Annotated in this window: 89 protein-coding genes (1 of these 89 running past the window's edge); 38 read left to right on the top strand and 51 right to left on the bottom strand. The window is 72.5% G+C overall.

Features of this window, described 5'->3' with window-relative positions:
* Positions 1–465: 465 nt before the first annotated feature.
* The gene (locus HNR61_RS38965) at positions 466–801 is read left to right on the top strand and encodes a hypothetical protein (RefSeq protein ID WP_182848164.1); all 336 of its coding nucleotides are present in this window, start codon (positions 466–468) and stop codon (positions 799–801) included.
* A gap of 14 nt (positions 802–815) precedes the next feature.
* Here HNR61_RS38965 and HNR61_RS38960 read toward each other — a convergent pair whose 3' ends face one another.
* Together HNR61_RS38960 and HNR61_RS38955 are read right to left on the bottom strand one after the other, a co-directional pair.
* Positions 816–1,475 carry a formylglycine-generating enzyme family protein gene (locus tag HNR61_RS38960; RefSeq protein ID WP_182848163.1) on the bottom strand — a complete coding sequence of 220 codons (660 nt, stop codon included), beginning with the start codon at positions 1,473–1,475 and terminating at the stop codon, positions 816–818.
* Between the two features lie 241 nt (positions 1,476–1,716).
* Complete coding sequence (locus HNR61_RS38955; RefSeq protein ID WP_182848162.1) at positions 1,717–2,142, bottom strand: VOC family protein; 426 nt, start codon at positions 2,140–2,142, stop codon at positions 1,717–1,719.
* A 161-nt stretch (positions 2,143–2,303) separates the two neighbouring features.
* Between HNR61_RS38955 and HNR61_RS38950 the strand changes: the two genes are divergently transcribed.
* Positions 2,304–3,311: a helix-turn-helix transcriptional regulator gene (locus HNR61_RS38950; RefSeq protein ID WP_182848161.1), complete on the top strand. Its 1,008-nt coding sequence runs from the start codon at positions 2,304–2,306 to the stop codon at positions 3,309–3,311.
* 448 nt (positions 3,312–3,759) lie between these two features.
* Here HNR61_RS38950 and HNR61_RS38945 read toward each other — a convergent pair whose 3' ends face one another.
* Positions 3,760–4,248 carry a hypothetical protein gene (locus HNR61_RS38945; protein WP_182848160.1) on the bottom strand — a complete coding sequence of 163 codons (489 nt, stop codon included), beginning with the start codon at positions 4,246–4,248 and terminating at the stop codon, positions 3,760–3,762.
* Between the two features lie 402 nt (positions 4,249–4,650).
* Positions 4,651–5,193: an RBBP9/YdeN family alpha/beta hydrolase gene (locus tag HNR61_RS38940; RefSeq protein ID WP_182848159.1), complete on the bottom strand. Its 543-nt coding sequence runs from the start codon at positions 5,191–5,193 to the stop codon at positions 4,651–4,653.
* Positions 5,194–5,316: 123 nt separating this feature from the next.
* Here HNR61_RS38940 and HNR61_RS38935 point away from each other — a divergent pair, with 123 nt between their 5' ends.
* Positions 5,317–5,781 carry an Lrp/AsnC family transcriptional regulator gene (locus HNR61_RS38935; RefSeq protein WP_182848158.1) on the top strand — a complete coding sequence of 155 codons (465 nt, stop codon included), beginning with the start codon at positions 5,317–5,319 and terminating at the stop codon, positions 5,779–5,781.
* A gap of 131 nt (positions 5,782–5,912) precedes the next feature.
* Here HNR61_RS38935 and HNR61_RS38930 read toward each other — a convergent pair whose 3' ends face one another.
* Positions 5,913–6,413, bottom strand: a complete 501-nt coding sequence (locus HNR61_RS38930) for a MarR family winged helix-turn-helix transcriptional regulator (RefSeq protein WP_182848157.1) — start codon at positions 6,411–6,413, stop codon at positions 5,913–5,915.
* A gap of 106 nt (positions 6,414–6,519) precedes the next feature.
* Here HNR61_RS38930 and HNR61_RS38925 point away from each other — a divergent pair, with 106 nt between their 5' ends.
* Genes HNR61_RS38925 through HNR61_RS38915 form a run of 3 tightly spaced genes read left to right on the top strand, consistent with a single transcriptional unit; the run spans position 6,520 to position 9,146 of the window.
* A complete protein-coding gene (locus HNR61_RS38925) occupies positions 6,520–7,488 on the top strand; it encodes an EamA family transporter (RefSeq protein ID WP_246444734.1) in 969 nt (322 codons plus the stop codon).
* A gap of 2 nt (positions 7,489–7,490) precedes the next feature.
* On the top strand, positions 7,491–8,129 hold the full coding sequence (locus HNR61_RS38920) for an NAD(P)-dependent oxidoreductase (RefSeq protein WP_182848155.1): 639 nt from the start codon (positions 7,491–7,493) through the stop codon (positions 8,127–8,129).
* A 48-nt stretch (positions 8,130–8,177) separates the two neighbouring features.
* Positions 8,178–9,146, top strand: a complete 969-nt coding sequence (locus tag HNR61_RS38915; RefSeq protein WP_182848154.1) for an NHL repeat-containing protein — start codon at positions 8,178–8,180, stop codon at positions 9,144–9,146.
* 42 nt (positions 9,147–9,188) lie between these two features.
* On the opposite strand, the gene HNR61_RS38910 is transcribed toward HNR61_RS38915, so the two are convergent.
* The 3 genes from HNR61_RS38910 to HNR61_RS49650 all read right to left on the bottom strand — a co-directional run bounded on the left by HNR61_RS38910 (position 9,189) and on the right by HNR61_RS49650 (position 11,707).
* Positions 9,189–10,472 carry an APC family permease gene (locus tag HNR61_RS38910; RefSeq protein WP_281400688.1) on the bottom strand — a complete coding sequence of 428 codons (1,284 nt, stop codon included), beginning with the start codon at positions 10,470–10,472 and terminating at the stop codon, positions 9,189–9,191.
* A gap of 101 nt (positions 10,473–10,573) precedes the next feature.
* Positions 10,574–10,960, bottom strand: coding sequence for a VOC family protein (locus HNR61_RS38905; protein WP_182848152.1), 387 nt, complete (start codon positions 10,958–10,960; stop codon positions 10,574–10,576).
* 21 nt (positions 10,961–10,981) lie between these two features.
* On the bottom strand, positions 10,982–11,707 hold the full coding sequence (locus HNR61_RS49650) for an arsenate reductase/protein-tyrosine-phosphatase family protein (protein WP_312898309.1): 726 nt from the start codon (positions 11,705–11,707) through the stop codon (positions 10,982–10,984).
* An 89-nt stretch (positions 11,708–11,796) separates the two neighbouring features.
* Here HNR61_RS49650 and HNR61_RS38895 point away from each other — a divergent pair, with 89 nt between their 5' ends.
* Entirely contained in the window at positions 11,797–12,777 is a 981-nt protein-coding gene (locus HNR61_RS38895) for a threonine ammonia-lyase (protein ID WP_182848151.1), read from the top strand.
* A 77-nt stretch (positions 12,778–12,854) separates the two neighbouring features.
* On the opposite strand, the gene HNR61_RS38890 is transcribed toward HNR61_RS38895, so the two are convergent.
* Positions 12,855–13,904, bottom strand: coding sequence for a LacI family DNA-binding transcriptional regulator (locus HNR61_RS38890; protein WP_182848150.1), 1,050 nt, complete (start codon positions 13,902–13,904; stop codon positions 12,855–12,857).
* 36 nt (positions 13,905–13,940) lie between these two features.
* Between HNR61_RS38890 and HNR61_RS38885 the strand changes: the two genes are divergently transcribed.
* Positions 13,941–15,209, top strand: a complete 1,269-nt coding sequence (locus HNR61_RS38885; protein ID WP_246444732.1) for an MFS transporter — start codon at positions 13,941–13,943, stop codon at positions 15,207–15,209.
* Between the two features lie 72 nt (positions 15,210–15,281).
* On the opposite strand, the gene HNR61_RS38880 is transcribed toward HNR61_RS38885, so the two are convergent.
* Positions 15,282–16,751: an MFS transporter gene (locus HNR61_RS38880; RefSeq protein ID WP_182848149.1), complete on the bottom strand. Its 1,470-nt coding sequence runs from the start codon at positions 16,749–16,751 to the stop codon at positions 15,282–15,284.
* A 128-nt stretch (positions 16,752–16,879) separates the two neighbouring features.
* Here HNR61_RS38880 and HNR61_RS38875 point away from each other — a divergent pair, with 128 nt between their 5' ends.
* Both HNR61_RS38875 and HNR61_RS38870 read left to right on the top strand, forming a co-directional pair.
* The gene (locus HNR61_RS38875; RefSeq protein ID WP_182848148.1) at positions 16,880–17,371 is read left to right on the top strand and encodes a MarR family winged helix-turn-helix transcriptional regulator; all 492 of its coding nucleotides are present in this window, start codon (positions 16,880–16,882) and stop codon (positions 17,369–17,371) included.
* Between the two features lie 260 nt (positions 17,372–17,631).
* A complete protein-coding gene (locus HNR61_RS38870) occupies positions 17,632–18,180 on the top strand; it encodes a hypothetical protein (RefSeq protein ID WP_182848147.1) in 549 nt (182 codons plus the stop codon).
* Positions 18,181–18,532: 352 nt separating this feature from the next.
* On the opposite strand, the gene HNR61_RS38865 is transcribed toward HNR61_RS38870, so the two are convergent.
* The 4 genes from HNR61_RS38865 to HNR61_RS48725 all read right to left on the bottom strand — a co-directional run bounded on the left by HNR61_RS38865 (position 18,533) and on the right by HNR61_RS48725 (position 21,206).
* On the bottom strand, positions 18,533–18,715 hold the full coding sequence (locus HNR61_RS38865) for a hypothetical protein (protein WP_182848146.1): 183 nt from the start codon (positions 18,713–18,715) through the stop codon (positions 18,533–18,535).
* 225 nt (positions 18,716–18,940) lie between these two features.
* Positions 18,941–20,167 (bottom strand): alpha/beta hydrolase family protein, encoded by a 1,227-nt coding sequence (locus HNR61_RS38860; RefSeq protein ID WP_246444730.1) that lies wholly within the window; start codon positions 20,165–20,167, stop codon positions 18,941–18,943.
* A gap of 71 nt (positions 20,168–20,238) precedes the next feature.
* Positions 20,239–20,991, bottom strand: coding sequence for an ABC-2 membrane transporter-related protein (locus HNR61_RS38855; RefSeq protein ID WP_182848145.1), 753 nt, complete (start codon positions 20,989–20,991; stop codon positions 20,239–20,241).
* Entirely contained in the window at positions 20,988–21,206 is a 219-nt protein-coding gene (locus HNR61_RS48725) for an ABC-2 membrane transporter-related protein (RefSeq protein WP_182848144.1), read from the bottom strand. Before HNR61_RS48725 ends, HNR61_RS38855 begins: the two co-directional genes overlap by 4 nt.
* Before the next feature lie 63 nt (positions 21,207–21,269).
* Between HNR61_RS48725 and HNR61_RS38845 the strand changes: the two genes are divergently transcribed.
* On the top strand, positions 21,270–21,749 hold the full coding sequence (locus HNR61_RS38845; RefSeq protein WP_246444729.1) for a hypothetical protein: 480 nt from the start codon (positions 21,270–21,272) through the stop codon (positions 21,747–21,749).
* Positions 21,750–22,077: 328 nt separating this feature from the next.
* Here the strand turns inward: HNR61_RS38845 and HNR61_RS38840 are convergent, their stop codons facing one another.
* The 5 genes from HNR61_RS38840 to HNR61_RS49645 all read right to left on the bottom strand — a co-directional run bounded on the left by HNR61_RS38840 (position 22,078) and on the right by HNR61_RS49645 (position 25,244).
* Entirely contained in the window at positions 22,078–22,293 is a 216-nt protein-coding gene (locus HNR61_RS38840) for a hypothetical protein (RefSeq protein ID WP_182848142.1), read from the bottom strand.
* Positions 22,294–22,390: 97 nt separating this feature from the next.
* Entirely contained in the window at positions 22,391–23,056 is a 666-nt protein-coding gene (locus tag HNR61_RS38835; RefSeq protein ID WP_281400701.1) for an alpha/beta fold hydrolase, read from the bottom strand.
* A 398-nt stretch (positions 23,057–23,454) separates the two neighbouring features.
* A complete protein-coding gene (locus HNR61_RS38830; RefSeq protein ID WP_220510317.1) occupies positions 23,455–23,895 on the bottom strand; it encodes a GNAT family N-acetyltransferase in 441 nt (146 codons plus the stop codon).
* Positions 23,896–24,148: 253 nt separating this feature from the next.
* Positions 24,149–24,334, bottom strand: a complete 186-nt coding sequence (locus tag HNR61_RS38825; RefSeq protein ID WP_182848139.1) for a hypothetical protein — start codon at positions 24,332–24,334, stop codon at positions 24,149–24,151.
* A 211-nt stretch (positions 24,335–24,545) separates the two neighbouring features.
* The gene (locus HNR61_RS49645; RefSeq protein ID WP_182848138.1) at positions 24,546–25,244 is read right to left on the bottom strand and encodes a TetR family transcriptional regulator; all 699 of its coding nucleotides are present in this window, start codon (positions 25,242–25,244) and stop codon (positions 24,546–24,548) included.
* 57 nt (positions 25,245–25,301) lie between these two features.
* Here HNR61_RS49645 and HNR61_RS38815 point away from each other — a divergent pair, with 57 nt between their 5' ends.
* The gene (locus HNR61_RS38815) at positions 25,302–26,189 is read left to right on the top strand and encodes an alpha/beta hydrolase (RefSeq protein WP_312898308.1); all 888 of its coding nucleotides are present in this window, start codon (positions 25,302–25,304) and stop codon (positions 26,187–26,189) included.
* A 342-nt stretch (positions 26,190–26,531) separates the two neighbouring features.
* On the opposite strand, the gene HNR61_RS38810 is transcribed toward HNR61_RS38815, so the two are convergent.
* From HNR61_RS38810 to HNR61_RS38800, 3 genes are all read right to left on the bottom strand, one after another.
* Positions 26,532–27,041, bottom strand: a complete 510-nt coding sequence (locus HNR61_RS38810) for a DinB family protein (protein WP_182848136.1) — start codon at positions 27,039–27,041, stop codon at positions 26,532–26,534.
* Positions 27,042–27,181: 140 nt separating this feature from the next.
* The gene (locus HNR61_RS38805) at positions 27,182–27,826 is read right to left on the bottom strand and encodes a hypothetical protein (protein WP_182848135.1); all 645 of its coding nucleotides are present in this window, start codon (positions 27,824–27,826) and stop codon (positions 27,182–27,184) included.
* 278 nt (positions 27,827–28,104) lie between these two features.
* Positions 28,105–28,638, bottom strand: coding sequence for a hypothetical protein (locus HNR61_RS38800; RefSeq protein WP_182848134.1), 534 nt, complete (start codon positions 28,636–28,638; stop codon positions 28,105–28,107).
* Between the two features lie 386 nt (positions 28,639–29,024).
* On the opposite strand from HNR61_RS38800, the gene HNR61_RS38795 reads away from it, so the two are divergent.
* From HNR61_RS38795 to HNR61_RS38785, 3 genes are all read left to right on the top strand, one after another.
* Positions 29,025–29,309: a hypothetical protein gene (locus HNR61_RS38795; protein ID WP_182848133.1), complete on the top strand. Its 285-nt coding sequence runs from the start codon at positions 29,025–29,027 to the stop codon at positions 29,307–29,309.
* Between the two features lie 349 nt (positions 29,310–29,658).
* Positions 29,659–29,898 carry an EF-hand domain-containing protein gene (locus HNR61_RS38790; RefSeq protein ID WP_182848132.1) on the top strand — a complete coding sequence of 80 codons (240 nt, stop codon included), beginning with the start codon at positions 29,659–29,661 and terminating at the stop codon, positions 29,896–29,898.
* Between the two features lie 434 nt (positions 29,899–30,332).
* Positions 30,333–31,199 carry a hypothetical protein gene (locus HNR61_RS38785; protein WP_182848131.1) on the top strand — a complete coding sequence of 289 codons (867 nt, stop codon included), beginning with the start codon at positions 30,333–30,335 and terminating at the stop codon, positions 31,197–31,199.
* A 65-nt stretch (positions 31,200–31,264) separates the two neighbouring features.
* Here HNR61_RS38785 and HNR61_RS38780 read toward each other — a convergent pair whose 3' ends face one another.
* On the bottom strand, positions 31,265–32,035 hold the full coding sequence (locus HNR61_RS38780; RefSeq protein ID WP_182848130.1) for an SAM-dependent methyltransferase: 771 nt from the start codon (positions 32,033–32,035) through the stop codon (positions 31,265–31,267).
* Positions 32,036–32,385: 350 nt separating this feature from the next.
* Positions 32,386–33,903, bottom strand: coding sequence for an alpha/beta hydrolase (locus tag HNR61_RS38775; RefSeq protein WP_182848129.1), 1,518 nt, complete (start codon positions 33,901–33,903; stop codon positions 32,386–32,388).
* A 135-nt stretch (positions 33,904–34,038) separates the two neighbouring features.
* Between HNR61_RS38775 and HNR61_RS38770 the strand changes: the two genes are divergently transcribed.
* Both HNR61_RS38770 and HNR61_RS38765 read left to right on the top strand, forming a co-directional pair.
* The gene (locus tag HNR61_RS38770; protein ID WP_246444727.1) at positions 34,039–35,169 is read left to right on the top strand and encodes a sensor histidine kinase; all 1,131 of its coding nucleotides are present in this window, start codon (positions 34,039–34,041) and stop codon (positions 35,167–35,169) included.
* 16 nt (positions 35,170–35,185) lie between these two features.
* Entirely contained in the window at positions 35,186–35,875 is a 690-nt protein-coding gene (locus HNR61_RS38765; RefSeq protein ID WP_182848127.1) for a response regulator transcription factor, read from the top strand.
* Positions 35,876–35,918: 43 nt separating this feature from the next.
* Here HNR61_RS38765 and HNR61_RS38760 read toward each other — a convergent pair whose 3' ends face one another.
* From HNR61_RS38760 to HNR61_RS38750, 3 genes are all read right to left on the bottom strand, one after another.
* On the bottom strand, positions 35,919–36,164 hold the full coding sequence (locus HNR61_RS38760) for a hypothetical protein (RefSeq protein WP_182848126.1): 246 nt from the start codon (positions 36,162–36,164) through the stop codon (positions 35,919–35,921).
* Positions 36,165–36,253: 89 nt separating this feature from the next.
* Positions 36,254–39,811, bottom strand: a complete 3,558-nt coding sequence (locus tag HNR61_RS47045; protein WP_220510315.1) for a WD40 repeat domain-containing serine/threonine protein kinase — start codon at positions 39,809–39,811, stop codon at positions 36,254–36,256.
* A gap of 433 nt (positions 39,812–40,244) precedes the next feature.
* Complete coding sequence (locus tag HNR61_RS38750; protein ID WP_182848125.1) at positions 40,245–40,712, bottom strand: MarR family transcriptional regulator; 468 nt, start codon at positions 40,710–40,712, stop codon at positions 40,245–40,247.
* A gap of 60 nt (positions 40,713–40,772) precedes the next feature.
* On the opposite strand from HNR61_RS38750, the gene HNR61_RS38745 reads away from it, so the two are divergent.
* Together HNR61_RS38745 and HNR61_RS38740 are read left to right on the top strand one after the other, a co-directional pair.
* Positions 40,773–41,336, top strand: coding sequence for a GNAT family N-acetyltransferase (locus HNR61_RS38745; protein WP_182848124.1), 564 nt, complete (start codon positions 40,773–40,775; stop codon positions 41,334–41,336).
* Between the two features lie 230 nt (positions 41,337–41,566).
* Entirely contained in the window at positions 41,567–42,631 is a 1,065-nt protein-coding gene (locus HNR61_RS38740) for a tetratricopeptide repeat protein (RefSeq protein WP_182848123.1), read from the top strand.
* 116 nt (positions 42,632–42,747) lie between these two features.
* Here HNR61_RS38740 and HNR61_RS38735 read toward each other — a convergent pair whose 3' ends face one another.
* The 5 genes from HNR61_RS38735 to HNR61_RS38715 all read right to left on the bottom strand — a co-directional run bounded on the left by HNR61_RS38735 (position 42,748) and on the right by HNR61_RS38715 (position 47,027).
* Positions 42,748–43,287: a DUF1707 SHOCT-like domain-containing protein gene (locus tag HNR61_RS38735; RefSeq protein WP_182848122.1), complete on the bottom strand. Its 540-nt coding sequence runs from the start codon at positions 43,285–43,287 to the stop codon at positions 42,748–42,750.
* A gap of 148 nt (positions 43,288–43,435) precedes the next feature.
* Complete coding sequence (locus HNR61_RS38730; RefSeq protein ID WP_182848121.1) at positions 43,436–44,038, bottom strand: hypothetical protein; 603 nt, start codon at positions 44,036–44,038, stop codon at positions 43,436–43,438.
* A gap of 266 nt (positions 44,039–44,304) precedes the next feature.
* A complete protein-coding gene (locus tag HNR61_RS38725) occupies positions 44,305–44,562 on the bottom strand; it encodes a LuxR C-terminal-related transcriptional regulator (protein ID WP_182848120.1) in 258 nt (85 codons plus the stop codon).
* 113 nt (positions 44,563–44,675) lie between these two features.
* The gene (locus HNR61_RS38720) at positions 44,676–45,824 is read right to left on the bottom strand and encodes an epoxide hydrolase family protein (RefSeq protein WP_182848119.1); all 1,149 of its coding nucleotides are present in this window, start codon (positions 45,822–45,824) and stop codon (positions 44,676–44,678) included.
* Positions 45,825–45,851: 27 nt separating this feature from the next.
* Positions 45,852–47,027 (bottom strand): ROK family transcriptional regulator, encoded by a 1,176-nt coding sequence (locus HNR61_RS38715; protein ID WP_182848118.1) that lies wholly within the window; start codon positions 47,025–47,027, stop codon positions 45,852–45,854.
* 42 nt (positions 47,028–47,069) lie between these two features.
* Between HNR61_RS38715 and HNR61_RS38710 the strand changes: the two genes are divergently transcribed.
* From HNR61_RS38710 to HNR61_RS38700, 3 genes are all read left to right on the top strand, one after another.
* Positions 47,070–49,283, top strand: a complete 2,214-nt coding sequence (locus HNR61_RS38710) for an HAD-IA family hydrolase (protein WP_182848117.1) — start codon at positions 47,070–47,072, stop codon at positions 49,281–49,283.
* Positions 49,280–50,422, top strand: coding sequence for an MFS transporter (locus HNR61_RS38705; protein ID WP_182848116.1), 1,143 nt, complete (start codon positions 49,280–49,282; stop codon positions 50,420–50,422). Before HNR61_RS38710 ends, HNR61_RS38705 begins: the two co-directional genes overlap by 4 nt.
* Before the next feature lie 65 nt (positions 50,423–50,487).
* Positions 50,488–51,825, top strand: coding sequence for a M1 family metallopeptidase (locus tag HNR61_RS38700; protein WP_182848115.1), 1,338 nt, complete (start codon positions 50,488–50,490; stop codon positions 51,823–51,825).
* A gap of 223 nt (positions 51,826–52,048) precedes the next feature.
* Here the strand turns inward: HNR61_RS38700 and HNR61_RS50265 are convergent, their stop codons facing one another.
* The 4 genes from HNR61_RS50265 to HNR61_RS50255 all read right to left on the bottom strand — a co-directional run bounded on the left by HNR61_RS50265 (position 52,049) and on the right by HNR61_RS50255 (position 55,406).
* On the bottom strand, positions 52,049–52,405 hold the full coding sequence (locus HNR61_RS50265) for a DUF1330 domain-containing protein (protein ID WP_312898307.1): 357 nt from the start codon (positions 52,403–52,405) through the stop codon (positions 52,049–52,051).
* The gene (locus HNR61_RS50260; protein ID WP_182848113.1) at positions 52,332–52,766 is read right to left on the bottom strand and encodes a DUF3592 domain-containing protein; all 435 of its coding nucleotides are present in this window, start codon (positions 52,764–52,766) and stop codon (positions 52,332–52,334) included. Before HNR61_RS50260 ends, HNR61_RS50265 begins: the two co-directional genes overlap by 74 nt.
* A gap of 111 nt (positions 52,767–52,877) precedes the next feature.
* Positions 52,878–54,041 (bottom strand): outer membrane protein assembly factor BamB family protein, encoded by a 1,164-nt coding sequence (locus HNR61_RS38685; protein WP_182848112.1) that lies wholly within the window; start codon positions 54,039–54,041, stop codon positions 52,878–52,880.
* Between the two features lie 387 nt (positions 54,042–54,428).
* On the bottom strand, positions 54,429–55,406 hold the full coding sequence (locus tag HNR61_RS50255) for a C39 family peptidase (RefSeq protein ID WP_182848111.1): 978 nt from the start codon (positions 55,404–55,406) through the stop codon (positions 54,429–54,431).
* A 381-nt stretch (positions 55,407–55,787) separates the two neighbouring features.
* Between HNR61_RS50255 and HNR61_RS38675 the strand changes: the two genes are divergently transcribed.
* Both HNR61_RS38675 and HNR61_RS38670 read left to right on the top strand, forming a co-directional pair.
* Positions 55,788–56,285 (top strand): DUF2975 domain-containing protein, encoded by a 498-nt coding sequence (locus tag HNR61_RS38675; RefSeq protein ID WP_182848110.1) that lies wholly within the window; start codon positions 55,788–55,790, stop codon positions 56,283–56,285.
* Complete coding sequence (locus HNR61_RS38670; RefSeq protein WP_182848109.1) at positions 56,285–56,506, top strand: helix-turn-helix domain-containing protein; 222 nt, start codon at positions 56,285–56,287, stop codon at positions 56,504–56,506. Before HNR61_RS38675 ends, HNR61_RS38670 begins: the two co-directional genes overlap by 1 nt.
* A gap of 78 nt (positions 56,507–56,584) precedes the next feature.
* On the opposite strand, the gene HNR61_RS38665 is transcribed toward HNR61_RS38670, so the two are convergent.
* Complete coding sequence (locus HNR61_RS38665) at positions 56,585–58,150, bottom strand: MFS transporter (protein ID WP_182848108.1); 1,566 nt, start codon at positions 58,148–58,150, stop codon at positions 56,585–56,587.
* 189 nt (positions 58,151–58,339) lie between these two features.
* Between HNR61_RS38665 and HNR61_RS38660 the strand changes: the two genes are divergently transcribed.
* Both HNR61_RS38660 and HNR61_RS38655 read left to right on the top strand, forming a co-directional pair.
* A complete protein-coding gene (locus HNR61_RS38660; protein ID WP_182848107.1) occupies positions 58,340–61,615 on the top strand; it encodes an AfsR/SARP family transcriptional regulator in 3,276 nt (1,091 codons plus the stop codon).
* 210 nt (positions 61,616–61,825) lie between these two features.
* Complete coding sequence (locus HNR61_RS38655; protein WP_312898306.1) at positions 61,826–62,500, top strand: B3/B4 domain-containing protein; 675 nt, start codon at positions 61,826–61,828, stop codon at positions 62,498–62,500.
* Positions 62,501–62,676: 176 nt separating this feature from the next.
* Here HNR61_RS38655 and HNR61_RS49640 read toward each other — a convergent pair whose 3' ends face one another.
* Complete coding sequence (locus HNR61_RS49640) at positions 62,677–63,252, bottom strand: TetR/AcrR family transcriptional regulator (RefSeq protein WP_182848106.1); 576 nt, start codon at positions 63,250–63,252, stop codon at positions 62,677–62,679.
* A gap of 91 nt (positions 63,253–63,343) precedes the next feature.
* On the opposite strand from HNR61_RS49640, the gene HNR61_RS38645 reads away from it, so the two are divergent.
* From HNR61_RS38645 to HNR61_RS38635, 3 genes are all read left to right on the top strand, one after another.
* Complete coding sequence (locus HNR61_RS38645) at positions 63,344–65,275, top strand: fumarylacetoacetate hydrolase family protein (RefSeq protein ID WP_182848105.1); 1,932 nt, start codon at positions 63,344–63,346, stop codon at positions 65,273–65,275.
* A 65-nt stretch (positions 65,276–65,340) separates the two neighbouring features.
* Positions 65,341–65,775, top strand: a complete 435-nt coding sequence (locus tag HNR61_RS38640; protein ID WP_182848104.1) for a DUF6463 family protein — start codon at positions 65,341–65,343, stop codon at positions 65,773–65,775.
* 130 nt (positions 65,776–65,905) lie between these two features.
* On the top strand, positions 65,906–67,816 hold the full coding sequence (locus HNR61_RS38635; protein ID WP_182848103.1) for an ABC1 kinase family protein: 1,911 nt from the start codon (positions 65,906–65,908) through the stop codon (positions 67,814–67,816).
* Between the two features lie 444 nt (positions 67,817–68,260).
* Here the strand turns inward: HNR61_RS38635 and HNR61_RS49635 are convergent, their stop codons facing one another.
* The 5 genes from HNR61_RS49635 to HNR61_RS38615 form a co-directional block, all read right to left on the bottom strand.
* Positions 68,261–68,386 carry a hypothetical protein gene (locus tag HNR61_RS49635; RefSeq protein WP_281400686.1) on the bottom strand — a complete coding sequence of 42 codons (126 nt, stop codon included), beginning with the start codon at positions 68,384–68,386 and terminating at the stop codon, positions 68,261–68,263.
* 193 nt (positions 68,387–68,579) lie between these two features.
* Positions 68,580–69,242, bottom strand: a complete 663-nt coding sequence (gene lexA / locus HNR61_RS38630; RefSeq protein ID WP_182848102.1) for a transcriptional repressor LexA — start codon at positions 69,240–69,242, stop codon at positions 68,580–68,582.
* 76 nt (positions 69,243–69,318) lie between these two features.
* Complete coding sequence (locus HNR61_RS38625) at positions 69,319–70,599, bottom strand: SLC13 family permease (protein ID WP_182848101.1); 1,281 nt, start codon at positions 70,597–70,599, stop codon at positions 69,319–69,321.
* Between the two features lies 1 nt (position 70,600).
* Positions 70,601–71,038, bottom strand: coding sequence for a CoA transferase (locus HNR61_RS38620; protein WP_220510314.1), 438 nt, complete (start codon positions 71,036–71,038; stop codon positions 70,601–70,603).
* Between the two features lie 257 nt (positions 71,039–71,295).
* Positions 71,296–71,892 (bottom strand): TetR/AcrR family transcriptional regulator, encoded by a 597-nt coding sequence (locus HNR61_RS38615; protein WP_182848099.1) that lies wholly within the window; start codon positions 71,890–71,892, stop codon positions 71,296–71,298.
* Positions 71,893–72,024: 132 nt separating this feature from the next.
* On the opposite strand from HNR61_RS38615, the gene HNR61_RS38610 reads away from it, so the two are divergent.
* The 3 genes from HNR61_RS38610 to HNR61_RS38600 all read left to right on the top strand — a co-directional run bounded on the left by HNR61_RS38610 (position 72,025) and on the right by HNR61_RS38600 (position 75,983).
* On the top strand, positions 72,025–73,602 hold the full coding sequence (locus HNR61_RS38610) for an AMP-binding protein (RefSeq protein WP_182848098.1): 1,578 nt from the start codon (positions 72,025–72,027) through the stop codon (positions 73,600–73,602).
* 17 nt (positions 73,603–73,619) lie between these two features.
* The gene (locus tag HNR61_RS38605; protein WP_182848097.1) at positions 73,620–74,816 is read left to right on the top strand and encodes an acyl-CoA dehydrogenase family protein; all 1,197 of its coding nucleotides are present in this window, start codon (positions 73,620–73,622) and stop codon (positions 74,814–74,816) included.
* 129 nt (positions 74,817–74,945) lie between these two features.
* On the top strand, positions 74,946–75,983 hold the full coding sequence (locus HNR61_RS38600; protein WP_182848096.1) for a uroporphyrinogen decarboxylase/cobalamine-independent methonine synthase family protein: 1,038 nt from the start codon (positions 74,946–74,948) through the stop codon (positions 75,981–75,983).
* A gap of 77 nt (positions 75,984–76,060) precedes the next feature.
* Here the strand turns inward: HNR61_RS38600 and HNR61_RS38595 are convergent, their stop codons facing one another.
* From HNR61_RS38595 to HNR61_RS38585, 3 genes are read right to left on the bottom strand one after another with little or no spacing between them, the layout of a single operon-like run.
* Positions 76,061–78,109: an iron ABC transporter permease gene (locus HNR61_RS38595; protein WP_182848095.1), complete on the bottom strand. Its 2,049-nt coding sequence runs from the start codon at positions 78,107–78,109 to the stop codon at positions 76,061–76,063.
* A 23-nt stretch (positions 78,110–78,132) separates the two neighbouring features.
* Positions 78,133–79,125 carry an ABC transporter substrate-binding protein gene (locus HNR61_RS38590; RefSeq protein WP_182848094.1) on the bottom strand — a complete coding sequence of 331 codons (993 nt, stop codon included), beginning with the start codon at positions 79,123–79,125 and terminating at the stop codon, positions 78,133–78,135.
* A 55-nt stretch (positions 79,126–79,180) separates the two neighbouring features.
* The gene (locus HNR61_RS38585; protein ID WP_182848093.1) at positions 79,181–79,987 is read right to left on the bottom strand and encodes an ABC transporter ATP-binding protein; all 807 of its coding nucleotides are present in this window, start codon (positions 79,985–79,987) and stop codon (positions 79,181–79,183) included.
* A 520-nt stretch (positions 79,988–80,507) separates the two neighbouring features.
* On the opposite strand from HNR61_RS38585, the gene HNR61_RS38580 reads away from it, so the two are divergent.
* Positions 80,508–80,867: a hypothetical protein gene (locus HNR61_RS38580; RefSeq protein WP_182848092.1), complete on the top strand. Its 360-nt coding sequence runs from the start codon at positions 80,508–80,510 to the stop codon at positions 80,865–80,867.
* A 104-nt stretch (positions 80,868–80,971) separates the two neighbouring features.
* Positions 80,972–81,418 (top strand): hypothetical protein, encoded by a 447-nt coding sequence (locus HNR61_RS38575; RefSeq protein ID WP_182848091.1) that lies wholly within the window; start codon positions 80,972–80,974, stop codon positions 81,416–81,418.
* Between the two features lie 142 nt (positions 81,419–81,560).
* Here the strand turns inward: HNR61_RS38575 and HNR61_RS38570 are convergent, their stop codons facing one another.
* The 3 genes from HNR61_RS38570 to HNR61_RS38560 all read right to left on the bottom strand — a co-directional run bounded on the left by HNR61_RS38570 (position 81,561) and on the right by HNR61_RS38560 (position 83,436).
* Positions 81,561–82,049 carry a GNAT family N-acetyltransferase gene (locus HNR61_RS38570; protein WP_182848090.1) on the bottom strand — a complete coding sequence of 163 codons (489 nt, stop codon included), beginning with the start codon at positions 82,047–82,049 and terminating at the stop codon, positions 81,561–81,563.
* Positions 82,050–82,175: 126 nt separating this feature from the next.
* Positions 82,176–82,589 carry a hypothetical protein gene (locus tag HNR61_RS38565; protein WP_182848089.1) on the bottom strand — a complete coding sequence of 138 codons (414 nt, stop codon included), beginning with the start codon at positions 82,587–82,589 and terminating at the stop codon, positions 82,176–82,178.
* Between the two features lie 250 nt (positions 82,590–82,839).
* Positions 82,840–83,436 carry a TetR/AcrR family transcriptional regulator gene (locus HNR61_RS38560; RefSeq protein WP_220510313.1) on the bottom strand — a complete coding sequence of 199 codons (597 nt, stop codon included), beginning with the start codon at positions 83,434–83,436 and terminating at the stop codon, positions 82,840–82,842.
* A 131-nt stretch (positions 83,437–83,567) separates the two neighbouring features.
* Here HNR61_RS38560 and HNR61_RS38555 point away from each other — a divergent pair, with 131 nt between their 5' ends.
* From HNR61_RS38555 to HNR61_RS38545, 3 genes are all read left to right on the top strand, one after another.
* On the top strand, positions 83,568–84,794 hold the full coding sequence (locus HNR61_RS38555; RefSeq protein ID WP_182848088.1) for an MFS transporter: 1,227 nt from the start codon (positions 83,568–83,570) through the stop codon (positions 84,792–84,794).
* 41 nt (positions 84,795–84,835) lie between these two features.
* Complete coding sequence (locus tag HNR61_RS38550; RefSeq protein ID WP_182848087.1) at positions 84,836–85,594, top strand: isocitrate lyase/PEP mutase family protein; 759 nt, start codon at positions 84,836–84,838, stop codon at positions 85,592–85,594.
* A gap of 130 nt (positions 85,595–85,724) precedes the next feature.
* Positions 85,725–86,378 carry a TetR/AcrR family transcriptional regulator gene (locus HNR61_RS38545; protein ID WP_182848086.1) on the top strand — a complete coding sequence of 218 codons (654 nt, stop codon included), beginning with the start codon at positions 85,725–85,727 and terminating at the stop codon, positions 86,376–86,378.
* A 304-nt stretch (positions 86,379–86,682) separates the two neighbouring features.
* Here the strand turns inward: HNR61_RS38545 and HNR61_RS38540 are convergent, their stop codons facing one another.
* Entirely contained in the window at positions 86,683–88,317 is a 1,635-nt protein-coding gene (locus HNR61_RS38540; protein WP_182848085.1) for an ABC-F family ATP-binding cassette domain-containing protein, read from the bottom strand.
* Between the two features lie 327 nt (positions 88,318–88,644).
* Positions 88,645–89,949 (bottom strand): M20/M25/M40 family metallo-hydrolase, encoded by a 1,305-nt coding sequence (locus HNR61_RS38535; RefSeq protein WP_182848084.1) that lies wholly within the window; start codon positions 89,947–89,949, stop codon positions 88,645–88,647.
* 186 nt (positions 89,950–90,135) lie between these two features.
* Here HNR61_RS38535 and HNR61_RS38530 point away from each other — a divergent pair, with 186 nt between their 5' ends.
* A protein-coding gene (locus tag HNR61_RS38530) for a peptide ABC transporter substrate-binding protein (protein WP_182848083.1) crosses the window boundary here: on the top strand, positions 90,136–91,172 show its 5' portion. It continues 556 nt past the right edge of the window; the window shows 1,037 of its 1,593 coding nt (coding positions 1–1,037); its start codon is at positions 90,136–90,138; the stop codon falls past the right edge of the window.

Below are 91,172 nucleotides of genomic sequence, written 5' to 3'. Positions count from 1 at the left end.
GCCTTCCACCTCTCGTTGCCCAGCAGCCAGTCAAAAGAGTTGGTCTGCAGAGCAAGGAGGTCCGGGACTTCGAGCGGCTCCTTGATGCGCGCGAAAGAAACGCGACGGGGACCAGAGGGTACGGCGGAGGGGTTGCGCGAGGCTGCCAACAGATGTCCTTCCGAGGGCTCGCGACGGACTGACGGCACGCACGCCGGACGACATCACAGCCGATGCGAGGGAGGGACGTCGAGGGCAAGCGCGAAAGGGCAGCATAAATCAATGTGCAGACAAATGTCCACACCTATATTGATTGTCAACCTCGATCCCGTAATCAGGATCGCATGCCCACATGGAAATCGTCAAGCCGCACTCACAAAAGTCACTTGAGGGGGGTCCTGAACTTCTGCTCGGCCGGGTGCGCACCCATCCCGGAGACCACCTCCAGGCGGCGCGCGAGCCCGGTGCGTTTGCTTTGATCGAGCGGTGGATGACAGCGGTGAGCTAAAGCATGAGGAGTTGCAGGTCGGACGCTCGGGGCGTTTCGAGGGTGTCCATTACCTGCACTGGGAGTGGACCCGGTTGGAATTGGTGGTCCGTTCGCGTTGGCGTCGTCGTCGGGTGCTGTGTCAACTGGAGTCCGAGGCGGTGCCGTGGCCGGACCTGATCGAACAGGCGCGGGAGCCGGGTCGGCGCGCCTACGCGCGGTTCAAGGTCGTGGTCGAGGCGGACATCGTGGACCACGGCCACTTCGGCCATAAGGGCACTCTGCGTTGGCGGTTGTCGGTGCGCCGCTGGGTGTCGGTCGAACGGTTGCCCTAAAGCCGGCGGGGCTGTCAGGGCCGGGGTGGCGGTGTGGAACGTGCGACGCGGAATCCCACGTCGTCGATCCGGAAGGTCGGGTGGCTGCGTCGCCGCACCGACGCCCTACAGCTCCAGTGCTCGTCGGCCCATCCACCACCGCGCAGCACCCGGTAGGTGCCGTACACCTCGGCGTCGTAGACGTCCCAGCACCAGTCCCACGCGTTGCCCAGCATGTCGTACAGGCCCCAGGCGTTGGGTCGCTTGTCACCGACAGGGTGGATCCGCCCACCCGAGTTGCCCTGGTACCAGGCGATCTCATCAAGCTGGCCGTATCGCGGGCCGGTGGTGCCCGCACGGCAGGCATGCTCCCATTCGGCCTCGGTCGGCAGCCGGTACCCATCTGCGGAGGCGTCCCATTCGGGTGCCTCAGAATCGGCATGGAGGCGGTATGCGGGCGTCGCTCCCTCGCGCCGGGACAGCGCGTTGCAGAACCGGACCGCATCCCACCACGAGACGCCCTCAACGGGCAGCCGGTCACCTTGGGCGCTACTCGGTCGCTGACCGGTCACCTGCGCGTACCACGACTGCGTGACCGGGAACGCCGACATCTGGAACGGCGCGACCTCCACCGACCAGCTGGCCTGCGTCCGCCGGTCCGACAGGGTCACCCGTCCCGGCGGAACGGCGACCATTCCGCCTCCTGCCCCCGCGTCCACAACAGAGCACCCTACCGGCGTCCTTCCACCGCACTGACGATCTTCCGGAAGGGGGCGGGTGCGGCATGTCCGGGCCTGCTCGGGACGGCGGATGCGCCCCGACAGCCGGCCCTGGCGTCGATGCTCGGACCGAGCACCCGGCCACCGCACCCGACCACCGCACCAGCCGCCCGCCGAGTCGTCCGTCTCCGACGTCTCGGCCGGTACTGACGACGGCTCAGGGCGCGTTGTACTCGCCGGCGACGTCCAGGACCCAGGTGATGCCGAACCGGTCCTTCAGCATCCCGTAGAGGGGCGCCCACCCCGCGGGCGCCAGCGGTTGCAGGACGGTCGCGCCCTCGGAGAGCTTGCGCCAGTACCCGGTGATCTCCTCGGCCGTTTCGCCGCGGAGCGAAAGGAAGAACGCGTTCTCGCCCTGGTTCCACGGCGTGCGCGAAGGCACGTCGTAGGCCATCACGCGAAAGCCGTTTCCAGCGGCCACCTGGCCCCACATGACCTGGTCGGCTTCGGAGGGGTCCTCGACGTTTCCGGCTTCCTCGTAGGTGACCGCGACCATGTCCCCTCCGAACACGGACTGGTAGAACGTGAGCGCTTCGCGGGCGTCCCCTCGGAAGTTCAGGTGGGTCACGGCGTTGACGGACATGCTTGCTCCTTGTCCTTCGGTTTCTTTTGCCCGTGCGGTCTTCGCACCAGGCTTTCCGGTCGCGGCGCCGGTGGCGATCGGCTCGCCCGGCCCTGCTTCGTGATCACAGTCGCAGGGGAAGCGGCCAGGTCGTGGCCGCTTCTCGGGGCACCATGGCGGTCATGCCGAAGACTTCCGCGCGGTTGCTGCTGTTGTTGTCGCTGCTTCAGGCGCGCCGGGACTGGCCGGGGGCCCTGCTGGCCGAACGGCTGGACGTCAGCCCGCGCACCGTGCGCCGCGATGTCGACCGCCTGCGCGAGCTCGGCTATCCCATCGCGGCCTTCAAGGGGCCTGAGGGCGGGTATCGGCTCGACGCCGGCGCGGAACTGCCTCCGTTGCTGTTCGACGACGAGCAGGCCGTCGCCCTGGCGGTGGCGCTCCAGATCGCCACCGTCTCCGGTGCCGGCGTCGAGGAGGGCGCGGCGCGCGCGCTGAACACCGTCCGGCAGGTCATGCCCGCACGCCTGCGCCGTCGTGTCGACGCGCTCCGGGTCACCGCCGTCGAGCGGCCCGCGTCCCGGCCGGTCCCGCAGGTCGACAGCGGCGTGCTCGTGGCGCTCGGTGCCGCCGTTCACGCCCGTGAAGTGCTGCGGTTCGATTACCGCGCGTCCCTACCGGGGGCGGACGACGGTGGCGTGCCGGTCCCTCCGCGCCGGGTGCAGCCGCACCATCTCGTCACCTGGGACGGACGCTGGTACCTGGTCGCGTGGGATCTCGACCGCGAGGACTGGCGCACCTTCCGAGCCGATCGGATCATCCCGCGCTCCCCCACGGGCCCCCGCTTCACCCCGCGCGAGTTGCCCGGAGGCGAGGTGGCGGCCTTCGTGACCGGCAGGTTCCGGGGCTCCGACGGCTCCGGCGACTGGCCCTGCCGCGGCGAGGTCGTCCTCGGCCTCCCCGCCGCCGCCGTGTCCCCTCACCTCCGCGACGGAGTCGTCGAGGAACTGGGGCCGGACCGCTGCCGGCTCGTCCTGGGCTCGTGGTCGTGGGCCGGTCTGGCCGCCGCCATCGGAAGGTTCGACGCCGACATCGAGGTCGTGGGCCCGGCCGAGCTCAAGGACGCCTTCGCGTCCCTGGCCCGCCGCTACGCCGACGCCGCCACCGGCGCGCCCGGTCCAGCCGATGGGTAGCACGAAGATCTGGGGCGGTGCGGCCGGAGCCGACGGAGCAGAGGAGTCCGCTCGCGCCGCACCCACCCCCTTTTCCCCCGGGCGACGAGAGCGTAGGGCGCTTCCCGCGAGGTACCCGAGATCGACGGCGGCCGGCCCGGTGCGGACGGTCCGTCCGATGCGCGCCGCCCATCAGTGCGGGCGGCGACGAGGACGCCGAACGCGGCGGCCGGACGGCGGGTTCTTCAGCCTGGTTCCGGCCGTCGCGTTCGGCGTCTCGGTGATGTCCTGGTCCCGCGCGGACGAGGGCGGCTTCCGAAATCCGCGGTCCCGGGCGCCGCGTGGAGATGTCCCCGAGGTCCTTCGTTCCTTCGCCGTGAAGAGGGGCGCTCCCCGCACGCGGGGCTCTCGGACGGCCGGAGCCGCTGAGCGGTGAGGTCCCGCCGGTGAGGTTTCCGAAGGCGGGGGCTCAGAGGAACAGATCGAGGGCACGCTCGACCAGGCGGAGGACGTCCTCGTCCTCCTCGTCCGTCTCCTCCTCGTCCTCCAGTTCAGCGTCGCTGGTCTGGTCGCGAGTGGTGTCGTCCGGCTTGGGACCGGTCTCCTCCGGGCCGTTGGAGGCCTTGCTCGGGTCGTGCTGGGGCGTGTCCAGGCCGCGGTCAGGGCCGCCCAGACCGCGGTTGATCCCGTCCAGGGTCTGGTGCAGGGGCCTGTGCACTCCCTCCACCAGGGTGGACATGCACTTCACCTGCTTCTCGTCAACGGCGGGCAGCTCCACCTTCATCGTCCGGTGGAGGTCCTCGGGAAACGTGGAACACAGCTCCAGCGAGGTGGATGGGTCGGCGGAATCGGCGGCCGCCGGCGCGCTCAGCGCGCCGAGCGCCATGGCCGTCGCGGCCGCCGTGATTCCTGCTGTCCTGGCGACCTGGCCCGTCAGGGCCGGTTTGATCACACTCATGGGTACCTCCGGTGATCGACGTTCGTGCCGCCACCATAGATGATCATGCGCGATCGATTGATCACTCTCCGTATCGACGGCGTGTTGTCGTCCGGTGGGCGGTTCGCGCCCTCGCAGCAACCTCACGACCAGGCCCTTTCGGGACGGGCTCCGCCTCGGGCGCGGCCCCCCGGCCCCGGTCCGGCACCGCGGCGAACATCATGCGGTCACCGCCATGTCGCGGGGCTTCCCGAACCTTTGGGCCGGTGTCACCGTGCCCGGCTGCCCGGAGCCCCGTGCCCTCGCCCCTCGCGGAGGGGGCGCGGGCCTGGGCGGGGTCGCCGTCCTCACCCATCTCCCGGGCCGTCCTGCTGAGCGGGCAATGAGCCGGGGCGGCGGCGCGTCCCGCGCGGTGGCCGACCACTACCGGGTCAGCGAGTCCAGGAGCTCCCGGCCGCGTGGCCATGAGCCCAGGCCGCTGGCGGAGTTCAGGTGCCCGCACGCGCCGGCCAGATGCCATCGCGCCTTCCATCGGGCCGCGAGGCCGCGGGCCGTCCCGGGGGTGCAGTACGGGTCGTTGGCGCTGCCCACCACCAGGGCCGGGCACGGCAACGGCTGTGCGGACACCTCGGCGAACGTCGCGGCCGCCTCGCGCGGGAACGCCGGTCCCTGCGGGTCGGGCGGCGCGACCAGGAACGCGCCCGCCGGGTTCGACGGGCCGGTGTTCAGCCAGGTGGACGCCGCCCAGCAGCCCAGGCTGTGGGCCACCAGCACGACCGGGCCGTCCCGCCGGGAGGCATCGTCGTACGCCCTCTGCACGGCGCCGACCCAGTCGTCGAGATCGGGGGCGGACCACGAGGCGGGGGCGATCCTGACCGCCGCGGCGCCCCACCGCCGCTCCCACAGGGTCTGCCAGTGCCGTTCGTCGGAGCCGTCGATGCCGGGGATGATGAGGTACGCGACCATGGCCTGCCACCGTTTCCCTCGCCGCCCCCGGCGGTTCCGGGGACGCCTGGCGCAGATTGTGCGGGAAGCGGCGGAACGGTGACAGCGGCGCAAGTGATCTCAAAGAAGATGGTGCGGACAACGATGGAATCACTCGACCGGATCGACCGGGACATCCTCGCCCTGCTCCAGGCCGAGGGCCGGTTGACCGGCGCCGAGGTGGGCCGCCGCGTCGGGCTCTCGCAGCCCGCGGCCGGCGCGCGCATCCAGCGGCTGGAGAGGAGCGGCGTCATCACCGGCTACAGGGCCGTCGTCGATCCGGTGGCGCTCGGTCTGAACATTCACGCGGTCGTCCGGCTGCGCACCACGCACGCCCGGCTCGCCCCCGCCCTGGACTTCGCTTCCCAGACCCCCGAGGTCGCCTCCGTCCTGCGGGTCACCGGGGAGGACTGCCTCATCTTCGAGGTCCACTGTCCGCAGGCGGGACGGCTTGAGGAGGTCGTCGACGTGCTGGCCCGTTACGGCCCGGTCACCACGTCGCTCGTGCTGCGCGCCTATCCCCGGAAGCCGCTGACCGGCATCACTGAAGCGGCCGGACGACCGACCTGAGCCGGAGCGGACGGAGCGGTGATGCGGCCCGCTCTCCAGAGCCGCTCCGGCACAGCCCAGCACTCCACCGCCTCTCCCTCGCGGGTTCGGATCCGGTGCACCGCGACGGTCTGCGCGTCCCTGAGGGTGTCCTAGTTGATCGCGGTGTCGTCCAGTGACTCCAGGAGGCCGCGCAGCAGGCCGGTCAGCAGGTCCCGTTCCGGTGGGGCCAGCGTGGCGAGCAGGCGCGTCTCGTTCGCCACGTGCGGCTCCAGGATCTCGTCGACCAGCGCGCGGCCCTCGTCGGTCAGGCGGACGCGCACGGAACGCCGGTCCTCCTCGTCGGGCACGCGTTCGACGAGTCCCCGGGCCGCCAGCCGGTCGATCCGGTTGGTGATGGCGCCGGAGGTCACCATGGCGGCCCGGTTGAGCGCGCCCGCCGTCAGCGCGTAGGGCGGCCCGGCCCGGCGGAGGGTGGCCAGCACGTCGAACTCCCAGCGTTCCAGGCCGTACCCGGCGAAGAAGTCCTTCAGCTCCCGGTCCAGGAGCCGGGACAGCCGGGTGATCCGCCCGACGACCCCCATGGGCCAGACGTCGATGTCGGGGCGTTCCTTCTGCCACTGGGCGAGGATCTGATCCACCGCGTCGCTCATCGGCGGCCTCTCTCGGCGTGAACAATCTCAACGTTGACCAACTTGACGGTGAGCATACTCCCATGCTGGTATCTCAATGTTGAGATTCTTAATGAGGAGTGATCTGTTGGCCGTCTTCAAGGCCCGGCGCGGCGGTCCCCCGCCGAACGTCCGCGACCTGGCCCTCACCGCGCTCGCCCCGCTCACGTGGGGGTCGACCTACGCCGTCACCACCGAGTTCCTGCCGCCGGGGCGTCCGCTGTTCACCGCGGTGATGCGGGTGCTGCCGGCGGGTCTGGCGCTGTTCGCCGTCACGCGGGTCCTCCCGCGCGGCGCGTGGCTGTGGCGCTCGGCGGTGCTCGGCGCGCTGAACATCGGGGCGTTCACCCCGCTGCTGTTCCTGGCCGCCTACCGGCTGCCCGGCGGGGTCGCGGCGGTGCTCGCCGCGGTCGGTCCGCTGTTCGCGCTGGCGTTCGCGGCCCTGCTGCTCGCCGAACGGCCGACCGCGCGCGGGCTGCTGGCCGGTCTCACGGGGCTGGCCGGGGTGGCGCTCGTGGTCCTGCGCGCCGACGCGCGGCTCGACACCGTCGGCGTGCTCGCCGGGCTGGCCGGGGCCGCGCTGCTGTCGGCGGGCACCGTGCTCACCAAGCGCTGGGGCCGTCCCGAGGGGGTGGGCCCGCTGGCCTTCACCGCCTGGCAACTGACCGCCGGCGGGCTGCTGCTCGTCCCGGTCGCCCTGCTCGCCGAGGGCGCGCCCCCCGCCCTGGACGGACGCGCCGTCGGCGGCTACCTGTACCTCGGAGCGATCGGTACGGCCGCCGCGTACTGGCTGTGGTTCCGGGGCATCTCCCGCCTGCCCGCCACCTCGGTGGCCTTCCTGCTGCTGCTCAGCCCGCTGTCGGCGGCCGTCATCGGCTGGGCCGCGCTCGGCCAGGCCCTGACCCCGCTGCAACTGCTCGGCATGGCCCTCGCCCTCGGCGGCACCCTGGCCGGCCAGCGCCCGGCCCGGCCGCGCCCCCGACCGCGCCCCCGGCCGCCGGGCCCGGACACCCCGACCACCGCGGGCACTCTCGTCACGACACCGAGGAGTTCATGATCATGCGTATCACCGTGTTCGGAGCGGCCGGCGGCGTCGGCGCCCGGGTGGTGGCCGAGGCGCTGTCGCGCGGCCACCGGGTCACCGCCGTCGTACGGGACCCGGCCCGGTTCCGGGAACTGCCCGCCGCGGCCCTCCACCGCACCGGCGACGCGCGCGACCCCGGGCAGGTGGCCGCACTCGCCGCCGGCCAGGACGTGGTGATCACCGCGACCCGGCCGGTGCCGGGCCGGGAGCACGAGCTGGCCATGGCCACCAGGGCGCTGCTGGCCGGGCTGGCCGGGACCGGCGTGCGGCTGCTCGTCGTCGGCGGCGCCGCGACCCTGACCGTCCCCGGCGGGAACGGCATGACGGTGGTCGAGGACCCGGCGCTCCCGGCCGAGATCCGCGACATCGCGCTCGCGTGCGCCGACCAGCACGCGGTCTGCCGCGCCGAGACCGAGGTGGACTGGGCCTACCTGAGCCCCCCGGCGCTGCTGAAACCCGGCGAGCGCACCGGCGCCTACCGGCTGGGAACCGACGAGCTGCTCCTCGACGCCCGGGGCCAGTCCCGGATCTCCATCGAGGACTTCGCGGTCGCCCTGCTGGACGAGGCCGAGCGGCCCCGGCACCACCGGACCCGGTTCACGGTCGCCTACTGACCCCCTACCAACCCCCTACCGACCTCGCGGAACAAAGGAGAACGCATCATGCGACGCCAGAAGGCGACGGCCGTGCTGGTGCTCGGGCTGGTCGCCACGGTGAGCGCACCGGCGCGGGCGGCCGTCGACCCTCCCGCCCCCGACCGGCACACCCCCGGCCCGCGACCCGGCCCGGCGGTCGCGCCGGCCACGATCCGGCTTCCGAACGGGTTCCGCCCCGAGGGCATCGCGATCGGGCCCGGCCCGGTGGCCTACTTCGGCTCCATGGCCGACGGCTCCCTCTACCGCGCCGACCTGCGCACCGGACGCGGCGCGATCTTCAGTCGCGGGCCCGGCACCCCGTCCCTCGGGATGAGGACCGACGGGCGCGGGCGGCTGTTCGTGGCGGGCGGCACGGGCGGTGACGCGCGGGTCGTCGACGTCCGCACCGGCCGGGTGCTGGCCTCCTACCGGCTGGCCACCGGCCCGGCGTTCGTCAACGACGTCATCATCGCCCGGGGCGCGGTGTGGATCACCGACTCCACCAACCCGGTGCTCTACAAGCTGCCGCTGCGCGGGGGACGGCTGCCCGCCGCCGCGGTGCGGATCCCGCTGACCGGCGACCTGGTGTACGGCCCCGGCTTCAACGCCAACGGCATCACGCCGACCCCGGACGGCCGGGGCCTGCTCGTCGTGCAGTCCAACACCGGCGGGCTGTTCCGCGTCGACCCGGCGACCGGCGCGACCCGCCGGGTGGACCTGCGCGGCGAGTCGCTGCCGGAAGGCGATGGCCTGTTGCTGCGCGGCCGGACGCTGTTCGCGGTGCAGAACCGGCGCAACGTCGTGGCCGTCCTGCGACTGAACGCGACGGGGACCGAGGGACGCGTCGTCCGGCGGGTGGGCGATGACCGGTTCGACGTGCCGGCGACCGTGGCCGCGTTCGGCTCCCGGCTGTACCTCCCCAACGCCCGTTTCGACGCGCCGGACCCCCGGCGCACGTGGTACAACGCCGTCGCCATCCCCGAGCCTGAGCGGTGACCGGCCCGCGGGGGTCTTCCCGGTCCCCGCCCGGCGCCGGTCTCATCGGCGGGTGAGGCGGTTCCGGACGGCGTAGACGGCGGCGCCGAGGGCGATGACCGCGGCGCCGGTGAGGATCGACGGCCGGGGCAGGGTGAAGGCCAGCAGCAGGCAGCCGAGCAGTCCGACGGCGGGGATCGCTCGCGGCGGCCGGTTCTCGGCGGGGGTCAGGGTCCAGGCCGAGGCGTTGGCGATGGCGTAGTAGAGCAGGACGCCGAAGGAGGAGAACCCGATCGCCGAACGCAGGTCGGCGGTCGCAGCGGCGACGGCGACGACCGCTCCGACGGCCAGTTCGGCGCGGTGGGGGACCTGGAAACGGGGGTGCACCGCGGCCAGCGCGTGCGGCAGGTGCCGGTCGCGGGCCATGGCCAGGGTCGTGCGGGACACCCCGAGGATCAGCGCGAGCAGCGACCCCAGCGCGGCGACCGCCGCCGCGACGCGGACGGCCGGTCGCAGGGGGCCGAGGCCGGTGGCGTGCGCCAGGTCCGACAGCGGCGCCGTCGCCGCGGCCAGCCGTTGCGGGCCCAGCACGCCCAGCGCGGCCACCGCGACCGCGGCGTACACCACCAGGGTGATCGCCAGCGCGAGCGGGATCGCCCGGGGAAGGGTGCGTGCCGGGTCGCGGACCTCCTCGCCCAGGGTGGCGATGCGCGCGTATCCGGCGAAGGCGAAGAACAGCAGCCCGGCGGCCTGCAGGACGCCGGTGGCGGTGGCACCGGTGCCGATCTCCAGGCGGGTCCAGTCGGCCTCGCCGGTGGTGAACGACGCGACGGGGACGGCGGCGAGGACCGCGAGGACCACGGCGACGATGGCCCGGGTCAGCCGGGCCGACTTCTGCACGCCGCTGTAGTTCACCGCGGTCAGCAGCACCACCGCTCCCACCGCGACGGCGTGCGCGTGCCCGGGCCAGAGGTAGGTGCCGACGGTCAGCGCCATCGCGGCGCAGGAGGCGGTCTTGCCGACCACGAAGCTCCAGCCCGCCAGATAACCCCAGAACGGGCCCAGGCGCTCGCGGCCGTAGACGTAGGTTCCCCCCGAGGCGGGGTAGCGGGCCGCCAGCCGCGCCGAGGAGGTCGCGTTGCAGTAGGCGACCACCGCCGCGATCGCCAGCCCGAGCAGCAGTCCCGACCCGGCCGCGCGCGCGGCGGGCGCGAACGCGGCGAAGACCCCCGCGCCGATCATCGAGCCCAGCCCGATGACGACGGCGTCGGCGAGGCCGAGCCGCCGGCTCAGCGCGGGCGGAGCGCTCGCCGTCCCGTTCGGTCCGGCCGAGACGTTCTTGGTCAAGGGGGGCTCCTCACAGCGTGCGTTCTCGGGGCGGACGGGAACGCCGCGACGAGCGCCGGGGCGCCGGTCGTCCGCTGGGCGGCCTGTCGGCATGGGGGGTGTCAGCGGGGCGCGGGCTGGAACAGCTCGACGAGGTTGCCGGCGGGGTCGGCGATCAGGATCTGGCGTCCGCCGGGGCCGGACACCGGCTCGCTTCGGAAGGTCAGCCCGGCGTCGCGCAGGCGGTCGATCTCGGCGTCGAGGTCGTCGACGACGAGGTGGATGCGGTTGCGGCCGGCGGTGGCGGCGTCGTCGGGCGTGGCGCGGGCGCCGGAGGAGGCCGGCCCCGACAGCAGCAGCCGCAGCGCGCCGCGCCTGACGTCGGCGAAGGCGGGCGTGGCGTCGAAGGCGACGGTGAAGCCGAGGTGGGTGGTGTAGAAGTCGACGGCTGCCCGCACGTCCTCGGTGAGGTAGCGGACGCCGGCCGGCTCGTTGGTCGGGGTCGTCATGGTCAGCCCTCCTTGTCGCGGTCACAGGGGCAGGAATGCGATACGGGTGTCGAGTTCCTTTGCGACACGCCGGAACTCCGGGTAGGTCGCGCGGTCGGTGTCCCCGGCGGCGGACGGGTCGGGCAGGCTCCAGTGCGCGGTGGCGGCCGGTCCGTGGTCACGAGGGATCTCGCGGATCCTGTCGCACAGGGTGATCACGTGGTCGAAGCGCCGTCCGGTGAGCGCGTCCAGTGACCGCGGCCGCCGGGGTTCGAGGTCGATGCCGTAGTCCTCGCGCAGGACCCGCACCGCGTTCGGATGCAGCCGCGGCGCGGGGTGGCTGCCCGCGCTGGCGACCCGGACGCCCGCGACGCGGTGCCGCAGCAGCGCCTCGGCCATCGGGGAACGCGCGCTGTTGCCGGTGCACAGGAACAGCACCGAGCCCTTTTTCGCCACCGCGCGGTTCGCGGGCGCCAGCGCCGGGTGCAGGGCGGCGGCCGCGTCGCCGAACGCGCTCGCGCAGCGGGCCAGGTCGAGGTGGTAGTAGGTGTCGCGGCCGTCGAAGTTGCTGCGGCGCGCGGTGACCAGCCCGGCCTTGCGCAGCAGCCGCAGGTGGTAGGAGACCAGGTTCTGTGGTTCGCCGACGGCGGCGGCCAGCTCCCGTACCCGCCGATCGCTGGACGCCAGCCCGGTCATCAGGGCCCAGCGCAGCGGGTGCGCCGCCATGCGCATCAGCAGCGGGATCGGCACTCGGTCGGGCGTCCTCACCTCCATCACATTACATCAAGCCAATTTGATTCAAAATAGTTTGATGTGTTTTCGGGCGGTGGCCGCCGGTGGCGCTACGCTGCTGTGTCGTGCAGGAGACGCGCCTCGACACCGCCCGGATCCGGGCGGCCCGCCAGATGATCGATCCGCTCTTCCTCGACACCCCGCTGTACCTCTGCGAGGCGCTGGAGCCCGACCTCGGGTGCGCGGTGAGCATCAAGCTGGAAACGGCGAACCCGGTCCGCAGTTTCAAGGCCCGCGGCACCGAGGTGGTCACCGGCCTGCTCGCCGCCAACGGCTCGCGGGCCGCGGTGTGCGCCAGCGCGGGCAACCTCGGCCAGGCCCTGGCCTGGTCCGGCCGCGACCGGGGTCTCGACATCACCGTCGTGGCGTCCCGCTTCGCGCCGGCGGCCAAGCTGGAGCGCATCCGCGCGTTGGGCGCCGGGTTGGAGCTGGTGGACGGCGACTTCGACATGGCCCGCGAGCGGGCGGCGGACATCGCGCGGCACGAGGGCGTCCGGCTGGTCGAGGACAGCCTGGACATCGAGACCTGCGAGGGCGCGGCGACCATCGGCCTGGAACTGGTGGACGCCGCGCCCTCGTTCGACGCCGTCCTGGTCGCCCTCGGCGGCGGGGCGCTGGCCACCGGCGTGGGGCATGTGGTGAAGGCCCTGGCCCCCGGGGTCGAGGTGATCTGCGTCCAGCCGCTGGGCGCACCGGCGATGACGCGCTCGTGGCGTCAGCGGCGCGTCGTCACCACCGACTCGACCGACACCATCGCCGACGGCGTCGCCGGCCGGCGTCCCATCCCGGCGGTCCTGGACGACCTCCTGCTGGTGGCCGACGACGCCGTGCTGGTCCAGGAGGCGTCGATCATCGCCGGTATGCGGATGCTCCTCGACCGCGCGGGCCTCGTCGTCGAACCGTCGGCCGCGCTCGGCGTCGCGGCGATCCTGGAGGACCGTGACCGCTTCGCCGGCCGGCACGTGGCCACCATCGTGTGCGGCGGCAACGTCGACATCGACGCCTATCACCGCTGGATCGGCGCGGCCCCCCTCCGCGAACCCTGAGGCTTGCCCCTCGCCGACGCCGGCCGTCCCGTCGGCCGGGCGTCGGACGTGGTGACCGTGTCGCGCTCGCGAAGCGGTCACCGGCGTGTGCTGGCTCTGCGGACGATCGACCAGGGCGCGGTCCGCGAGTCCGGTTCCCGCCCGAGCGCGGCGTGCGCGCACGCCGCGCCCTGGTCGCGCAGTGACTGGGCGACCGTCGTCAGCCCGAGCCGCGCCGCCACCGCCGCGTCGTCCCATCCGGTCACCGCCACCTCCTCGGGGATGGCGCGACCGGCGGCGCGGATCGCGTGGACGACCCCGGCCGCCTGCTGGTCGCTCATCGCGGCGATCGCGTCGGGCGGCTCGGCGGACGCCAGCAGGGCCGCCGCGGCCCGCTCGGCCTCGGCCGCGTCGTTGCGGGCGCACACCGCGACGGGCACGTCGCGCCAGGCGATGCCGGCGTCCTCGGCCGCCCGCCGGTAGCCCTCCAGCCGCTCCCGCGTCACCGGGAACAGCACCTCCGTGATGTCCGCGCCGCCGACGATCGCGCTGGTCCGGTCCCGGGACAGCGGGAAGCTCACTATCGCCGGGCGTTCGGCGCCCGCGAACGCGACGGTGCCCACCGCGTGTGCCGCGGCGCGGTCGTCGATGCCCACCAGCCCCATCCCCTGGACGGCCGGTCCGCCGTGGACCACCGCGGGGCGCCTCATCGCCCGGACGGCCGCCAGGACCGGATCGTCGTCGGAGGTGGTCCAGACGATGAACCCGTCGACGGCGGCGCTTTTGATCCGCTGCACGTCGTCGGCGGCGCCGGTGATCGGCAAGATGGTCATGCCATAGCCGTGGCCTGCGCAGATGTCGGCGATCCCGGCCAGGAAGGACACCGCCTCGGGGTCCTCGAACGCATAGCTCAGGTGCTCGCCCATCACGACGCCGAGCGTGCGGGTGCTGCCCCGGCGCAGCGACCGGGCGCTGGGATCGGGGCCGGCGTATCCCAGCCGGGCGGCCGCGGCGAGCACCTTGGACCGGGCCTGGTCCGAGACGCGGCTCGGCCGGTTGTAGGTGTAGGAGGCGGTCATGACCGACACGCCGGCCAGTTCGGCCACCTGCGCGAGGGTCACCCGCCTCGGGCCCGCGGACGATTCCATGGGGGCCAGCCTAGCGGGTTGTGTATCGTTACACAGATGAGGTGGACTCCTGCCGGCCCGTCGCGCCGCATGGTCGTTTCGTCGGTGGTGGCCTTTGCGGCCTTCGGCGCGTTCTGGGGGGTGTGGGGCGCCTCCGTGCCGCGGGTCCAGCACCAGGCCGGCGTCGATGACGGCCGGCTCGGGCTGGCGCTGCTGTTCGTGGGCGCGGGGGCCCTTCCCGCGATGCTGCTGGTGGGCCGGGCGCTCGACCGGTGGGGGCTGCGGGTCACGGCCGTGGCCGTCGCCGCCCTTGGCGGCGCCGGCGCCGGGTTGGCGCTGACCGCGGTGGACCTGGTGGCCCTGTGCGCCGGGCTGGCCCTGGTCGGCGCCACCAGCGGAGCGGCGGACGTGGCCATGAACGCGGTCGCCGGGCGGGCCGAGAAGGTCGCCGGCCGGCCCGTCATCACCCGCGCCCACGGCGTGTTCTCCAGCCTGGTGGTCCTGGCGAGCCTCGCCACCGGGCTGGCGTCGGCCGCGTCGCTGCCGCTGGCGGTCCCGTTCGCGGCCGTGGCGGTTATCTGCCTGGCGGCGGGCGCCTTCCTGGTCAAGGCGCTGCCCGCCGGCGCCGCCGAGCCGGAGCGTGATCGCGCTCCGGCGGCGGATCCGGCGCCGTTCGACCGGCGCGGGACCGTGCCGTTCCTGCTCATCGGGGTGCTGGGTGCGCTGGCGTTCGCCAGTGAGAACGCGCACCAGAGTTGGAGCGCGGTCTTCGCCCATGGCGAGCTGCGGTCGGGGACGGGGCTGAGCGCCGTCGCGCCCGCGGTGTTCGCCGGGACGGTGGCGTTCACGCGGTTCGCCCTCGGCGGTCTCAAGGCCGCCCACGCCCGCGCCGTTCTCCTGGCGGGTGCGGCGACCGCCGCGGCCGGGGCGGTCCTCATCGCCGTCTCCCCCACGCTGTTGATCGCGGGTCTGGGTCTCGCGGTGGCCGCCGCCGGGACCGCGGTGCTGTTTCCGACCCTGCTCGGCATCGTCTCGCGGAACGTCGGGGAGTCCCGCCGCGGCCGCGCGACGTCGGCCGTCACGACCGTGTCCTACCTGGGGTTTCTCCTTGGCCCGGTCTATGTCGGGCTGTGGGCCGACGCCGTGGGGCTGCGCGGGGCCATGGTCGCGGTCGCGGGCCTCGCGGTCGCCTTGTTCGCCCTCGCTCCGGTGCTGCTCCGCCTCAGCGGCCTTGGCGGCCCGGCCGGACGCGGAGCGGCGGCGGACGACGGGAGCTGGACTGCCCCCGGCGCCGCCGTGCGTCGTTCACCGGGGGCAGTGCGCTGACCTGCCAGGTCCCGTTTCCTCGGTACCGGGACCGTGGTCGTCCAGCACGTTGGTCCGGTTGTGCGCGGGGGCTCACGCCTGGGGTGCGTTCGCCCGCTTGGGGAGCAGGAACATGAGTGCGGCCGCGGCGATGTAGCAGATGGCCTGCCAGGGCAGAATCGCGGTCAGGGCGTCGCCGTAGGCGATGCGGCCGGTGGCTCCACCGGCCATGGAGTCCTCCAGCCGGGCGAAGAACACGATGCCGAGCACGGCGACACCGAGCGCGTTGCCGATCTGGGTGACGGTGGTGAGGACCCCGCCCGAGGCGCCGGCGTCCTTGGCGGGGACACCGGCGAGCACGACGTTGATCAGGGACGGGGCGGTGAGCCCCAGGCCCAGGCCTCCCAGGAACAGCGGCGCGGCCAGTGCCCGGTAGGAGGGGTCGGCGCCGTCGCGGACCACGAGGAGCAGGACGAGCTGGGACGCGGCCAGCACCAGCGCGCCGGACACCAGCAGCGCGCGGCCGGCGCGGTGGGCGAGCTGGACGCCGATCCCCGAGGTGATGATCGAGCCGATGGCGTAGGGCAGGATCACCAGGCCGGTTTCGAGCGCGGTGCGGGCGGTGCCGAGCTGGAGGTAGAGGGACAGCAGCAGGAAGAAGGAGCCGAGCGCCCCGAAGAACAGCAGGGAGGCCGACAGGCCACCGGCGAAGGCCCGGACGCGAAGCAGGGCGGGGTCGAGGACGGGCTGCCCGCCGGCGGCGACCAGCCGCCGTTCCCGAGCCAGGAACAGCGCCACCACCGGCACCACCAGCGCCAGCAGGGCGAAGCCCCACCAGGGCCAGCCCCACTCGCGCCCCTGCACCAGGGGCAGGAGCAGCAGCACCGCGGCGGTGGCGGCCAGGGCGGCGCCGGGCAGGTCCAGCCGGGCGCCGCCGGGCGCGCGGGACTCGGGCATGAAGCGGGCTCCCACGATCAGCCCGACGACCGCGATCGGCACGTTCACCCAGAAGATCGCCCGCCAGCCCAGGCCGAGCAGGTCGGCCTCGACCAGCACCCCGCCGAGCAGCGGCCCGGCCACCGAGGCCAGGCCGAGCACGGCGCCGTAGGCGCCGAGCGCCCTGGCGCGCGCGCCGGGTTCGAAGGAGGCCCGGATGATGCCGAACACCTGCGGGATCATCAGCCCGCCGCCCAGTCCCTGCGCGACCCGCATGCCGACCAGCGCGCCGGGGTCGGGCGCCAGCCCGCAGCCGGCCGAGGCCAGCAGGAACGCGGCCAGCCCGAGCAGGAAGACGCGGCGGCGGCCGAACTGGTCGCCGATACGGCCGCCGGTGATCAGGCCGGCTCCGACGGCCAGCGTGTACCCGGCGACGATCCACTGCAGCGCGGCCTCGCCGGCGCGCAGGTCCGCGGCGATCGCCGCGGCCGCCACACTGACGATCGTGGCGTCGAGGAGCTCCATGAAGGCCGCCAGGAGGATCACGGCCAGGACGGCGGCGGCCGCGCGTCCCGACAGCGGGGCGGGGGCCGTCGCGTCGCGATGTGGTCGTGTAGAGGTGGGCATGCTGGATCGCGCTCCTTGGAGGGAAGGGATGCGGTAATATCGCTGCATCACACAGATGCTGCGCCGCACAGAGAACATAGCGCAAAATCTCTGCGCGACGCAGCAAGTTGGAGGGGTGAGGGACCACCATGACGAAGCCGGACCCGACGAGGGAGACACTGCTCACCGCGCTGCTCACCGAAGCGGTGCCCGGCTGGGCGATCCGGGTCGTGCAGCTCAACAGCCTCGTCGCCGACCGGCTGGGCGTCACCGACACCGACGTGCAGTGCCTGCACGTCCTGGGACGTCACGGCCCGACGACCCCGGGCGTCCTGGCCAAGCACGTGAACCTCACGACCGGATCGGCCTCACGCATGATCGACCGGCTCGTCGCCGCGGGCTGCGTCCGGCGGGTCCCCGACCCCGACGACCGCCGCCGGGTCCTCATCGAACCCACCCAGGAAGGCCTTGAGCGAGTGACCGCCGCCTACTCCGGACTCATCGCCCGCACCCGGGACGACCTCGACGACTTCGACGAAGCGGCGCTCACCACCCTCCTGCGGTTCATCAGAACCGCCGAGCACAGCACCGCCGCCGAGATCCACCGCCTCCAGTCCACGCCCGACCGGGATTCGCAGTAGCTGCGCGTCACGGCAACGCAGGCCGGATGCACGCCACTCGGCCAGAGCACGATGCGGCCTACGCCGCCCTCCGGCCAGGCCACCAGAAGGGGGACATGCCCCTGCCGGCCGACAGGGCGAGTCTCCACCCCCGATGTCGTGCGAGGAGCGGCGTCAGTTAAGGCGCGCGTCCACGCCCAGGACGCCTACCGCTGGAACTCATCCGCGTGAGATCGTCGTGGAGACGTGGATGCCGCGAGGTCGTTGAGGGCGGCGATGGCATGAAGGTCGCACTGGTGGCGGTGGTGGTCGCGGCCTTCGCGATCCTTCACCTCCAGGGCTACGACGATGACCGGTTGCCCATCGACTCGGTCACCGCCGGCGACCGTCCCTCACCCGTCCTGTTTCCCGACGGACCAGGGTTCGCCTATCGGATGTCGGCCGGGCAGGCGATCGATTCCACCTACAGGCTGCCGCGCCTGAAACGGCGGTGGACTGATCGGCTCAACGCCGGCTCCTACTACCTGCACGGCGCCGTGGAATTCCGCACCGACCGGCCCTGCGCGTCCAGCGCCCGGATCGAGTGGCGGCTGAACAGACAGCGGGATCGGCTACCGCTGACCCACCAGGTTCAGTTCGCCGCCCTCAGCGTGGACCGGGAGTCCTTGCGGCTGACCGCACGCCTGGACTCACCCGGCCCGTGCACCGGAACGCTGCGGTTCCGCCACCCCATGGTGGCGAACGTCCCGCCCTACAAAGACGGCGAGACCCGACAATCCCCCACGCTCGAAACCGTTGACCTCAGCCGCTGGGGCGGGCCCTCCGCATGATGGACCCCTGCCAGCCGGAGATGGGACACCCCGAAGCCCGTCGAACGCCCGGCGGGCGCCAGCCGCGCCCCTTGCGTGGTCGTCACACCCAGGTGAGCGACTCATCCGCACACTTTGGCCCGGTCACGATGGCTGGTCGTTCCAGAGCAGCGCAACGGGCATCCATGCCGCGCAGCCTGCCGACCAACGACGTTGTCGACGAGCGTCGACGACCACGGCGATCCGGCCACGTTCGCCTGCGACCACAACGAGTACTACCAGCGGTTGCTGCTTCGCTAAGTTCCCGATGGCGCAGAACGTGTCCTGGACGTCGGATGCGGCGCCGGCTCACTGGCTACCCGCCTGACGCGTCTCAGGCAGGTGCGACGACCTCCGCCTCGCAGGCGAGGCACATCAGTGTGTGCTCCACCACCTGGCCCTGCTCGAACCGCTGACCCAACTCGACGGTGTACTCGTCGCACTCAGGGCACGTCCAAGGGCCGGACTCACCCTGCCTCGCCGAACGGATGATGTGATCCCACTCATCGTCACTCATCCCGGCATCCTACGGCTCTCCGGGACGTCGACCGAGGCTGAGATGCGGGCTCCCATGAGCGACGGCCTCGCGTGCGTCGACCTTGCCGAGGCGGGGCCACGCCGCGGCCACCGGGGCGAGGTCTTGGTGGTGGGCTTTCATCTTCATGCCGTTCAGTGATGCGGGGCGGTGATGCGATCAGGTCCGGGGGTGGTGCTTTTTGTTCGGTTGGCTGGTGGTGGTCGGTTACTGGCAGCGTTTGGTCTTCACCGAGCAGCGCCTGACCTCGGGGTGGTGCGTGGACGGGGCGTCCAGTCGGGGTTGGGTTTTGTTGCGCAGGTGCAGGTCGAAGAAGGCTCGGACGTAGCTGCGGGTGAGTTCCACGGCGCGGGCTCCGGCCAGGCGGGGGTTGCGGTGGATGCCCAGTTGTTCCAGTAGCAGTGGAGTGTCGGTGAAGGAGGCGTGCTCTGCTCCGGCCACCACGAGCCAGCGTTTCCACCCGGTCAGGTGTTCCCAGTCGTGTTCCCAGTCGCGTTCCCAGGTGGTGTCCCTGCCGCCCGGACTGTGCTTGTCCTGGGTGCCCAGGAACATGAACGGCCGCGGCTGCCCGCTGCCGGGGATCGGGGTGAGCGTGGTGCCGTCCATGTCGATTCCCGCGCGTACGCGCTTGTCCTTCAGCATGGCGGGGATGGCGCCGGCGCCTCCCGCCGAGTGCCCTGCCATCGCGATCCGGGAAGGGGCGATCGGCGGGACGCGCTTGCCTGCCAGGCGTCTTCTGGTCAGTTCGTCGAGCACGAAGGAGACGTCGGCTGCCCGGCTGTTGGCCAGTTTGCTCCGGAAATGCTCGTCCTTGTCGGCTCCGCAGACGGCGCACGTGGTGGTGCGGCCGTCGGGGAAGGTGGTCGCCAGGCTCTCGTAGGTGTGGTCGATCGCGGCCACCGCGTACCCCCTGCTGGCCAGTTCCTCGGCCAGGGAGGTGAGCGTGCTGCGGGGCTCGCTGAAACCCGGGGACAGTATCACCAGGGGCAGGCGGCGTTCGCGGGTCGGCCGGGCGTCGGTGAAGGCGCGGGTCCGGGTCCTGCTCAACGCGTCCTGGGGCACGCCGGTGATCTGCGCGCTTTCCAGGAGGAGCTGCGACTCCTTGGCGGTCATGTACGGTGCTCGCCGTCGTCCCGGCGAGACGGCCGGATACCACAGGGAGACCATGAGCTCTCTGGCTTTGGCCTCGGGGACCCAGGGGTCGGGGCGCGAGGTGTCCTTCAGGTGCAGGGAGCTGGTGCCGACCGGATGAGGGCCGGTCGGTTCGGGCAGACGGGGGGTGGGAGTGGGCGTGGCCACGGCGGCGGGAGTGGTCGCGGGGGCGGACCCGCCGCAGGCGGACAGGCCGAGGACGGGCAGAGCCAGGGCGAGCATTCCGATGACGGCCAGGCCGCCGTGCGTGGGCGACTTGCGCGGCTGGTCCACATGGTTCATGGAGGTGTCCGTTCGTTGGGGGAAGGGGCGCGACGAGAGCCGTCGTGCGGACCTGCCGGGGCGGCGTGGGGTCAGGACAGGCGGTGGCGGGTCCACCAGAGACAGAAGCCGGTCAGCAGGGCCGACAGGACAAGGAAGGTCATGGTCTCGGCCCATTGCAGAGCCCAGAAGCGGTCGGCGGGCTGATAGGTCAGCGACTGCTCGTAGCCGAGATCGTTGAGCTTGGCGAAACATGCCCGCGCGGCGGGCCCGTCGGGTCGGGGGTGGGTCCTCCGCCCTGGCGGCGGTGGCATGCAGTCCGTCAACCATGAGGGCAACGTGGCGACGGCGCGGCCGTTGGCGTCGACGGTCTGGTTGGCCGTGACCCAGGCGCCCGGCGGGCTGGAGACCGTCAGTCGCCGGGGCTGACCGGAGCTGTCGGTCCGGAACGACTTGATGTTGGTTCTGTCGATCGTGACGGTCTGCTGGACCGGGGGCAGGACGTGCGGGCGCACCGTGAACGGGACGGCGATCTGGACGGCGATGAAGACGGCCGACGTCAGGGCCATGGTGGTCACGGTCCGCCGCAGCACGATCCCCAGGGCGACGCCGAGCACGAAAGCGAAGGCGGCATAACCGGCCGGAACGATCCCGCGCGCACCGAAGACCAGCGGAGAGACGCGCGCGGGGAACGGACCGCCACCGCCGGCGCCGGCCGCGGTGTCGATGGGATCGGCCCACCAGGTGACCGCGAGGCTGAGCAGCCCCGCCACGGCCGCCGCGGTCACGCCGACGACGCCCAGCTTGGTGACCAGCCACCGGGTGCGGGTGACAGTCTGGCTCACACCAGGCGGTGTGTGCCGGTCTCCAGTTCGCGGGTGACCAGCGGCGCGCCCCAGAAGATGCCGACCACCGCGGGCAGCGCATAGACCAGCGCCGCGCTGCCGTAATACAGCGCACCGCCGGCGGCGGTGAGGTTCTCGCGGAAAGGATTGTCCTGGCCAGGGAGATCGGCCAGGTGGGGGCCGGTGATCGCGAGGATGGCGGTGACGGCGGCCATGGTGGCCGCCGCGATCGCGGCCTGGCCGCCGAGTTCGACCGGCGCCTGTTCACCCCGTTGCAGATGACCGACAGCTACCTGCCGACCAGGCCACCGCAGGGGATCAAGGGTCCGCACGGGCACGGCTACTGGGCCGATGAGACCGGCACGCTGCGCGATGTCGACCGGTTCAACGCCGGCACCCTGCTCGGCACCGGCGGCGTGATCTCCACCGCGCGCGACGTCAGCCGCTTCCAGCAGGCGTTCCAGCAGGCGTTCCAGCAGGGCAGGCTCCTGCCCGCGGACCTGCAGAAGGTCATCACCGACCCGCCGCCCGGCCAGGCCCCGCTGCCGCCCGGCGGACCCTGCGCCGGCAACCCCGAACTGCTGCCCGGACGCGCGGGAGCCGCCCCCGGCTTCACCACCACCACCACCTACACCTCCTCCGACGGCCGTCTCCAGTACGCGGTTTCCGTCACGGTGGCCGGCCGCGAGAAGCAGTGGCAGGAAGCCGAGCGGGCCGTCTGGCAGTCCACCAAGGCGGTGTTCTGCCCGACGAACTGATCAAAGCCCGTACCAAGTCCAGGTCTTCGGACCGGTCGCGGGCTTGGGCCCCACAGGACGGCTCCGCATAGGGGCGGGCCGGCCCGGAGGCCGCCGGGCGTCTTGCCGAACCGGAAGGCTGGCCCACGCCACCTTTTGACCCACCTGATGCACCATTTGGCCGCGTTGCCCTGCACGGAGCGGCCCGGCGTCACGACCGACCGGTCGACCACCGTGCCCGGCCCGGCACGCGGACGGTCGATGAGCAAACCGATCATGACGCGCTTCAGAGCGGCACCGAACCGCAGGCCGTTCCGGCTTGGCCGGGGATGAGGACGAAGCCCAGCAGTCAACCGACGGGCGCGCACTGTTCAATTCCGGGCAGACGACGCCAGCCCACCTTCTCGATCACGTTCTCCACATCCGGCGGGAGACTGTCCAGCACCAGCGCGGCCCGCTCGGCCAACCGGGTGGCGTGCTCGGCCAACCGGGTGGCGTGCTCGGCCAGCAGGTTCAGCGTGCCTGGATCGATTCGTCCGGGCTCGCGCATCAGCCAGGTCAACATGCTGCTGACGGGCAAAGGAAACCGCATTCAACACATTCCTGACCCCCTCCCCCTGGCCAGTCAACGGCCCCCGAGCCGACAGCGAGCCGGACGCGCCTCAGCCGATCAGGTCCGCGCGACGCGCCGCCTGCGCGACCAGCGCACCGGCCAGGCCACCACGCCGAAACGGGAAGTTGTGCGCCCCCGGCACGGTGACGGACCAACCATCAGGAGCGGCCGTGGTGAGCCGATCAACCCACCTCTGCGGCGCGAACCCGTCGTGCTCACCGCGAACCAGCAGGACCGGGCAGCCAACGCTCGCTATGGTCCGCTCAGGCGCATCCTGCCACGCGGAGCTCAGAAGCCGAGCCAGCTGCCGACAACCACCGCGCACGTAATACGGCACCGTGGCCGGCAGCAACCTGGGCGTCTCATGACGAAGCGCACCAGCACATCCGCGCAGCACACCCAGAACCCGCCGCTGTTCCGGCGGGAACGTCGGCCCCATCAGCACCAAAGCCTGCACTCGCTCCGCACGCCGAGCAGCCACCTGCAGCGCGACCTGGGCACCAGTGGAGTGACCGACGAGAACGACCGGCTCACCCTCCGCCACCACCTCGAGCCACGCGGCCACCGCTCCGGCGATCGAGCCGACCTCGGCAGGACAGGGACGTGGCGGTCGATGCCCGAAGCCAGGCACATCCAGCAGGAACGAGCGAGCCCAGCCGGCGCAGCCGGAGAGCGCGTCCAGCAGATAGCCCAGCGCGCCCAACCCCGGCACCATGACCACCAGCGGCCCGCCGGAGTGCTCTCGACCGGCCTCCAGACTACGAACGCCGCCATCCCACCGAACGCGATGCGGCCGCCTCCCCTCCCCCACCGATCGAGCTCCTTCCAACGATTTGCATGAGCTACCTCAGGCAGGCGCAATCAAACCTGCCGACTGGCCAGCTCATGTTCTTGCTGGTTGTTGGGAAGGGGGTTGTGCTGGTATGTGTTTTGATTTTAAAAAACGAGCACCTTGACGTTGTAAGGTAAGTGCTGAGAGCGGAGAAGGGAGCCCAGTTCAACGTCTTTCGGCGCCCTCATCCACGTCTTCCTTACGTTGGGGTCGCTTTGGCGGGATAGATCGGGCAGCCGCGGTCGGTCAGACTCCTCCCCTAGGTGCTGAGCTGGGGCGTCTCAGCGGTTGGCGACCTGCTTGACGTAGCGGTGGCTGGGGACGGAGATGGGGCCGGTCGGGCCGGGTGCCTTGTGGTCGAACAGGCCTTGGTCGGTCCACCCCTGCCGCTCGTAGAAACGGCGGGCGCGCCCGTTGCCGGCCACGACCGCCAGCCACGCCTGGTCATGGCCGTTCTCGCGGACCAGCCGCTCGGCCTCGGCCAGCAGCACCGTCGCCACCCTCGACCCACGATGATGGCTCGCGACATAGACCTGTTCCACTTCGTCATCGACGACCATGACGAATCCGGCGACCTGGTCGTCGATGACCGCGACCACCGTGTCCTCGACGTGCTGGGCGGCGCGTGCGGAGAACGACTGCGGGGTACGCGCCGCGGTCAGCTCGTCGGGGACATTGCCGAGATGGGCGTCGCGCCATCCCTGCCGCCAGATGTCCGCCACCGCCTCAGCGTCGTCGGGAACCGCAGGACGGAGCGTGATGGGGTCTTCGGGGGTAGACATTGCTTCACCGTAGCCAGTTTCGCAACGGCCCCACCCGTCTGCTCGAAAGCGAACGGCGGGTCATGCGTCGGGTGGGCCGCCATCTGATGGCGGATGCGGCCGTCGCCGAGCGGTTCCAGCTACCGCAGGTGTGCCTGGGCCGTTGAGGCTGGGTGCTCGTCGCACTGAGCTGCTGTCGCGACGAGCACCGCGGTCACCGCTCGTCGTCCTGCCCCATGGAACCTGGACCGCTCGCGCCGGTCCCGTTGGCGTCGTCACCGCCTCCCCCGGCACCGCCCGCGCCGCCGTCGGGCTGGACGGTGTCGCGGACGGGTGGCTGCGCCTCGCCACCGACGAGTCCCAGATCGTTGTCGTCGGGCTCCTGCGGCCGCCGTTCCATCGCATGTCTCCTTCGTCGGGCCGGCCCCTGGACGAGCCGGTCGCGGAGGCCATACCCGCGGCGCCCCAAGGCAGGGCAGGGTGCGGGGATCGGTCCTGCCACCAGCGGGCAAACACCTCTGCCGGGTCGCGAGGAGGTACTCAGGCGCCGGCGGCGCCCGGCCGGAGGGGATCGCACCGCCCGCGACTCGTCTCAAAACCTTGTCTCACAATCAAGTTTTGAGAATACGATAGGCAGTGGCGCGGGAGACCCCGAAGCGGGCGGCGATCTCCTCGACCGCGTGACCCGACGCGTGCAGGGCGCGCGCCTGCTCGATCTGGTCCTCGCTCAACGCCGCGGGCCGCCCCCCGCCGCGTCCTCGCGGCCGGGGCGGCGGAGGCGGCGAGTCCAGCAGCGCCCACGCGCCGTCCAGGATGAGGCGCCGGAGCCTTCGCGCCGGCACATGGTGGAAGGCCACGATCGGATCCCCCAGGCCCGCCACCACCTGCGCGGCGCGGACGCGCTGCTCCAGCCGCCGGTCGGGTCCGCAGACCAGGTCGTTCGCCAGCAGCAGGATGGCCTTGAAGCGTTCGGCCACGGGGGCCTGGACCAGCAGCGTCATGTCCCGGACGAGCATGACCAGGGTGTGCCGGTGCCGGAGGCTGACGTCCACGTACCCCTCGATGGCCCTCCGGCGAACGGTCTCCGGATCCCCGTGCCGCTCCGCCTCGGCGAGCGTCGCCTCCAGCTCGTCCAGCACGGGGAGCGTGAGGTTCCGCAGGATCTCGTCCTTCGACGCGAAGTGGTAATAGAGGGCGGCCTTGGTGATGCCGACCTTCTGCGCGATCGCCTGCATCGAGGTCGCGCGGTAGCCGTGTTCGGCGAACAGCTCGCCCGCCGCGTCCAGGATCCGTCGTGGCGTCTCGTTCATCACCCTCCCTTACCGGGAGTCTAGCGAGCTGCTAGCCTGCTGACCGTCGGTAAGTGGATGAAGGGAGCGGGCATGGGCGATCGCGTAACGTTCGGTTCCGGATGCGTGGGGCGCCTCTTCACCCCCGAAGACGGGACGGAGCGGGTTCCCTGCGTGGTCCTCTGCCACGGGTTCAGCGGAACGATGGACCGCCTCCTCCCCCACGCCGAGAGCTTCGCCGCCGCCGGGCTGGCGGCCCTGGTCTTCGACTACCGCAACTTCGGCGAGAGCGCCGGGGAGCCCCGGCAGCTCGTCGACATCGACGGCCAGCAGGAGGACATCCGGTCGGCGGTCGCGTTCGTCCGCGGCCACGGGCGGATCGACCCGGACCGCGTCCTGCTCTGGGGCAACTCGCTCGGAGGAGCGCACGCCATCAACGTCGCCGCCGACGATCCGCGCATCGCCGCCGTGGTCGCGCAGATCCCGTTCAACGGTTTCCCCCGCAAGGTCGAGGGCCGGTCGGCCTGGTCCACGTTCCGGCTCCAGGCCGCCATCCTGTGGGACGCCCTGCGCGGCCGGCTCGGGTTGGGCCCGTACTACATTCCCATGATCGGCGCGCCCGGAGAGATGGCCGTGACCGCGACGGCCGAGGCCGAGCAGCACATCAGGACCCTCGCCGGGGAGAACGGACAGACCCTCTGGCGCAACAGCGTCGCGCCCCGCGCGTTCCTGCGCATGGCGCGCTACCGCCCGGCGCCCGAACGTCTCCGCGCGCCGCTCCTGGTCTGCATCGCGACCGAGGACCACGAGACGCCCGAGGAGACGACCCGCGTCCTCGCCGACCGTGCCCCCGACGGTGAGCTGAGGCGTTACCCGGGAACGCATTTCAGCTTCTACAACGACCCCGCGATCAGGGACAAGGTCCTGGCCGACCAGATCGCGTTCTTCGTCGCCCAGGTCGGCTGACGTGCCACGCCCTCCCCGCGCAACGCGGAGAACAGCAAGGTTTCCCGTGGTAGGTGGTCGCGCGGAGACAGTGGTGCACGCAGGTGGATCGACAAGCGGATGCCGCGTCGAACGCGGATAGGGCTTGCCCGGCGACGTCCCCGCTGAAGTTTCGGCAGCCACTCCCCACCGCGAGCGGGATCGCCGTTCTCGCCTTCTTCCACACCCAGCGGCCTTCGCCAGCGCGAGCATCGAGTCAGCTTCGCGGCCTGCCCTCGGCACCAACGGACGCGCGCCGTGGCCGGGATCGAAGTCGCACTGTCCTCAGGGCGAAGACACCCTCGCCAGACGGGCCGGGCGGCTCTACTCGCCGGTGGTCCCGTCGATCCGTTCGCGGAGCAGATCCGCGTGGCCGTTGTGGCGCGCGTACTCCTCGATCATGTGGGTGAGGACGTAGCGCAACGAGAACCGCATATCGCGATAGCGCCCGACGGACTCCAGCGATTCGGCGGCGTCCACGATCTCGCGGGATCTCTCACACGCCGCGTTCCACACCTCGAACGCCTGCGCCGGATCGGCCTCCTCCACATCGAACTCGGCGCCTTCGCCCTCGGCCCACCGCCCCCAGTAGCCGCTGACGTCCTCACCGTTCATCACGAGTTGGAACCAGCCCCGCTCGACCTCGGCCATATGCCGCACCAGCCCGAGCAGCGACAGGGCGGACGGCGCGACCGCCCGCCGCCTGAGCTGTTCGGCCGTCAGCCCCGAGCACTTCATCGCCAACGTCTGCCGCTGGTAGTCCAGGAAGCGGGTCAGCGAGGTGCGCTCATCAGCTCCTTCGTATGGAGGCGTGACTCTCTCAGGACCGTCCATCGCGTCATCGTGCCAGGTTCCGACGCCGCACTGCACCCCTTCCAGACGGACCTTACGACCATGGGTAAGAGCCTCACTCAGCCTGGTACGGCGGTAAGGGCTCTCACCTCATCGTTCCGGCGGCGGCGTGGGGTGAGCGGTCAACGGGCGCGTGCCGTACGGGCGCTTCTGAGTGTCGTGATGCCCATCGCGAGCAGCCAGTAGCTGAGCACGGCGCCCATGAGAGCGGTGGTGCCCCACCCGTTGGCGGCGTAGAAGTTCGCGGGCGTGTTGCCGAAGAACAGCGACGGGACGAACGCGATGTTGACCGCCGCCAGAACGTAGGCGGAACGTGAGGTCCAGCGGGGCAGCGCACCGGTGCGCGCGATCGCGTAGCCCAGCGCCGTCAGGAACAGGGCCAGCAGCATCCGGCTGATCGACCCGTACAGGATGTAGGTGCCGTGAACGGTGATCGTCGGGTCGATCGGCTGCTCCGTCGCGATGACGTCGCCCGCCTCCAGGCCGTGGGACACCAGCGTGATCGTGGTGTACGCCAGGCCGGCGGCGAACGCCAGCGTTCCGGCCCATTCGTACTCCGGGTGCACCGTTTTGATGATCTCGCGGAGTCCGGTCACGAGGACGAGCAGGAATCCCATCGAGAAGATGCCGACCAGGAGGCGGCTGAGGATGTTGGAGTCCGGTGGCGCACCCGAGTAGACGAAGTAGAGAGGCACCTCCAGGATCAGCGCGGCGGCCGCCGCCACTCCGGCGGTTCCGGTGAAACGGCGGGCGAGGGTCTCGTTCACGGCGTTCTCCGTTCCTTGGCTGGCACCATCCTGTGCCGCGGAACGCCCCTGGTCAGGGGAGGTGAGGAGCTTCTCCCGGTGGGCCTGGCACCACTGTGCGCCCGATTCCACCGAGGAACGGGGACTTCTCGGCCGGTTCATGGACATCAAAGAAAGGCAGTCAGCGCGCAGGTTCGCATGCGGCGGATTCGACACATGTTCGGCGTGCTCAGCGCCTCGTCCGGTCAAGCCCGGCAGGTCGGCGAAAACGAGCTGTGCTCTATCGCCGACCAGGCTGATCAGCGTAGAACGGCCACCACGACAGCGCCCACCACGCTCAGCACCAGGATGCCCTGCACCGTGATCGCGGGCAGCGGAACGGTGCGGTGGACCGGCACCGGGCTACGGCAGCCGCCGGGCATGCGGCTGAGGTCGTTCAGAACGGCGTCGAAGCGCGGAGTGTGCATGATCAGGCTGGTACGGGGCGCGGCCAGGCTGACGCGGGGGCCGCCGCGTTCCTCCAGCTGCGCGTAGCGGCCGAACAGGGTGCGGATGACCAGGAGGCGGTCGGCCCGTTCCCAGGTGACCTCGGCGCGCTGTCCGGCGAGCCGGTTGACCAGCCCATCGGGCCAGACCTCCAGCCGTCCCTGGTACAGGATCAGCAGATTGCGCAGCGCGTAGATGGTCATCCCGAAGCCGACCAGGGAGGCGGTGGCCGACGGCTGGGTCCAGCCGACCAGCAGCAGCGCCGGACCCGTGATGAGCACCGGAACGACGATCAGGGGGCTCCGCCCGTTCGGGCGCAGCCGCAGCGCGCCGCTGGTTCCGTTCATCCCGTCTCCGCTCCGAGCAGCATCACCGGATGAGCACATCGTCGCGAATGGCAAACCTTGCCACAAGGCGATCGGGGGCCCAGAAGACCGGATCCGAGCCCCACTGCCATCAACGGTGGGCGCGGCTCTCGTGCGGTGGCCTTCGCACTCGGCGCTGACGACGTTCACTCTCCGGGCTGCTGGGCCGAGAAGGAATGTGAGTGATGATCCAGCTTGGGTGTAGCCCGTTCTCAGAGAGGCATCCGCCCATCCCCGGGCATGACATCGCCGGCCGGCGCGGCGAGATCCTCGTGAGGGCGACACCCGGAAGTCGTGAGGAACACCCCTAGGCGACAGTGCCCTGGTTCTCTAGCGTGGGGACGGTCCTCAACGGCCAAGGGAGCATCATGCACCTCGCCAGATGGCTCACCCTCACCCTTGCCGCAGCGGCGCTCGCGGGGCCGCTGGCGTCTGTCCCGTCGGCGCGCGCGGCAGGCTCGTACAGCTGTTTCTTCGGCAATCGCACGGCCGCCCAGGGCGGCTACGAGATCTCCGCTCAAAGCTGCGACGGCACAGGCTATGCCGATGTCGTAGTCACCGTACTGAGCGGCTCAGCCGCCGGCAGTCACCGCTGCCGCACGGCTTTCTCCTGGAACGGCTTCCTGTCGGCGAGCGGCTGCACACAGCAATGACCGCCATCCGACGGCACGGCTCACCCTTGACCGACGAGCCGGGTCGTCTCCAGCAGGTGGAAGCCGTAGGGGACCTGTGACGATCCTTGCCGGAGGACCAGGAGGTCCAACGTCCTCAAGCTCTTGCACGCGGGTCCTGACAACGTCGTCGTAGGGGTCGATGCGCAGCGCCTCACGGTAGGCGATGGTCGCCTGCTCCCACTCCCCCGACCAATGCCGCGCGCACGCAAGCGAGAGGACGGCGAGATTGCGGAATCCGTCCGCCCTGGAGGGAGCGTCAGCCTCCGCAGCAGCCGCCCTCCAGGAGCAGTACGATCAGGATCCACGGTCGCCGGTGTGGAAGGGAAACATGTCCGAGCAGTATGAGGCGGTGTTCGCTCAGTACGACACCGATGGGGATGGGCAGCTCACCGTGGACGAGGTGACCGCGGCGATCGCGGGGATGTTCCCGGCCGCCGAGGTGAACGACCTGTCCGGGATCGTCAAGGCGCTGTTCGTCGAGTACGACACCGATCAGGACGGGCTGCTGTCGGTGGCCGAGTTCGTGCCGCTGGCGAAGAACCTTCCCGAGCTCGGCACCGGAGACTGAACGCCGGACCGCCCGAACGGACCTCACCACGGCTCCGCGCACAGCCGCTGGCTGTCGCCGGCCCGGCGGGCTCCCGCAGCCGATCGTTGTCTGGAGCGCGGCCCGGCTCTGCCGTGCGCGCAGAACATGCCGGCTTCTGGATCGGCCCGACGCGCCGGTCCAGACCGCTTCGCCCTCGGGGACGGGGGCATCCGGAACTCGTGCGGCGTTCGTGGCGCGGCTTCGGCCTGTGCCGCTGAGTTTTCCGACCGCCGATGAGACGAGCACCCCGTTGCGCTGCCGGGCGCAAGCGGGGGCTCGTCCTCGGACAGTTGGTCCTCACGGCCCCGCTCAGGTGTCATGAACCGGCGTCGGCGGGGACCCACCCGATGCCGCGACGCTCTGACACCACGCTGACCTGCGGTTTCTCTGGGCGTCTGCCCTAGCCTGGGGGCATGGGGGGACATCGGAGGCTGCCGCGCGCCGACCGCGGGGGCGAGCTGCTGGAGTGGTTCGTCCTCGCCGGGATCAGCGCCGTCCTGCTGACCCGCGGCTATCTGGAGGTGACGGGCTACCCGCGGATCGGTGGTGGCGGGCTGCACATCTCGCACGTGCTGTGGGGCGGCCTGCTGATGCTGGTCGCGCTGGTGCTGGCGCTGCTGTACGACGGCAGCCGCGCCCGCCGCTGGGTGGCGCTGCTCGGCGGCGTCGGCTACGGGCTGTTCGTGGACGAGGTCGGCAAGTTCATCACCAACGACAACGACTACTTCTACCAACCGGCCGGAGCGGTCATCTACCTGTCGTTCGTGGTGCTGGCGATCGTGCGGCTGCTGGTGGCCCGGCACTCCGGCGACGGCTCGCCCTCCTCCCCCGCCCACCACGAGGTCACCGCGCCGGTACGGTGGGCCCGCCGCGCCTCTGATGCCGCCGCCCGGCTGCTCCAGCGCCGCTGGGCCGTGGCGCTGGCGGCGCTGGTGTTCGTCGCGCAGGCCGTGCCCGGCGTCACTCTGGTGGTGGCCTACCTGGGGCGGGTCACCGATCCGCCCGCGCTGATCGCCTCGCTGGACACCGTCTCGGAGATCACCTCGATCGGCACGGCGGTCTCGGCGCTGGTGTCGGCGGGCCTCGCGGCCGCGGCCGCGTTCGCGCCGCGCGGTCGGCCGCGGGTGCTGCTGGACCGGCTGCGCTGGGCGGTGCTGACGGATCTGCTGATCACCCGGATGTTCGGCTTCACGTACGGGCAGTTCGCCTCGACGGCGTGGCTGGCGTTCGACCTGGTCCTGTACGGCGTGGTCGCGCGCGAGCTGCGGCGTGGGCGGTAGTGGTCCAGACGCAGGGCGATGTCACGGTCACCCACCCGCGGGAACCGGGTCCGCGCCGGCAGCGTTCAGGTTCCGGCGACCGGTACGAGGGTCAGGTACGCGATGCCGAGGACGTCGCGGTAGCCGTCGGCCCAGGAGGACCGCTGGCGGTCGACCCGTTCGCGGGTCTCGGCGGCCAGAGGGTGGTCGGGGTGGGCGGCGAGCCAGAGCTCTGTGTCGTGGCGGTAGCCGGACTCGAACTCCTCCCACTCCTCACGGCTCGCCGACTCGATCCAGGCCGGCCGGAAGCCCGACTCGACGGCGAGGTCGACCAGCGGTCCGAGCCTCAGGTGGTCGCCTGCGTGCGCCCCGGGCCACATCGCCGCGAGTTCGTCGCCCGTCGGGGAACGTTCCCAGAAACCCTCGCCGAGGACCACGCGCCCGCCCGGACGGACCAGGCGGCGCAGTTCGCGTAGGACGACACCCGGGTCGTAGGGCTGCCCGGGGTCGCACAGCGCCTGGCCGGATCCCAGGCAGAGCACCGCGTCCACGGGCCCGCGGAACGTGCCCAGGGCCGACTCCTCGGCGAACTCGACCCGTTCGGCGAGTCCGCGTGCCTTCGCGAGGTCCCTGCCCCTGGCCAGGTCTTCGGCGTTGATGTCGAGGCCCACGCCTGTCGATCCCGGGACGGCCTCCAGGACGCGGAGCAGTAGTTCGCCCCAGCCGCAGCCGATGTCGAGGACGGTGGCGGGCGAGGCCTCGGCGAGCCGCGCGACGACGCGCCCGGCGCGGTCCTCGGAGAGCGGTCCGTGGAAGGTCAGGCTGCCGAGACGCGGGGGAAGATCGGAAGCTGTCATGGGGCGGACGTTAGCTGATCCCGAGTGACGCGCCGAACGATTCGGCTGCGGCTCGTCCGTTCCCGCCAGAGCCTCGAACGCTCTGGCGGGTTCTCCCACTCGACGTGTGGTGCCGAGCGGCCCCGGCCCGCGTCTGGCACCTGGTCCCGGCTCGGTTTCCCGAAGTCCGGCTGTCTGGGCGGAGGCACGAACGCGACGCGTTCCGCGAGAGCGCCACGATTCTCCACTGGCGTTTTCCCTGAACCCGGAGCGGTTCAGCCATCCGCCGCGTGTCCCTGCCGTGCACTACATGCGCATGGCGCGAAGCCGGTATGAGGCCGCGATGGGGCATCGCGGCCCCGGACGGCGGGTCAGGGACGGCAGGTCGGGTTGGTGGCGGGGAGGGCCCCGGTGGCCAGGTAGGCGTTGACCTTGGCGTCCACGCAGGCGTTGCCGTAGGTGCCGTAGATCCCGTGGGCGGTGACGCCGCGCAGGGTGAGCAGGCGCGAACCGGTCAGCGCCCGGTGCATGGCCCTGCTGCCCTCGTAGGTGGTGGAGGTGTCGCCGGTGGCGGACACGATCAGCGCGGGGGTGGGGTTGCCGATGCGCGTGGGGTGCTCGCGCGGGTGGTTCGGCCAGAAGGCGCAGGGCCAGATGTTGTTCTTGAGGGGGCCGAAGAGGGGGTGGCGCGCGCGGCTGCGCTGGATGTCGTTCCAGTAGGTGTCGGGGTCGCGGGGCGCGGCGCGCTCGCCGCAGACGATCGCGGCGGCCGGGCTGGCGAGCGGGGAGCCCTCGCTGGTCAGGATGAACGTGAGGAGCCCGTTGAGCTTGGGGTCGGGGTCGGCCGGGCGGCGGTGCGCGGCCTCGTTCAGGGTCCGGACGGTGGCGGCGAACTCCGCGCGGCCGGCGGGGCGGTCGTCGCCGGAGCCGACGGAGACGATGTACGGGACCGTCTGCTCGTCCACCTCGTAGCGCCCGACGCGCAGCGGGCGCTTCTCCGCGGCAGCGACGATCGCGTTCACGGTGGCGAGCACGCGGGCGGGGGTGGCGCCGAGGCCGTAGGCGCCGTGGCGTTCGGCGGCCCAGGCCGCCCAGCCGCGCAGCGCGCGTTCCGCCTCCTCCTCGCTGCCCCGCGTCGCCCTCGGGCCCCACACGTGCGGGTCGCCCGCGCTGTCCAGGACGACGCGGTCGGTGCGGCCGGGGAACATCTGGGTGTAGACCGCGCCCAGGTAGCTGCCGTAGGAGTAGCCGAGGAAGGAGATCCGGCGCTCCCCGAGGACGCGGCGCACGAGGTCGATGTCGCGGGCCGTGTCGCGCGTGTTGGCGTACGGGAGCACGTCGGCGTGGCGCCGGGCGCAGCGTTCGGCCAGGTCGCGCTGTACCGCCACCTGGTGATCGAACCGGGCGCGGGTCGTGCCGGCCGAGCGGAGCCACAGGCCGATGGGCCAGCCGCAGTCGAGCGGCGTGCTGCGTCCGACGAAGCGCGGGTCCAGGCCGATGAGGTCGTAGCGGCGGGCGACGTCCTTCATCGCCGCGCGCGTCTGGAGAGGCATGCCCAGCGTGCTCTCGCCGGGGCCGCCGCTGTTGAGGACCATGGTGCCGATGCGGTGGGCGCGGTCGGTGGCGGGCAGGCGGGACAGCGCGAGCGTGATGGTGCGGCCGCCGGGCCTGGAGTGGTCGAGCGGGACGGTGAGCTTCGCGCACCGCGCGCCTGCCTGGTCGAGTTCCCTGCCGACGGTGTCGTCGGAGACCCGGACGCAGGGTTTCCAGTCGAGCGGTGGGCGCGGGCTTTCGTCGGCCCTGGTCAGGGGCGCGACGGCGGCGGACAGGGAGAGCAGGGCGAGGGCCGGGAGCAGGCGTCGGGTGGTCCACGCGAATGTCGGCTTCATGACCGAGGACGCTAGGGAGGCCAGACGTCCGGCACGATACAGCCGGCCGCACGCGCGTTGGTACAGCCCGCTGTAGTGCCCGGCGTGGGCCGGTGGCGAATAATGATCTCCATGCCGGTGTCGCGGGGAGTGCGCATGCGTGAACGGGCCTTCTCCGGCTCGGCCTACCTGCTGGGCACGCTGGCCACGGCCGTGGCCACGGCGCTCGCGTCGCCGGTGCTGCTCGTGCCGGCGGCGGCGCGGGGCTGGGCGGGCCGCCACCGTCAGCGGGCCGGAAGGCTGCTGGGTGTCCCGGTCGGCGGGCGGCCGGGCGGATGGCGCAATCTCGCATGGGCGCTCGCGCACGTCGCGGTCGGGTTCCCGCTCGGGCTGGCCGCCCTGATGTGCCTGGGCAACATCCTGGTCGCCGCGGTGGCGCTGTCCTTCTGGTGGGCGTTTCCCGCCGACGCGCGTCCCACCCTGTTCTCCTTTTTCGATGTCCATGTGGACGGCTGGGCGACCGCGCTGGTCGGGGGCTCTGTGCAGATCGCCGTCCTCGGCGCGGTGGCCTGGTGGGTGCTCCCGGTGCTGGCGCGGCTCCACGCGCGGCTGTGCCTGGCGGTGCTCGCGCCGTCGGCCCGCGAGCGGCTCACCGAGCGGGTCGAGGTCCTGACCAGAAGCCGGGTGGGGGTCGTCGACGCCCATGGCGCTGAGCTCCAGCGCATCGAACGCGACCTGCACGACGGGACGCAGGCGCGCCTGGTGGCCATCGCCATGCAGGTGGGTCTCGCCCGGGAGTCGCTCGCCGACGACCCGGACACGGTGGCGACGCTGCTCCGGCAGGCGCACGAGACGGCGGAGGAGGCGATGGTCGAGCTCCGCACGGTGCTCCAGACGATCTATCCGCCGATCCTCGCCGACCGCGGGCTCGACGGGGCGCTGGCGGCGCTGGCCGCCAGGTCGGGCGTGCCGGTCCGCATCGAGCTCGCCGAGCCGGGCGCGCTCCCGGCGGCCGTGGAGGCGGTGGCCTACTACGTGATCGCCGAGGCGCTGACGAACGTGACCAAGCACGCCGCCGCCACCCGGGCGTCCCTCCGGGTCGAACGCGCCGGCGACGTGCTGTCCATCGAGGTCACCGACGACGGAACAGGCGGCGCCGACGAGACGCGCGGCACCGGGATCGCCGGGATACGCCGGCGGGTCGCCGCCCTGGACGGGGCGGTCCGCCTCGACAGCCCGGCGGGCGGGCCCACCACGCTCACGGTCCGGGTGCCGTGCGCCAAGTGATCGTTCGGGAGGTTCCGTGCGCGTCGTGATCGCCGAGGACAACGTCCTGCTGTCCAGCGGCCTGGAGCTGCTGCTGGCGGCCAAGGGCTGCGAGGTCGTGGCCGTCGTCGGCGACGGCGAGGCGTTCCTCGACGCCGTCGCCGAACACCGCCCCGACATCGCCATCGTCGACGTGCGGCTGCCGCCGTCGTTCCGCGACGAGGGGATCCACGCCGCGCTGCGGGCCCGCCGCGAGCACGGCGCGCTGCCGATCCTGGTGCTGTCGCAGTACGTCGAGCGCGAGTACGCCGGCGAGCTCCTCTCCGACGGCCGCGGCGGCATCGGTTACCTCCTCAAGGACCGCATCGGCCGGGTGGCCGAGTTCGTCGACGCCCTGCGGCGCGTCGCGGCCGGGGGCACCGCCATGGACCCCGAGGTGGTCGCCCAGCTCCTCGCGCGCCGCACCGGCGACCCCCTGGACGCCCTCACGCCCCGCGAGCGGGAGGCCCTCGCCCTCATGGCGCAGGGGCACGACAACGCCACCATCGCCGAGCGGATGCGCATCTCCGACAACGCCGTCCACAAGCACATCGGCAACATCTTCGCCAAGCTCGGCCTGGCACCGGACGACTCCGGCCACCGTCGCGTGCGGGCGGTGCTCGCTTACCTGGACGGCGCGCGCGGCGGTGCGGCCGGGCAGGGTCCCGGGCGCGGGGACGCGCGCTGATCCGCGTCCCGACCTCCTGCGCTGTCCGCGGAGGGGCCGGGGGTCAGCCGCCGCAGCCGCAGCCGCCCCCGTCGCCGCAGCTCGCATCGCAACTCCCGTCTCCGCAGCCGCCGCCCGGGCCGAAGGGATCGGGACGGCTCGCGGACGAGCCGCCCCCGACGGCGGGCTTGCCGCCGCTGGAGAACAGCGACGCGACCCCCGCGAAGGCGACCCCGATGACGAGGAGGGCGCCGATGACGGCGGCGATGGACCCGACGATGACGAGCAGGAACAGCAGGGGGCCTGGCATGTGAGCTCCTCTCGGTCTGTCACTGCGAACGGGATCGGCTCGGACCCGCCGCTCCCGGTGCCGTTCCGGCCGCGGCCGTGAGCGCGGTGCTAGCAGGTCTCCCGGTAGTCGACGTCCTGGACGTGGGCCGCCCACTCCCGTTCGGTCAGCGGCCCGGAGGTCTTGCACAGCTTCTGTTTGAGCAGGTCGGGGGCGAGGAGGTGGGTGAGGAGCCTTCCGTCGTCCCGGCCCACGCTGTGAACGCGGGAGCCGTCGGCGCTGAACGCCAGCGAGCCGATCAGCATGCTGCTGCCGGAGTCGTGGGTGTGGCCGGTGAGCGGGAGCCCGACCCGGCGCTGCTTCCCGACGTCCCAGATGTCGATCTTTCCTTGGGCGTCGGTGGTGGCGGCCAGCCGGCCGTCCGGCGAGAACGCGGTGATCGGGGTGCCGCCGGCCGGAAGCCAGATGGGGTTGCCCCTCTGCCGGAGGGTGCGGGCGTCCCAGAAGACCAGGGCGCGCTGGTCGATCGTGGCGAGAACGCCGCCCGCGCTGAGGGCCTGCACGGACCGCGACACCGAGGACCGCAGGGCGCCGGGCGGGACCAGCGTCCTCCCCGACGGGAACTCCACCACGCCGAGTTCGGTGGCGGAGATGACCCGGCGGCCGTCCTCGCTCCAGACGGTGCGGACCTCGGAGCCGCCGTAACCGGCGGCCTCCGGCGTGCTCCGGGCCTGGCCGAGGGATCGTCCGGAGGCGGTGTCCCAGAACGTCAGCACGGTCGGGAGGTTGTTCTTCTGGCCCGGGGCGAGAACGGCCACCGCCCTGCCGTCCGGGGAGAACGACGGTGTCGGCGCGATGCCCGACGGCCGCGGCCCCGGGTTCAGGGTGAGACGTCTGGTGCGCGCCTTCACGTCCCAGATCTCGACCGAGCCGTTCTGGCGGGCCACACCGAGCAGCCGCCCGTCGGGCGACAGGAACATCGTGGGGTTCTCCGGGGCCCCGAGTGCGTAGGGAAGCGTGATCGACTCGCGGCGGGTCCCGGTCGCGGTGTCCCAGATCTGGACGGTGCCGGAGCCGGTGTCGCCGGCGGCCAGAGTGGTCCCGTCGCGGCTGATCGCCGACTGGTTGAAGGCGCCGGCGACCTTCCGCGGGCGGACGAACGCGGCCACGTCGATCGTCTGGAACCGTCTCCAGGTATCGAAACAGGACAGGCTCGTCCCGTTGGCGGTGAAGCGGGTGCCGCTGCAGGGGATGTCGGTCCTGTGGCGCAGGTGGGGCCGCGAGAGGCCGCTGGGTTCGGTGCTCCACAACGTCATGTTGGAGGCGAGGTACTCGCCGTCGCGGCTGAACCTCATGGACTTGTCGGAGCTCGACCGGTCCGCTTTGGGGATCTCCAGCGTCGCTCGGATCTCATGGGTGCGGGCGTTGAAGACGGCGATCTGCTCGCCGTAGCGGGTCGCGACGAACCGTCCGTCCGGGCTGAACGTCGTGTTGGTGAACACCCTCGGCTTCCGCGGGATCCCCCGGGGCATGCGCGGTGTCCTCAGCTCCCGGCCGGTGGTCAGGTCCCACCAGGCCAGCCGCTGCTTGTCCTTGCCGTCGGCGACGGGTACGAGCATGAAGCGGTCGTCGGGGGACAACGCCAGGCCGTCCGGCTCGTGGTCGACCTTGATGCTGCGCAGTTCCCGGCCGGTGGCGGTCTCCAGCACCCTGATCGTCCCCTTGCCGCCGGTCACCAGTTTCGCGCCGGTCGGGCTGAGCCGGAAGTGGTCCGCCCGCTCGGGGGGCAGCTTGTAGGGCAGGGGGCTGGGGGCGCCGGAGGCGACGTCCCACAGCACCAGGGTCCCGTCCTGCTGGAGGGTGAGGATCCGCCTGCCGTCCAGGGTCGGGTCCATCCCCGTCAGCTTGGGGCCGGTGACGGTGATCGTGCGTCCCCTCCGCCAGGCCTCGGGGTCGACCAGGGCGAGGGTGTTGCCCTTCAAGAAGATCTGCGGACCGGCGCCGCCGGGCGGGACGGTGAACCACGAACCGTCGATGCCGGGTGCCGGCCAGATGTCCTGTTCCCACTGCGACGACACGGTGAGCAGCGCATGGTGGGTGTCGTGGGTGTCCCCGGCCAGCGCCGCGGCGGCCACCGCCAGGCGGCGCGCCAGGCCCGGGTCGGTGCGCCGCACCTGCAGGGCCTGGGCCACCAGCTGCCTGCTGATGGCGGCGTCGCGTTGCCGGGCGACGGTCCGGCTCTGCAGGAGGATCAGGGTTCCGGCGCCCATCGACGCCACCAGCAGCAGCGCCATCCCGCCGAGGAGGGCCCTGCGGCGGGTGGAGCGGCGGCGGGCGGCGGCGTTGAGGAAGGCGCGCTCGACCGTGTTGACGGTGAGGTGACGGCGGCCTTCGGCGACCCAGGCCGTGGCGCGGTCGAGCCGGGTGCCCTGGAACAGGTCGCCGCTCTTGCGTCCGTGGGCGTCCCACAGCCGGGCCCCGTCCGCGAGCTCCCGGTGGGTGGCCAGACCGGCGCGTTCGGCTTCGGCCCAGTCGCGCAGCCGGGGCCAGGCCCGTAGCAGCGCGGCCGTGGCGATCGTGAAGTGCCGGCCGTCCCAGGTCAGCACGCCCGCGCGGGTGAACGAGGACAGCACGGCCTCGATCGCGTTCTCCGGCGTCCGGCCGTCGGTGAACTCGGCGCGCGCCGCGGGCCGCAGAAGGTCGTCCCCGCCCGACACCATGCGCAGCAGCACCGACGGGACGGCCGCCTGCGCGGCCGCGTCCAGTTGCCGGAACGCGGCCTCGGCGCGTTCACCGAGCGTCGGAGCGGCCGCGACCGGCGGGCGGACCGCCGCGGCCGCCCGCACGCCCTCCTGGAGCAGGTCGGTGTCCGGGGTGGCCATCAGCAGGTCCATCAGCAGCCGCTGCGCGGTCGGCCGCTGGGCGGGGTCCTTGGCCAGCGCCGCGGTGACGACGGGTTCCAGCACGTCGGGCAGCGCGGAGGTGTCGGGCTCGGAGTTCCGCACCGCGTGCATCAGCTGGGGCAGGGTCCCGCCCTCGAACGGGTACCGTCCGGTCGCGGCGAAGAACACGGTCGCGCCCCACGCCCAGACGTCGACGGCGAAGGTGGGCTTGTGCCCGCCGAAGACCTCCGGCGCCATGTACCGGAGCGTTCCCTTCACCCCGGTCGTGCTGCGCGAGGTGTCGTCGGTGCGGGCGACACCGAAGTCGATCACGCGCGGCCCGTCCGGCCCCAGCAGCACGTTGGCAGGCTTGAGGTCGCGGTGGACCACCCCGGCCCGGTGGATCGCGGTCAGCGCCGTGGCGATCCCGATCGCCAGCCGGTACAGCTCACCGGCGCGGCAGGGGCCGTTCGCCTCCACCGCCTGCCTGAGCGTCGGGCCCGGGATGTACTCGCTGACGATGAACGGCGGCGTCGACTCCAGATCGACCGCCAGCACCCGGGCCGTGCAGAACTGCGCCACCCGCCGCAACGCCTCCACTTCCCGGACGAACAACGCGCGGTGCACGGCGGAGTGGTCGGCGTGCAGGGCCTTGACCGCGACCCGTTCCCCGTCCGGCCCGTACCCCTCGTACACCACCCCCTGCCCGCCCGCGCCCAACCGTCCGGCCAGCCAGTAGTCGCCCAGCCGCGACGGTTCGCCGGGCACCAGGGGTTCGATCGCCACCGGGATGCTCCCTTCTCCAAAAAGACATGATCGTCTCTATTGGATGTGCCGGCCACGCCATCGGTTGGCGGCCGATCCCCGATCCCGGCGACGAGCCGGCGCTGACCTCGGACTCGTCCGGCACGGTGTGGGAGACGACACAGTTCGGCCGCCGACGGGAGAGGAGCGGGCCGAAACCCGTCACGATGTCGAGTGATGGTGACCGGCGGCAGCGCCGCTGACTGCCTTCACCGCGGTGCCGGCCCCAGGGTCGAGGCGTCCCTGAACGCGCCGGTCAGGCGGTGAGCCGGACCCGTCGCGGCTCACGGGGTGGACGACCACCGGCTTTCGACGCGGAGCGCTCCCAATGCCGCTTCGACCAGCTCACGCACCGGCGCGGTGTCGCCACCCGCTACGGCATGATCGCCGAGTACCACCAGGTCGCTCTTCGAGCTCATCGCTGTGGCCTCTGCGAACGCAGGCGGTCGGCGTGCCGGGTCTGGTTGTCCAGCGCGCGATGCAGAAACGTCTCGATGACGTCCAGCTCGGCGAGGGTGAACCCGCGCAACTCGGCCAGGGCGTCGCTCACGATCGGCCCCCAGATCTCCTGGCTGACCGCGTGGGCCTGATCGGTCAGGTGGACCAGGACGCGCCGCCGGTCCGCCGCGTCGCGGACGCGCCGGGCCAGACCGGCCCGCTCCAGCCGGTCGATGGCCGTGGTGGTCGCGCCGCCGGTCAGTCCGGCGGCGGCCGCCAGCTCGCTCGCGGTCAGCGGGCCGCGGGCGGTCAGCCGGCTCAGGCACCGCAGATCGGTGCGGTTGACGCCCAGGCGCCGGGCCGCCAGTTCGTCGATCAGGTCGGTGGCGTCCTGAAGCTCCTGAACCGCCCTGGCGATGGCGCCGACCCGGATTTCCTTTGACAATCTAATCCTTAGAAAGTTGAATCAATCGGGTTGGCCCACCCTATCCCTCTGGAGGCCGCCATGCCGAACCACCCGCCGCACCTGCGGCAGGCGACAACGGACGATGTCCCGGCCCTGCTGGCGCTGATGGACTCCGTTCTGAAGTGGCTGGTGGCCCAAGACCGGCCCCAGCAGTGGGGAACGGTGCCGTTCTCGCAACAGCCGGGGTTCGCCGACCGCGTCGCCGATTGGGCCTCCCAGGGCGTCATCACCGTCGCCGAACGACACGGCAGACGCGTCGGGCTCCTGGCCGCGGCGTTCGTGCTCCCGCCGCGCGTCCCCGCCGGCGTGGTCCCCGACGGCTCGATGTTCATCCACACCGTCATGACCGACCGCGGCCCCGACGGCCGCGGCGTGGGTCCGGCCCTGCTGGCCCACGCCGAGCGCCTCGCCGGAACGCACGACGCTCCCGCCCTGGCCCTGGACCACTGGGCGGACAGCCCCGAGCTCGGACGCATCTACCACGAACACGGCTACGTCCCGGTCGCCGAATACACCGACCAGCGCGACGGGAACACCGTCCGCAACCTGGTGCGCGTCCGGCGCCTCTCCGGTGAGCACGCGGGATCCGAGGGCGGGCGCTGAGCGGGGCCGTTCCCGGCCGCCCGCACGAGAGCCGGCCGGTTCGGAAACCCGGTCGGAGACGAGCGCGGTCCCGCGATCGCCGGGTTGCGGACCCGGGGCCGGCGCGAGCCGACCCCGACGCTGTCAGCCAGCCCCGATATGCCGCCGGGCAACCGATCGTTCTGTCGGACCCGTACGTGATCATCATGGAACGCTCTCCGTGCAGGCCCTCGTCAGAGAAGAGTTCCGCGATGCACGACCCGCACCCCGGGTACGACTCCCCCGCGTTCGAGCCCGACGGCTTCCCGGTCCCGCTCCCGGCCGATCCGGTCCCCCCGGTGCCGGAGGAGGTCGAAAGCGCGCTGGAGCCGTTCCGTGCCGGTGACGCCGCCGCGTCGCTCGCGGCGCTGCGCCCGCTCGCCGCGTCGGGCCGCACCTCCCTGGCGGGCCATGCCGCCGCGGCCCTGGCGGGCGTCGCGATCAGCCTCGACGAGCCGTTCCGGGCTCCCCTGCGGCAGGTGATGGAGGGAGAGGACCCGTGGCTGGGCCCGCTGGCCGCGGTGCTGGAGTCACGGGGGCCGTCCGACGTCCTGGGCCGCCGTCCATCCGCCGTGGACCCGCTGCTGACCGGGATCACCGCCCGGCTGACCGGGGCCCGGGAGGCCGCCCGGGAACACCTCGCCCAGGCGGTGGCGGACGCGGACCGGGCGGTGCGGCGTGATCTCGCCGCCGTGCTCCTGGGCGACCTGCTCCTGGCCGACGGCGAGCCCGACGCGGCGGAGAGGCCGCTGCGCAGGGCGTTGCGGGCGAAGGACCCGCTGTACGTCGCGTACGCCGGTCACCTGCTCGGCCACCTTCTCATCGTGCGCGGCGAACTGGACGAGGCCGCCGACACGCTGCTCAAGGCGTGCATCACCGCCCACCCGCGCGAAACCGAGACCGACGCGCTGATGCCATGGGTGCATCTTCGGCTCGGCGAACTCCTCGCGGGCACGTTCAGGCTCCGCGTGGTCGAGGAGTGGATGGAGAACAACGGCATGAACGAGCTGTACTGGACCCGCGACGTCTTCGAGACCGGGTTGCACTTCCACGACATCAGCCGTCCCTCGCTCAACGAGATCGGCCTGCACGTGTTCCCGGGGGACGTCGCGGAAGTGCGGGCCGCGCTGGACCGGCTGAAGCAGTGGAGCGACGAGCGCCACGCCCGGGGCCGCCGGCTGTGCCTCATGCTCGGCACGCGCACCGACACACGCCCCTGGGACGAGGGCTACGGGCCGCTACGAGAGCTGCTGGCCGAACTGAACGCCTCCGCCTAGATGGCTTCCGATGAAACCGATCATGTCCATCGCCACAACCGTGCCTTCTGGAAGGGAGGTGGCGCGAGGCCGGAGAGCCCGCTGAGCGCGGCTGCCCGCCGGGGCTTTCCGTGCTCTCAGCGGCGTGACCGGCGTTCGATGACCTTCGCGTGCAGGAGCGTGCCGGCGAGCTCGACGTGGAGGCGGGCATCGGCGGCGAAGTCCCTGGAGCGGATCTTGAGTTTGGAGAAGGTCAGGTTGAGCCCGCTGGTGTCGATCACCATGCCCGGCGAGCTGACGATGAACAGCTTGCCGTGCACCATGTCCGCGTCGATGCGCAGGACGTTCGAGGTGATCACCGCCTGGGTGAAGTCGAGGGTGACCCGGCACAGCTGCGTGCGGAGCTCGATGCGCGCGGGCACCGGCCAGCGCCCGTCCTGCACGTACTTGCCGCCTCCCTGCCTGATCACGAGCACCTCTCTGGTCCCGGGCGCGGCCGGCAGGTCGGCGGTGAGCGCGGCCAGCTCGCCGAGCGTCCGGGCGTTCAGGGCGCTCTCCACCCGGGTCTCAAGCTCCTCGGCGCTGAGTCGGCCGTCTCCCCCGGCGACCCGCAGGGCCTCCACGGCACGGTCGCGATCCTCGTGCGAAGCTCGCATGTCGGGCAGATCGTTCGGCATGCCGCCCACGCTAGCAAGGCGAGCCGTGCCGGTTCGCCGGGTCAGCCGATCATGGTGAGGTCGCGCGGGATGCTCCACATCCACGGCAAGAACGACTACGGGCTCACCGTGGCCTGGACCCGCTCTCCGAGAGGGTCCGCGTCGGTGGTCACTTGGCGTCGTCGTCCGCACTCCTGACGAGTACCGCGGCCATCTCCCGCAGCCTTTCCATCTCGTCGGTCCGGGCGATCGCCATGAGCTGCGGTTGGAGCTGCGGGTACTGCGCCATCGACGCCGCCCATATCCCGCCCTCGCGAACGCGCGCGTCGTCGTGCCGCAGGGCGTCGTCGATCACGGTGAAAAAGCGCTCGTCGAACTCCGTCGGAGCGCCGTACGCGGCCCGCTCCACCGCCTTGGCCACCTCGCCGGGGTCGGAGGCGTTGCGCGCCTCGGCGAGCAGCTCGTCCAGCGACCAGGCGTCCAACCGCGCCTCGGCGTTCTCGAACGCCTCCCGCACCTCCCCGGCGTCCGCTCCGGTGAAGATCAGATACGACAGCCGGACATCCCAGTCGTCGTAGTGGGTCATCACCAGCCGCTGCCCGTCGCCCCACCACGAGACGCTGGAGGGCTCCTCGAACGGGTCGGGAGCCGAGACCGACACCTCACGCTGCGGCCAGCCCCACGCCGCCGCCAGCTGTTCCACCTGGCCGATGGCGCGCCAGCCCCGCAGCAGCAACCGTCGCGAGCTCTTCAGGTCCACAGCCGTCGCCACTCTCTTCACCTTGGCAGCCCAGACGCATCACGCTATCGCGAGGCCCCAGCCGTCCACGCCCCGCCGGGATTTCGCCCGAGGAGGATCTGTGCCCAGAACGTCCCGCCGGGCCGGCGGTTCGTCCTCTGGCTCCGGTCCGCCGAGGTGACGGGGCGTCTCGGGCGTGTCGGTCCGCCGCAGGAGAGCGAGTGCGGGCTCCGACCAGGGCCCAAGGCGCACTTCCATCCGGCACGGGCTGGCAGACCCGTCGTCGGCGAGCATCCCCTTCACCCTCCTGCGTTCCTTTCGAAGCGCAGGGCGACGCTCTCTCGCAGCCGTGGGGTCACTCCGGCGCTGCGCAGGTGGACGTCCAGAAACGCGGTCAGTTCGGCGTCGCTCGTGATGCCGAGTCTGGCCATGACGTCGCCCTTCTGGCGCGCGATCGTCGACAGGGAGCGGCGCGTCGCTCGGGCGATCGTCGCCGGTGGAACGCCGTAGGAGATGAGCGCCAGGACCTGACGCTCCTGCGGAGCCAGGTCCCGCAACCATCGGCTCGACTCGTCTACGTATGCCTCCAGGGGCGGTCTGAGAGATCAGGTAAGCAGCGCAACCGCAGGCGTCGCATGTTCCACGCCTGTGGGATCGGGTGGTCATACGGCTAGCGCAGCGGGCGGAAGAAGGCCCGGATGTCGGTGACCAGCAGGTCCGGGGCCTCCATGGCGGCGAAGTGGCCGCCGCGGTCGAACTCCGACCAGTGCACGACGTCGTCGTTCCGTTCGGCGATGCGGCGGATGCCGGCGTCGCCGGGGAAGACCGCCACGCCGGTGGGGACGCGCGAGGAGCCCATCGGCTGCGACCAGTCCATCGCGCCGTCCTTGTACAGGCGCGCGGCCGAGCCGGCGGTGCCGGTGAACCAGTACACCGAGACGTTGGTGAGCATCTGGTCCCGGTCGACGGCGTCTTCGGGCAGGTCGGCGGCCGGGTCGGTCCACTCCTTGAACTTCTCGGCGATCCAGGCGAGCTGACCGGCGGGTGAGTCGTGCAGGCCGTAGGCCAGGGTCTGGGGCCGGGTGGACTGGATGGCCGAGTATCCCGAACGGTCGGCGGTGTCGGTGTAGAGCCGCAGCCGGGCCCGCTCGGCCGGGGTCAGGCCGGTGAGGGCGGCGGGGTCTCCTTCGGGGAAGCCGAGCGCCCCGTTGACGTGGACGCCCACGACGCGGTCGGGGGCGATCCGGCCCAGCATGGGGGAGATCAGCGAGCCGGTGTCGCCGCCCTGCGCGCCGTAGCGCTCGTAGCCGAGCCGGCGCATCCACTCGGCCCAGGCCCGCGCGATCCGTTCCAGCGTCCAGCCGGTGGTGCGGGCGGGGCCGGAGAACGCGAACCCCGGCAGGGACGGTGCCACCACGTGGAAGGCGTCGGCGGGGTCGCCGCCGTGGGCGCGCGGGTCGGTCAGCGGGCCGATGACCTTCATGAACTCCACGATCGAGCCCGGCCAGCCGTGGCTGAGGACCAGCGGCAGGGCGTCGGGTTCGGGCGAGCGCACGTGCAGGGCGTGCAGGTGTTCACCGTCGATCACGGTGGTCACCTGGGGGAGGCGGTTGAGGGCCGCCTCGTGGGCACGCCAGTCGTATCCGGTCCGCCAGTACTCGGCCAGGTCCTTGAGGTAGTCGACCGGAACGCCGTGCGACCAGGCGGGGGCCGGGGCGTCGGCGGGCCAGCGGGTCCGGGCGAGCCGTGTACGCAGGTCGTCCAGGTCGGCCTGCGGGACCGCGATGCGAAACGGCCTGAGCGTGGTGTCCTCTGCCATCGCTGCTCCTCGCGTAGGGGTGGTTCTCTAGTGGCGTTCGGCCCAGGCGGTCAGACCGGTCCCGGTGAGGAAGAGGTCCAGGGCGACGGCCGCGGCGCCGTGCAGGGCGCCGTCCTCGCCGCGCGCGGCCGCCAGCACCGTGGGCGGGGCCGCCCGGCGGAAGCGCATGAGTCCGCCGGTGAACGCCGAGTCGAACTCCGGTCCGGCCGCCGTCCGCAGCGGCCAGGCCAGGCCGCCGAGCGTGACCACGTCCGGGTCCAGGGCGTTGACGAGCCCGGCCAGCCCCCGGCCGAAGTCGGCGGCCGCGCGGGCGACCGCCGCCCGCACCCCGGTGTCCGGGGACGACAGGGCCGTCAGCAGGTAGGTGCGGGGGTCGGCGGGTTCGGGGTCGCCGAGGTGCCGGGCGATGGCCCGCCCGTCCACGTTCAGTTCCCAGCAGCCGGTCGCGCCGCACGGGCAGCGCAGCCCGGGATCGCCGAACGGGAGGTGGCCGAACTCGCCGCCCGCCCCGGTCGCGCCGTCGACCGGGCGGCCGGCGACCACCAGGCTGCCGCCGAGTCCGCCCTCGATCGTGACGTGCAGGGCGGTGGCGGCTCCGGCGGCGGCGCCACCCCGCGCTTCGGCGACGCCCTCCAGGGTGGCGTCGTTGCCGATCACCAGCGGCAGTTCGCGGGCCAGCACGCCGAGGTCCACCGCGTCCCAGCCGAGGGTGGACGCCTGGACGACCTCGCCGTGCTGCACGGTCGCCGTGACCGCCGCCCCGACCGCGCGGACCCGGTCGCCGTACCGGTCGACGACGCCGCGCACCCCCTCGGCGACCGCGCCGACCACGTCGGCGGGCGCGCGGCTGGCGTGCACGTCGGCCGCGACGGTGCGGGGGACGCCGTCGAGCGCGGCGACGGCGCAGCGCCAGTCCTCCAGCCGCAGGTCGGCCACGACGACCAGGGGGCCGTTCAGGTGGGGGGTGAGCACGGTGGTGGGGCGGCCCCGTCCCGACGCGGGAGCCGGTGTCTCGGCGAGCAGTTCCAGGTCCCGCAGGCGCGCGGTGATGTCGGTGGCCGAGCCGCTGCTCAGGCCGAGCCGCTGGGCGACCGCCGCCCGGGTGACGCCGGGCGTGCGGCGCATCTCGCCCAGGACGGCGAGCGCGCCGCGCCAGCGCGCGTCCTCGGTCCGAAGGTGTTCGGGTCTTGCGGTCGGCGGCATGCCCCCTTTTATACTCGATGATCGAGTTTAATGGGAGGCGACATGCACGAGCGCGTGGATCTCGGCGCCATCCGGGCGGTGCTGCTGGACATGGACGGCACCCTCGTCGATTCCGACGCCTCCGTCGAACGCGCCTGGACCACCTGGGCCCGCGAGCGCGGACTGCCCGCGGCGCCGGTCCTGGCGGTCGCCCACGGCAGCCCGTCGGACCACACGGTGCGGCACGTGCTGCCGCACCTGGACGAGGAGGCGGTCGCGGTCGCGGCGCAGCGGCAGCTCACCCTGCAGTACGACGACCTGTCCGACGTCGTGGCCGCCCGCGGCGCGGCCGACCTGCTCGCCGCGCTGGAGGAGCTGGAGCTGCCCTGGGCCGTGGTCACCAGCGCCGACCGGCGGCTGGCCGAGGTGCGGTTGGCGACCGCCGGGATCGCCCCGCCGCTGCTGGTCACGGTCGAGGACGTGCGCGAGGGCAAGCCCGCCCCCGACGGCTACCTTCAGGCCGCGGCCAAGCTCGGCGTCGATCCCGGGTCCTGCCTGGTGGTGGAGGACTCCGAGCCGGGACTGGCCGCCGGGCGGGCGGCCGGGATGCCCGTCGCGGCATTGCGCGGATTGGAGGGAGGGCTGCTGCTGCCCGATCTGGGGCACCTGGCGCACCTGCTGCGCCGCGCACGCGTGCGGCCGTGGTGGCGCGACGCCGTCGGCTACCAGGTGTACCTGCCGTCCTTCGCCGACAGCACCGGCGACGGCTGGGGCGATCTGCCCGGGGTCGGCGAGCGTCTGGACCATCTGGTGGACCTGGGCGTCGACGTGCTCTGGCTGACGCCGTTCTTCCGCTCGCCGATGCGCGACCACGGCTACGACATCGCCGACCACCGCGCCGTCGACGCCTCCTTCGGCGGTGACGGCGCCCTGGACGACCTGCTGGACCGGGCGCACCGCCGGGGCCTGCGCGTGCTGGGCGACCTGGTGGTGAACCACACCAGCGACGCCCATCCCTGGTTCGTCGCGGCCTCCTCCAGCCGCGACCACCCGTTGCGCGGCCACTACATCTGGCGCGACCCCGGCCCGGACGGCGGGCCGCCCAACAACTGGCTGTCGCACTTCGGCGGCCCCGCCTGGACGTTCAGCCCGGCCACCGGGCAGTACTACCTGCACCTGTTCCGGCCCGAGCAGCCCGACCTCAACTGGCGCGACCCCGCCCTGGTCGCGCGGATCGACGAGATCGTCGAGTACTGGCTCGCCCGGGGCCTGGACGGATTCCGCATCGACACCGCCGCCTACCTGGTCAAGGACGCCGAACTGCGCGACAACCCGCCGCTGCCCGCCGACCGTCCGGGGCAGATGGGCGGGGTGACCGACGAGTGGCTCCGCCAGGATCACCGCCACGACATCCACCAGCCCGACGTGCACGCCATCCACGAACGCTGGCGGCGCATCGCCGACCGGCACGACGCGTTCCTGGTCGGCGAGGTCTACGAACTGGACCCCGTCGCGCTGGCGCGCTTCGTGGAGGGGGAACGGCTGCACTCCTCCTTCTGGTTCGGGCTGGTGGAGTCGGCCTGGGACGCCGAACGCGTCGACGCGATGCTCGCCGCCGCGGCGGCCGCCTCGCCCCGGCTGTCCTGGGTGCAGGGCAACCACGACAGGCCCAGGGCCGCCACCAGGTTCGGCGGCGGGCGGCGGGGCCGGCGCAGGTCGCTGGCGCTGCACGTGCTGATGATGGCGTTGCCCGGCACCGTCTGGCTCTACCAGGGCGAGGAGCTGGGCCTGACCGACGGGCACGTCCCCCCCGGGGAGGGGACCGATCCGCTCGGCGCCGCGCAGCCCGGGCGCAGCCGGGACGTCGCCCGCACCCCCATGCCGTGGCGGCCCGGTCCGGGCCTCGGCTTCACCGCCGGGACGCCGTGGCTGCCGGAGGGCGGGCGCGCCGAGGCCGACACCGTCGCCGGGCAGGACGCCGACCCGGCCTCCCACCTGAACACCGTGCGCAGGCTGGTGGCGACGCGGCGGCGCCTGACCGGCCTGCTGGCCGCCGCGCAGGAGGTGGACAGGGTCGACCTCGGCGCGGGCCTGTCGGCCTACCGGCGCGGGGGGCTCTGGGCGGTGGCGAACCTGCGCGACGCGCCGTCGGCCGAGATCGAGCCGCCCGCGCCCGTGGTGTTCGACAGCGACGACCCGGCCGTCTCCCCCGACCGGCCGCGCACCGGCCCGATGCGCCTGGCCCCGCAGCAGGCGCTGCTGCTGGCGGCGCGATGACCGGGGGCCGCGTCGTCCGGCAGGTCGCCCTCGCGCAGGCCTCGCTCGGTTTCACCGTCAACAGCCTGGGTGCCTGCCTGGCGCTGCTCGCCGCCGACCTGGGCCGCCCGGCGGGGGAACTGGCGTGGCTGTCGTCGTCGTTCGGCGCCGGGCTGCTGGTGGCCGGCGCCGTGGGGCGACGGCTCCTGCGGATGGGCACGCAGCCGGTGCTGCTCGGATCCGCGCTGCTCGCCGCGGCCGGCACCGTCCTGCTGGGGACCGGGCGCGGCGCGGGCGCGGCGGCCGTCGGCGCGCTGCTGCTCGGCCTGGGGGCGGCCGGATTCGTCCTGGTCACGCCCGCGCTGCTGAGCGGCCCGGACGCCGCCGCGGCGCTGGCGCGGGCCAACGCCACCGCGAGCGCCTGCGCGCTGCTGGGGCCGCCAGCCATCGGCGTGCTCGCCATCGCGGGGATCAGCGGGCGCCTCGCGCTGCTGCTGGCCGTCCCGCCGCTGCTGGTCCTGGCCTTCGACGCCCGGCCTCGCGGCGGCGCCGCGCCCGCGGCACCGGCGGACCCCAGGCCGCCGGACGGTGAGGTGGCGCGCGGCACGGCGGCGTCCCGTCGGCGGATCGCGGCGGCCTGGGTCGCGATCGTGCTGGCGGTGTCGATCGAGTTCTGCTTCACGATCTGGTCGACGGCGCGGCTCCAGGCCGCCGGGCTGTCGGTGGGCGCCGCCGCGGCGGCGGCGACCGTCTTCCTGGTGGGGATGGCGGTCGGCCGGGCGGCGGCGGCGCGCCCGGCCGCCCGGAACGTCCCGGTCGTCCGGCTGGGCTGCGGGCTGGCGGTGGCGGGCACGCTGGGCGTCGTGCTCGGCACCCACCCGGTCCCGGTCATCGCGGGGCTGGCGCTGGCGGGCCTGGGCGTCGCCGCGCTCTACCCGGTCACCCTCGCCCGCCTCGTCCGGACGCCCGGGCTGCTGCCGGAACGTTCCGCCGCCTACGGGGCGCTCGCCTCGGGCACCGCCGTCCTGGGGGCACCCGCGGCCCTCGCCGCGATCGACACCGCGCTCGGTTTGCGGCCCGCCTTCCTCCTGGCGGTGCTCCCCCTGGCGGCCGTGCTGGCCCTGTCGACCCCGCGCCCGGCGCGCGAGGCGATCAGATGAGCGTGGGGCGCGCGCCGTACGGCCCGGCGCCGCGACGGGCCGGGCGGTCTCACCGCCGGTGACCCATGTCCGCGGCCGGACTCGGCGACCCCTACTTCCCCGATCTCGGCAACGGCGGATACGACGTCGGGCACTACCACCTGAAGACCGCCTACGATCCCGACACCGACCGGCTCACCGGCACGGCCACCATCACGGCCACCGCCACCCAGAACCTGTCCCGGTTCAACCTCGACCTGTACAAGATGAACGTGCGGTCGGTGCGCGTGAACGGCGCCGACGCCTCGTTCGCCCGCACCGGCGAACGCGAGCTGGAGATCACGCCGCGCCGGGGTCTCCGGGAGCGGACCCCGTTCAAGGTGGTCGTCCGGTACGACGGCGTGCCCCAGACGCTGGGCGGCCCGATCGTGTTCGACCTGCCGTACGGGTTCCTGCACACCGGGGACGGCGCCACGGTCGTCTCCGAACCCAACGCCGCCTCCCCCTGGTTCCCGGCCAACGACCACCCGCGCGACAAGGCGCTGTTCACGATCGAGACGACCGTGCCGCGCGGCCTGAAGGTGATCGCCAACGGCCATCTGGTCAAGCGGTGGAGCGCCCGCGGCAAGGACACCTTCCTGTGGCGGGAGGACCGGCCGATGGCGCCCTACCTGGCGACCGCCTCGATCGGGCGGTTCAACGTCTCCACGACCACCACCGGCAAGGGCGTCCCGCAGCTGGACGCGGTCGACCCGGAGGTGGCGTCGGACCCCGACGCGCTCAGCACCCCGCGCCACACCACGCGGGCGACCGACGAGCTGGCCGACTTCTTCGGCGCCTACCCCTTCACCAGCGCCGGCTCCATCATCGAGAACAACGCCGTCCCGCCGCTCAACATCGACAACGCGCTGGAGACCCAGACCCGCCCCACCTACCAGAAGCAGCCCATCGAGAAGGGCGTGGTGCACGAGATCAGCCACCAGTGGTTCGGCAACAGCGTCTCGGTCCACCGCTGGAAGGACGTGTGGCTGAACGAGGGCTACGCGCTCTGGACGGAGAAGTACTGGGCCGAAAGGCACGGCGGCCAGTCCGCGCGGGCGGCGTTCCGGCAGCTGTATGACAACCCGCCGCCCATTCCGCCGGGGCGGCCCGCGTTCTGGGACATCGTGGTCGCCGACCCGACCCGCGACCAGATGTTCCACCGCGCGGTCTACTTCCGCGGCGGAATGGCCCTGCAGGCGCTCCGGGAGAGGATCGGCGACGAGCCGTTCCTGCGGCTGACCCGCACCTGGCTGGCGGACCACAGGTACGGCACCGGCTCCACCGAGGAGTTCGAGGCGCTCGCCGAGAAGATCTCCGGACAGGATCTCGACCCGTTCTTCAAGGTGTGGCTCCACACCCCGGGCAAACCCGCTGCCTGGTGACCACCGTCACCCCGCTGCGACCGGCGCGCGACCCGACGACGGAACGGTCCGCGCGACCCAGCTGAACGAGCAGGTCCAGGCCCCCGACCGCCACGGCGGTCGGGGGCCTCACCGTTCATTCGATGGCTGACGTCTCGTGTCGTGCCGGTCGAGGGGTGTCAGCCCTGGCAGACACGGCCCATAAGGCGGGCCGCAGCCGGACCCCGTGCCGGGAGTTCTCCGTTCAGACGTCGAGGATCAGGGCGCCGGCGTCGGCGAAGGAGTGACGGAACTCCTTCGGCGGGGTGTACTCCTCGGGGTGGTAGAAGGCCTCGACGTGCTGCTTGCCGGGGAACTCCAGGATGACGGAGATGGCGGGAGCCTCCACGTTCTCCGCGGTGCAAGGGCGGGCGACGGGGCGACCACTCCTTCGACACGGGCTCCCCCGCCGCGTAGTCGCGGTTTGCGGTCGGGTCCCAGTGGGCCGGGCGTGTTGTCGACGAAGACTGTCCCCTGGGTGGCCTTGGTCAGGGCTGCGTGTCGGGGCGGGTGCGGTAGGCGGCCATGCCCGACAGAACCGCCACGACTGCGGCCAGGGCACACCAGGGCAGGAGCTCTGCGGGCTTCTGGTCGTATCGGACGCTGCTCGCCGGCCGTTCGGGGTCGTAGACGACGCCCGCCTCGGTTCCCACCCTGGCCCCCGACTCGAAGTAGCGCTTCTTCTTCGAGGCCCGCACCTTGCGGCCGTCGCCCGTGGTGAACTCGAAGACGACGGACGCGCTCCTGGCGTTGCCCTCCTCGACCTCCAGGACCCGCGCCGTCGCCCGCGCCATCCCCAAGTCCCGCACCCAGCCCGATACGGCGCCGCCACCCCAGATGACGGCGAACATCCCGGTGACGCAGGCGACGACGATGCACAGGACGTAGACGGGGCGGTAACGCGGCGAACGTGTTGCGGGCACGCCCCTACGACGATCAGTGCCGATCTTTGGTTCCGCCGCCGAAGGACCGGTGTCGTCGCAGGTCGGTGAGGTCGGACACACCAGAGGGGTGGTCCCGGCGCGTCACGTTCGTCAGCGCAGCGCCACCACTCCGGCGTCGGTGCGGACGTAGAGCATCCGGTCCCCCATCACGACGGCCGCGCCGCCTTCGTCGTAGCTGTTGGACGGTTCCTCGACGAACGCGTGGGGATGGGAGATCGCCGCACCCGCCTCGGCGGTCCACACGGCGTTCCCTGTGGCGGCGTCGAGCGCGTGGACCTCGCCCAGGTCGGTGACGGCGTACACCGTTCCCCCGCTGACCTCGGGCGCCGCCGCGAGCCCTGGAAGCAGCCGCGTCCAGCGCGTCGCGCCCGAGGGGATGTCGACCGCGTGCAGGACCAGGTCCGCGTCCGTTTCCATGGACGCGGCCGGCTCGCCGCACAGCGCGGCGCCGAAATAGACGGTGCCGTCCGCCACCGCGACGGCGTGGGCCTCATACGACTCCAGCGCGGGGTCGAGCCGATGGCACCAGCGATCCTCGCCCGTGCGCGGATCCAGGCCGACGATCTCCAGCGCGTTCCAGGGCCCCGGGTCGTGGCCCTCGTCCAGGTGGTCCCGGTCGCGGGGCAGCCACACCAGCCCCTCACCGGCGACCGCGTGGACCGGGGAGAAGGTCAGCCGGTCCTCGGCCTCCCCGGCCTGGCGGAGCGGGCAGCTCTCATCCTCGTCGTACCTGCGGAACACCTCGTCACCGGTCACGGGGTCGAACGCCAGGATCCCGCCGTGCGTGCGCTGTTCCTCGAATCCCAGGGTCGCGTAGGCCTTGCCCTCGGCGACCGCCGGGCTCACGCGCATCCACCCGTTCCAGCCCCTCGACCAGACGGGTGTCAGCTCCGGCAGGCGGAACGCCCTGACCCCGGCGCTGAGCGTGTGCACCAGGAGCAGGTCGCCGACGACGGTCGGGCAGCCATGGTCGAGTTCCCGGATGAGGTCTCCCGAGCGCGCGTCGCGTACGTGGAGTCCGCTTACCGCCTCGACGAAGACCCAGCCGTTCCAGGTCGCCGGGGTGAGGGAGAATGCCGCGCCGTGCTCCCTCCAGTCTTCGACGGGGTCGCTCCTCCGCCAGCGTTCGGCGCCCGTCCGCGCGTCGAAGGAGTGCACGTTGCCGCCCGCATCGGCCACGATCAGGGCGTCGTCCGCCAGCAGCGGTGAGGCGACCACCGGGGCCGCCGTGGGGGCCGTCCATGCCTTCCTCATCGCGATGCGGCCTCCCGGCGCTCGTGTGGGCCGTGCGCCGACTCCGGAATCCCGTGGCGCCCACGCGAGATCATCATGGCCGAGTGCCTGTTCTCGAGTCCGGAGCGGCGCACGCTGAACGTGTGGTCGGCGGCGTGTCGGGCCCGGCGTCGGCTGTGCTGACTTTGCGGTGGGTCCCGTCGCGCTGGCCGGTCGGGCGGCGCCGCAAGCACGTCTGGCACCACCCGCCTCGGATCCTGGCCTCGATCATCGACGATCCGCCGCCGGACGAGCGCCCCGGCGCTCGCGGCATGGCCTTGGCCTGTGCCGCTGGGGTTTCCGCCGATGAGGCGAACCCCCGCCGCGCCGTCGGGCGCGAGCGGGGGCTCGTCGTGTTCGCGGTGCTGGTCACGCCCAGCTGGCGATGGTCCACAGGTCATCAACCACTGTGCCCTCACCGGCGTACATGAGCTCGGCCTCGGACAGCTGGTCCTCACGACCCCGCTCTTGGGCGAAGTTGAGGGCGTTGGGGTCCCAGACCTTGAACGTCGTCGGAACGAAGCTGCCGCCCGAGAAGTGCCCGCCGACGCCGTGGATCACCACGTAGTGCCGGTAGTACCAGGGGTTGTCGGGGGACCAGGGCAGGTTGCCGGGTTTGACCATCGCCATGACCGGGCGCCCGCGCGACACCGAGTCGACGATCAATCCGATCCCGCGCCGCCTGCCGTCGCCGCTCTGCGCAACGGAGATGACGTGGTAGGGGAAGTCCTGCGGAACGTACTTGTTCAACGCCGGGGGGATGTCGCGCGCCCAGGTTCCCGTGACACCGGCGTCGGACAGGTCGGCCAGGGTCCGCTGCGAGGGGGCCGAGATCCCCATGGTGGCGATGACCGTCTGCATGGCGGCCGGACCGCAGTAGTTCGACTCCTCCTGGACCTTGCCCGACAGCTTGGCGTCCAGGGCCCGGACGGGCTGCATCCAGTGCCCGGCGATGCCGAAGGTCGCGTCCGCGACCACGCAGGGCCGCCGCATCTGGCTCCAGCCCGTCCAGCAGGCGCGGCTGCCGTTGGTGGTCATCGTGGGGCACGACTGGGAGACGCTTGCGCCGCCCCCGCCGTACCACATGCGCATGTTGACCTGGAAGTTGGTGTAGGCGGTCGGGTTGATGAACGCGATCGCCCGGACCTGCGTGCGGTCGTGGGTGTAGTCCAGGCAGGTCTGGTAGGAGACGCCGTTGTACTGCCGGGTGGCGGAACAGGACCTGGTGCCGTAGGCGGTGGGGTAGGCCCCCCACACCCCGGCCTGCGCGGAAGCGGCGGGAAGGACGAACAGCGCCAAGGCCGCTCCCGCCACCAACGCGAGCAACGCCGACAGAGGGCGTCGCACCGCGATCTCTCTCTTCACTCTGTACCGCGCCTCTCGCTCGCCTCAGCAACGGAACAGAGTAAACCATTCCGGAATGGTTCGGCATGGGAGTTTCGTATTTTTGTTCGATAGTCAATACCAAAACCCCCGCTCGCACCTGGGATGGACGCAAGCGAGGCCCGTCGGCAAGCAGGGTGGAGTCAGGCGCTCTCCGTCACCGAGAGTGACAAACGACGCCGCGAGCGCGGCACGATCGAAGGTCCAGCCACACCCCGCACGGCCGCCGGAGGGGATGGGGACAGCCTCTGACCAGGCGAGCGGCAGGGGCCGCCATCCGCGCCCCCTTGTCTCACCTATCGAATATCGATAGATTTCAATCGTTGTTCGATGGAAGGAGAGGCGATGGGAAAGCTGACGGTGCTGGCGCTGCGCGCCGTGCTCGTGGCGCTGCTCGCCGGCTCGGTGTTCGTGCAGACGGTGATGGTGCCGCTGCTGGCCGTCGACCTGAGGCGGCTCGACGCGGACATGGCGCATCTGCGCGCCCCGATCCTTGTGATCATCGTTCTGGGGATCGTGACGATCCAGGTCGTCCTCGTCTGCGTGTGGCGGCTGGTGACGATGGTCCGGCGCGGAACGGTGTTCTCCCCCACCGCCTTCCGGTACGTGGACGTCGTGATCGGGGCGTTCGTGGCGGCGTCCCTGCTGGTGTTCGCGCTCGGGGTGCTCCTGGCGCCGGGTGAGGCCGTGGCCCCGGGCGTCGTGCTGCTGCTGGGCGGGTTCGCCGTGGGGGTGCTGGGGGTCGCGCTCATCGTGCTCGTGCTGCGGATGCTGCTCGCCCAGGCCATCGCGCGCGATGCCGAGGCGGCGCGGATGCGGGCCGAGCTGGACGAGGTGATCTGATGCCGATCGTCGTCGACATCGACGTGATGCTGGCCAAGCGGAAGATGTCGGTGGGCGAGCTCGCGGACCGCGTCGGGATCACCCCCGCCAACCTGGCGGTGCTCAAGAACGGCCGCGCCAAGGCGGTGCGCTTCACGACGCTCGCCGCGCTGTGCGAGGTACTGGAATGCCAGCCGGGCGATCTGCTGCGCTGGGAGGTCGATGGCACCGGGGAGGGGTGACCCCTGCCGCCGGTGATGGGGAACGCGGCGGGGGCGGCCCGCCCCTCAAGGCCGGGCCGCCCCCGCTCACCGGGCAGATCAGGGGGTGTTCGCGGCGGTGGCCGGCGTCTCCGCCGAGGGGGCCGCCTCCGGCTCCCCGTCGCTGGGCGGTACGTGGCGGAGCAGCACGATCGCGGTGACGGCCAGCGCCGTGACCATGACCGCCGCCACGCCGCTCGCGACGTTCAGCCCACTGGTGAACGCCTCCCGCGCCGACCCCAGGACATGGGCGGGCAGATCCCCGGCGCCGGCGAACGTGTCGCGGACGGTGTCGGCGACCGGCGCGGGAAGGTCCCCGGGCAGAGCCTCGCCGATCTCGTCGCGGTACACGGCGGTGACGACGCTGCCCAGTCCCGCGACACCCAGCGCGATGCCGAACTCCATGCCCGTCTCCGACATCGCCGCGGCCGCCCCCGCCTTCTCCGGCGGCGCCGACCCGACGACCAGGTCCGTGCCCAGCGCCATCATCGGGCCGATCCCGGTGTAGATCAGCACGAAACCGGTCAACAGCAGCGGCAGCCCGCCGACGCTGCTCACCTGGGTGACCAGGGCGTATCCCAGCGCCGACAGCAGCAGCGCGCCGCCCACGACGCGTCCGGGACGCACCCGCCGCGTGAGCGCGGGTGTCAGCGAGGACGCCACGATCAGCGTCGCGGCGGCGGGCAGCAGCCACAGCCCCGCCCGGATCGGGGACAGGCCCGCCACCAGCTGGAGGTACTGCGTGATGAACAGGTACAGGCCGCCCATCAGGCCAAGGCCCAGCAGCAGGACCAGCAGCGCGGCGCTGAACGCCCGGTCGGCGAACAGCCGCAGGTCCAGCAGCGGTTCGGCCAGCCTGCGCTGGCGCAGCACGAACACCGCTCCGAACACCGCGCCGACCAGCAGCGCCGCCACCGCGGGAACGTCCGCGCCGCGTTCGGCCAGCCGCTTGATCCCGTAGATCACCGGCAGCACCGTCACCAGCGACAGCACCACGCTGGCCAGGTCGATCCGGCCCGCCTCCGCGTCCCGGTACTCGGGCAGCAGCAGCGGCGCCGCCACCAGGAGCACCACCATCACCGGCACCGCGAGCAGGAACACCGACCCCCACCAGAACCACTGCAGCAGCACGCCGCCCACCACCGGGCCGATGGCCACGCCCACCGAGAAGCAGGTCACCCAGACGCTGATGGCGATCCCGCGCTGCCGGGCGTCCTGGAACATGTTGCTGATCAGCGCCAGGGTCGAGGGCATCAGCGTGGCGCCGGTGATCCCCAGCAGCGCGCGGGCCGCGATCAGCATCTCCGGGCCGGTGGCCCACGCGGCCAGGGCCGAGGCGAGGCCGAAGCCGAACGCCCCGGCCATCAGCAGCCGGCGGCGACCGACGCGGTCGCCCAGCGACCCCATGACCACGAGAAAGCCCGCGATCATGAAGCCGTAGATGTCCACGATCCACAGCAGCTCGGTGCCGCTGGGCCCGAGGTCGGCGCTGATGCGCGGGACCGCCAGGTTCAGCACGGTCGCGTCGAGGGCCAGCAGGAGCGTGGGCAGCGTGAGCACGAAGAGCCCGAGCCACTCCCGGGGTCCGGCCCGGTGCTCCGCCGGGGCCTGGGGTCGTATCGTCATGCCAAACCTTCCAGAGTTCGTGAACCGCCCACCACGGGGACAGCCGGACGGAACGGCACAGCGCCGCCCCTCCGGCGGATGGGCACACCCCAGCCTGCGACGCGCCACTCACGCGCCGCTCACACCGCACTCACCAGGCACTCCCGGCCGATTCCCGACGCCTCACAGGGCTGCGTTACCGTGACGGCCATGCGATTCGGGGTGCTGGGGCCGCTGGCCATGTGGAGGTCGGACGGCGGCACCGTCCCCGTCCCCGGGCCCAGGACCCGCACGCTGCTCGCGGCCCTGCTGGCACACGAGGGACACCCCGTATCCGCCGACCGCCTGGTCGACGTCCTGTGGGAGGGGACCGAACTCCCGGGCAACCCCGCCGCCGCCCTGCAAACCCGAATCTGGCAACTGCGGAAACTGCTGGAAGACGCCGAGCCGGGCGGCCGCACGCTGCTGACACTGCAAGACGGCGGCTACCTGCTACGCACCATCCCCGAAAGCGTCGACATGGCCCGGTTCGAGGCGCTGACGGCACGGGCCCGCGCCGCCGGCGACCCCGAAACCCGCCTGGCGCTCCTGACCGACGCGCTGGCGCTGTGGCGGGGCGAGGCCTTCACCGGGTTCGAGGACACCGCGTTCGCACTCCCGATCATCAACCGGCTCAACGAGGCCCGCCTGACCGCCCTCGAAGCACGCGCCGAAGCCCAGATCGCCCTCGGCGACCCCCTCGACGCGGCGGCGCGACTCCACGAACTCGCCATCCGCCACCCGCTGCGCGAACGCCTCCACGCCCTCCACATGCGCGCGCTCCACGCCGCGGGCCGGACCAACGAGGCCCTGGACCGCTACCGGGAACTGCGAAACCGGCTCGCCGACGAACTCGGCCTGGACCCCGGCCCCGAGATCACCGCCCTCCACCAGGCCATCCTGACGCAGGACCCCGCACTGAACCCGGCCCCGAGCCCGGGCCCGGACACCACCGCCCCGACGCCCCCACGCCGCCCCGCCACGAACCTGCCCGCCCCGCTGACCGGACTGATCGGCCGCAACGACGCCGTCACCGAAGTGACGGCGCTGCTCACCACCACACGGCACGTGACGCTGACCGGCCCCGGCGGAGTCGGCAAGACCAGGCTCGCCCTGGAAACGGCGGCCCGCCTCACCGACGACTTCCCCGACGGCACCTGGCTGGTGGAACTGGCCGCACTCGGCCGCACCCACCGCACCGACACGGTCGACGCCGCCGCCGAGGCCATCATGACGGCGCTCGGCCTCCGGGAGGACACCCCCGCCGCCTCCCCCGCCGACAACCTCGCCACGGCACTCGCCGGCAAGCGGCTCCTGCTGGTGCTCGACAACTGCGAACACCTCATCGACGCGGTCGCCGAACTCGCCACCCTCCTCCTGCGACGCGTCCCCGCCCTGCGCATCCTGGCCACCAGCCAGGAACCGGTCGGCATCCCCGGCGAAACGACCTGGACCGTACCGCCGCTGGAAACCCCCGACACCACCCACGACACCGACTCCACGGCCATCGCGCGTTCCAGCGCCGTCGAACTGTTCGTCACCCGCGCCGCCGCCACGACCCCCGGATTCACGCTCAACACCGGCAACGCCCACGACATCGCGGTGATCTGCCGCCGCCTCGACGGGATCCCCCTCGCCCTGGAGCTGGCCGCCACCCGCGTCCGGACGCTCGGCGTACGCGGACTGGTCACCCGCCTGGACGACCGCTTCCGGCTCCTGGCCACCGGCTACCGGAGCGCACCACCCCGACAGCGAACCCTGCGCGCGACGATCGACTGGAGCTGGGACCTGCTGACCGGCCCCGAACGCGCCGTCCTCCGCCGCCTCGCCGTCCACGCCGAAGGCTGCACACTCGACGCCGCCGAAACCCTCTGCACCGGACCCGAGGTCCACCCCCAGGACGTCCTGGACCTGCTCTCCCACCTGGTGGACCGCTCACTGGTCGTCATGACCGACAGCACCGGCGAACCCCGCTACCGGCTCCTGGAATCGGTCACCGACTACAGCCTGGCCCGACTCCACGAAGCGAACGAAACCGCGGACGCCCACCGACGGCACCGCCGCTACTACACCGACCTCGCCGAACGCACCGCACCACTGCTCCACGGCCCCCACCAACACCGCCACCTGCGCCTCCTGGACCTGGAAGCCGCCAACCTCCGCCGCGCGCTCGACGACGCCGTCCAGAACGACGCCACCGAAGACGCCCTCAGACTGGTCAACGCACTCGCCTGGTACTGGTTCCTCCGCGGCCGGCTACGAGGAGCCGGACGCTCCATCGAAGCGGCGCTCGCCACGGCCCGGCGCAACCCACCCCGCACGCCCTCACCACAGGCCCGCGCCCGCGCCTGGCAGACGGCGTTCACCATCCTCGTCGGCGACACCACCAGGCAGGCGCACCACCACACCACCCTCGACCTGCTGCCGGACATCACCGACCCGCGCGAACGCGCCAGAGCACGATGGTTCCTCGGCTTCGCCCTCTTCGGCGTCGGCGACCAGGCCACCAGCGAAGAACTCATCGACCAGGCCCTCACCGAATTCCAGGCCCTCGACGACACCTGGGGCACCGCCGCCGCGCTGAGCGTCCGCGCCAACCAAGCCCACGTACGCGGCGACCTGCACCGCCTCGCCCACGACGGACAGCGCAGCGCCGACCTGTTCACCGAACTCGCCGACGCCTGGGGACGGCTGCAAACCATCGAACCACTCGCCTCACTCGCCGAGATGGCAGGCGACTACCCGCACGCGACCCGACTCCACCAGGAAGGACTCCAAGCGGCCGAAGACCTCGGGCTGTGGCCCGAAGCCGCCGAACGGCTCACCAGCCTGGGCACCATCGCGATACTCACCGGAGACCACACCCGAGCACGGGAACTCCACCAGCGGGCGATGCGCCTGGCCGCCGAACACAGCTACCGCTCCGGCGAGATCCACGCAGAGATCGGCCTCGGCCTCGGCGCCCGCCGCGAAGGAGAACTCGACACCGCCGAGACCCACCTCCGCCGCGCGCTGCGATGGGAGACCACGATGGCCTTCGCCCCCGGCCTGGCCCTCGTGTCGGCCGAACTCGGCTTCATCGCCGAGATCCGCGGCAACGCGGACGAAGCCCTACGCCTTCACACGGACGGATGGGCCGCAGCCCGCACCACAGGCGACCCCCGGGCCATGGCACTCGCCCTGGAAGGACTGGCAGGAGCACACGCCCTCGCGGGACGCCACGCATACGCCGCCGTACTGCTGGGAGCCGCCCACGCGGCCAGGGACTCGGTGGGGATGCCACTGCCCCCCGCCGAACGGATCGACGTCGACCGCATCACCAAGGCGATACACCGGCATCTCAGCGAAGACGCCTACCAGGCCGCCTTCCGCCACGGCCGTACGCTGACCCCCGAGGAAGCACTCTCAGACTCTTCGCCGGCCTCCGCGCAGTTGGGGAGCGGCTGAGCGCGTTCTGGTGGTCATGATCAAAAAACCGCCCGCCTTTACATTGTAGATCACCAATTGCCGGCTCAAGGGCATGGCGGGCCGGGCCTCCCCCTCCCCCGGCCGCAGCACCCGGCGCGTTCACAGGGGCGCCGCGGCGTCGGCGTCCGCCACGCGGACGCGCCCTTCGGGCAGCTCCTCCATCAGGGCCGACACCGAGACGCCCAGGGTGTGCGACCCGACTACCGCGTCCTGCTCATCGCCGCCGAGGGCCTGGTCCCCGGCCCGTCCACCGGGCCGGGCGACAGGATGCTCGCCGACGCCCAGGCGCAGGCCGTCGCCCGCGGCGAGGCCGAGGACCCGACCGTCAACCCGCACGTCGCGGCCTGGCACGAGGCCTTCCGCGCCTTCGGCGCCAAACCCGAGCGCATCCGCCCCAGCGTCGACGCGCTCCTGCGCAGGGCGCCCGGCGGGCTGCCGCGCATCGACGCCATCACCGACCTCTACTACGCGGTCTCCGCCGCCCACGCGCTGCCGATCGGCGGCGAGGACCTCGACCGCTACAGCGGACCGCCCCACCTCGTCCGCGCCCGGGGCGACGAGCCCTTCGAGATCATGTCCGGCGGCCAGGCGTCCACCGAGCATCCCCGGCCCGGCGAGGTCGTCTGGACCGACGCCGAAGGGGTGACCTGCCGGCGCTGGAACTGGCGCCAGTGCGTCCGCACCCGCCTGACCCACTCCACCACCCGCGCCGGCTTCATCCTCGACGACCTGCACCCCATGGACGACGCCCGCCTCGACAAGGCGGGCCGAGCCCTCGTCGACGCGCTCGGCCGGACCAGCCCGTCCGCCCGCTTCGCCACCCGGCTCCTGCGCGCGGAACGGCGCCCGGCGCCGGCGGCCTGAGCGACCTGGACGGCCGCCCGCAAGCAGGGCCCCGCGAGGTCGGCAGATGCCGCCGTGCCGTCGACCGACACGGGCGCAGCTCCTTTCAGCGAGGTATCCGCCCAGGTCGTAAGGGACCAAGGTGAGCCGGGCCCTGCGGTCGGCCGCTGGTCGATGCCTCCGCCGTGTCGGCGGCGTCAGGGTCGTTCGAGGCTCGCCGGCAGGAGGGCGCGGATCGTGGTGCGGACGGCGTCGAGATCCACCGCCTCGGGGGCGACCCGCCACTGGGCGTGAACGCCGATGACCGCCCCCACCAGCACGACCGTGAACGCCTCCGGAGTGGTCCCCGGGGGCAGCGCCTCCGCCGGGATCCGGGACCGCACCCCCTGCCGGAGCGCGGCGTGCAGTTGCGCGTAGTGCTCGCGGATCGGTGAGCCGACCTCCACGGCCTCGGCGAGCAGGGTGATGAACAGGCGTGTGACCGGCATGCGGATGAAGCCCATGACCTGGTCCAGCGGGTCACCGGAAGGCCGCTCCCCCGAGGGCGGCGCGAACCTGGTCAGCACGGCCTGGATCTGGTCGTCGATCACCGCCTCCAGCAGGCCCAGCTTGTTACCGAAGTGCCAGGGGATGGAGCCGCGGCTGATCCCGGCCTTCTCGGCGATGTCGAGGAAGCTCGTCTGCCGGTACCCCTTCTCGGCGAAGAGCTCCGCGGCGGCCGCCACCAGCAGGCGGCGGCTCTCCTGGGTCCTCTCGGTACGTCGCGTGGCCATGGAGGCCATCTAAGCAGGTATGTCAAACGACAGATTCTGTGTTGGCTGATATAACCTATGTTGACCAACATAGAAGTGAGGGGGTTCTCCCATGCGCTGGGTGACCTACGCGACCGACATCGGGGACCGCGTCGGAGTGATCGGCGGGGACCGGATCCATCCGCTCGCGCCGGGCGTCCGCCTGGTCGAGCTCATCGGCCGGGGCGCGGAGGAGCTGCGGGCCGCCGGAGAGGCGGCCCTGGCCTCGGCGGAGCCGACCGTTCCGCTGGCCGGGGCGAGGCTGCGCGCTCCGGTCCCCCGTCCGCCCTCGGTCCGCGACTGCCTGTGCTTCCTGGACCACATGCGCAACTGCCAGCAGGCGACCGGATCGCCACGCACGCTCAACGACGCCTGGTACCGGGTCCCGGCCTTCTACTTCGCCTGCCCCTCGACGGTCGTCGGCCCGTACGACGAGGTGACGATCTCGCCCGGCAGCGCCTGGTTCGACTTCGAACTGGAGGTCGCCGCGGTCATCGGCCCCGGCGGACGCGACCTCACGCCGGAGCGGGCCGAGGAGCACATCATCGGCTACACCATCTACAACGACTGGTCGGCGCGCGACCTGCAGATGCGCGAGGCGCCGCTGGCGATCGGCCAGGCCAAGGGCAAGGACGGCGCGACCACGCTCGGCCCGTTCCTGGTCACCCCGGACGAGCTCGCCCCCCACCGCCGCGACGGCCGGCTCGCCCTGCGGGTCGAGGCGAAGGTCAACGGCACGACCATCGGCTCGGGCGACACCGGCGCCATGGACTGGAGCTTCGGCGAGGTGATCTCCTACGCCTCGCGCGGTGTGGACCTGGTGCCCGGCGACGTGTTCGGGTCGGGCACGGTGCCCGGCTGCTGCCTCGTCGAGCACCTGTCGCTCTCCGACCCGGCGGCGTTCCCCGGCTGGCTGCGGGACGGCGACGTCGTCGAGCTGACCGTCGAGGGGCTGGGGCACACCCGTCAGACCGTCCGCGCGTCCGCCGCGCCGTACCCGCTGGCGCCCCGGCACGACCCCGACCGGCGGCCGCCGCGCCCGCGCGTCAACCGCGCCCCCTCGAAGCTGCCCTACACACGCGGACTGCACGAGGTGGGCCCGGACGTGTGGGCCTGGCTGCTGCCCGACGGCGGCTACGGCTGGAGCAACGCCGGACTGGTCGCGGGCGAGGACGCCTCCCTCCTGGTGGACACCCTGTTCGACCTGCGGCTGACCGCCGAGATGCTCGACGCCATGCGCCCGGTCACCGGACGCCGGCCGATCACCCGCGCCGTCATCACCCACGCCAACGGCGACCACACCCACGGCAACCAGCTGCTGGACGAACGGGTCCAGATCATCGCCGCCGAGGCCACGTGCGCGGAGATGCGGCACGAGATGCCGCCGGAGATGCTGACCGCCACCCAGGTGGTGGACATCGGACCGGCGACCCCCTACTTCCGCGAACGCTTCGGCGCCTTCGACTTCAGCGGCATCCGCCTGCGGCTGCCCGACCTGACCTTCGACGGGGAGCTGACGCTGGACGTCGGCGGCCGCGAGGTGCGGGTGATGAATCTCGGCCCCGCCCACACGGCCGCCGACTCGGTCGTGCACGTGCCGGACGCGGGCGTGCTGTTCGCCGGCGACCTGCTGTTCGTGGGCTGCACCCCGATCGTGTGGAGCGGCCCGATCTCCCACTGGATCGCCGCCTGCGACCGGATGATCGCCACCGGCGCCGACACGATCGTCCCCGGTCACGGCCCGGTCACCGACCCCGACGGGATCCGCGCGGTGCGCGGCTACCTCACCCACGTGGTCGAGCAGGCGGACGCCGCGCACGCCCGCGGCCTGCCCTTCGGCGAGGCGGTCAAGGCGGTGGACCTGGGCGAGTACGCCGCCTGGCTGGACGCGGAGCGGATCGTGGTCAACCTCCACCGCCGCTACCGCGAACTCGACCCCGCCACCGCACCCGAGCTGGACCAGATGACGCTGATGACGATGATGGCCGAAAGGGCGCTCTCATGACCCGGGCCTCCGTGACGTTCCGCCCGAACCGCGCATCCGTCTCCGCCCGAGCGAAGGACATGAACGTGACCACGACGACGGCTCAGGACGAGGCCGAACCCGCGACCCTGACGAGATGGGGCGGCTGGAGCTGCGTGGCGATCGGCCTCGGCCACAGCGCCCTCGGCGCGAGCATGACCTGGCGGCACTGGGCGGGCTGGATGGCCGGGGATCTCCACTGGGGCCTGGGGTCGCCGGAGATGCCGGAGTCCAAGCTCGCCTTCTGGGCCGTGCCCGGCAGCTTCGCGCTCCCGCTGGTCCTCCTCGGGCTGATGGCCGTCGCCCAGGCCCGCGAAGGTCGCACGCTCCCCCGCCATGTCGGGCTGGCCCTGCTGGCCTGGGCGGTCTTCGGCGCCTACGTGTGCTTCCCGACGTTCGGCTTCTTCCTGGTCCTCGTTCCGGTGGCGCTCTTCCTGCTCGACGCGCGCCGGTCCCGCCGGGCCGCCGTCCCCGCGCCCTGACGCGCGGCCCGCCCCGCCGGGTGGGGGAACCGGCTCCCCCACCCGGGGGAACCCGGCCACCCGCCAGGCCGCCATACTGGGCCCACCCCCGGTGATCTTCACCGCGTCCGCGTGCCTTCGAGGAGCCCCCATGTCGTCCGGCCTGCCACTGCTGTCCCTCGCCCTGCTGACGGGCTTCCTGCTGGTGGGCGGGCTGGTCTGGGCGAGCCGGCGGCTGCTCGGGCGGCCGGTGGGAACGGTGCGGACCTGCGTCGGGGCCCTGCTCGCCTTCTCGCTCAGCAGCGTCCTCGCCGAACAGATGCGGCGGGAGAGCCCCGGCCTGTACCTGGCGCTGACCGTGGCCTGCGCCGTACTGCTCACGATGACGTTCATCGTGATCGCCGAGGCGCTGGTGCCGACCGGCTCGCTGCCGCATCCGAGCGAGATCGTGCGGTCGGCGGTGCGCCGCGTGTCGCGCAGCCGCCGCTACTACCAGATCACCCGGATCGCGGTCCGGCACGGCCTCGGCCCGGCGCTGCGCGGGCGCCGGGGCCGCACCCCGCACGCCCGGTCGCTGCGCCTGGCCCTCCAGGAGGCCGGGGTCACGTTCGTGAAGTTCGGCCAGGTGCTGTCGACGCGCCGGGACCTGCTGTCCCCGGCGTTCCTGGACGAGCTCTCCCACCTCCAGGACAAGGTGGAGCCCGCCTCCTCCACCGAGATCGAGCGGGTGCTGACCGAGGAGCTGGGCGGCTCCCCCCATGCCGTGTTCGCCGAGTTCGACCGGACGCCGCTGGCGGCGGCGTCCATCGGCCAGGTGCACCGGGCCCGGCTGCACTCGGGCGCCGAGGTCGTGGTGAAGGTGCAGCGGCCCGGCATCCGCCCCCTGGTCGAACGCGACCTGGACATCGTCGAGCGGCTCGCCGCCACCCTCCAGCAGCGCACCCGCTGGGGCCGCGCCTTCGGCGCCGTCGAGCTGGCCCGCGGCTTCTCCGCCGCGCTGCTGGAGGAGCTCGACTTCCGGGTCGAGGCGCGCAACATGACCACGGTCGCCGCCGCGCAGCCCGCGCTGCGCGTCCCGGCCCTGCACGAGGAACTCACCACCGAACGCGTCCTCGTCCAGGAGTGGCTGGACGGCGTGCCGCTGAGCAAGGCCGAACCCATCATCGCCGAGCACGGCCTCGACCGCGCCAGGCTGGCCCGCGACCTGCTGACGGGCCTGCTGATCCAGATCATGCGGGACGGCACCTTCCACGCCGACCCGCACCCCGGCAACATCCTGCTGCTGCGCGACGGCACCCTGGCCCTGCTGGACTTCGGCTCGGTCGGCCGGCTGGACGGCCAGCTGCGCGCCTCGCTGGAACACCTGCTGGTCGCCGTCGGCCGCAACGACCCGGCCGCCATGTCCGACGCCCTGCTGGAGATCGTCACCCACCCCGAACAGCTCGACCGGCCCAGCCTGGAACGGGCGCTCGGCCAGTTCACCGCCCGCCACCTGAACGCCGGTCCCGCCCCCGCCATGGACATGTTCACCGACCTGTTCCGGCTGGTCGCGGCCTACGACCTGGCCGTCCACCCGGAGATCGCGGCGGTGTTCCGGGCGCTGGCCACCCTGGAGGGGACGCTGACGCGGCTGGACCCGTCGTTCGACCTGTTCGCCGAGGCCCAGGAGCACGCCTCCGGCCAGTTCACCGAGCGCCTCCACCCCTCCTCCCTCCAGGAGGCCCTGGCCGACGAGACCCTGAACCTGCTGCCGGTCCTGCGCCGCCTGCCCCGCCGCCTCGACCGGATCACCCACTCGCTGGAACGCGGCCGGCTCAGCGTGAACGTGCGCCTGTTCGCCGACGACCGCGACCGCCACCTGGTGACGACCCTGCTGCACCAGACCCTGCTGACGGTGCTCGGCGCGACCGCCGCCGTGGTCGCCGCGCTCCTGCTGGGCACGGCCGGAGGGCCCCAGGTGACGCCGTCGGTGAGCCTGTTCCAGCTGATGGGCTACGCCCTGTTCGGCATCGGCTCGGTGCTGATCCTGCGCGTGCTGTTCACGATCTTCCGCCATCCCTGACCGGCGCCGTACGACCGGGTGACGGCCTTCGGCCGGTCGTCGGCGCGCAACGCATCGCCGTCGAGGCACCTCTCCGCCTCGTAGGAGGTGACGATGTCGGCCGCCCGCCGGAGGAAGAGGCGCCAGGTCCCGTCCTCGGCCTGCGTCCATGATCAGCGGTAGCGGGAACTCGACGTTCTGGGGCACGAAGGCCGGGTCGTGCAGGCACTTCCGGTGAGCCGGACAGGCTCCGGTCCTTGGGACCGCCGATCGTGACCTCGAACAGATCGGTCATGGCGAGGACTCCGAATCTGTTCCACCGATGACGGGATCGGACTCCACCGTCGCCGCGGCGGGCACGCCGAAAGAAGGTCATGGCGGCGGCGTACGACCTCCCGCCGCTGGGTGCCGCTAACGGCTTTCCGCCGTTTCGCCGATCCCGAGAAGGCGCCGGACCGCGCCCTCTCAGTCCCCGGGCATCGCCCGCAGCAGCCGTTCGGCCTCCACGACCACCTCGTGGGAGTGCCCTTCGGCGATGTACCGCTGGGCCCGTTGCCGGTCAGAGGCCTGGTTGCCCGGAATGAGATGCATGACCTGGCCGTCCACCTCGACCAGCAGATGACCGTCCTGAGGGCATACGCCTCTGACCACGACAGCGGGTCGACCGAAGGGCGCCGATTTCGCCGACATGTCCTCGCTCATAGGGCCAGAGTGCCGGAAGGGTCTGACACCGAGAGTCATTCAGGGGCCGAACGCCACCGGTACCGGTGAGAAAGGCCCTCCATCAGACGCTGCGGAGCACGGAGACGACGACGCCCAGGATGACCGCGTCGTCGCCGTCGATGACGTCGTAGGCGGGGTTGCGCGGTTCGAGGTGAACGTGGCCGTTGCGGCGCCGGTACACCTTGACGGTGGCCTCATCGTCGATCATCGCGGCGACGATCTGCCCGGAGTGCGCCTCGGGCTGCTGCCGGACCACGACGATGTCGCCGTCGCAGATCGCGGCGTCGACCATCGAGTCACCGCGGACCCGCAGGCCGAAGACGGTGCCGCGTCCGGTGAACTCGCGGGGCAGCGACAGCGTGTCGTCGACGTGCTCCTCGGCGGCGATGGGAGTGCCGGCGGCGATGCGGCCGACCACGGGCACGGGCACCAGGGTCTCGGCGGGCTCCTGGCCCCGGTGCTCGCGCAGGAACATCCGCACGTCGATCGGCCGGGTCACCGAGGCCCCCCGGCTCAGGAAGCCCCGCTCCTCCAGGGCGGCCAGATGCCGCGACACCGACGAGGTGGACCGCAGGCCGACGGCATCGCCGATCTGGCGGGTGCTCGGAGGATATCCGTGCCTGACCACCCAGTCCCGGATCGTGACCAGGATCCGCTGCTGGCGTGGGGACAGGGTCGAGACGTCCAGACCCTCGAACGCGTCATGGTCATCGTAGGTGGTCACCTACGGAATTGTAGAGGTCCCACGGGGCCGGGCCGGGTCACCGCCGGAAGCCGCGCCCGGCCTCGCCGGGCCCGGTTCATATCCCGGCGGCCAGGGGCAGTACCAGCAGGGCGGCGGGGAGCACGAGCGCGGCGCCGACGGACCATCCCAGCAGCCAGCGGAACACGCGCTTGGTCTGCGCCTCCTCGGTGTTGGCCAGGACGAGGCCGCCGCCGAGGTGGAGGGGGCTGATCGCGACGGTGCCGATGGTGCCGCAGATCGCGATCAGCAGCATGGTGAACTGGGTCGAGGTCTGGCCCGGCAGCGCGGCGGCGGCGAGCGGGACGACGACGCCGAGCACCGCGACCGTGGAGGACTCGATGGTGGCGAAGAACGCCGCCAGGTAGGACACCGCGAGGACCGCCAGGACGGGCGCCGAGATGCCGCCGAGCCGGGCGGAGATCGCCTCGAGGGTCCCGGCGTGCTCCAGGTTGGCGACATAGATCATGATCCCGGACGTCAGCAGGATGACGCCCCAGGGCATCTCGCCGACGACCCGGCGCGGCGCGGGCTTGAAGACCAGGTGCAGCACCAGGCCGACGAGCAGGGAGACGAACACGACGTTCATGCCGAAGGCGAGCACGGCGACCACGAACACGCCGATGCCGGTCAGCGAGGCGATCTGGTAACGGGTCCACGGCGCGGCGCCCCGCACGGCGGGCGCGACGTCGGCGGACGTGTCGTCCTCGACGACCGGGGTGGTCCTGCCGCGCCGGATCAGTCCGATGCCGCCCAGGCACAGGAACGCGATGACGGTGGTGACGGTCTTCAGGACGGCCAGTCCCGCGAACAGCAGTTCCGGGGAGTAGGCCACGTGCGCCTTCGCGGTGAGGGTGTGCACGATCTGGCCCCACGGGGACAGCGGGGAGAAGCCGCCGACGCCCGCGCCGCTGCAGGCGACCAGCGCCATGAGCACCGGGTCGATGTCCCGGTTGCGGGCCAGCCGCATCGCGATCGGCAGGATGATCGCGACGGTCGCGCTGGGCAGCGTGCCGATGGCGCTGAGCACCGCGCCGACCAGGAACATGCCCCACGGCAGGGCCCAGTCGCGGCCGCCCGACAGCCGGATCACGCCGTGGACGAGGCGGTCGATCGCCCCGCTGCGCTGGGCGTGCCCGAACATGTACATCACGCCGATGATCAGGATGACGATGGCGGCCGGGAAGCCTTCGAGGATCCTGTCCCTGGGGATGCCCGCGACCGCGCCGAGCACGAACGCGGCGGGCAGCGCCACCAGGCCGACGTTGACGTCACGCCAGATCGCCAGGGCGAACACCGCCACCAGCAGGACGAGGGACAGGGTTTCGGGGAGGTTCACGTCAGTTCCCTGTGGGGTCGGGCCGGTCGGCGCGGTCGTCGAAGGCGTCGGTGTCGAGCGCCGGGAACGTCCCGGCCGGCGTCGCCGGGGACGGCAGGCGTCCGCCGGCGGTGGTGAGGACGCCGTCGTCGCCCGTGACGGCGGGGCCGTCCACCGGTGAGGCGCCGCGGGGAGGCAGCGGCGCCGCCGGGGCCGCCCACGCGGTCGCGGCGTCGTGCGGGGCGAGCCGGCGGCGTCCCGTGGCGCGCGCCGGGTCGCCGCCGGGCCTCGCGTCCTCCACCTTGATCACGTCGGTGCCGGGGTCCGTCGGCGGGGCGGTGGCGAACGGGCCGGGCAGCGGCCGCGAGACGTCGAGGGCGCGGGTCCCGGTCGGGCGGGACCGGGGCGTTCCCCTGTTCGCGGGGCCGGCGCTGCCGGCTGTGGGCGCGGCGTGTGCCACGTGACCGCCTCTCATGGCGGGCGGGACCGTCGCTCCCCGGACGTCTCCCGACCGCTCGTTTCTGAACAAAGTGTTCATTTACGTTCGGAGTGGCCAGCAATCTACGTCACACCGGTCGGCGGCTCAAGAGGGGAGGAACGGTCGGATCCGGCGGCCGGGGTGCCGTGCCCGCACGCGAAAAAGCCGCGCGGCGTGTCCACGTCGCGCGGCGTACGGGATGAGGGAGCCCGGGACGGGCCCGGGCGGGAGCGGCCGGGTTACTTCGGAACGTCGAAGCCGCTGGCCCAGTAGCGGCCGTGCATCGCCAGGTCGAACAGCATCCGGGCCACCTCCTCGACCGGCATCGGCGGCGTGTCGTGCTCCACCCACCACTGCAGCACGGCGGTCTGCTCGCCGACCCAGGCGCGGGCCAGCAGGTCGGGGGCCAGGCGCGGCCGCGCGCCGCTGACCTCGGCGCGCTCGCGGAACACCTCGGTCGCCACCTCGACGGTCCGCTGCACGAACAGCCGCAGGGGCTTGCCGTCGCCCTCGCCGCGCAGCACGACCCGGTACAGGTCGCGGCGCTCCTGGGCGTGCCGGAACAGCTCCAGCACCGGCTTGCCGGTGAAGCCGACGGCGTCCTCGGCCACCAGCGGGCGCAGCCGGTCGCCGAGCTCGTCCAGCAGCTCCGAGGTCACCGCCGTGAACAGGTCCTCCTTGTCGCGGCAGTGGCTGTAGAAGGTCGCGCGCGCCACGTCGGCGCGCTCGGTGATGTCCTCCACGGTGATCGCCGCGAAGCCCCGCTCCAGCACCAGGCCCACCAGCGCGTCGCGCAGCGCGCGCCGGGTCCGCCGCGTCCGCCTGTCCTCGGTCATCGTCACCCTTCGAGCAGCCCCGGACGCGTCCGTGCCCGGAGGTCCCAGTGTAGAGACTCTTGACGTCGAAGCAGTTAATGAACATTCTGTCTGGAATTAGTCTTACTGTCGTCTAACTTTCGGAGGTGGCCGGTGAACCTCGGTGCCTACCTGACCCGCAGCGCCCGGTACTGGCCGGACGAGACCGCGCTCGTGTGCGCGGACCGCTCCTGGACGTTCCGGGAGCTGGAGGCCGAGGCCAACCGGCTGGCCTCGGCGCTGGTCGGCCGGGGCCTGGTGCCCGGCGAGGCGGTCGGCAGCCTGGCCTGGAACCGGGGCGAGCTGGTCGTGGCCGAGTTCGCGCTGTACAAGGCCGGGCTGGTCCGCGCCCCGATCAACGCCCGGCTGGGCCGCGCCGAGATCGAGCACATCCTGGGCTACGCCCCGGTCCGCGCCCTGATCTTCGACGCGGCGCACGGCGCCGACGCCGTCGCCGCCCTGGCCGGGGCCGGCGGCGACCGCCTGGCCGTCCTGCTCGACCCGGACGCCGCCGACGGCCCCCTGCGCGAGACCGGGCCACTGGGCTACCGGGACCTGCTCGCCGAGGGCCGCGACGAGCAGGTCCGCGTCGAGGTCGGCGAGCACGACCCGTGCGTGCTGAACTTCACCTCCGGCTCGACCGGGGCGCTCAAGGCCGCCACCCAGACGTTCGGCAACCGGCTGGCCAACATGCGCAAGCAGCTCATGAGCGACGAGTCCCGGCCCGTTCCGGGCGTCCGCTACCTCGCCTGCGGGCCCATCACGCACGCCGCCGGGATGAACCTTTTGGCCGGGGTGTTCGGCGGCGCGACCTCGCACATCCTCCCGGCGTGGGACCCGGAGGCCTTCTTCGACACCGTCGAACGCGAGCGGATCACCGCCGCGTTCATGGTCCCGACCATGCTGAACATGCTGCTGGACCACCCCGGCCGCGCCGGACGCGACCTGTCCAGCCTCACCAGCCTGCGCGTCGGCGGCGCGCCGATCTCGCCGCGCCGGCTGCGCGAGGCCGTCGCGGCGTTCGGGCCGGTCATCGCGCAGGGCTACGGGCTGGGCGAGACCACCAGCGTCGTCGCCGGGCTGTCCAGCGCCGAGATCGCGCACGCCGTGGAGCACGACCCCGAGCTGCTGCGCTCGTGCGGCCGCCCCGGCTACGACACCGAGGTCCGGGTCGTCGGCGAGGACGGGCGCGAACTCGCCCCGCGCGAGGTCGGCGAACTCGTGGTGCGCGGCCCCGACTGCGTCCGGGAGTACTGGCGCGAGCCGGAGCTGTCGGCGCGGACGTTCCGGGACGGCTGGGTGCACACCGGCGACCTGGCGTGGATGCGCGAGGACGGCTACCTGTTCATCGTCGACCGCGTGAAGGACATGATCATCTCTGGCGGGTTCAACATCTACTCCACCGAGGTCGAGGCCGCCCTGCACGAGCACCCCGCCGTGCGCGAGGTCTGCGTGGTCGGCGTGCCCGACGAACGCTGGGGCGAGGCGGTCAAGGCCGTCGTCGTCACCCACGACGGCCGGTCCGTCGCCGCCGGGGAGCTCATCGACTTCTGCGCCGAACGGCTCGACCGCTTCAAGAAGCCCCGCTCGGTCGACTTCGTGCCCGCGCTCCCGCTGAACCGCAACGGCAAGGTCGACCGCAGGGCCGTGCGCGAGACCTACTGGGCCGGCTCCGACCGGCGAGTGAACTGAACGAGGAGACCGACCCCATGACGTTTTCCCTGCGCCCGGCCTACGGCGACCCCGAGCTCGACGACCTGGTCGGGAAGCTGCGCGGCTACCTGTCGGGCGAGCTGGCCGACTACGAACGCGAGCACGACATCGACCGGCGGACCAGGCTCACCCGGGCGATGCTGGAACCGGTCTGGCGGCGCAGCCGCGAACTCGGCTTCTACGGCATCCACCTTCCCGAGGAGCTCGGCGGCCGGGGCCTGACGCACACCCGGCTCGCCGCGCTGAAGGAGGAGATCGGCGCGGGCGGCCGCGTTCTCGGCCACAGCGTGCTCGGCGAGATGGGCGGCCCGCTGCGCGCGGGCGACGTCTTCCGGCACGCCACCGAGCACCAGCTCCACAAGTACCTGCTCCCGGTGGTCCGGGGCGAGCGCGCCTGCTGCTTCTCCCTCACCGAGGCGGACGCGGGCTCCGACGTGTTCGCCATGGGCACCGTCGCGGTCCGCGACGGCGACGGCTACCGCCTCACCGGCCACAAGGTGTTCAGCACGGCCGGGCCGTTCGCCGACTTCGCCATCGTCATCGCCCGCATGGACGGCACCGACCGGTCCTTCTCGGCGTTCATCGTGGACCTGGACAGCCCCGGCTGCCGCGTCACCGACGGGGCCACCCCGATGTCGGGCGAGCACATCGAGAGCGACGTCGTCCTGGAGGACTGCCATGTCCCCGCCGCCAACCTCCTCGGCCGGGAGGGCGAGGGCATGCGCATCGGCCTCGGCCGCGTCACCACCAACCGCCTCCTGCACTGCCCCACGCTGCTCGGCATGGCCCGCCGCGCGATCGAGCTGTCCCTGGACCGCGCCCGCACCCGGACCGTCCAGGGCGCCCCGCTGATGAGCCTCCAGGCCATCCAGCACAAGCTCGCCGACATGGCCACCGACTACTACGCGGCCCGCTCGATGACCTACACCGCCGTCGCCGCCCTGGACCGGGGCGAGCGGCCCCGGCTGGAGGCGTTCATGTGCAAGCTGTTCGTCGCCGAGGCCGCGTTCCGCATCCTGGACGAGGCCGTGCAGATCCACGGCAAGGAGGGCCTCACCCAGGGCACCGAGGTGGAGTACCTGTTCCGCAAGGTGCGCATGTTCCGCGTGCTGACCGGAACGTCGGAGATCCAGCGCAACGGCATCGCCAAGGAGCTGGCCATGCTCTCCCCGCGGGAGGGCGGCACCGCCTGACGACGGGCCCGCGACCGGGCGATGCACAACCAGGTCGGAGTCGCCATGGGCCAGGACCACAGGAGAGGGGCCGGCTGTGGTCACGAAGGGTGATTGAGCGGGTACAGACGATTCCGTACCGTTCGTGGCATGCCACTCCCCACTGAACCCATCGGAAGCGTTCCTCGCCCCGCCGACCTGCTTGAGGCCACCCCGTCCGAGCTTCCCGCCGCCCAGGACCGGGCGGTCCGGGACACGATCCGCCGCATGGAGGAGCTCGGATCACCGGTGGTGACCGACGGCGAGCAGTCCAAACCGAGTTTCGCCACCTACCCGATCGCGGGCCTGCCGGACCTGTCGCCCGAGGGCGTCGTGATCCCGTTCGCCGACGGGCACCAGCGGCGCCTTCCCCGGCTGACGGCCGGGCCGTTCCGCTACACCCACCACGCCGTGGACTACCTGCGCGCCGCCCAGCGCCATGCCGCCGTGCCGGTCAAACAGGCGGTGATCGCACCATCGGCGCTCAGCCTGCTGTACCCCGCCGAGGGCATCGACGGTTACCCGCGCCAGGCGTTCCTGGACGACCTGGCCGACGCGGCCGAAGCCGACATCCGCTCCTGCCTGGAGGCCGGGGCCCACCTGGTCCAGCTCGACTTCACCGAGGCGCGGCTGTCCCTCAAGCTCGACCCCGGCGGGGGCGTGCTGGACGACTTCATCGCCCTCAACAACCAGGTGCTGGAACGCTTCTCGGCCGACGAACGCGCCCGCATCGGGGTGCACACCTGCCCGGGCGGCGACCTCGACTCCACCCACAGCCTGGACATCGACTACGCCGGGCTGCTGCCCCGGCTGTTCCAGCTCAAGGCGGGGGCGTTCCACGTCCAGATGGCCAGCGAGCCCGACCCGGACAAGGCACTGGCCATCGTCGCCGAGCACCTGCCCGCCCAGGCGCGGATCTTCGTCGGGGTGACCGACCCGATCGACCCGGTGGTGGAGACCCCCGAGCAGGTGCGCGACCGGGTGCTGGCCGCGGCCCGCCACCTGCCCGTCGAGCGTCTCGGCACCTGCGACGACTGCGGCTTCTCCCCGTTCGCCGACGACACCTCCACCTCCCGCGACGTCGCGTTCGCCAAGATCGCCGCCCGCGTCCGGGGCACCGAGCTGGCCTCGTCCGTCCTGGGCGTCTGACCACGCTTCCCGGCCGGGCAGGCGGGGCCGGCAGGCGGGGCCGGTCGCCGGTGGCCCCGCCTGCGGCGCGCCGGAGGTCAGGCGTGTGGGGTCCGGCGGAGCAGCCACACCAGGTACGGCGCGCCGATCAGCGCGGTCACCACGCCCACGGGGATCTCGGACGGCGCGAGCAGCGACCGGCCGACCGTGTCGGCGACCACCACGAGCACGGCGCCCAGGACCGCCGCCATCGGGGCGACCCGGGCCGTCCCGTTGCCCGCGATCCGGCGCGCGAGGTGCGGGGCGACCAGTCCCACGAACCCGATGGCGCCCACGGCCGCGGCCGTTCCGGCGGCGAGCGCCGCGCCGGCCGCCAGCAGCAGGAGCCGGGCGCGGCCCAGCGGCAGGCCGAGTGCGCGCGGCAGGTCGTCGCCGAGTTCGAGCAGGTCGACCGAGCGGGCGGACGCCGTGACGGCGATCGCCGCGAGCACGGGCAGAGCGAGCCAGGCGAGCGAGTCGAAGCCGCGCGCGTAGGTGCTCCCGGCGAGCCAGGTCAGCGCCGAGGCGACGTTCATCTGCGCGCTGCTGACCATGACGTAGGTGAGGGCCATCGTGGTGGCCGCCATGCCGATGCCGACGAGCACCACGCGGGTGGGGTCCAGGCCTCCGCCGCCGCGCGCGATGAGGACCACCAGGGCGAGGGCCAGCGCGCCGCCGGCCGCGGCGGCGACCGGCAGCATGACCGCGGGAGCCGCCGGGATCGCCAGGATGACCAGCACCGCACCGGCCGAGGCCCCGCCGGTCACCCCGACCAGGGACGGTTCGGCCAGGGGGTTGCGCACGACGGACTGGACGGCCACCCCGGCGACGGCCAGGCAGGCGCCCGCGACGGCGGCCACCACGACGCGGGGGAACCGGTAGGACACCACGGACTCCGCCATCGTGTCGCCGGACCCGGTCAGGACGGCGGCCAGCTGGTTCCAGCCGATGCCGACGTCGCCCACCCGCAGCCCGACGAGGATCGCGGCGGCCAGGGCCGCCAGGCCGAGGCCGAGGACCGCCGGGAAGCGCAGGCGTCCCGGCGAGGCGGCGGCGACGGCGGCTCCGGTGTCGGCGTCGCCGGTGGCCACGCGACGGGCCAGCAGGATGAACACCGGTCCGCCCACCAGCGCCGTGATCACGCCGACCGGCAGCTCGCCGTACCCCGCCGACGGCGGCCGGACGATCTGCGCGGCGGCGTCGGCGGCCAGCAGCAGCGCGGCGCCCAGCAGCCCGGCCAGCGGCAGCAGCACCGCGTGCGTCCGGACGCCGAGCAGCCGGACCGCCACCGGGGCGACCAGGCCCACGAAGCCGATCGGGCCCGCGACCGTCACCGCCGCCGCCGCGAGCAGCACCGCCAGCGTCAGCGCGGCCGGGCGGACCCGCGCCACGCGCACGCCCAGCGCCTCGGCGGTCTGGTCGCCCAGCGCCATCAGGTCGAGCGGCCTGGCCAGCAGCGGCGCCGCCAGCACGGCGGCGGCGACCACGGCGCCGACCATGAGCGGCCGGTCCAGGCCCGCCTGGAGCAGCGTGCCGTTCCCCCAGAAGAAGACCCCCTGCGTCCGCCTCTCGTCGAGCATCTGCAGGAACTCGGCGACGGAGGTCGCGGCCAGCTGGACGGTCGCGCCCGCGAGCAGGACCTTGCCGGGCGTGGCCACGCTTCCCGCGATGAGCAGGTACACGATCCCGACGGCGAGCAGCGCCCCGGCGAACGCGGCGGCGCCGGTGCCCACCAGCCCGGCGCCCGCCCCCGTGAACAGCAGCGCGGTCACCGCGAGGTACGCGCCCGCGTTGGCGCCCAGGGTCTCGGGCGCGGCGAGCGGGTTGCGCGTGGCGCCCTGGATCAACGCCCCCGAGACGCCGAGGGCGACGCCCGCGACGAGCCCGGCGAGCGTTCGCGGGATGCGGCTCCCGACGAGCACCGCTCGGGTGTGCTCGTCGGCGTCACCCGTGAGGGCGTTCAGTACGTCGCCCACTCCCACCCCGGCGGCGCCCAGGCCGAGGTGGACGACGGCCACCCCGAACAGGGCGAGCGCCGCCGCGCCGCTCACCAGCGGTGCCGGTGAGCGGCGTGCGCGGGCGGGAACGGCCGCGGCCTTCGTTGCCATGGAAGAACGAATGCCCGGGCGCGTCAGGCCTTGAAGGCCTTGGCCGCCTCTTCCAGCAGCTGCGCGGCCGACAGGGGGCCGCCGAAGTACCACGTGCCCGGGTTGATCGGCACGGCCTTGCCGCCCTTGACGAAGCCGAGGTCCTTCCAGACGGCGTTGTCCTTCAGCTCACCGGTGAACGGGTCGTCCTTGGGGTGGGCGGTGTAGAGGAACGTGGCGGACGCGGGGACCTGGGTGAGGCCCTCCACGCCGACGGTGGTCATGCCCCAGGCGTCGGGCTTGCCCTTCCAGCCGTTCTTCAGCCCGGCCAGGTTGAGGACCTGCGCGGCCAGCGCGTCGTCGCCGAGGAGGCGGACGGTCGGCGTGCCGTTGACGCTGAACCCCATGGCCAGGGCGTACTCGGAGCCCGCCTTGCCGGCCTTCTCCAGGCGCGTCTTCACGGCGGCCGCCGTCGTGTCGATCCTGGAGAACACCTCGGCGGCCCTGTCCTGCCTGCCGACGGCCTTGGCCAGCTCGGTGAAGGTGGTCCTGAGGTGCTGGAGCTGCGGCTTGTCGGTGTAGGTGAAGGACACCACCGGCGCGATGGCCTTGAGCTGGTCGTAGCTGGCCTTGGAACGGGCCTCGTCCACGACGATCAGGTCGGGCGACAGCGCGCGGATCTTCTCCAGGCTCGGCTCCGACCGCGTCCCGACGTCGGTGACGCCCGCCGGAAGCTTGGCACCGGGCGCGGAGACCCACTCGCCGTAGGCCTTGCTGTCGGCGTTGCCGACGGGCGTGACGCCGAGGGCGAGCAGCTCCTCGGTGTGCACCCATTCGAGCGACACCACCTTGGTGGCGGGCTTGCTGAGCGTGACCGGACCGCGGGCGGTGGCGATGGTGATCCCCCCGCTGCCGCCCTTGTCGCCGCCGCCCTGGCCGCCCTTGTTCTGGTCGCCGACGCTGCCGCCGCAGGCGGCGGCGCTCAGCGTGACGACGGCGGCGCAGCCGATCGCGAGCGCGCGGAACAAGCTCTGCATGGGGGACTCCTAGTGATGCGTGTACTGCGTTATGCGGGAGGTGGTGCTGCGGGGCTCATCGCGCGGCGGCCGCCGGCCGCCGCGGGAAACACGCCAGATGGCCGGTCTCGGTGTCGCGGACGACGCTGACGTCGAGCCCGAAGGCACGGCCGATGGTCTCCGGGGTGAGCACCTCGTCGGGCGGGCCCGTCGCGGTGACCGCGCCGTCGGCGATGACCAGGATCCGGTCGCCGTACGCGGCGGCCTGCATGAGGTCGTGCAGCACGACCCCGCAGGCGATGCCGTGCTCGTCCGCCAGCCGGGCCACCACGTCGAGGACCTCGAACTGATGGCGCAGGTCGAGGTAGGTCGTGGGCTCGTCCAGGAGCAGGATGTCGGCCCGCTGCGCCAGCACGGTCGCCAGCCAGGCCCGCTGGCGTTCACCGCCCGACAGCTCGTCCAGCCGCTTGCCCTCCAGCGGGGCCGCGTCGGTGACGGCGAGAGCCCAGTCGACGGCCTCGGCGTCCTCCCGGGTGTGCCGGGCGAACGCGCCGCGGTGGGCGTAGCGGCCATGCCGGACCAGTTCGCGGACCGTCACCCCGGCGGGGACGAGCGGGGTCTGCGGCAGGAACGCCAGGCGGCGCGAGAGGGTCCGGCGGGACAGGGAGCGCAGCGGTTCGCCGTCGACGTGGACCTCGCCCGCGAGCGCCGGTTGCAGTCCGGCCACGGTGCGCAGCAGCGTGGACTTGCCGCAGCCGTTGGGCCCGGCGAGCACGGTCACCTCACCCGCCCGCAGCGTCAGGTCCACGGAGCCGAGCACGCGCCTTCCCGCGTGGCCGACGTCGAGACCACGCGCGACGAGCCGCGCCTCTCCCCCGCTCAACGGACGACCTTCCCGGCCAAACCGACCCTCCTGGTTGAAGTCGCCTCACCCTACACCGCCGAGGTAAGGCCTACCTAACCTAAGTCGACGCGCCGAAACACTGACCGAACGAGGCGGCAGGCAGCATGCCGGGCATGATGCGCCCGGAGGGCCGGCCGCGGCGGATCGCGCACCGGGATCCGCCCTCGGCGGCCGAACCGCGGACCCGTCCAAGGCCATCGGCCGGCAGGGCGCATGGGCGCGGCCGAGACGTAGGCCGCCCACACCCCCGCGCTCTCTGGCGAGATCACCCCCGTACATGGCGATCCAGCCCATCGCCTCGCGCGGGCACCTCGGGCCACGCTGTCACCATGATCGCCTCCGACCACGGCCTCGATGACCGGACCGTTCCACCGGCTGTGGCGGCGTACGGCGTTCGACCGACGCGACAGGAGCGGTCCGGGGCGGCCAGGACGCCGCCCGCCGTGCGGCTCTCCGTTCGCGCCTCAACCAGGATCACCATCTGGATTGGAGACAGAGGATGACCCGATCGACGACCCGCCGGGCGGGCGCCGGGCTGGCCTCCGTGGCCGCCGGCGGCCTGCTCGCGCTGGCGGCTCCGGCCGTGCCCGCCCACGCCGCGGCGGCCTGCAACACCGGCAGCGTGTGCGCCTACAAGTACGTCGGCGGTTCGCAGGTGTGGCGGCGGACGTGGGCCCATCACGCCGACGAGCTTCCGGGCTGCAGCTCGAACCGCCAGTTGCTCAGCAGCAACATCAACATGGTGCGCAACCGGACCAACCGCAACGTCACCGTGGGCATCGTCAAGGTCGGCGTCAACCAGATCGTCAACACCTTCGACGCCGCGTACTTCCACCGGATCTGCCTGAGCGACTTCTGATCCGATGGCGGCCGGACATCAGGATGGCGCCGCCCCGGGTGGCCGCGTCACCCATGACCCGGTCACCCGCCACCACCTGATCACCTTTGGACTGGAGCCTCCCCATGCGAACCATCACCCGCAGGACCGCCGTGGTCGCCGCCATCGCCGGCGCCGCGCTCGGCGGCCTGGCCGTCACACCGGCCAGCGCCGCCGCCAGCTGCAACACCAACAACCTGTGCCTGTTCAACGGCGCTCCCGGCAACTACCGGCTCGGCGCCACCCTCAAGCTCGCCGGCGCCGACGTCCCGATCTCCAGCTCCAAGGGCCTGACCTGTGATCCGGGGGCCGCCCGGATGTTCTCCGGGTTCACCCTGCTGCGGGCCAAGTCGGGCATCTCCGGCACGAACCACGTCAGCTACGGCATCTGGCTGGTCCCGTTCGTCAAGCGCGGCGGCGACTGGGAGCAGCAACCGGCCGTCAACATCAAGCCCAACGTCGACACCACCATCAACGCCGCCTCGACCACCCTCTACGCGGCGTGCGCGTACGAGTACCAGCGCAGCACCTGATCCACGAACGGAGCGCAGGCCGGCGCCGGAACGGGCGGCCCCGAGAACGCACTCGGGGCCGCCACGGCACAGGGCGGTCGAACGGCGCAGCAGCCTGCTGGAAGAGAAGGCCGGTCACGCGATCAGGTGGTGCGCGTGACCGTCACAGCGGGCGGTGCATCATGTGCAGACCGACGTAGCCCTTCTCGGGATGCCGGAAGCCGTCCGGCACGGTGCCCAGCACCGTGAACCCGAGTGACTCGTACAGCCTCACGGCGTGCAGGTTCGTCTCGACGACGGCGTTGAACACCATCGCCCGGAAGCCCGCCGCGCGCGCCCACGCCAGCGAATCCGCGCACAGCGCCCGGCCGACCCCCCGCCCCTGGTGGAGCGGGTCGACCATGTAGCTGGCGCTGGCGATGTGCGAGCCGTTGCCCGAGCGGTTGGCGTACATGTTCGCCGTGCCGAGCACCGTGCCGGTGCCGTCGGTGGCGACGACCGCGCGTCCCGGATCCGGGACCAGCCACATGGCGCGTCCTTGCTCTTCGTCGAGGTCGAGGGGGTAGGGAAACGTTTCACCCGCTGCGACGATCTGGTGGAAGAACGGCCAGATTGCGGGCCAGTCGTCGGCGGTGGCATTCCTGATCAGCACACGTCGAGGCTTCTGCCACGGAGGCAGGAACGCAATGCCTTTTCGCGTGCGGTGTCTCCTTGAGACCCGTCCGCGCACGCGTCACGGTGCGGGCCGGACCGCCTGGTCCCCGAGTACGTGCGGCGTTCAACGCTCGTCCGGGCCGGGGCGTGCGGGCCCTGGCGGTGGGAGGGAGCCCGGCTCTCTGGCACCGATGACCCGCGTGGAGACCTGGGCGGTGAACCGCGCGCCCGCCGGAAAGGCATGGGCGCCCTGAGACTCGGCCACGCCTGCGATCTGCTGGTGCTCGGCTTCGGTGATGATGAAGGTGAGCCCGCCGGAGTCCTGCTTCACGATGAGGAACGGCGTGCCGGAAGCCAGGACACCGACGGCGGGCAGATGGCGCATGTCGCCTTCCCAGCGGAGGGTGTCGGCGGCATCGGCGAGGGCGAGGACGGCGGCCAGGGCCCAGGCGGTGTCCTCGGGCGAGGTGGACCAGCGGTTCAGAGGTGTGAACGAGCCGAAGTCGTCGATCCAGTTGGCCAGCTTGTAGACGTACACCGCCCCATTGTCGACCTGGCCGGTTCGATGCAGGCTCCTCACCTCTCCGGGAGCCGCCACGGGGCCGACAGGTGCGGAGGATCGGAACCGAACGATCCCTTACGGCAAGGACGAGAACGTTGACACAGACCGGGCACGCTGTCCTCGCCCATGCCGCGCTTGCGGGTTCCGCTCGTCGCGCACGTTCGGCATGGGCGTTGGCGCTGGCGATCTCGGGACGAACCTCCTGGGAGCGCGTCGGGGGCGCCCCCTATCCGCGCGGTGTCTCCGCGGGAGGGGTCGCGGCGGATGACAGGATGGTCTCGACCAGGGTCCGCGCCCGCTTGGCGGGGCCGCCCGCGCCCAGTGACTGGGCGGAGGCGTTCAGGCCCTCGAAGGCCAGCGTGAGATGGTCGGCCATCTCGGCCGGGTCCTCGACTCCGAGTCGATCGGTCAGCTCGCTCATCCTCCGGCGGAACCAGACCTTCGCCGCGACCGCGTTGCGGTGGGCGGGCAGGTCGACGTCGGGGAACTCGGCCAACGCCATCAGGAGCGCGCAGCCGCGGAACCCCTCCGAGTCGATCTGCGCGAACACCGCGTCGAAGACGGCCAGGATCTGGTCGCGCGGATCGGGGCCCGCGCCCGCGACCGCCGCCTCGAACCTCTCCTCGAACCCCTGGGCGGCGTGCTCGACGTACGCGCCGACCAGTCCGTCCTTGGAGGAGAACAGCCGGTACAGGGTCGTCGGGGCGACACCGGCCTCGGCCGCGACGAGATCGACCCCGGTGGCCCGGATGCCCTTCCCGTAGAACAGCTCCCCGGCCACCCCGAGTACGTGCGCCCGGGTCTCGGCGGCGGTTCGGTACACGGTTCCCCTCCCGTATTGCAATGTTAGGGATCGTTCCCTACGTTGTTAGGGATCGTTCCCTCAAGTCTAGCTCCAGGACGGCGTCCCTCTCCTCCTGGCCGGATCCCCGCAACATGACAAGGAAGGTGCGTATGAGCACCCCGCAGGCGGTACGACGCCGGGGCAGGCCCGGTCTCTCCCTGGCGACGCTGTTCCTGGGAATGTTCGTGCTGGGCAGCGCCGAGCTGCTCGTGGTCGGCGTGCTGAACCTGATCGCCGCCGACCTCCACGTCTCCCTTCCCGCGGCGGGCACGCTGGTGACCGCCTACGCGCTGGGCCTGGCCATCGGCGGCCCGGTCCTGACCGCCCTCACCATCAGGCTGGACCGGCGGACCGTCCTCGCCGGCGCGCTCGCCCTGTTCGCGCTGGGCAACCTGGTCGCGGTGCTGACCGACGGCTACGGCCTGTTCCTGGCGGTACGCGTCCTCACCGGCGCGCTCCAGGGGCTGTTCATCGCCGCCGCGTTCGCGGCGGGCATCTCGGTCGTCCCGCCCGAGCGCATGGGCCGGGCGATCTCGGTGGTCGTCTCCGGCGTCGCGGTGTCGGCCGCGCTGGGCGTGCCCCTGGGCACGCTGGTCGGCCAGACGCTCGGCTGGCGCGGCTCGTTCACCGCGATCATCGTGCTCAGCGCGCTCGCGCTGGTCGCCACCCTGGCGCTGGTCCCCTCCGTGCCCGGCAGCGGCGGCGGCGCGGGCGACCAGGTCAGACATGCCCTCGCGCCCCGGGTGCTGGCCGTGCTGGGCCTGAACGTGCTGGTGTTCGCCGCGCTGTACTCGGCGTTGACCTACATCGTTCCGTTCCTGGAGAGCGTCACGGGCATCTCCGGTGCGCTGACCAGCGCGTTCCTGCTGGCCTACGGGGTGGCCGCGGCGGTCGGATCCTTCGGCGGCGGCCGGTTCGCCGACCGGAACGCCGCCCGCACCCTGACCGTCGCCACCACCGGCACGGCGGTCGCCCTGCTGGCGCTCCACCTCGTCGGCGCGGTCCCGGTCCTCGTGGCGCCGGTGCTGCTCGTCTGGGGCCTGTTCGCCTTCGGCATGGTGCCCTCGCTCCAGTACCGCGTGGTGAGCCTGGCCGGGCCCGGCGGCGGGCTGGCGTCCTCGCTGCCCGCCTCCGCGGCCAACATCGGCATCGCGGTCGGATCGGCCGCCGGAGGGGCCGCGCTCGGCGGCTCCACCGCCTCGGCGCCGGTGCTCACCGGGCTGGCCATCGCCGTCGTCGCCATCCCGGTCTCCTGGGCCACCGGCCTCCTCAGGCCGCCGACGGTCGAGGAGGTGACCGAAGCCGACTCCCGAGCCCGCGTGAAGCCCTCCGCATGACCGCATCCGCCCCGGAAGACCCCCTTGGATTGGAGCCCGCCATGACCAGTGAACTGAAGGCGCACGCCGACACCCTCCGCGCGCTGCACCACGCCGACGAGATGCTCGTCCTGCCGAACGTGTGGGACGCGGCCAGCGCCGGGATCGTGGTCGAGGCCGGTTTCCCCGCGGTCGCCACCGCCAGCGCGGCGGTCTCGGCGATGCTCGGCTTCCCGGACGGCGAGGGCGCGCCCTGGCAGGAGATGTTCGCCGCGGCCGGGCGGATCGCCCGGACGGTGCCGGTCCCGGTCACCGTGGACGCCGAGGCGGGATACGGCCTGGAGCCGCGGGAGCTGGTCGACCGGCTGCTGGAGGTCGGCGCGGTCGGCTGCAACCTGGAGGACAGCGACCATCGCGCGGGCGGGCTGGTCGACGCCGGCGCGAACGCCGAACGGCTGGCCGCCGTCCGGGCCGCCGCGGACGACGCCGGGGTCCCGATCGTCATCAACGCACGTGTCGACACCTTCGTGGCGTCGTCCGGGGTGCCCCCGCAGGAGCGGGTCGCCGAGGCGGTCCGTCGGGGCCGCCTCTACCTGGAGGCCGGGGCCGACTGCGTCTACCCGATCGGCGTCGGCGACGAGCAGGACGTCGCCGCCCTGGTCGCTCAGATACCCGGCCCCGTCAACGGCAACACCCGGCCCGACGGCCTGGACCTGGCCAGGCTCCGTGAGCTGGGAGTGGCGCGGGTCTCCTACGGCCCCCGCTTCTACTTCGGGGCGCTGGACACCTTCAGGTCCGCGGTCCGGGAACTGCTGGACTGACCACCGCACGTGATCGCCGGTGCCGGGACGGCCTGGCCGCCCTCCCTCCAGGCCGTCCCGAGCCCCTCCGGCGCTCCGCGTCCGCCGGGGGGTGCCCGGCCGCGCGAACGCGGCCACATAAGGTAACGACATGATCACAGAGAAGGAAGCGGCGGAGGACAGGCAGCGGATCGTCCGCGCCGCCACGCGGTTGTTCGCGGCGCTGGGGCTGGACGGAACCCCCACCGAGTTGATCGCCGAGGCCGCCGGCGTCCCGCCCGGCACCTCGCGCCGGTACTTCCGCAGCAACACCGATCTGTACCGGGAGGTCATGGAGCGGGCCGCCGCAGCCGAGCGCAAAGCGCTGGCCGACGCGCTGGACGCCTTCACCCCCACCCACCAGGGAATGGTCCGCGTCCTGGACGCCTACCTGGACTTCTACGCCTCCGAGCCCGACATGCTCGGGCTGTGGCTGCACCGCCGCGCCGGTGACGCCGCGGACACCGCCGACCTTGACGAACGCCACTCCCGGGCCAAGCTCACCTGGATCGCCGCCGCCGTCCGGGACGCCGTTCCCGACCCGTCCGGCCTGGACTACGCGTTGTGGACCTTTCCCTGGGTGGTCTCCGGGTTCCTCGGGCACGGCATGGTCTACTCCGCCGACCGGGGCGGGCGCTTCGGGGACGGGCACGTCAACCGGCAGCAACTCGAGGAGTTCCGCGCCTACCTGCACACCCTGGCGGCCCGCGTCCTCGCCCTACCCGGCGCCCCGGGCCGTGACGCCCCGGACCACACGTCCTCCTGAACACGGCGCAGGCGGCAAGCGCCGCCCGAGCGCCCGTCAGGCTCCGGGCCGTGGGCATCTACATCACCGAGGTGGCTTTCGAGGACTGGAACGACCCGCTGATCCAGCGCGGTTCGGCTCTGGACCACGCTCTCGCCGAACGCGGCCTTCCGCCCTACACACCCGCGCCCTCAGCCTGTCCTGATCCGGAACTCGCTGCGAAGGCGCCGCTCCCGGAGCGAGGCGACGCCGTTCCCTGCCGGGGTCGATCAGGTGCCCGAGCGGCGGGGAAGGGCCATGCGCCCTCCCCCGCCGCCAGGTCGGCTCACGCCTGGGGCGCGCCCGTCTCGGTGAGCCGCCCGTCGGCCAGCCGCAGCCACCGGTCGACGCCGACCTCCGCGAGGAACCGCTCGTCATGGCTGACCACCACGAACGCGCCCTGGTAGGAGGCCAACGCGCTTTCCAGCTGCCCCACGCTGACCAGGTCCAGGTTGTTGGTCGGCTCGTCCAGGAGCAGCAGCTGCGGGGCCGGTTCGGCGCACAGGACGCAGGCGAGCGTCGCTCGCAGCCGTTCCCCTCCGGACAGGCCCCCCACCGGCAGGTGCACACGGGCTCCCCGGAACAGGAAGCGGGCCAGCAGGTTCATCCGCTCGGCCTCGGTGCGGTGCGGAACGAGGTCGGCGAAGTTCTCGGCGACGGTCCTGTCCGGGTTCAGCAGGTCCAGCCGTTGCGAAAGATGGGCGATCCGGCCGTCGGCCCGCCTGACCTCGCCTCCGTCCGGGGTGAGGTCGCCGTTGATGACGCGGAGCAGGGTGCTCTCGCCCGCTCCGTTGGGCCCGGTCAGCGCGATGCGCTCCGGGCCGCGGATCGTCAGGTCGACGCCCTGGCCGGCGAAAACGGCCCTGCCACCGAGCCTGACCGACAGCCGCCCGCCCAGGAAGAGGTCGCGTCCGGCGGGCACGCCGGTGTCCGGCAGGTCCAGGGTGATGCGCTGGTCGTCGCGCAGCGCACGCCCCGCCTCGTCCAGCCGTGCCTGGGCGTCGCTGATCCGGGAGGCGTGCATCTGCCCCGCCCGGCCCGCCGACTCCTGCGCCCCCCGCTTCATGTTTCCGGCGAAGATGCGCGGCAGGCCGGCGCTCTTGAGGTTGCGGGCGGCGTTGCCGGCACGGCGCTCGGCGCGTTCCCTGGCCTGCCGCATCTCCCGCTTCTCCCGCTTGAGCTCCTGCTCGGCGTTGCGGACGTTCTTCTCGGCGGCCTCCTGTTCGGCGCGCACCGCCTCCTCGTACGCGGTGAAGTCGCCGCCGTACAGGCGCAGCTCCCCGCGGTCGAGTTCAGCGATGCGTTCCATGCGGTCGAGCAGCGCGCGGTCATGGCTGACCAGCAGCAGGCTCCCGTTGAAGTCTTCCAGCGCGTCGTAGAGCCTGTGCCGGGCCTCCAGGTCGAGGTTGTTGGTGGGCTCGTCGAGCAGCAGCACGTCGGGGCGTTTGAGCAGCTGGGCCGCCAGCCCCAGGGAGACGGCCTGGCCGCCGCTGAGCGTGCCCAGCGTCCGGTCCAGGGTGAGGTCGCCGAGGCCCAGGCGGTCGAGCTGGGCGCGGGTGCGTTCCTCGATGTCCCAGTCGCCACCGATGGTGGTGAAGTGCTCCTCGGCCACGTCCCCGGACTCGACGGCGTCGATGGCCCGGATCACCGCGGCCACGCCCAGGACCTCGGCCACCGTGAGATCGCCGGTCAGCGGGAGGTCCTGGGGCAGGTAGCCGAGAGTGCCCTCCACCGACACCGAACCGGTGCCGGGGCGCAGCGCACCGGCGATCAGCTTGAGCAGGGTGCTCTTGCCCGAGCCGTTGGGGGCCACCAGGCCCGTGCGGCCCGTGCCCACGGTGAACGACAGGTCCGCGAAGACCACGGTGTCGTCGGGCCAGGAGAAGGACGGGTGGGAGCAGACGATGGCGGCGTTGGACATGGGAAGCCCTCGTGAAGGAGAAGAGCAGAAGGACGCTTCTGCGTGAACGGACAGGGAAGACGGCACGACGACCGGGCCCCACGGCGGCGCTCCCGCGCTCCTGCCGTTGGCCGATCACGTCCGGGTATCACCCGGAGATGTCGTCGTCACCCACCATGTCCGTCGCTCCTCGAACACGACTAACGTCGGCCACAGGCTAGCAACCGTCACCAGCGGACATCACACTCGCACTCGCGACCCCCGCCTGACCGCTGACGGGCCGCAGGACCGGGCCGCGTTCCGGTCCTGCGTGTGCGAAGGCGGCGGCACCGGCTGGTCGCCCGCGGGTCAGCGGGTGTCGAGGAACCGGTCCAGCACCCTCGTGCCGAATTCCAGGCCCGTCAGTGGCACCCGCTCGTCCACGCCGTGGAACATCGCCTGGTAGTCCAGGGACGGGTCCAGCAGGAGCGGCGCGAATCCGAAGCTGCGGATCCCGATCGCCGCGAACGACTTGGCGTCGGTGCCGCCCGACATCACGTACGGCACCGGCCGCGCGGCCGCGTCCTCGGCCCGCAGCGCGTCGGAGAGCGCGGCGAACGTCGGCCCCTGCGGGTCGGCCGAGGGCGCCTGCTCGAAGTTGACGAACTCGCGGGTGATCCTCGGCCCGAGCAGCCGGTCCACGGTGGCGAGGAACTCCTCGCCGAGACCCGGCAGGAAACGGCCGTCGACCTGCGCGGTCGCCGAGCCCGGCACGACGTTGACCTTGTATCCGGCGTCCAGGCGGGTCGGGTTGGCCGAGTTGCGGATGGTCCCGGCGAACAGCGTGCCGACCCGGCCGAGCCGCCGCGCCTCCTCGTCGAGCCGGTCGTGGTCGATCGTGGTGCCGAGGGCGTCCGCGAGGCCGTCCAGCAGCGCGCGCACGCCCGGGGTCAGCCGCACCGGCCACTCGTGGGAGGCCAGGCGGGAGAGGGCGTGGCACAGTTCGGCGACGGCGTTGTCGGGCGCGGGCCTGGACCCGTGGCCGGCCGTGCCGCGCGCCGTCAGGCGCATCCACGCGGTGCCGCGCTCGCCGACCGCGATCGGGTAGACGCGCGTGTCCGGTCCCGTCGTCACGCTGTACCCGCCGGACTCGCTGATCGCCTCGGTGCAGCCGTCGAAGAACTCCCGGTGCTCGCGCGTCACGTACCGGGACCCGTAGTCGCCGGTGCACTCCTCGTCGGCGAGGAAGGCGAGCACGAGGTCGCCGCGCGTGCGGCGGCCCGCGCGCAGCCGCGCCCGGACGGCCGCCAGCGTCATCGCCACCGACCCCTTCATGTCGACGGCGCCGCGCCCCCACACGCACCCGTCGCGGACCTCGCCCGACAGCGGCGGCACGCTCCAGTCGGCGGGGTCGGCGGGCACCACGTCCAGGTGCCCGTGGACGAGGAACGCGGGCGCGTCCGGGTCGGTGCCGGGAATCCGCGCCAGCACCGACGCCCGGCCCGGCGCCGACTCGACGACCACCGGTTCGACGCCCACCTCGTCCAGCAGCGCCGCGACGTGCTCGGCGGCCGGGCGTTCGGGACGTCCCTCCCCCTGGCCCTCGTTGGTCGTGTCGATCCGGATCAGCTCGGCGCACAGCGCGCCCGCCTCACCGTCCGCTACCTCCTGCATGGAGCCACCTTCCGTACGGTTCGTCCGTCTGAATGCACCATGACCGGTTCCGTAACCCGTGCCACCGCGCCGTGGTCTCGATCGGATTGCGAATTGATCAACAACGAACCGAGATCATCAACGCGGGTACGACTCCTGCGACCGCGCCGGACGCCCCCCAAGCCGGCGCAGGGCGGAGGGAGGATCATGGCCCACCCCAAGGCCGCCGGCCTCAGCGCGATCCTGCTCATGGTGGCCTGCTCGACCGTCGCCTGCGGCGGCGGAGGAGGCAAGTCCAGCGACGGGATCTTCACCGTCGGCCACCCCGAACCCGACCATCTCATCCCCGGCAACACCACCAGCAGTTACTCCTTCGACGTCATCGGCAACCTCTTCGAGAACCTGGTCGGGCTGAGCCGCGACGGCAAGCCGGTCATGGCGGCCGCCGAGTCGGTCACCAGCACCGACCAGAAGGTCTGGACCATCAAGATCCGTCCCGGGCAGAAGTTCCACAACGGGGAGCCGGTCACCGCCGCCAGCTTCGCCGACGCCTGGAACAACGCCGCCTACGGCCCGAACGCCTACGAGGCCAACGACTACTTCTCGCACTTCCAGGGGTACGGCGACCTCAACCCCGAGGACGAGAACGCCAAGCCGAAGACCGACAAGCTGTCGGGCCTGCGGGTCGTCGACGACACCACGCTGAAGGTCACGCTGGGCGCGCCCTTCAGCCAGTTCCCGCTGCTGCTCACCTACCCCGCGTTCGCGCCGATGCCGAAGGCCGCCTTCAAGGACCTCAAGGCCTACGAGAACAGTCCCGTCGGCAACGGCCCGTACCAGATGAGCGGCCAGTGGGTCCGCAACGGCCCGATCAAGCTGGTGCCGTTCCCCGGCTACACCGGCGCGCGCAAGCCGCGCAACAAGGGCGTCATCTGGAAGAGCTACTCCAGCGCCGCCACCACCTGGACGGACCTGCGCGCCGGGCGCATCGACGCGATGCAGACCATCCCGGCCGACAAGGTCCCCGAGGCCAAGCGCGTCCTCGGCGACCGGTTCCTGCCCCGGACGACGGGCACCATCGACTACCTGGGCTTCCCGCTGTTCACCGGCAGGTTCGACAGCCCCGACCTGCGCCGGGCCATCTCCATGGCCATCGACCGGCAGGGCATCAACAAGGCCGTCTACAACGGCGACTACATCCCGGCCGACTCGCTCCTGCCGAAGATCATCCCCGGCTACCGGGC

Origin of the sequence: Actinomadura kijaniata (genome assembly GCF_014138665.1) — a bacterium.
GTDB classification, from domain to species: Bacteria; Actinomycetota; Actinomycetes; order Streptosporangiales; family Streptosporangiaceae; genus Spirillospora; species Spirillospora kijaniata.
The sequence above is the reverse complement of the archived record's forward strand: the minus strand, read 5'-3'. Positions and strand labels throughout refer to the sequence as shown.

Excerpts from the sequence above, each read along its gene's own strand:
- HNR61_RS38860 (WP_246444730.1), bottom strand. The coding sequence starts at position 20,167 with ATGAACCATGTGGACCAGCCGCGCAAGTCGCCCACGCACGGCGGCCTG.
- HNR61_RS38825 (WP_182848139.1), bottom strand. The coding sequence starts at position 24,334 with ATGGAACGGCGGCCGCAGGAGCCCGACGACAACGATCTGGGACTCGTC.
- HNR61_RS38550 (WP_182848087.1), top strand. The coding sequence starts at position 84,836 with ATGACCAGTGAACTGAAGGCGCACGCCGACACCCTCCGCGCGCTGCAC.
- HNR61_RS38890 (WP_182848150.1), bottom strand. The coding sequence starts at position 13,904 with ATGGAATCGTCCGCGGGCCCGAGGCGGGTGACCCTCGCGCAGGTGGCC.
- HNR61_RS38580 (WP_182848092.1), top strand. The coding sequence starts at position 80,508 with ATGACCCGATCGACGACCCGCCGGGCGGGCGCCGGGCTGGCCTCCGTG.
- HNR61_RS38840 (WP_182848142.1), bottom strand. The coding sequence starts at position 22,293 with ATGTTGACCTGGCTGATGCGCGAGCCCGGACGAATCGATCCAGGCACG.
- HNR61_RS38635 (WP_182848103.1), top strand. The coding sequence starts at position 65,906 with ATGTCGTCCGGCCTGCCACTGCTGTCCCTCGCCCTGCTGACGGGCTTC.
- HNR61_RS38915 (WP_182848154.1), top strand. The coding sequence starts at position 8,178 with ATGCGACGCCAGAAGGCGACGGCCGTGCTGGTGCTCGGGCTGGTCGCC.
- HNR61_RS38815 (WP_312898308.1), top strand. The coding sequence starts at position 25,302 with ATGAAGGGAGCGGGCATGGGCGATCGCGTAACGTTCGGTTCCGGATGC.
- HNR61_RS38660 (WP_182848107.1), top strand. The coding sequence starts at position 58,340 with ATGCGATTCGGGGTGCTGGGGCCGCTGGCCATGTGGAGGTCGGACGGC.
- HNR61_RS38710 (WP_182848117.1), top strand. The coding sequence starts at position 47,070 with ATGCACGAGCGCGTGGATCTCGGCGCCATCCGGGCGGTGCTGCTGGAC.
- HNR61_RS38615 (WP_182848099.1), bottom strand. The coding sequence starts at position 71,892 with ATGACCGAGGACAGGCGGACGCGGCGGACCCGGCGCGCGCTGCGCGAC.
- HNR61_RS38905 (WP_182848152.1), bottom strand. The coding sequence starts at position 10,960 with ATGACGACCCCGACCAACGAGCCGGCCGGCGTCCGCTACCTCACCGAG.
- HNR61_RS38810 (WP_182848136.1), bottom strand. The coding sequence starts at position 27,041 with ATGGACGGTCCTGAGAGAGTCACGCCTCCATACGAAGGAGCTGATGAG.
- HNR61_RS49645 (WP_182848138.1), bottom strand. The coding sequence starts at position 25,244 with ATGAACGAGACGCCACGACGGATCCTGGACGCGGCGGGCGAGCTGTTC.
- HNR61_RS49640 (WP_182848106.1), bottom strand. The coding sequence starts at position 63,252 with ATGGCCACGCGACGTACCGAGAGGACCCAGGAGAGCCGCCGCCTGCTG.
- HNR61_RS38760 (WP_182848126.1), bottom strand. The coding sequence starts at position 36,164 with ATGCCAGGCCCCCTGCTGTTCCTGCTCGTCATCGTCGGGTCCATCGCC.
- HNR61_RS38745 (WP_182848124.1), top strand. The coding sequence starts at position 40,773 with ATGCCGAACCACCCGCCGCACCTGCGGCAGGCGACAACGGACGATGTC.
- HNR61_RS38575 (WP_182848091.1), top strand. The coding sequence starts at position 80,972 with ATGCGAACCATCACCCGCAGGACCGCCGTGGTCGCCGCCATCGCCGGC.
- HNR61_RS38705 (WP_182848116.1), top strand. The coding sequence starts at position 49,280 with ATGACCGGGGGCCGCGTCGTCCGGCAGGTCGCCCTCGCGCAGGCCTCG.
- HNR61_RS38800 (WP_182848134.1), bottom strand. The coding sequence starts at position 28,638 with ATGAACGGAACCAGCGGCGCGCTGCGGCTGCGCCCGAACGGGCGGAGC.
- HNR61_RS38930 (WP_182848157.1), bottom strand. The coding sequence starts at position 6,413 with ATGAGCGACGCGGTGGATCAGATCCTCGCCCAGTGGCAGAAGGAACGC.
- HNR61_RS38880 (WP_182848149.1), bottom strand. The coding sequence starts at position 16,751 with ATGCCCACCTCTACACGACCACATCGCGACGCGACGGCCCCCGCCCCG.
- HNR61_RS38700 (WP_182848115.1), top strand. The coding sequence starts at position 50,488 with ATGTCCGCGGCCGGACTCGGCGACCCCTACTTCCCCGATCTCGGCAAC.
- HNR61_RS38540 (WP_182848085.1), bottom strand. The coding sequence starts at position 88,317 with ATGTCCAACGCCGCCATCGTCTGCTCCCACCCGTCCTTCTCCTGGCCC.
- HNR61_RS38960 (WP_182848163.1), bottom strand. The coding sequence starts at position 1,475 with ATGGTCGCCGTTCCGCCGGGACGGGTGACCCTGTCGGACCGGCGGACG.
- HNR61_RS38945 (WP_182848160.1), bottom strand. The coding sequence starts at position 4,248 with ATGAGTGTGATCAAACCGGCCCTGACGGGCCAGGTCGCCAGGACAGCA.
- HNR61_RS38715 (WP_182848118.1), bottom strand. The coding sequence starts at position 47,027 with ATGCCGCCGACCGCAAGACCCGAACACCTTCGGACCGAGGACGCGCGC.
- HNR61_RS38590 (WP_182848094.1), bottom strand. The coding sequence starts at position 79,125 with ATGCAGAGCTTGTTCCGCGCGCTCGCGATCGGCTGCGCCGCCGTCGTC.
- HNR61_RS38875 (WP_182848148.1), top strand. The coding sequence starts at position 16,880 with ATGACGAAGCCGGACCCGACGAGGGAGACACTGCTCACCGCGCTGCTC.
- HNR61_RS38865 (WP_182848146.1), bottom strand. The coding sequence starts at position 18,715 with ATGAGTGACGATGAGTGGGATCACATCATCCGTTCGGCGAGGCAGGGT.
- HNR61_RS38955 (WP_182848162.1), bottom strand. The coding sequence starts at position 2,142 with ATGTCCGTCAACGCCGTGACCCACCTGAACTTCCGAGGGGACGCCCGC.
- HNR61_RS38870 (WP_182848147.1), top strand. The coding sequence starts at position 17,632 with ATGAAGGTCGCACTGGTGGCGGTGGTGGTCGCGGCCTTCGCGATCCTT.
- HNR61_RS38600 (WP_182848096.1), top strand. The coding sequence starts at position 74,946 with ATGCCACTCCCCACTGAACCCATCGGAAGCGTTCCTCGCCCCGCCGAC.
- HNR61_RS38785 (WP_182848131.1), top strand. The coding sequence starts at position 30,333 with ATGGGGGGACATCGGAGGCTGCCGCGCGCCGACCGCGGGGGCGAGCTG.
- HNR61_RS38775 (WP_182848129.1), bottom strand. The coding sequence starts at position 33,903 with ATGAAGCCGACATTCGCGTGGACCACCCGACGCCTGCTCCCGGCCCTC.
- HNR61_RS38645 (WP_182848105.1), top strand. The coding sequence starts at position 63,344 with ATGCGCTGGGTGACCTACGCGACCGACATCGGGGACCGCGTCGGAGTG.
- HNR61_RS38720 (WP_182848119.1), bottom strand. The coding sequence starts at position 45,824 with ATGGCAGAGGACACCACGCTCAGGCCGTTTCGCATCGCGGTCCCGCAG.
- HNR61_RS38770 (WP_246444727.1), top strand. The coding sequence starts at position 34,039 with ATGCGTGAACGGGCCTTCTCCGGCTCGGCCTACCTGCTGGGCACGCTG.
- HNR61_RS38780 (WP_182848130.1), bottom strand. The coding sequence starts at position 32,035 with ATGACAGCTTCCGATCTTCCCCCGCGTCTCGGCAGCCTGACCTTCCAC.
- HNR61_RS38920 (WP_182848155.1), top strand. The coding sequence starts at position 7,491 with ATGCGTATCACCGTGTTCGGAGCGGCCGGCGGCGTCGGCGCCCGGGTG.
- HNR61_RS38685 (WP_182848112.1), bottom strand. The coding sequence starts at position 54,041 with ATGAGGAAGGCATGGACGGCCCCCACGGCGGCCCCGGTGGTCGCCTCA.
- HNR61_RS38595 (WP_182848095.1), bottom strand. The coding sequence starts at position 78,109 with ATGGCAACGAAGGCCGCGGCCGTTCCCGCCCGCGCACGCCGCTCACCG.
- HNR61_RS38790 (WP_182848132.1), top strand. The coding sequence starts at position 29,659 with ATGTCCGAGCAGTATGAGGCGGTGTTCGCTCAGTACGACACCGATGGG.
- HNR61_RS38795 (WP_182848133.1), top strand. The coding sequence starts at position 29,025 with ATGCACCTCGCCAGATGGCTCACCCTCACCCTTGCCGCAGCGGCGCTC.
- HNR61_RS38735 (WP_182848122.1), bottom strand. The coding sequence starts at position 43,287 with ATGCCGAACGATCTGCCCGACATGCGAGCTTCGCACGAGGATCGCGAC.
- HNR61_RS38675 (WP_182848110.1), top strand. The coding sequence starts at position 55,788 with ATGGGAAAGCTGACGGTGCTGGCGCTGCGCGCCGTGCTCGTGGCGCTG.
- HNR61_RS38835 (WP_281400701.1), bottom strand. The coding sequence starts at position 23,056 with ATGGTGCCGGGGTTGGGCGCGCTGGGCTATCTGCTGGACGCGCTCTCC.
- HNR61_RS38845 (WP_246444729.1), top strand. The coding sequence starts at position 21,270 with ATGACCGACAGCTACCTGCCGACCAGGCCACCGCAGGGGATCAAGGGT.
- HNR61_RS38950 (WP_182848161.1), top strand. The coding sequence starts at position 2,304 with ATGCCGAAGACTTCCGCGCGGTTGCTGCTGTTGTTGTCGCTGCTTCAG.
- HNR61_RS38545 (WP_182848086.1), top strand. The coding sequence starts at position 85,725 with ATGATCACAGAGAAGGAAGCGGCGGAGGACAGGCAGCGGATCGTCCGC.
- HNR61_RS38555 (WP_182848088.1), top strand. The coding sequence starts at position 83,568 with ATGAGCACCCCGCAGGCGGTACGACGCCGGGGCAGGCCCGGTCTCTCC.
- HNR61_RS38885 (WP_246444732.1), top strand. The coding sequence starts at position 13,941 with ATGAGGTGGACTCCTGCCGGCCCGTCGCGCCGCATGGTCGTTTCGTCG.
- HNR61_RS38670 (WP_182848109.1), top strand. The coding sequence starts at position 56,285 with ATGCCGATCGTCGTCGACATCGACGTGATGCTGGCCAAGCGGAAGATG.
- HNR61_RS38740 (WP_182848123.1), top strand. The coding sequence starts at position 41,567 with ATGCACGACCCGCACCCCGGGTACGACTCCCCCGCGTTCGAGCCCGAC.
- HNR61_RS38605 (WP_182848097.1), top strand. The coding sequence starts at position 73,620 with ATGACGTTTTCCCTGCGCCCGGCCTACGGCGACCCCGAGCTCGACGAC.
- HNR61_RS49635 (WP_281400686.1), bottom strand. The coding sequence starts at position 68,386 with ATGCATCTCATTCCGGGCAACCAGGCCTCTGACCGGCAACGGGCCCAG.
- HNR61_RS38940 (WP_182848159.1), bottom strand. The coding sequence starts at position 5,193 with ATGGTCGCGTACCTCATCATCCCCGGCATCGACGGCTCCGACGAACGG.
- HNR61_RS48725 (WP_182848144.1), bottom strand. The coding sequence starts at position 21,206 with ATGGCCGCCGTCACCGCCATCCTCGCGATCACCGGCCCCCACCTGGCC.
- HNR61_RS38535 (WP_182848084.1), bottom strand. The coding sequence starts at position 89,949 with ATGCAGGAGGTAGCGGACGGTGAGGCGGGCGCGCTGTGCGCCGAGCTG.
- HNR61_RS38935 (WP_182848158.1), top strand. The coding sequence starts at position 5,317 with ATGGAATCACTCGACCGGATCGACCGGGACATCCTCGCCCTGCTCCAG.
- HNR61_RS38665 (WP_182848108.1), bottom strand. The coding sequence starts at position 58,150 with ATGACGATACGACCCCAGGCCCCGGCGGAGCACCGGGCCGGACCCCGG.